Source organism: Achromobacter sp. CF-sbj1-Ac2-l (assembly GCF_052698165.1).
This window is the reverse complement of sequence record NZ_CP199855.1, coordinates 617,144-729,100: the sequence shown is the minus strand read 5'-3', so window position 1 is coordinate 729,100 and position 111,957 is coordinate 617,144. Positions and strand designations below refer to the sequence as shown.

Genomic DNA, 111,957 nt, shown 5'->3' with positions numbered 1-111,957 from the left:
CACCACGAAGCGCGCGCGGCCGCCCGCGGCCAGCGAGGTCAGCGGCACGATGTACTTGAAGACCGCGGCCAGGCCCAGCCCGACCAGCACCGTGACGACCAGCAGCACCTGCAGATTGTCGATGATGAGCTGGCGGCTGGCCTCGCCGTCCTTGGCTGCCGACAGCACCACGGCGCCGACGCTCTTGCCGCCGGCGCCGGCCAGCGGCACGGCCACCGTCACGCGGTCGTCGTCCACTGCGACCAGCGCGCCCGAGCCGCGACGCGCCAGGCCCGCGGCCAGCGGCCCGCCGGCGTCGAGCGTGCGCGCCAGTTGCGTGGCGTCTTCGGGCAGCTCGCCCTCGGCGGCCACGGCCTGGCCGTCGGCCAGCAGCACCGCCGCGCCCTGCACGCCGCGCGAGCGCGCGACCCCGTCATGCAAGGTGTCGCGCAGGCCGAAATACTGTTCCAGCGGCTTGCCCAGGCGCAGGCCGTTCTCGATATTGCCGGCGACGCGGCGCGCCACCACTTCGACGCGGTCGGCGGTGGTGTCCACCACCAGCCGGTTCAACGCCGACAGGCTCAGCGCGCCGATCAGTGCCTGCGCCAGCAGCAGCACGGCCAGACAGGCCAGAGTGACTTCCAGTACCGGGCGACGACGCAACCCATCGAGCACTACTTGTATTGGTTCGCTACGCATGGGGCCACGCCGTCGCAAAGTATTTACACACGGGCACTAATGGTATTTACAATTAATGCAAATTGCATCCTATTTCACGCCCTTACCTCATCCGCCGCCTATCGCCCCCATGTCGTTGCGCTCGCTCCGTAGCAAGATTTTTCTACTGGTCGTAGCGCTGCTCCTGGCGGTGGCGGCATTCGTGATGCTGACCTCGCAGCGCAACGTCACCCGCACGGTGATGAACAGCGAGCGCCACGCCGTCAGCAACGTCATGGAACTGGTGCTGCGCGACGCCGAGGCCCGCTGGGGCGCGCTGCTGGCCGACAAGATCTCCACCGTGCGCAGCGGCCGGCGCCAACTGATGCAGAGCGGCACCGTGGTGGCCGCGGCGCTCGGCACCTACGCCGACCTGGCCGAGCGCGGCATCATGACGCCCGGCGCCGCCAAGGGCATGGCGCGCGCCTGGATCAACCACCTCAAGCTCGACGACCGCCGCTACGCCTTCGTCTACGACGCCGACTTCCAGGTGCTGGCCAGCGGCAATCCCGACATGATCGACCGCGACCTGTCGTCGCTGTCCGACTTCAAGAACCGGCCGCTGGCGCAGGCGCTGCTGGAAGAGAGCCGCACGTCCGGCTACGGCTTCGCGATCTACCGCTGGCCGCCGTCGGCGCAGCGCGGCGATGGCGAGACGCGCTATGCGTATTTCGGTTATTTCCGCCCCTGGAACTGGGTGTTCGCCATTTCCGACAGCGCCCAGGACGTGATCGAGCAGATCCAGACGCGCCGCGAGCAGTTGGAGAATTCGGTGCGCGACACCTTGTCGAAACTGACCCTGGCGCAGTCCGGCTTCATCTTCATCGCCGCCGACGACGGCCGCATGATCGTGCCGCCGCCCGAGGCGCGCGCCGGCTTGCTGGACGCCAAGGACGGCAGCGGCGAGACCCTGCGCGCGCTGCTGGCGCGCCAGGATGGCGGCGGCAAGCTGCAGAGCCTGCGCTTCGAGGGCGGCGACGGCCCCTGGCAGATCGACAGCGCGCGCTTCGCCCCGCTGGGCTGGACCGTCGTGGCGGTGGTGCCCGAGAGCGACCTGACCGCCCCGGCGCGCGAACTGCTCAACCGCCAGGCGCTGATCTTCGTCGGCATGATGCTGGTGGCGCTGGTGTGCGCGTGGCTCGTGGCCGCGCGGATCGTGCGGCCGCTGGAAACGCTGACCCACTACGCGCGGCTGCTGCCCGAACAGGACCTGACCGCGGCATCGGCCGTGCCCGCACACATCGCCGCCCTGCCCGACAAACACAAGGACGAAGTGGGCCGGCTGGCGGCGTCGTTCCTGTTCATGGACCGCAAGTTGCGCGAGAACGTCGCCCGCCTGATGCGCGAGACCACCGCGCGCGAGCGCTTCGAGAGCGAGCTGAACATCGCCCGCGCGATCCAGCTCGGCCTGCTGCCGGTGCCGCTGTCGCCCATTACGCGCGAGCAGATCGACCTGAACGCCGTGATGCTGCCGGCCAAGGAAGTGGGCGGCGACCTCTACGACTACTTCACGCTGCCCGACGGCCGGCTGTGCCTGGCCATCGGCGACGTGTCGGACAAGGGCGTGCCGGCGGCGCTGTTCATGGCCGTGACCCGTACCCTGATCCGCGCCACCGCCGAGGACGAGACCGACCCGGCGTTGATCATGCAGAAGATCAACAACCGCCTGTCCGAGAACAACCCGAACATGATGTTCGTCACGCTGCTGATCGGCGTGCTCGACATGACCACGGGCGAACTGAAGTGGGCCAACGCCGGCCACCTGCCGCCCGCGGTGGTGGGCGCGGACGGCGTGGTGCGGCTGCTGGAAGGCCGCAGCGGCCCGGCCTGCGGCGTGCAGGAAGACCTGACCTACCGCTGCCTGTCGACGGTGCTGGCGCCGGGCGAAATGCTGGTGGGCTACACGGATGGCATCACCGAGGCCGTCAACCCGCAGAATGCGCAGTATGGCGATCCGCGCCTGCTGGCCGTGCTGTCCAATCCCCCCGTGCCGGCGGCCAATCTCGCCAAGCGTCTGCTGGAAGACGTGCAGGCCTTTGCCGACGGCGCGGAACAATCCGATGACATCACTTTGATCGTGATCCGCCGCCCATGAAGACCTCGTTGCCCACCTTATTGCTGAGCCTGGCCCTGCTGGCGCCCGCCGCGAGCCTGGCCCAGGCGGCATCGCCCCCGGCCAGCCAACCCACGGCAGGCGCGGCCGCCGCGCCCCAGGTCTTTCCCACCAAGCCGGTGCCGCGTCCCGACGGCAAGAAATGGCGCATCGGCTATTTCGAGAGCGGCGACTACAGCGAATACCCCCGCACGCTGCGGGTCACCGTGGACGGCCTGCAGAAGCTGGGCTGGATCACCGTGCCGACCATTCCCGACGGCCTGAATGGCAAGCAGATGTGGGAATACCTGGCCGACAACGCCCGCAGCGACACGCTCGAATTCGTGCGCGACGCCTGGTGGCAGCCTGGCAACTTCGACGCCGCGCAGCGGCCGGCGGTGCGCGCCGCGATCAAGCAGCGGCTGGAGGAAAAGAAGGACATCGACCTGATCATCGCCATGGGCACGTGGGCCGGCCAGGACATGGCGGGCATGGGCGCGCCGGTCCCGACGATCGTCGCCTCGACCAGCGACGCGGTCGGCGCCCGCATCACGCGCTCGGCGCAGGACAGCGGGCTGGACAATCTGCACGCCCGCGTGCAGCCCGAGCGGTATCAGCGGCAGGTCCGGCTGTTCCACGAAATCGTGCCGTTCAAACGGCTCGGCCTGGTCTACGAAGACAGCCCTGAAGGCCGCACCTACAGCGCCGTCGACGCGGTCGAGCAGGTGGCGCGCGAGCAGGGCTTCGAGGTGCTGACCTGCAACGCGCCGTCCAACGGCATCGCGCCCGAGGCCGCGACCCGCAACGCGCTCGAATGCTATGCCAAGCTGGCGCCGAAGATCGACGCGGCCTATGTCACGGTGCACCGCGGCGTGACGCCGGTGTCGATCGATACCGTGGCCGAAATACTGCGGCAGGCGCGCGTGCCCAGCTTCTCGATGCTGGGCTCGGAAGAGGTCAAGCACGGACTGCTGCTGAGCCTGGCCCAGGCGGACTACTCGTACGTCGGGCTGTTCTATGCCGAGACCATGGCGCGCATCTTCAACGGCGCCAAGGCGCGCGAGCTGAGCCAGGTCTGGATCGACCCAGCCAAGATCGCGCTGAACCTGCAAACCGCGCGCGTGATCGGCTTCGATCCGCCCGTGGATATCCTGCTGGCGGCCGACGAAGTCTACGAGGCCCGGTAACGCCCTGTTGCCACTCCAAGGCCGGAATCCGCGCAATGGCATAAAATCCGGCTACGTGCCGTGGCGAGGGAACTAAAGCGCCAACCGGGTTACTCAACCACAGGGGCTATTGAATCTCCCATGGGCCCGATCTCGGACACGCCGGATTTATTGGCTGCATGACAATTTCATCGGTTACCCCTTCATCGCCGTTCCTCTCTCTCGAAGCCTTCGCCAAGGCGGCGGAGAGCGGGCAGGACGTGTATGTCGACGTCGCGGGCGAAAGACTCCAGGTCCTGGGCGTGGGCGCCACGCCCGGCGGGCGCAGCGTGGCATGGGTGGCGCCCAATGTCGACACCACCGAAATGTTCGCGCAGGCGCTGGCCCGCACCTTTGGCCAGGGCATCGCCAGCGCGGTGTCGCGCGAACTCGGCCTGGAACCCAACCCCGGCAAGCCACTGTCCGCGCGCACCGTCGCGCAGGCGCTCGACATGGCGCAGACCTCGCGCGACGCGCTGTCGGGCGTCGATTTCCTCACGCGTCTGGCCCTGTCCGCCACCAGCGGCGCGCCCGCCTTCCAGCAAGCCTGTGCCGACGCGGGCGTGGCGCCCGCCAGCCTCGACGCCGCCCGCCGCAGCTCGCTGGACCAGGCCATGCAGGCCCGCTTCGACCAAGCCGCCCAGTCCGGCCAGAGCCCGGTCTCCCTGGGCACCGCCGCCGCCTGGCTGCGCGACATGCTCAAGGCCGGCTAAGGCCGGCGCCAGACCGCCGCCCCCCGGATTCCGGCATGCGGAATCATGCCGCGCGCTGCTTACTTGTTTTTACATTTCTGACATCAAAAACGCGATTTTTGCCGCAAGATTTCGATTTTCGAAATATTGTGACACGCGTAAGCTGCGATAATTCGCGGCACGCCGGTAGTAACTTGTAGCTTCATACACGTTTCTTTTCGCCTCCCATGACCAACCCCAGCGATTGCACAGCCGCTTCCCCGGAAGCGGATTTGCCGCCCATTCGCGCTGACGGCGAAGGGCAGGGGTGGGACACGGGCGAGGAATACCTGTTGCGCGACCTGGTGCGGGAACACTCCACCCGGCTGCAGCGCTTCATCATCAAGCACATCGGCAACACCACCGAGGCCGAAGACCTGGCCCAACAGGCCTTTGTCGAAGCGGCCCGATCCTACCGCAGCTTTCGCGGCGAATCGCAACTGTCCTCCTGGCTCTATGGCATCGCGCTCAACCTGGTGCGCAACTACCTGTCGCGCGCGCCGGAGCGGCGCCACGATTTCGTCAGCGACAGCGTGCTGGCCGAGCACGCCAGCGGCGATCTGCCCCCCGACCGCGCGCTCGAGCAGAGCCAGACCCTGGCGTTGCTGCAGGAATCGCTGGACGAGCTACCCGAGAACATGCGCGACATCCTGCTCATGGTCGGCATCGACGAAATCTCGTACGAAGACGCCGCGGCCCTGCTGACGGTGCCCGTCGGCACCGTGCGCAGTCGCCTGTCTCGCGCACGCGCGGCGCTGCGCGACAAGCTGGCCCATAAGGGGCTGCGGCTCGACGACTGAGCCGCCCGCCACTACGGCGCCCTGCCCGTTCCCGGCGCCGCCACCGGCTCGACCTGTATCACCGGCCCCTGCTGCGCGTTCGATTTGCCTTCGAGCACCGGCGTGGCCGTCGGCGTGCCATCCAGCCATTCCGAGGCGCGCACCGGGCCGCTGCTGCGGCGCAGCTCCACGTTCGGCCCGAACACGATGCGGGTGCGCTGGCCCTGCACCAGGTCGAGGTATTGGCCCGCCGTCATGCGGTCGCCACCCCAGGTGGCGTTGAGCATCGGGCCGGTGCCGGCCGCGCCGGGCGTGGCCACCACTTCGCCGTTGATCGCGACCACCTTGGGGCGGATCAGGAACAGGCGCTCGCGCCGCTGCACGGTCTTGGACTTGTTGGAGAACAGCAGCCCCAGGCCCGGGATGTCGCCCAGGATCGGCACCTTGTCGACCTGCTCGGAATTCTGGCTGCTGTTGTAGCCGCCGATCAGCAGCGTCTGGTCGTTGCCGACGATGGCCAGCGTGCTGATGTTGCTCTTGCGGACCGTGGGCAGGTTGTCGATCTGGCGCTCTTCCTGGATGCGGCCGTCCTCGATATCCACGGTCAGTTCGACGCGCGCGCCGTTCTTCGATTCGATATGGCGCGGCGTCACGCGCAGCGACGTGCCCACGGTCACCGGCGTCACGGTGGCCACGCGCTCGCCACGGGTCTGGATATAGAAGGTATCCGACAGGTCGATCATGGCGCCCAGGTTGTCGGCCGTCAGAATCGACGGCTGCGACAGGATGTTGGCCTGGCCCTTGGTCTGCAGCGCCCGCAATCGCGCGGCCAGGGTGTTGCCCACGCTCACGCCGATGGTGCCGGGCGACAGCGCCGCGCCGCTTTCCAACGGCAGGCCGCCGCTGGGGCTCAGGCCCAGGTTGCCATAGCCGAAGGTGGTGGAGCCGGCGCGCGCGCCCCAGGTCACGCCCAGCTCGCTGACAAGGTCGGAGTTGACGTCCACGATCATCGCCTCGATCTCGACCAGCGTGCTGGGCAGGTCGAGTTGCTCGATCAGGCTGCGGTAGATGGGAATGCGGTCCGGGATGTCCTGCACGATGATGGCGTTCAGGCGCGCATCGGCCTGCACGGTGGGCTCGCGCAGGCGCAGGCCCGTCTTGCCCGCGCTGGCGGGCGCGGCCGGCTGGCCGCCGGCCTGCCCGGCCGGCGCCGCGCCGCCATCGCCGCCGACCTGCGGGAACGCCGGCGGATTGTCGCGCAGCGGCGCCGCGATCGCGGCCAGGGTTTCGTTGTTGGCGCCGCCCCCGCCGCCCGTGATCAGGTTGCGCAGCACGGTGGACAGGCCCGGCGTCACCACCTTCTGGTCGCGGTAGCTGATGGTGCGGTCGTTGACCGAGGCGTGCTTGAGCCGGAACACCGCCACCTGCTGGCCGCCGGCGCCCATCGGCAAGGCCGCCACGGTGCGCTCGACCAGATCGACGTAGCCCGGCGGGCCCGACACCAGCGCAATGCCCTGGTCTGGCAGCTCGCCCCAGCCAAAGCGCGGGTCCAGCACGCCGAGCTGCTGCAGGGCCTGGCGCAGGGCGCTGATGGAACTGCCCATGGCGCTGACCGAACGCGTCTTCATGTCGTTGGTGCGGCTGACGAACAAGGTGCCGGCATAGACGAACCAGTTGAAGCCGTAGACGCCGCCCAGCCGGTCCATGAACTCGGTCGGCGTATTGGCGTTGAATTTGCCGTTGACCGTGCCCGTGACGTTGGGTCCGAGCTGCAACGACAGGCTGAAGCCGCCCGCGAATTCGCGCAGCAGCGTCTGCAGGTTCTCGTCGCGGGCATAGTAGCTGTAGGGCACGTTCGGCCAGTTCGGGGCGGCTTGCGCGCCGCTCGCCAGGCCCAGCGACAACGCAGTCGCCAGAATCATCCGCTTCAACACTCTCTCTCCTCGGGCGGCATGCCCGTCACGCGTATTCATGTGAGCCGCCGCACGGCGCCGGCCCAAAAGGACAGCGCATTGGCGAATGCGCCCATGGCTTCTTCCAGCGCCAGTTCGCCGCTGCCGGGCTGCAGCGACTGCTGCAACCACAGCGCGCGATCCTGCGGATCGACCACGCAGGCGGCCGCGTGCCGCGCCAGCATGCCCGCCGCCAGCTTGCCGATTTCCGTCACCAGCCGGTCGCGGTCGACGTCACTGGCCGGCAGCGCGCACAGGCGCGCGCTCATCGCCAGCCAACCATCGCGCGCCGGCTGCAGATGCACGCGGTAGGTCTGGTCGACCACCACGGTGAGGCGGCCATCGGCGCGCGTCGAAGGCGGCAGGCCGTGCCGCGCCGCATAGGCGGCTATCAGGGGATGCTGGGGTGCATTCATGTCGGGTCGTCCGGATTGCCGGCCAGCTTCCTGACGAGCCGCAGGACTTCGGCAACCGGCTCGATCAGTTCGCTGGGGATGTATTGGTCGGGCTGCGCGGACGCCATCAGCGCGCGCGCCAGGGGAATGTTCTGCATCACCGGCACGCCGGCCTCGCGCGCCGCCGCCATCATCTGCTCGGCCAGCGCGCCCTCGCCCTTGGCCAGCACCACCGGCAGCGGCGTCTCGTCGGGCTCGTAGTAGATCGCCACCGCCAGGTGGGTCGGGTTGGTCACCAGCACCGACGCCTTGCGCGTGCTGGCGACCGCGCCGTGCATCACCATTTCCTGGTGCAGGTGCTTGCGCTTGTGCTTGATGTGGGGGTCGCCCTCCATCTCCTTGAATTCCTGCTTGATATCTTCCTTGCTCATCATCAGCCCCTTGCGGTACTGCATGCGCTGCCAGACGAAATCGGCCAGAGAAATCACCACATAGGCCACTGCGATGTTCACGATCAGCGCGCGCATCATGCCGCCCACGCCCGCCTCCAGGCCCGCCAGGCCGCTGTGCGGCACCGCCATCAATTCCGGCAGCGCGTCGCGCACCACCAGCGTCACCAGCGCCGACAGGAAGGCGATCTTGATGATGGACTTGAGCAGCTCGACCAGATTCTTCTTCGAGAAGATGTTCTTCAGATTGCTCATCACGTTGAGTTTCTTGGCCGACGGCTTGAGCTTCTCGAAGGCCAGCACCACCCCCACCTGCAGGAATTCGGAGAACATGCCAATCACCAGCACGATCAGCACGAACGGCAGCACCAGGTAGACGGCTTCGCGCAGGGCGGCCTCCAGCGCCACGGGCAGCGCCTGCTCGAACGGCTGCCCCACCAGCGTTGACGGAATCAGGATCAGCCGGCCCAGGGCCTCGACGATGCCGTGGGCATTGCCCAGCATGTAGCCGAACAGCGCCAGCACCAGCAGCGTCTGCGTGAAGTCCTTGCTGTGCGCGACATCGCCTTTCTGGCGCGCGTCGCGCAGCTTCTTGTGGGTAGGCTGTTCGGTCTTTTCGCCGCTCATGGGGCCCGCCATTGGTTGTCCAGGAATGGCAAGGCCGAGCTGATATGGCCCGTGGCCTCGGCGGCATACTCGAACAGCGTGCTCATGTAGAGCACCATCACCAGCAACGCCAGCGCGCTCTTGATCGGCATCGCCAGGAAGAACACCTGCAACTGCGGCGCGAAGCGGCTGACCAACGCCAGCCCGACTTCGGCCAGGAACATCGAAATGATGGCGGGCGCGGCGAACAACAGCGTCAGCCGCAGGAAGCGGCCCAGTTGGTCCAGCATCAGCGGCACGCTCTCGCGCCGCAGGGTCGGCGCCCAGTCCCACAGGTCCCACAGGCGGAAGCTGTCGTAGAGCATGGTCAGCATCAGCATGAAGCCGCCCCCAACCAGGAAGAACACCATGAAGGCCTGGTTGAACAGGATGCCGAGCGGCGAGGAATCGTTGCCGGTGGCCGGGTTGATGGTGGCGCCCAGGCTGGCGCCGCGCTGGTTGTCGACCACGAAGCCCACCGCCTCGAAAATCCAGAACGGGATCGCCACCAGGAACCCCATCACCAGGCCGATGAAGACTTCCTTGGCCACCAGCAGCACCAATTCCACCGCGCCCAGGTCGATCATGGCGTAGCGCGGCGCCAGCGCCGGCACCAGCACCAGGCCGATGGCGGCGCAGATGGCGTAGCGCAGCATGCCGGGCAGCAACTGGCGGTTGAACAGGGGCAGCATCGCGCACAGCGCCAGGATGCGCGGCTGCGTCAGCGCCAGCGTGCCCAGGAAGACTTTCGCTTCCACGTAGGTGATGCCCGAGATCATGGTGGCCGGCCGCTCCTAGTGGATCTTGTAGAAAAGGTCGAACACGGAAATCGTGAAGTTGTACAGCTCCGCGCTGAGCCAGCGCGCCGTCAGCAGGATCGTGGCGAACACCGCGATCAGCTTGATGGCGAACGACAGCGTCTGCTCCTGGATCTGCGTCAGCGCCTGGAACAGGGAAAACAGCGTGCCCACGATCGCGGCGACGGCGATCGGCGGCAGCGACAGCCACAACACCAGGTAGAGCGCCTGGGTCATGTACGAAACGAGGTCGACGGTTCCCATGGCGGCCTCAGGTGTAGGACAGCACCAGGCCCTGGATCAGCCGCGTCCAGCCGTCGACCATGACGAACAGGAACAGCTTCAGGGGCATGGAAATCGTGACCGGCGACACCATCATCATGCCCATCGCCAGCAGGATGTTGGAGACGATCAGGTCGATGATGACGAACGGCAGGTACAGCAGGAAGCCGATCTGGAACGCGGCGGTCAGCTCCGACAGCAGGAACGACGGGATCAGCACCAGCAGGTCGTCTTCCTTCAGGTTACGGGCCTGCTGCTCGCCCCAGAGCCCGCGCGCGGTGCGCAGGAAGAAATCGCGCTGCTCGGGGCGGCTGTTCTTGAGCATGAAGCCGCGCATCGGCTCGGCGCCGCGCGCCACCGCGTCGAGAATGCCTTCGAGCCGGTCCGGCTCCGGCGTGCCCTGCGCCGCCGCCGCGGGCGGCGCGCGCAGCTCGTCGCCGATCTGCATCACCACCGGCCCCATGACGTAGGCGGACAGGATCAGCGCCAGCCCGTACAGCGCCATGTTGGGCGGCACCTGCTGCACGCCCAGGGCATTGCGCACCAGCGTCAGCACCACCGCGATCTTCAGGAACGAGGTGGTCATGACCGCGGCCAGCGGCACCAGCGCCAACAGCGCCAGCACGACCGCCAGGCTGATCGGATCCGCGCCGTTCATGCGCCCGCCTTGCCCAGCCGGTGCAGTGTCACGCCGATGCGGCCGTCTATCTCGACCAGCTCGCCGCTGCCCACCAGCGCGCCGTTGGCGCGCACCAGCACCGGGCCATCGGCCAGCGGCCGCTCCAGGTCGAAGGTCTCGCCGGGTTGCAGCTTGCGCAGCTCGCCCAACGTGATCTGGCGCTCGCCCAGTTCGAAAGTCAGTCGGACGGGAATGGCATCGATATCGAGCGGCGTCTGGGCGCCCGCTTCGGCATCCTGGGGCGGTTGCGGCGTCTCGGTCATGAGGGAAGTCCAGCCTTGGGTAACGAGGTATGAGGAATCCTGGCGGCGCACCCGCAGCCCCTGGCCGTCGGCGCCCAGCCACAGTTCGCCGTCGGGCGAGACCAGACAGTGGTCGAGGAAAAGGGTGTCGCGCGGCGCCAGGCCGCGCAGTTCGGCCGCGGTCAGATGGGTCCAGCCCAGGCAGGCGCGGATGCGCACCGGCACGGCATCGAGGTCGATCTCGTTGGCCGTCGGCGCGGCGCGCCCGACCAGACCGGCCAACAGCATCAGGCCCAGGCCGTCGGTGTCCAGCGTGGCGTAGATCGAGGCGCCGTTGACGGGATGGCGCGCCGCGACAGTCCAGCCGTGCGCCAGCGCCGACGCCGGGCCATCGCGGCCCACCACGCGCAACGGGCCGCCCGGCGACACCTCGGCCAGGCCTGCGACCACTTCGGCCACCAGGGTCTCGATGGCGGTCGACACCAGCGCCGGCGGCAGCGCGCCGACGTCGACGTCGGGCAGGCGCGCCGCCAGCCAGGCGTCGGCGGCGCTGGCGGGCAGCCCCAGCCGCAAGCGCGCGCCGGCCCATTCCAGGTCGGCCGACAGCGTGGCCGACTGGCGCAGGGCCTCGGCCACGCCGGGCGTGAAGCCCAGGCGCCATTGCGCGGGCTCGGCGTCGGCGCCGGCCAACGGCGCGAGCGTGACCTGCAGGTCGGCGCCATGGCGCGCGATCAGCGTGCGGGCCCGGGCTTCATTGGCGGACAGGCGCGGCAACGACGGCGGGGACGGGGACAAAAGCGTACTGGCGGTCATGGGTTCCAGGGATCAACGGACCGGCGCATCGGCGTCGGCTTCCAGCAGGCAGGGGTCTTCCGGGTCATCGGTGCCGACGCGCACGCGCGTCGGCCGCGCCAGGCTGTCGGCCAACTGCTCGGCCAGTGGCCGCGACATGGCGGCCAGGCGTTCACGCGAGGCTTCGTTGGCGCAGACGAATTCGGCGATGACGCGCCCGCCGTCTTCATAGACCGACACGCTGACGCCGGGCAGCACGTCGTCCTTCAATTCCACTCGCACCTGGCGCCGGCCCTGGCTGCCATCGGCCACCAGCAGTTGTTCGGCGCTGCCTTGCAGCGCCTGCGCCAGGGCCTGCGATGTCGCGTTGGCGGGCGCGGGCGCATCGGCCCGGGCCGCGCCGAACAGCGAGAACGGCGAGGGCGCGGAAGGCGGCGCGGCGGACGGCTCGTCCTTGCCGCGCGCCATGGCCTGCTCGAAGGCGCGCCTGTCGGCGTCGCTGGCCTGGCGGCCGGAGCTCTGCGCATCCGGTTGCGCCAGGCCCGAGCCCTGGGCGATCGCGGTATCCAGGCCGATGCGGCGGTCGATGCTCATGACGGCTCGAACTCCTCGTGCTGTTCCCAGTCCTCGCGGTCGCGCGACAGCGAGGCGGCTTCTTCCATTTCCATGTCTTCCTTGTGCTCCAGCGCCTTCAGGTGCTCGGCCAGGTGGATGCTGGCCAGTTCCACGAACTTGCCTGTCAGGCGCACGGCCTGCTGGTGCTGGTCGCGGCGCTCGGCCAGCGCCTGGGCCTCGTCGCGCAGGCGTTGCGCGGCCTGGTCCAGCGCCTGCTCGCGCTGGCGCTCGCCTTCGCGCAGGCCGGCCACGCCCTGCAGCACGCTCTCGATCTCGCGCACCCGCACCACCCGGCTGCACAGGTCGCGGTACATGGCGCGCTCACGCCGCTCCGACTCATCGCGGAAATCCGCCAGCGCTTGCTCGGACGCCTGGCGCGCGGCCTCGGCCTCGGCGTGCCGCAGGCGCTGGCGCGACACCGCGATCTCGGCCTGGCCTTCGCGAAAGCGCTTGATGGCGAGCAATTCGTCGAACACGCTCATGCCGTCCCCACGATGCCGGTCATCTGCGCCAACGCCTCGGGCAGCGTGGCCCGCTCATCGGTGCGCTGCCGCAGGAACTGGTTGATCGCGCCGATCTTGTCGATGGCCTCGTCCGTCACGGCGTCGCCGCCGCGCTTGTATTCCCCGATCTTCACCAGCAGCTCGACTTCCTGGTACTTGGCCATCAATTCGCGCAGTCGGCCGGCGGCGCGCTTGTGCTCGGGCGTGATGACCGCGTTCATGACGCGGCTGGCCGAGGCCAGCACGTCGATCGCCGGATAGTGGTTGGCCGCGCCCAGCTTGCGCGACAGCACGATGTGGCCGTCGAGAATGGAGCGGGTCTCGTCGGCGATCGGCTCGGTCATGTCGTCGCCCTCCACCAGCACGGTGTACAGCGCGGTGATCGAGCCATGCTCGTTCATGCCGGCGCGCTCCATCAGCTTGGGCAACGTGGCGAATACCGATGGCGGATAACCGCGGCGGGTCGGCGGCTCGCCTGCGGCCAGGCCGATCTCGCGCTGGGCTCGGGCAAAGCGCGTCACCGAGTCCATCAGGAACAGCACGCGCTTGCCCTGGTCGCGGAAATACTCGGCGATGGCGGTAGCCACATAGGCGGCCTTGGCGCGCTCCATCGACGACTTGTCGCTGGTGGCGCAGACGATCACGCTCTTGCGCCGGCCCTCGCGGCCCAGTTCGTGTTCCAGGAATTCGCGCACCTCGCGGCCGCGCTCGCCGATCAGCGCCACCACCGTCACGTCCACCGCCGCGCCCTTGACCAGCATGCCCATCAGCGTCGATTTGCCGCCGCCGGCGGCGGCAAAGATGCCCATGCGCTGGCCTTCACCGCAGGTCAGCACGCTGTCCAGCGCGCGCACGCCCAGCTCCAGCGGCTGCGAGATGATGCGGCGCTTGAGCGGGTCCGGCGCCTCGGCGAACACCGGATAGAACTTGCTGGCCTCCAGGGGGCCCAGCTCGGCCTCGTCCAGCGGCCGGCCCAGGCCGTCCAACACCCGGCCCAGCAGCCCCGGGCCCACGGGCACCATATGGGCCCGGCCGGTGGGGATGACCTCGGTGGCGGTGGAGATGCCGTACATGTCGCCGATCGGCGTGAGCAGCGCGGCGTCGCGCGCGAAGCCCACCACTTCGCCCTTCATCTCGAAGTTCTCGCCGGGATTGCGCAGGATGCAGACCTCGCCCACCTTCACCGACGGCACCACCGCCTTGATGATGGTGCCGATAACCTGGGTCACGCGGCCCTTGATGCGCAGCGTCGGCGTGTCCTGCAGCGCCAGCTCCATCATTTCGGAGATGTAGTCGAACTGGCGCATCGCTATACCCGGCTTCCCAAGGTGCGCTGGAAGGCCTGGCGCAGCGCCTGGAGTTGTCCTTCCAGGCTGGCCTCGACCATGCCGATCTCGCTTTCGAGGATGCAGGCGCCGCGCGCCAGCCGGCCGTCGGCCAGGATGTCGAGATAGCCCACGCCAGGATAGGCGGCCAGCAGGTCGTTGATCTGTTCGCGCACCGTGTCGACCTCGGCCGGGTTCAGCCGCAGGGTCATCTGCTTCTGGTTGCGCACCACCGCCAGGGCGTTGCGCACCACCACCATGACCTTCTCGCGGTCGTCGAAGCCATCCACCACCTTGCGCACGGCCGACATCACCAGTTCCACCATCTCGTTCTCGACGCCGGCGAAATACTCGACCGTGCGGCCGACGGTTTCGATCATCTTTTCGGCCTGGTCCAGCAGCGCCGCCTCGCGCCCCTCTTCGTAGCCGCGCTGACGCTCGGCCTCGAATGCCGCCTGGGCGCCGCCGACGATCTCGTCGGCCCGCGCCCGCGCCTGCGCGAGCAACTGTTCGGCATCGGCCCATGCCGCCAGCTCGGCGCCGCGCAACACGCGCGCGGCGGGGTCGACACGGCCGGCCGCGGCGCGCGGCGTCAGCGGATCGCGGGGAATGAGGAAAGCCATGCGGGCTCCGTTTTCTTCAGTAGCGACAGGCCCAGCGCCAGCGCCTGCGGCGCGGGCAGGGGCGCGGGCGGCGCGGGCAGGTCGGGCAGTTTCAGTTCGGCGCGTCGCGCCAGTTCGGGACCGGCGCCGCTCAGGGCCGCGCGCAGCGCGCCCTGGCCCAGCGCGTCCACCGCCGCGGTGGTCTCGGCCAGCGTCCAGGCGGCGCTGTCGGCCAGGCCGTCATGCAGGCTCGCGGCGGTGCGGCGGGTGAATTCCAGCAGGTCCGCGCCCAGATGCGCGATCAGCGCCCTCACCTCGTCGCCGGCGATGGCGCGGCGCAACCGCGGGCCGCACAGCACCGCGCCCAGCCGGCGCGCGCACTGCGCCAGCGCATCCGGCGCCAGCAGCGCCAGCGCCAGTTCGGGACGGTCGGGATCGGTCACCGGGCGTTGCCAGAGGCCCAGCGCGTCCAGGATCTCGCGCGACCAATGCCGATGCCATGCCGGCGCCAACGCGGGCGCGGCGGCAATCGCCGCCAGCGCGGCCGGCGGCGCGTAGACCGCGTGGCGGCTCGGGTGCAGCGTGCGGCTGGGCAACTGGTTGAATTCAACCAGCCTGCGGTCCAGCGCCGCCGATGCGGGCGCCATCCTCAGCGGGCCTCGGACACGGGTTCGCGGCGCTCGGGCCGGGCTCGGCCCGGCACGCCGTAGCGCCACAGCACGTAGGCCAGCGCGCCGGCCAGGGCCAGCACCAGCAGGATCAGCAGCGCCAGCCATGCCAGCAGCGTGACCGACGAGCCCTCGCCCACTTCGATGCCCAGCACCTGCCGCGTGGCGTGTCCGCCGCCCGAGGCCGCGGCGGGCTGCGCCGACACCAGCGCGATCGACACGCGGTCCTCGGTCAGCCCGGGAATCGCGTGCGTGACCAGCTTGCGGATCTGCGGCTGCAGCGCGTCCAGGTTGTAGCCCGCCTGGTGCTTGATGAACACCGCCGCGGTCGACGGCGTGGTGTTCTCGCCGACGCCGCCGCGTTCGGGCAGCACCACGTGCACCCGCGCGGCCAGCACCCCGTCCATCTGCGACAGGGTGTTGGTCAGTTCCTGCGAGAGCGCGTAGATATAGCGCGCGCGTTCTTCCAGCGGCGACGACACCAGGCCCTCCTTGCGGAAGATCTGCCCCATGCCGTCGAAGCGTTCACGCGGCAGGCCGCGGGCGCGCAGGATGTCCAGCGCGCGCGCCACCTGCTGGCCATCCACCGACACCGCCACGCCGGTCTTGGTGGTGGCCTTTTGCGCGGCGATGCCGGCATCCAGCAGCACCGACAGGACTTCGTTGGCCTCGCTCTCGCTGGCGGCCGAGAACAATTCCACGCGCGAGCCGCAGGCGGCCAGCAGCAAGGCCAGGCCCAGCACCAGCCAGCGCAGCCGCAACAGCGCCGAGGCCGCGCCGCGATCGGACGCGACGGGAAGAGACAGGGTTGAAACGGCGGGCATTAGGACATCCTGACGAGCGAATCGATGTTCTGCGTGGTGCGCGAGACGGCCTTGCCAACCAGTTCGTACTGCACCGACACCTGCACCAGGTCGGCCTGCAGCCGCAGCATGTCGGCGATCGCCGGCGCCGACGACATGGCGTCCAGGCGGCCTGAGATGTTCTGCCACTTTTCCGAATACTCGGTGGTGGTGTTGCGCAGGCTGGCCAGGATCTGGTTGCCGAGCGTGGCCGGGGCGGCGTCGACCGCGGGCGTGAAGGCAGTCTGCAGCGCGGCCTGCAGGCCGGTAAGCGCGGGCGCCTGCGGTTCGGGCGCGTTCATGATCGCGGCGAACCGCTGGGCGGCAAGCTCTGACGGCTGTACGCCTGGCGTGTTCGCCAACGGCGGCAAAGTGGCGGCGAGCGCTGTGATTTCCATGGTCCCTAGTTCCAGAATATCGATCGAAAAATCACCGGTTCCCGCCTCAGCCGTCGGCCGGGGCAAGCCCCAACAGCGCGCGCGCCAGGCGCGCGCCCTCGGTCCCGCCCTCAGCCAACGTTTCCAGCAGACGCGTGCTTTCCGCGCGGCGGCCGGCCAGTTGCAGTGCGAACCCGCGCCACGCGTCCAGCAGGATCCGCTCGGCGGGATCGGCCATCACCACGCTTTCCAGCAGACGCACCGCATCCGGCGCGCGACTGGCATTCATCCATGCCACCGCCAGCCCCACCACCGGATAGGCGCGGTCGGGCCGCAGGCGGCGCAAGGCGTTGAATATGGTCTCCGCGCGGGCACTGTCGCCCGCGCCCGCGGCCAGGAAGCCGACCTCGGCCAGCAGACGGGCGTCATCCGCAGAAAGCACAACAGCCGTCTCCTGGGAGACGGCTTGATCCGCTGAGGTCGACACGGAATGAGCGGCGCTATCGTTCATCTTTCATGACGCGGCCTCGCGCGAAGAGAGTTGCAACAATGCCTCGGCTCGCGCTCGCACCTGCGGCGGCGCGTCTGCCGCGCTCAGCAGTTGCAGGGTGCGTCGAGCCTGATCGAACTGGCGCGATGCCAATTGGCACTCTGCGATCCGCAACGCCGTGGGCAACGAATCGGGATAGAGCGTCAGTACCAGCGAATAGATGGTGACGGCCTCTTCCGCGCGCCCCAGCATCTGCAGGCACAGCCCCAACCCAATCAGGTAGTGCTTGCGCGTCGGGCCGTACTGCGCCAGGAACGCGAAGACCGGGAGTGCCTGCGCGTAGTGTTCCTGCGCCACGTGGGCGTAGGCCAGCGCATACACCACCTCGAGCTGCTCCGGCGTCAGGCGGGCGTTGGACGGCAGTGCCTCCATTCCGCGGTACAGCGCCTCGCCAAACTCGTCACGTTCCATTGCGCTATCGGCCATTTCCATTCCTCGATGCGGGTTCGGTTGCGGCTGCGGCATCAGACCGCCATCCGCTTGCCGATGTTGGCGGTGATCTGGGACATGCTGTCGGCGGCGCCGTTGATCATCTGCGACACCAGGCGCAGGCCGTCTTCCATCTGCTTGATCACCTTGGTTATCTCCTCCTGGGCCTCTTCCATCCTGGCCTGGAGCTTGCGGGCATAGGCGTCCATTTCCTTCTTGTCCGCCTGGATGTTGTCGGCTTCGTTCTTGGTCTTGGCCACGGAAATATTGATCGAGCCTTGCGCCACCTGTGTCGCGCCCTGGGTGATCTGGCCGGCGGCGCTTACCACCCGCGCCATCGTGCTGACGGCGGACGCCCCGCCGGATGCCGCGATAGTTACGGCGCCGACGGCGATGGTAGCCGCCAGGGAAAAGGCCATCGTCAAAGCCATGGTGGTGGTCTTGTCGGCGCCCGCGAGTTCGGCGACGCCGCCCGCCAGGTTGCCGAGCAGGCCGGGTTCGATCATCAGCAGCGCGGGCGAGGCCAGGCCCATGACGCCGGCCACCACCTTGCCGATGCGCTGCGCGGTTTCCTCGTCGACGCCGCAGGCCTGCAGGAACTTGCTGGCGATGGTCGTCATCAGATTGCTCAGGCTGATTTCCGGCCCGCCGCATTCCTTGGAAATCTGGTCCGCCAATGAAATCGTCGAACTGATCAGCGCCATCACGGCCAGGGCCAGCAAGGGCGTGGCGGCGCCACCCGAGGCCACCGCGCCGGCAGCCAGCACGGCCACGGCGATGGCCGAGAAAATCAGCGCGGCGATCTTGCCGATCCAGCCGAAGATCTTGCCCAGGATGCCCTTGCTCGCGGCCTCCTCGCACTTCTTGACGTAGTCCTGGATCTTCTGCAGTTGCGCCTCATTGTTCTTTTCCATCTTGGTGCGCGCTGTCGCCAGGTTCTCCTTGGCGCTCGAGATCTGTGCCTCGTCCGACTTGGAACGAATGCTGCGCAGCAGGTCAATCATGTCGTTGGCGGAGAACGACTGCGCCGGCGGCTCCAGCGTCGGCGCGCCGTTGCCATTGAACAGGCCATCGCTGCCGGCTGGCTGGCCCGCCGCCTTGCCGGTCGGCAGCGAACCAGCCATGCCGACGAAGGCGTCCAGCAGCTCGCGCACCCGGGCCGTGGCCTGGGCCGCCTGCGCGCCGGCGTCCGGCGGCATTCCTTCGTTGCCCGGCAACGCCCCGGCGCCGATGCCGGCGGGATTGGAAGAGATCGAAGTCATGTCGGCTTCCCCGTGGTTAGCGGACTCAGATATTGCGGGCGATGCCGCGGTTCGTTTCCATGCGGGACTGTTCGATCGACGCCAGCTTGTCACGCACGTCGCGGATCACGTCCATCATCTGCTGCGCCATCTCGCCAGCCTGCTGCATGCCCGACTCGTGCACCTTGGACTGGGCCTCCAGTTCGGAACGGCGCGCATCGTGTTCGGCCGCCTTCTGCTCCTGGGCGGCATTGATCATGGCGCCGATGCCACCAGCCACGCCAGACAGGCCGCCACCAGTGTCCGAGTAACTGCGGGCGCGCGACTCGGCGCCATCGCCGCCCTTGTTCAACACGCGCAACTGCAGCGCCCCCGAGCCGATCTGCGACAATCCGCCCGCGATCTGGAACGCGCCCTGCGTCATCGCGCCGATCATGCGTTCCTTGGCGGCATCGCGCATTTCCTGCGCGGCCCCTTTGAGGGTGTCGACCTGAGCCTGCAGTTCGTTGGCGCGCATTTCGCGGGCCGAACTGCGCATGGTCTGCGCCAGTTGCTGGAACAACGCCATGAAGGCATAGATATCCGTCTGCACGTCCTGTTCGCTCAACCGCGACAGGGCGTTGAACGCGTCGCCGGCGTCGGCGCCCCGCGGCACCTCCGGCGCCTGCAGGCCGCGCAGGCCGCCAAGCGTGTCCTGCAGCTTCTGGCCGATCTCGGCGCTGATCAGCGCCAGATCCTTGGGATCGACCGGGCCGGCCGCCCCCATGGCGCCCAGCAGCTTCTGCTTGATCGCCTCGTTTTCCGAAGCGATCTTCTGCGCGTTCTCCAGAACGCTCTTGATAACGTCGGGCGACGAGGCCAAGTCGTCGAGATTCTGCGGCAGATTGGCGCCGGCGCCGCCCGCGGAATTGATGTTCATGGAGTGACTCCCTCAACTGGTTATCCAGCGCCACCGGCGCGGGACATGCTTCAGGCACGCGGCCCCGTCAACGCCCCGCGCAACATCCTGGCCCTGGCGGCCACGGCCGCGTGCCGCTCCTGCCCTTCGCACAGGGCATCGACGGTGTCCAACGCCTCGATGGCCTCGTCGGTGCGCCCCATCTCCACCAGCGACTCGGCGCTGTAGTAGAGCGGCGCGGGGTCCAGCGGATCCGCCATGATGGCCGGCAGGTACTGGCGCAGCGCATCCTCGTGGCGTCCCAGCATACGGTTGGCGGCAGCCAGTGCCAGGCCGTAGCGCGGCTCGGTATGGTCATAGGTGACAAGCGCGGAAAACACCTTGAAGGCCTCGCTGTAGCGCTGCTGCTCGTACAGGGCGTGACCCAGCGAGTACATCGCTTGCAGTTCGGCGCCCGTCAGCCCCAGTACATCGCCGAGCTTGCCGCCCGCACGCAGGTAGCTGGCCAGGCCGCCGGTGGCCTCTTCCATGGCCGCGGTCAGGTTCTGCGTCAGCGCAGCGTTCTCTTCCGGAGTCAGACTCATCGGGATCTCCTTGGGGGGACGGCCTTGGGACTTAAACCATCGGGCGGATTTTCTTCACGCCGCCCGAGGCCGGCGCGCTGGCGAAGCGCTGGCGCGCCATTTCCTGCGCCACTTCGGCCTCGATGGCCTCCAGATCCTGCCGCACCAGGGTCTCGGCTTGCTCCCGTTCCTTGGGCCCCAGGCGGGCGGCCGTCACCGCACGCACTTTCTCCGGATCCAGTCCCTGGTCACGGTAGAAATCATCGGCCCGCTCCAGGGTTCGGCGGGCGTCATCCAGCACGCGCTCGGCTTCGGCGTGGATCTGTTCGGCGGTTTTCTTGAGACTCATGGCGCGGTTCCGGGATGGAGAAAAATGAGTGGGGCTGGTCAACGCATGTTGCCGATGATGGACGAACGGCTGTCCTGCATCTTCTTGAGGAAGTTCGTCATCACATCGAACGCCTCATTGCGCTTGTTGGTCATGCCTTGCAGGCGCGTCATGTCCATCTGCTGCGTGTTCGACAACGCATCCACCTTGTTCTTGATGGCCTGGATGGCGGTATCGAGGCTGCCCTTGGTGACCTTGCTGATGCCACCGTCCACCTGCAACTGGTACTTGTCGGTATTCAGGTCCATGCCGGCATCGCCCATCGCCTTCCACATGGCGTCGCGCATCTGGTTGTAGCGGTTGTCATTGGCGGTGCCCGCCTTGTTCCAGTCCGGAATGTCGCCATCCTGCATCTTGGTCGCGCCGTCCTTGCCGGATTTGAACAACCCCGCGAGCGCGTTCAGGCTGTTCATGGCCTCGTTCAGCTTGGCGATCTGCTCGTTGCGGCCCTGCACTTCCTTGATCTGGTTCTGCAACTGGGCATCCAGCAACTTGACGCGCTCGTTCTGGACCGCCATCAGGGCGGTCTCCAGGTCCATGCCCGAAATGTCGATGCCGCCGATGCTGCCGGCGCCGTTCGCGCCGCCCACGGGTGAATTCATGCCTATCTCCAATTGGTAAGGGGTTCCGGCGGCAGTGGCCTCGGGTTTTCCCCTGGCGCCGGCAGTTACCGGCCCCGCATGCAGCTTGAGTAACCGGGCCGTCGCGCGAGTTCCACATCCATGCCGCCTTTTTGCCCTCAACGCATGTTGCCGATGATGGACGAACGGCTGTCCTGCATCTTCTTGACGAAGTTCGTCATCACGTCGAATGCTTCATTGCGCTTGTTGGTCAATCCCTGCAGCCGCAGCATTTCCATCTGCTGGGTATTACCCAGGGCGTCCACCTGGTTCTTGGCGGTGGCGATTTCGTTCTTGTTGGTCTCGATGCTGGCGGTGTTTTCCTTGATGCTGGCCTCCAGGCCTGCCACCTTGGCCGAGATCTGGTCGACCCAGTCCTGCACCACGCGGCCCTTGGCATCCATCGTGCCGTTGCGATCCACGTCGCGCGGCGCATCGGCGCCTGCCGGCACGGTCAGCCCGGCCTGCTTGATCTGGTCCAGGGTGGCGTGGGACAGCGCCTTGTCATCGCCCTGCCCCCAGGACAGGCCGTACCAGCCTTCGGGATTGGGACATTTGCTGGCCGCCAGCCGCCCCTGCAGATCCTTGAGCTCGGCGATCTGCTGTTGCATCGACACATTGGACGCCTCCAGCTTGTTGTTCTCGGCGCCCTTGGCGGTGATCGACTCGTTCAAGCCCGCCATCTGCGCATTGCGGGCGTTGACCGAATCCAGTTGCTGCCGCAGCGAATTCTCCAGCAATTGCGCCCGTTGGTTCTGCACCGCCAGCAGGGCGGTTTCCAGATCCATGCCCTGAAAATCCATACCCGCAATACCGCTGGCACCCGCACCGCTTACCGTGGACATATTCGCTCTCCTTGCGCCGACGGGCCCGCCGCCTTGGGCGCAAAACCCGGGTTAACCCTGAAAGACCTTCACATTCCGCTGCCGATCGCCCCGGAATGCCCGCATGCCGTGTTGGTAACCAAACCCCTGCCTCGGTTCCATCAGCCGATGATGGAACTTTCCCCGCCCATCCGTTACTACCCCTGACTGTGCGCGGCCTTCGTCCGCCGTTCCTCGCGCCTTCATGAACCGTATCGACGCCGGCCTGCCTCCTTCCGCTTTCTCGTCCACGACCTCGCACGCCGACATCCAGCACGGCCAGCAGCAGGTCGGCACGATGCTGGGCCAGGCCGCCACGGCCGTCGACGGCGAGGTCTCGCTGGCCGATTCCGCCGAGGAACTCAGCCTGCACATGGCCGAGAAGACCGAGGACAAGCACCACGCGGAACGCAAGATCGGCCGCGACGCCCCGCTGCAGATGCTCAGCGCCGAGGCCATCGTGGCCTACCTGGCCGAGTCGCACGACGCCGACGCGCAGGAAAAGCTGATCGAGCTGGCGCGTCATCTGCTGGCCGGCCAGGCCGACCCGCGCCAGGCCGCCGCCCGGGCCTTCGGCGATGCCGCCGGCCAGTACCTTGGGCTGCAATACGCGCTGCGCCAGGGCGAACGCGACGGCGCGCCCGAGGACGTACTGGACGGCCTGCGCGAGGCGCTGGCCGACCTGGAACTGGAAAGCGGCCCGCAGATCCGCGCCAGCCTGAACACCATCGGCGCGGCCGCCGGCTATGCCGACGACGCCCGCGGCGTGGCCGACTTCCAGCGCACCTACCAGGACGTAGTGCTCGGCGAAGCGTCGCTGGCCAAGACCCTGACGCTGGCGCTGGAGCGCTTCGGCGGCAAGGACGTGGGCCGCGGCCTGCAGCAACTGATCCAGGCCCTCGGCCAGGACCTGGCCGCGGCGCGACCGTCCACCAGCCCGGACCGGCTGCAGGCGCTGATGCAGGATCTGTATCAGTTGGGCGTGGCGGTCACCGTGCTGGACGGCTGCGGCGAACTGGGTGAAAAGATGGCGCGGGAGCACGGCAAGCCGTTGGCGGCCGATCAATTGATGCGCGACCTGGTCAACGTCAGCAACGAGAAGTGGATCTCCGAATCGCGCTTCACGGCCCTGGCCGCCAGCCACGGCGCCGACAGCGTCGCCGCGCGCATCACCTTCCTGGGCGGCGTGCGCGCGGTGCTCAAGGACCTGCCGCTGCCGATGTACCCCGACCCGGATGCCCGCCAGTCCGTCCTGGGCGCGGCGCAACTGGCCCTGGACGCGGCCATCGACGAGGAATACGAATGAACAGCCTGGATCGCGCCCTGGGCGCCTTCGGCGAGACCATCGGCCTGGGGCGGCTCGCCCTGGGGCCGCACGGCAACCTGGCGCTGCAACTGGATTCGGGCCGTCGGGTCGTCATCGAGGCGGCCGACGGCGAAGTGTTGGTCTACGTCTCGGATCCGGTGCCCTATGACGCCCCGACGCGCCTGCTGCAGGCCTGGCGGCGGGCGCACCATTCGCGCCTGGCTGGCTACCCGGTGCAGGCCGCCCTGCGCGAGCAGGACGGCATTCCCCGTTTGCTGGCGCTGACCCGATTGCCCGCCGACCAGGCCGACGCCACCGAGCTGCGACGCGCGGCGGACACGCTGGCGCGCTGGCTCGACGACGCGCGCGCCAACTGAACCTGAAACGGAGACCCTCGCACCATGTCCGATATGCGCATCAGCGGCTTCGCCTTCGACCGAGGACTGGACGGCATCACCTACGCCGGCCGCGAGGCCGCCGGCCAGCACCTGCCCGAACGCCAGGAACTGGCCCCGCCGGCGGAGGGCGTCAAGGCGCAACTGGCCCAACTGCTCGACACGCCGAACATCGACCGCTACCTCGACAGCCAGTTGCGCCCCACGGTCGCCAACCGCGACCTGCTGCTGCCCGGCAAGTTCGCGCAGGCCCTGCAGGCGACGCTGGAAGGCCTGTCCGCCGCGGCCGAACAAAACCAGGACCACAATCCCGAGGATGCCCGGGCGCTGAATCGCGCCGTGCGGCTGCTCAAGGACGAGGCCGGCCTGCGCGACCTGGTCGCCATGTACCGCAGCGCGCTGTACCAGGGATGAGCGCCGCCATGCCCCTGCCCCCCGACGCCCGCGAGCTGCTCAGCCTGCTGGCCTATGTCTACCTGGAAAACAACCGGCCCGAAAAGACCGCGGTGGTGCTGAACGCGCTACGCACCCTGGGACAGGCCGACGCCCGCCAGCTCGCCACCCTGGCGCTGGCGCAATTGCGCGCCGGCAAGCCCGACGCGGCCCTGTCGACGCTGGACCAGTTGGCCATGCAGGGCGGCGTCGACGCGCCGTTCCACCTGATCCGCTCGCAGGCCCTGCTGGCCCTGGAGCGGCGCGACGAGGCCGCCGCGGCCATGCGCGCCTACGTTGCCCTGCGCCCCGCCCCGGCGGCCGCGCCCACCGAAGCGGAAACGACGTGAGCCGACCCATGCAAGCCCTGAACCGCGTCGTCGCCGCCGCCACCAGCCGCAACGATATCGTCCTGGCGGTCCTGATCGTCTCGATCATCTTCATGATGATCCTGCCGCTGCCGACGACGCTGGTCGACGTGCTGATCGGCGCCAACATGACGCTGTCGGCGATCCTGCTGATGGTGGCCATGTACCTGCCGTCGCCGCTGGCGTTCTCGTCATTCCCGTCGGTGCTGCTGGTCACCACGCTGTTCCGCCTGGGCATCTCGATCGCCACCACCCGCCTGATCCTGCTGCAGGGCGACGCCGGCCACATCATCGAGACCTTCGGCAACTTCGTGGTCGGCGGCAACCTGATCGTCGGCCTGGTGGTGTTCCTGATCCTCACCATCGTGCAGTTCGTCGTGATCACCAAGGGCGCCGAGCGCGTGGCCGAAGTGGCGGCGCGCTTCTCGCTGGACGCCATGCCCGGCAAGCAGATGTCGATCGACGCCGACCTGCGCGCCGGCACCATCGACATGGACGAGGCGCGCAAGCGCCGCTCGGTGGTGGAAAAGGAAAGCCAGTTGTACGGCGCCATGGACGGCGCCATGAAGTTCGTCAAGGGCGACGCCATCGCCGGCCTCATCATCGTCGCGGTCAACCTGCTTGGCGGCATTCTCATCGGCACCATGCAGCGCGGCCTGTCCGCCGGCGAAGCGGTGCAGGTGTATTCCATCCTGACCATCGGCGACGGCCTGATCGCGCAGATTCCGGCCCTGTTCATCGCCATCTGCGCCGGCATCATCGTGACCCGGGTGCAGACCGGCGACGGCCCCTCCAACGTCGGCAAGGACATCGGCGCCCAGGTGCTGGCGCAGCCGCGCGCTCTCTTGATCGCCGCCGCCATCGCCGTCGGCATGGGCCTGATCCCCGGCATGCCCACCCTGACCTTCCTGGCGCTGGCGGCGGTGGTGGGCACCATCGGCTTCGTGCTGCTGCGCGGCACGCGCAAGGTGGTGGACGAGAAGACCGGCGAGATCACCGAGATCCCGGCGCTGGCGGCCGACGGCCAGAAGCCGCAGGCCGGGCCGCGCGCCGACGGCAGCGCAGAATTCGCGCCCACGCTGCCGCTGATGATCGACGTGGCCGCCGCGCTGCAGCGCAGCTTCGACGCCGATGAACTGAACGAGGAACTGCTGAAGATCCGCCGCGCGCTCTACTTCGACCTGGGCGTGCCGTTCCCCGGCATCCAACTGCGCTTCAACGACGCGCTGCCCGCAGACACCTACAACATCCTGCTGTCCGAAGTGCCGGTATCGCAAGGCAAGCTGCGGCCGGGCGCGGTGCTGGTGCGCGACACGGAACAGAACCTGCAGGCGCTGCAGGTGCCCTACGAAACCGACAAGCGCTTCCTGCCCAACGTCCCCACGCTGTGGGTCGACGCCGGCCTGGCGCCGACGCTGTCGGCCGCCGGCATTCCGTTCCTGGACCCGCACCAGGTGTTGACCTGGCATCTGGCCTTCGTGCTGAAGAAATACTCGTCGGACTTCATCGGCATCCAGGAGACGCGCTTCCTGCTGACGGCGATGGAAGACCGCTTCCCCGATCTGGTCAAGGAAGCGCTGCGCGTGATGCCGGTGCAGAAGATCGCCGAGATCCTGCAGCGGCTGGTGTCCGAGGATATCTCGGTGCGCAACCTGCGCGCGGTGCTGGAAGCGCTGATCGAATGGGGCCAGAAAGAGAAGGACTCGGTGCTGCTGACCGAATACGTGCGCGTCTCGCTCAAGCGCCATATCAGCTACAAATATTCGAGCGGCCAGAACATCCTGCCCGCCTACCTGCTGGCGCCCAACGTCGAAGAGACCGTGCGCGGCGCCATCCGCCAGACCTCGGCCGGCAGCTACCTGGCGCTCGATCCCAATGCCTCGCGCAAGCTGGTGGACAACATCAAGCGCGCCACCGGCGACCTGGCCGCCGCCGCGCAAAAGCCCGTGCTGCTGACCTCGATGGACATCCGCCGCTACCTGCGCAAGATGATCGAACAGGACCTGTACGAATTGCCGGTGCTGTCCTACCAGGAGCTGACGCAGGAGATCAACGTACAGCCGCTGGCCAGGGTGGACCTGTGAACGCCCCCGCAACCGGAGCCCCCTCATGAGCGAAGCGCTGGAATTGCGCGTGCTGTCCGGGCTGCATCGCGATGCCCGCTGCCAGGTCGCGGACGGCGCGGTGCTGGGCGCCGACCCGGCCTGCGACATCGTGCTGGCCGACGACGGCATGGGTCCGCGCGCCGCGCGCGTGCGCATCGGCGAAGGCGGCTGGGACCTGTCGCTGGACGACGGCGCGCCCAACGGGATGCCCGGCACGCCGTTCAACCGGCCGGTGCCGCTGGGTCCGGTCTGGATCACGGTGGCCCGGCGCGGCGCCCCCTGGGCCAACGCCCCCGATGCCGCCAACGATGCGCTGGCGCGCGGCGCGGCCGAGCCGGATGCTGCCGCCACGGCGACATCGCCTCCCCCGCCTGCGGGCGCGGCGCCGACCAGCGAAGAAGAGCTTCAACTGGAGCGGCGCCTGCCGCTGCCGCCTGCGCAGGGTCGGCGTCGCAAGCGCGACTCCTGGCCCATGGTGCTGGGCCTGGCCGCGGTCGTGCTGACCATCTTCGTGGCCATCGCCCTGACCCTGATGCCGCAATCCAGCGCCACCCGCGCGCCGCAGGTGGATCCGCGCCTGGCGGCCGCGGAGAAATCCGTGGGGCAGATCTCGGCGGTGTTCGAGCGCATGGGCCTGGCCTCGCGCCTGCACGTCTCGATGGCGCGCGACGGCGTGGTGACGGTGTCGGGATGGGTGCGCAACGCCGCCGAACAGGACGCCGTGGCCTCGGCGCTGTCGCAGATCTGGCCCATGCCCGCCCTGCGCATCAGCAACGAGGACGAGGTGGTGCGCACCGCCCGCGCGGCCCTGCGCGCGTTCAATGTGCGCTATGACCCGCGGTATGAAGGCGACGGCCGCCTGAATGTCGTCGGCATCGCCAGCAGCGCGCGCGAACGCGCGTCTGCGCTGGATACCCTGCGGGCGCAGTTGCCCGGCATGACGGTGCTGGGCAATGGCATCGCGTTGACGCAGCAACTCAGCGACGCCCTCTCCAGCCAGTTGGTGGACGCCGGCCTATCCGGCGTCACCCTCGCGTGGAAGCCCGACCACCTGGAAATCGCCGCGGGCGCGCTCGACGACGATCAGCAGGTCCGACTGCAGGACGTGCTGAACGAATTCAACCAGGCCCATCTCGGCGTGGCCCGCTTGGCCGCGGCCAGCGCCTCGCCGGCGGCCGACAGCGTGCCGTTCGTGATCCGCAGCGTGGTCGGCGGGCCTCAGCCCTTCATCGTACTGGAAGACGGCAGCAAGCTGCTGGTGGGCGGCGTCTACCGCAAGTACCGCCTGGTCGCCGTGGAGAACACCCGAATCATTTTCGAAGGCCCGCGCAGCGCCATCGTGACGCGCTGACATCCCAACCGACTCTGCCGCCATGACCGATACGACCGCCCTGACCGAACTGGAACAACGCCTGGCCGCCCCTGGCGGCGCCGCGTTGCGCGCCGCGCTGGCGCAGCGCCTCGCCGAACTGGAGCAAAGCGCCAACCAGCGCCTGGCTTCTGGCCTGGTGCCGGTCGCGTTCCAGCAATACCAGGCGGTGGCACAGGCCGCCGCCGCCGCGCGCGAGGTGCTGGCCGCGCTGCAACTTGACCCCCGGGATGCCGGCGCCGCGCCGTCCGCCCCTTTCTCCCCCCTTAATCGCTAGGAGACGCATCATGGCATTGAACGGATTGACCGGCTCGTCCGGCCTGAATTTCAATAGCGTGAACAGCACGATCTATGACAGCATCCGGTCGCAGGAAAGCAACCTGCAGACGACGCTGTCGAACCTGCGCACCAACGCCGACGGCAGCGTGTCGCAAGCAGATATGCTGAAGATGCAGCAACAGGTGCAGCAATGGACCATGCTGATCGAGATCCAGAGCACGATCACCAAGCAGATCGCGGACTCGCTCAAGGGCGTGATCCAGAAAGCCAGCTAAGCCGGCCCCGGCGGCCGCCACGCGGGTTCAGACCGATTGCATCATGAAGGCGGGATTGCGCCACGGCGCGTCAGCGCCCGGCTCGGCGCGCGCGGCGCGCTTCTCCCAGGCCTCGACCTGGTTGAGCAGCGCATCGATCGCGGCCAGCAGCGCATCCGCGCCGCATTGCTCGCGCGGCAGGCCCAACTGCAGGTGCATGCGGCCGTCAGGGGCCGCGCACGCCACCACGCCGCCGCCTGCCTGCAGGAAGTTGCCCTGTGCGGCAAGCAGCGCCAGCGCGCCGTCCATCCTGCCCCCGCCGACCGCGCACGACAACAGGATCTGGCCGCGCGCGCCATGCGCCATCAATTGCACCAGATGGCGACCATCGAATGCCAACTGACACAGGCCACCCTCCGCGGGCGCCAGCGCGGGAATGCCCAGCGCCTGGCCGAGTTCGGAAAGCACTTGGGCGAATTGAGGGTCTGACACGGTAACAGGGGGCCACGCGGGCGCGGCCGCTCGAAGCGCAAGATGGATGAGCCGACATTATGGCACCCGCGCCGCGCGAATCCCAGGCCCCGGCACGGAACCGGAAGGCATAGAGCTGTTACTCAGGGGGTGATTCCCACTTCGCGAGCTTCCCATGGCGCACAACTCCCTCTCCGACTTCGCGCGGGCCGCGGCCCAATACGCGCAGGCGCATGTCGATTCCAGCGACACCGAACAGCCCGCGCAATGGGCCGTCCCGCTGGACGACCATCATCAACTCGGCATGACGCGCAACGCGCAAGACGGCAGCGTGGTGCTCACCGCCTGGCGCCACGCCTTCAACGACGCGCCCGGCTTCGATGACCCGCAGGGCGAAGCGCTGCTGCGCCGCAGCTTCGATACGCGCCTGGGCGCCGGCCTGATCGGCGGCATCTCGCCGGAGTTGGGTCCGAGCCTGAGCCTGCCACTATATGCGGCCTGCGACGCCCAGGCGTTGCACGACATCGCCGACGCGCTGCTGCGCGAACTCGACCGCCTGGCCCGTCCCGATCCCGACGCCACCCCGCCCGCGACGCTTCCCCGCGGCCCGCAAGGCGACGCGCGCCAGGCCGAGCGCGACCTGGCACGGCTGGCGCAGGCCTGCGGACTGGACACGCTGCCCAGCGGCGCGCGCCAGTTCGATCTGCTGTTCGACGACCTACCCGGCCGCGTCACGCTGCATCCCGACAACCAGCGGCTGCTCACCGACTTCTTCGTGCACGACGCCGCCACGCTGCAGGGCAGCCTGCGCCGCGCCGTCATCAAGGGCGCGCTGCTCATCAACCAGAACGCGTTGCGCGGCCACGCCTACGTGATGGGCCTGGACAGCCGCCAGTTCGTGACCGGCACCGGCCGGATCGCGCTGCACCGGCTCGATGACGACACCTGGCCGCGCTGGCTGCAATACCAGGTGGCGCAAGCGCAGGACACGCGCGCCCTGGTGCGCGACCTGGCGCTGGAAGGCGCGCAGATCTCCTTTGGCATATCGGCCGGCGCCATGGGCGTCGCCGCACCGGGAGCACTCGCATGAACGGTATCTCCAGCGCCATCCAGAACAGCGCCGCGGCCTCCGTATGGCAACCGCCGGCACAGGCGCCGACCTCGCTGCTGGGCCAGCTCAAGGGCCTGTTCGTCACGCCCGACACCAACGCCGCCCACGTCGACGCGGCCAAGCGCTCGTTCGAACAGTACTTCATGCAGGAGACCAGCGCGCTCGCCAACATGATGGGCCCCAAGGGCATCGAGAGCTTCGCCGGCGACGTGCAGACGCGCTTCGAGTCCATCGTCCAGCGCTCCTTCGACGCGCTGCCGCGCAGACAGGACGGCTCGGTCGATGGCAAGGACTTCGCCAGCGCCATGAAATCCGCCGGCAAGTCCGCCGCCATGGCGCTGGACCGGCTGAAAGTGGATGCGGCCCGCTCGGAACTGATGTCCAACCTGCCGCAGGCCGACACCCGTCCGCAGATCATTCCCCGCGGCGACAAATACGTCGTCATCCGCTCCGCGCCGCAGCTCGAGAATATGGCGCTGCGCGGCGGCGGCGCCAAGGGCATCGGCTACAGCGCCGGCCTGGACCAGATGGAAAAGACCGGCATGCTGGCCGGTCTCAAGCACCTGTCGGGCTCGTCCGCCGGCGCCCTCACCGCCACCTGCCTGGCGGCGGGCCTGAGCGCCGCGCAGTTCGAGCAGGGGCCGGCCGACGCCCTGTTCCGCCCGGGCATGCTCGATGCGCTCAAGGGCGGCAGCGACCTGGCGCGCATCTATCCCGACCTGAAGATGGAAGGCGGCCTGGCGCCCGCCGTCGCTTCCTTGAAGGTGGTCGACCAGACCACCGCGCGCAGCGTGCACGACTACCTGACGACGCACTGGAACACCCATGCGTTCCAGGACAAGCTGGTCGCGCTCGCCGGCCAGGGCCAGCTGAGCGACCGCCAGCTCGAACGCCTCAGCCGCCTGCAGCAGCTCCCGGACTTCGAGCAGGAACACAAGGACAGCATGATCACGTTCGGCGACCTGAAGCTGCTGAACACGCTGGCGCCCGACAAGTTCAAGCAGCTGACGCTCACCGGTTGGAACAAGACCGACCAGGTCGAGGAATACTTCGACGCCGACAGCACGCCGGACATGCCGATCGCCTATGCCGCGCGCATGTCGATGTCGTTCCCGATCGCGTTCAAGGCGGTGTCGGTGGAGACGGCCGACGGCGGCAAGAAGGTCTATGCCGACGGCGGCATCGGCAGCAACATGCCGTCCGAGGTCTTCACCCATCCGAAGGACGCGCAGGGCGTGCCCACCGCCCTGACCGGTGACGCGCTCGGCCAGACGCAGGCCCGCACCCTGCTGCTGACCTTCGACGAAAACGGCAAGGCCTACCAGATCATGCACGGCGGCCCGCCGCAGGCGCCGACGCCCGGCGTGCTGGGCAAGATCAAATCGTTCTTCGTCAACCTGATCACCAGCCACCCCGACCAGGCCGGCGCCGATTTCGCCGACAAGCAGAAGATCTGGACGGCCGGCCCGAACGCGCTGCCGGTGTTCCACGGCGGCATCAGCACGCTGACCTCGAACATCAGCGACGAGGTCCAGCACCAGGCCCACATGCTGTCGGCCTGGAAGTCGCTGGAGCAGATCGCGGTGCGCACGCATCAGGCCTACTCGATGGAATGCGACAGCCTGGCGGACCTGGCGGGCCTGTTGACCGACGGCGAAAAGCAGGCGCTGCGCACGGGCGCCGCGCCGGACGGCCTGCAACGGCAGTTGCTGGCGCTGCTGGACAACGTCCCGCCCCCCGGGCCGGGACTGATGCCGCAATTGGCCTGAACCGCGCCGGTCCGGCCGGGGACTCGCACGTTCAGAGCGGCACCACCGCCCTGGCCTCGCAGACCTTGGCCAGGCGGCGCGGATCGCCCTCGAGTTCGCGCCACAGGCGCAGCAGGCGGTCCGCGCCGCTGCTGCGCACATCCACCGCGTAATGCGCATAATCGAGCCAATGGCGCTCGTGCGGCGCCAGCCCGCCCGCGGCCACCGCCAGCACCTCGCCGGCCAGCGCATGCACCGCGGGATCGTGCAGCGCGTCGCGCATGGCGTCGGCGCGCATGGCCCGCAGCCGCAGCCAGCCCCAAGACCGCAGCAGATCCTCGGCTTGTGGCAGGTTGCGCATCAACCCCAATTGCAACGCGGACGGCGCCATCACCAGCGTCGCCGCGACCTCGCGCCCCGCCTCGCGCAGCAATTGCGCGTCGGCGAAGCCAGCGCCCGGCGCGCGGCCTTCGATATAGCCGCTGGCCCCCAGGCGCGCGTACAGCTCCTCGATGCCGCCGGGCCGGCGCCAGGCTTCGCGCAGCGCCTCCAGCGACGGCGGCGTCGCCAGCCGGTAGCGCCACCGCGCATCGAGGAAATGCGCGAACTGCGAATACTCGAAATGCGCGCCCTGCGGCGCGAGGGTGACTTCCTCGCCGGTGTCCGTGCGCAGGCCCGGCCAGCCCTCCGACGCCAGGAACGCCGACAGGCAGGGCGAACCACGCAGGTACACGCCGGTGGCCGACTTGTAGCCTTCCTCCGTCGCCAGCGGCAGGCAGCGGCTGGCGGTGCCGGGCGCGAACATCCAGCGGAAATAATCGCCCAGGTCGACGAACGGCCGTTCGGGCAGGCGCTGCAGGTGGTGGTCGCCGGCATAGCGCGAATGGCGGAACATGCGATCCCACACCGTCAGCCGGTTCTCCTTCAGGCCGGTCGCGCGGCCGTTCTCCAGCGGACTATTGGCGAAGATCGCGATGCTGGCCGGCGCCAGCGCCAGCACCACATTGAGCGCGCGCGCCGCCTGGGTCACGTCCACCGACGTGCAGGGGCTGTTCTGGGCTTTCGCATCGATCCCCACGCGATGCAGCCATTCACGATGGCCCACCAGCTCGCGGTAGATCGGCCGAGGCACGTGCACCGTCGCGTACCACGACGGGTCCAGCGTGCAGTCCGGATGTTCCGACGCATTCAGCAGCACCGCGCCTTCCGCTTCCAGCGCGCGGCAGGCGTCGTGCAGCTCCCCCGTGGCGCGCCGCGCCAGCTCGGCCAGCCCGCCGTCGTCCTCGGACACCGGCGCGAACGCGGTCTCGAGCAGATTGAAGCCGTTGTCCAGGCCGCTCTCGCCGGCCGCCACCGACACGCCCACGACGCGCTCGCCGATGCGCGACAGATCCGGCGCCTCGCCGCGCGCCGCCTTGATCGCGGCCAACGTCTCGAAGTAGCCGCCCACCGCATGGCTGGCGCCGGTATCGCGCCGCGCCACCGCCATTTCCATCTCCAGTCCCAGCGTGCGTCCCGCGCGCGGCGTCATCGCGCCGCTCCGGCGGCGCGCGGGCGGGGCCGGATACCCGGAACCCAAGGGATGGCGGCGAGCGTCAAGACTGTCTCCTTGTTCTTCTGGCGCAGGGCGCGCCGCATGCTGAGTAACACCGATGGCTCCGCCGTTCCCCGGCGGCCGCCGAGCTGGCCTCAGGCGGGCTCGGCCATATCGTGGAAGCGCCGCGTCAGGATGTCGACGAAGGCCTCGGTCACCACCGAAGGCGCCGTCTGCGCCGGATAGGCCATGCAGACGCGCACCGGCAGCTTCGGCGTGAACGGCCGTATCGCCAACTGCTGCGCGAAGACATCGGCGATATACGGATTGACGATTCCCAGGCCGGTGCCGGCCGCGGCCAGCGCGCAGATCGTCGATGAATAGGTGGTTTCGATTTCCGACACCGGCTGCACCTGGTGCGCCAGCATCGCGCCGCGCAACTGCAGGTAGACGTCATCGTCGGCGTTCAGCACCAGCAGCCGACGCTCGTTCAGGTCGGCGATGCCGATGGCCGGCAGCGCCGCCAGCGGATGGTCCGGCCGCATCACGCAGACCGCCGCGCTTTCGTGCAGGCTTTGCAGCGCCAGGTGCGCGCCGTCCAGCGGCACGGTCGTCACCACCACATCGTAGGTGCCGTGCAGCAGCCCCTCGCGCAGATACTGGCTGCCCACGGTCTGCATGTTGATGTGCACGTCGGGATAGCGCTGCGCGAATTCCTCGACCGCGCCGGGCAGCATGCCCAGGCCCAGCGCCGGCGTGCAGGCCAGCCGCAACACCCCGCTGCCGCTGCGGCGCATGGCGGCCACGCGGTCCTCGATGCGCTCCAGGCCGACGAAGTGCCGCTTGACCGTATCGAACAGGTCCTTGGCCTCGCGCGTCGGCCGCAGGCGGCCGCGCTCCATGTCGAACAGTTTCAGGCCGCTGGCCTGCTGCGCCTGCGCCAGCAGGCGGCTCACCGACGGTTGCGTGGTGCGCAGCATCTGCGCCGCGCCGGTGGTGGTGCCGGCCAGCATTACCGCGTGGAAGGCTTCGATCTGACGGAAATTCAGCGGTCGGCTCATAGGGTCACAGGGTATAGCAAACTTGCATAGACTATGCCGAAAAAAGAATTTTTTCAAATACTTAGCGACTCCTACACTCGTGGCTCCTCAGGTGCTCCTGCTCCCGCACCCCACCGAAAAACCAACCGCTGTAGGGGAAATACCATGCATTCATGCCGTCCCTGGCGCCGCCGCGTCCTGCAAGCCCTTGGCCTGACCTTGGCGAGCGCGGCCCTGCCGTTGAACGCCCTGGCCCAGGCCAATTATCCGGACCGCCCGTTACGGATCATCGTGCCGTTCACCGCCGGCGGCAGTTCCGACATCCAGGGGCGGCTGCTGGCCAAGTACCTGGGCCAGCTCTACAACCAGCCGGTCGTGGTCGAGAACCGGCCCGGCGCCGGCGGCCACATCGGCGGCAAATTCGTCGCCGAATCCGACCCCGACGGCTACACCCTGCTGCTCGGCTCCATCGGCCTGCACGCCACCTATGGCGTCTACAAGCATCTGAACTACCGCCCGGCAGACGCCCTCAAGGTCATCACCATCGTCGCCGAAATGCCGCACGTGGTCGTGGCCAGTCCGACGCTCCAGGCCAACACCCTGGCCGAACTGACCGCCCAGGCCAAGGCCAGCCCCGACAACCTGCATTTCGGCTCGGCCGGCGTCGGCTCCTCGGTGCATATGGTAGGCGAACTCTACAAAATGGCCGCGCAGGCCCCGATCGCGCACATTCCCTACCGCGGCAGCTCCGCCGCCATCAACGACCTGATCGGCGGCCAGATCCAGCTACTGTTCGAAAACGTGCCCACCACCATCGGCTACATCCAGACCGGCAAGCTCAAGGCCCTGGCCATCACCGGCGCCAGGCGATCTCCCGCGCTGCCCGACGTGCCCACCGCCGCCGAGGCCGGCCTGCCCGGCCTGACCGTGACCTCCTGGACCACCCTGGCCGCCGGCAGGGACGTGCCGGACGCGCTGATCGACAAGCTCAGCGCCGACCTGCGCCGCGTTTACGCCGACCCCGAGTTCCGCGCCGGCCTCGAGCACCTGGGCATGACGCCGGTGGGCAACAGTCCCGCCGAGGCGCGCGCCTTCGTCGAACGCGAACGCGCCCGCTGGAACAAGGTCATCGAGGCCGAGCACATCAGCGCTGGTTGAACCCATTTTTCATAGACAGACGAACCGCATGACCACTCCCGCCATCGCCTGCCGCCGCCTGGGCGGCCCGCCAGGCCATCACTTCTTCGGCTACTACAACAAGACCGTCTGGGATCGCGGCGGCCGCTACCTGCTGGCCAACCGCGTGCCCGTCAAGGATGCCCGGCTCACGCCCGAACTGCGCGCCGAGGTCGGCTACTTCGACCTGGGCGATGGCGAGCGTTATCACGCGGTGGGCGTCACCACGGCCTGGAACTGGCAGATGGGCTGCCAGTTGCAGTGGCTGGATGGCATGGCCGAGCCGCAACTGATCTACAACTGCCGTCGTGATGACGGCGGCGGCTTCTATCCTGGATTTCGCTCCGCGGTGCACAACGTCGCCACCGGCCAGACGCGCCATCTGCCGCTGCCGATCTACGTCGCCGCGCCCGACAGCCGCTACGCCCTGTGCGTGGACTACCGCCGGCTCTACATCACGCACCAGACCATCGGTTACAGCGAACACGCGCCCGCGCCGGTGACCAACGCGCCGGCCGACGACGGCATCCACGCGCTCGACCTGGAAAGCGGCGCGCACCGCCTGCTGGTCAGCTACGCCGACCTGCGCAACTTCCATCCGCGCGCCTCGATGGAGCGCGCGATCCACTGGGTCAGCCACATCGAAGTCAACCCGTCGTCGACGCGCATCCTGTTCCTGCATCGCTGGACCGAGCGGGTCGAGGACGAGACCTGCTTCCTGCACCGCCTCATCACCATGAACCCGGACGGCAGCGACATGCGTCTGCTGGAATGTTCCGACCATCCGCTGCCGCAACTGGCCGACGACTTCGACCCGGCCGCCGTCGGCACCTTCGACTACGAGAAATCGGAATACCAGATCTCGCACCCGCTCTGGCGCGACGACCGCTCGATCATCGTCTGGGGACCGCATGCCGGCAGCATCCATTACCACCTGTATGAAGATGCCGACGGCGGCCAGGTGCAGGTGGTGGGCGACGGCGTCCTCACCGAGAACGGCCACATGACGTTTTCACCGGTGGACACCCGCTGGCTGCTGAGCGATACCTACCCCGATCCTGTCACCCACGAACGCATCCTGTTCCTGTACGACATGCATACCGGGCAACGCCACGACCTCGGCAGCTTCTACGCCGATCCCGGGCTGTCCAAGGAAAACCGCTGCGACCTGCACCCGCGCTGGAGCCGCGACGGCACGCAGGTGTGCGTGGACTCGGTGCACGAAGGCGAACGCCAGATGTACGTGCTCGACGTGGCGCCGATCGTGACGGCCTGAACCGGCCGCCGCATCGAGAAACCGGGGACGGCCGTCGCGCGGCAACGGCGCGGCGGCTTCCCGCTCATGCGGACCACGGCGCGGCGGCCACGGCGCCGCCCGCCGCTCAGCCCTCGCGCGCCACCTGGCGCAGCGCCTGCTCGAACACGTCCGCCGGCTGGCCCCCCGAGACCAGGTACTTGCCGTTGAGGATCACCGACGGCACCGAGGTGATGCCGCGGTCGCGCCACTCGGCCTCTTCCTTGCGCACTTCCTCGGTGTAGCGGCCCGAGGCCAGCACCGCGCGCGCCTGCTCCGCATCCAGGCCGGCGTCCGCCGCCGCCTGCACCAGCACCTCGACGTCGCTGGTGTCCTGGTTGTCGTAGTGATAGGTCTCCAGCAGGAGCTTCTTCAGCGCCGTCTGGCTGCCCTGCCCTTCCAGGCCCGCCCAGTACAGCAGGCGATGGGCATCGAAGGTATTGAACGAACGGTTGTCATCCGCCATGCGCATGCGCATGCCGACGGCCGCCGCGCGTTCGCTGATGACCTTGCGATTGGCCTGCACCTGCTCGCGGCTGTAGCCGTACTTGGCCATCAGCCGCTCGATGGTGTTCTGCCCGCCCTTGGGCATGTCGGGATTCAGCTCGAACGGCCGGAAATGCAGCTCGACCTCGGCCTCGTCCTGTACGCGCCCGATGGCGGCCAGCAGGCCGCCCAGGCCCACCGCGCACCAGGGACAAGCTACGTCGGACACGAAATCGATGGTGATCTTGGACATGACTCTCTCCGGGAACAGGCCTCAAGCGTAGACCAACCCAGGGCGCCGCGACCAAGAAACCCTGGGCACGCCAGGGCCGCGCGCCTCAGGCCCCGGCGTCGCACCGCAATTGCCGAATGCCGCGCCCGAGCTTTCTGCGCAACAGAGTGCGCAGAGTCGATGTATCGGCGTAACCGACCAGCGCCGCCACGGTATCCAGGTCGCAACCATTGGCCACCAGTTGCCGCGCACGCTGTACCCGCAGGTCCTGCACGAACGCCAGGGGCGACTTGCCCAGGACCCTTTCGGTGCGTCGTTGCAGCGTTCTTGGATGCACGCGCAGCGCCTCGGCCGCCTCCTGCAACGCAAACCCCTTGGACAGATTCTCGCGCGCCCAGCGTTCGAAACGCGCCACCAGCGGGTCGGCGTGGGCCAGAAAGTCGGGGATGATGTATCGGGCCTGTGATGAACGGTTGTCGATCAACAGGAATCGCGCCACCCTCTCCGCCAACTGCGGGCTGGCCTGACGCATCAGCCACAGCGCCAGGTCCAGGTGCCCCATGGCCGCGCCCGCGGTCACCACGCCGTCGCCGGCAACAATCATGCGCGTGTCATCGAGGCTGACCGCCGGATAGCGTTCACGGAACAGAGGTGCCAGCGACCACGTCGTGGTGGCCTCGCGCCCGTCCAGCACGCCGCTCTCGGCCACCACGAAGGTTCCTATGCACGCCGCGGCCACCCCGATTCCCTGCCCATGCCAGGCGCGCAACTGCGCCTTGGCGCGCACCACGTCGGGCCGGACCAGTGCGTCCAGCAGCCTGGGCGGCGTCTTGGCATTCAAGGCCGGCACCACCACCCAATCCGGCCGCGCCACTTCGCCGGCCGGTCGCACCGCCATGGACAGGCCCAGCGCGGTGCGGATACGCCGGCCCACGCCTGCCACCGTCACATCGAACGGCGCGGGCGCGTCCGACTGCATCGACGCCAGTTCGTTGGCGGTGTCGAAAACGTCCAGCAGCGCCGTCAGGCCGGTATCGAAAGCGCCATCCAAGGCGAACAGACAGATACGCATGTCGTAAATAGCCCGAATATTGTCATTTACGACTATAGATCCCGACCCTTGCCGCTGTCTAGAATTCCCGCTGAATCAACGGCTTCGGCCTGGTTTCCCAGCCGGGCCGCGCTTATCCCGGCGCCTCAGCAAGCGAGACCCTCACCATGGAACATCCCGATCCCACTCAGCTCGACAATCCGGCCTGGTTCGCGTTGGCCGGCCGCCAGGCGCACCTGCGCCAGGGCGATGGCTTGGCCGCGCGCTACTTGCCCGACGTCGCCCCGTTTGCCGCCGTGCGCAACACCACGCGCGAGGCCTTCGATGCCCTGCGTCGGCTCGTCGCGCCGGACACCCCCGCGTTGCTGCAAACCCTGTACGTACCGCCCCCGCTCGACAGCCTGCGTTCGGAACCGCTGTTCTCTTTCTTCCAGATGGTCGACCATGGCCAGACTCCGATCGCGGCGGACGAGCCGGACTTCCTGACGCTGGGCGCCAGCGACGCCGCCGACATGATGGCGTTGGCGGCCGCCACGCGGCCGGGCCCGTTCGGGCCACGCACCATCGAAACAGGTCAATACCTCGGTGTACGGCGCCACGGCCGGCTGGTCGCCATGGCCGGCGAACGCATGCGGCTGGACGGCTTCGCGGAGATCAGCGCCGTGTGCGTCGATGCAAGCTGCCGCGGCCAGGGCCTCGCCGGCCGCCTGATGAACCGGTTGCGGCGCGACATCCGCCGGCGTGGCGAGACGCCGTTCCTGCACGTCCGCGACAACAACGCGGCGGCCCTCGCGCTCTACCAGCGCCTGGGCTTTCGCACCCGGCAGACGTTCCAGCTTCACCGCATCACGACTCCCGACGCGCACGAATCCGCCAGTCTGTGAGGACGCCCGTGGCGTCAGGCAAAGGCGCCGGCCCGACGCCACCGACGGGCCGGCCTGCGCGCTATCGCGCCGTGTCCCCGTCGAACAGGATGCGCTCGATCGCCCGCACCCGGTCGCGGCGGCGCCTGACCGCGCGCACCGGCCTGCCGAACGCGCGCTTGCGCTGCCGCGTTTCCCGGCTGGCCTGCAAATGCTCGATGAACACCTCGTCGCACGGCCCGTTGTCGGTCTTGTCGAAGATCCAGCAATAGGCGACGGGCAGCCGCGCCTGCCGGTAGCGCGGCGCGGCGGACGCGGCATCGCTGGCAAGCAGGCGCTCCAGCACCAACTGGTCCCACTCGTCGGGATTCTCCGCGCAGGCCTGGGCCCAGGCCTGCAACAGCTCGGCGGCGGCCGGCGTATGGTTGAGGAACAACGTGCCGCTCAGCAAGTGCCCGTCGGGCTCGTGGTACGCAGCGATATCGCAATCCAACGCAGCCAGCGCCGGCCACGGATCGCGGTGAAACACCGCATCCACGTCGACGTACAACAGCGGCCCGGTGTGCTTCTTGCGCATGGCGACCAGCACCGATGGCTTCATGGATGCGTTGCGCACCCAGGAACCCGTGGATGCGATCGGCTCGGCGTCAACGGCCAGTCCCAGCCTCTGCGCCGAGCGCAGCATGCGGTTCTTTTCCGTCTCGTAAATGCTGTCGCGGGTGAAAAACGCCACCACCATGCCCGTGGCCCTGCCTCGCTGCCGGCCAGGCCCGACCTTGTCGGGTCCCGGAAAGTCTAGAACCATCCGCGCCTGCTCGATGGACCAGCCGAACCACTTGCGTCGAAACCAATCGAACATGATGCGCCACGCTTTTCAAGATCAAGTGAAGCGGGCGTACCGGCAACGTCATGTCGACAGCGCGGCGGCAGGCTCGCACAGCGCTTTTCCCGCCCTAGCGCGACGCACGATGGTGCGGGGCGCGACCCAGGCGCGGGATCGAAGCGCAGGCGGAGTTTATGAATGGACGCGATACGCGTCGACGCTATTGCAATCAGTCGAAATCCAAATCGCCGCGCTGAAACATTCTTCGCGCGGCTTCCCTCTGAAACGCCTTTCCAGGCCCAACAGAACTTTCAGCCGGCTTTCTGGAATACCGCTCGCGCCGCGGGTGGCGGGACGCACGCGAGCGCGACCCGTTCAAGCGCAACATGCTGGCGGTGGCCTGCCTGGCCGGCGACCTATTCTGTTGTCGGCCGGGTCAGGCGTACTGCGCGAGGCCGCCTCCCAGCGACCAGTTTTCCTTCAGGACCTCGACGAGATTCACGAACACATCCTCGGGGCGCAGGCCGGGATTCTCGCCAAGCAATTGCGCAATCCGCCGGAACAGCGCCTTCTTCTGTTCCAACGTGCGCGTATTGTTCGCGGTGATCTGGATGAACACGAGATCGTCGCTGCGAGCGATATCCAGATAGGTCGCGCCGTAGCGGAAGTTGGCGGCCTCATGCTCGGTCATGACCATGAACTGGTCATCTTCGGGCACGTTGAACGTTTCGCGCAGCGCGCGGTAAACGCCGTCGAAGATGGCCTGACGGTAAGCCTCCGTCTTTCCGGAGCGCAACGAGATTTGAGCGAACGGCATGGGAAGTTCCTCCTTTGTAGTCCCGTCGCCTATTATCTATTCTGATAACTTATCCATTCTTATTTCAACAATAAAGCTTTGATATGACAAAGCGTGCCCTTGACCTGGAAGCCGTCAGAGCCTTCATCCGCATCGCCGAGCTGGGCAGCTTCACCCGCGCCGCCGAAGCGTCACGAACCACGCAGGCCGCGGTCAGCCTGAAGCTGAAACGGCTGGAAGAAAGGCTGGGCTTCAAGCTTGTCGAACGAACGCCGCGCTACGTGGAGCTTTCGGCCCAGGGCGCGACCTTTCTTGAACATGCGCGCAAGCTGATCGAGGCCCATGACCGGGCGGTCGCGGTCGTCGGCGGAACGCGGCAGCGCCTTGCCATCGGCATCAGCGACCACGTCGCGGGTCCGGAACTGCCCGCGCTGATCGCGCGCATGAATGCCCAGGATCCTCACCTGCTGATCGAAATCCGGATCGGATCGTCGGCGGAACTGCTTCAACGTTTCGACCGCCGCGAACTCGACACGGTGATCGTGCGCTTCCAGGCGGGGCGCGGCGACGGGGAAATCCTGGCCGAAGAAAAATTCGGCTGGTTCGCGATGCCCGGCTGGCAGCATCGCGCGGACGAGCCGCTGCCGCTGGCCACGATGGCGGAACCCTGCGGCGTGCGCGCCCTGGCCGGACAACTGCTCGATGAGGCCGGCGTCCCCTGGACCGAGGTGTTCGTGGGTGGCGGCGTGATGGCGGTCGCCGCCGCCGTCATGGCCGGGCTGGGGGTCGCCGCGCTTGCCCCGCGCATGGTGCCGTTCGGCGCGGTGGATGTCGGCCCCAGGCTGGGGCTGCCAGACCTGCCGCGGCTGCCCATCCTTCTGCATACCCGGGTCCGGGACAGCCGCGCGCGGGATGCGCTGGCCGCGCTCTCGGCGGCCTTTCGCGGCGTGGTGCGAAGCTAGGATCTTCAAGCGATGCCACGGCCCCCGGCACGCCCGAGAGAAGTGAATGCCGCTGCCGGCGACCCTCCGGACAACAAAAAACCCGCAGAACCAATGTTCATGCGGGTTTTCGGGGCAAAGCGCTGACGGGCTGCCCCGGGGCGACTCTTGCGAAATTCTTGGCGGACAGAGGGGGATTCGAACCCCCGATACGCTTTTGACGTATACACGCTTTCCAGGCGTGCGCCTTCAACCACTCGGCCACCTGTCCTGATCCGGTACGCATTGCTGAAAATGCGAATCCGCGATTCTAGCAGATCGGCAAGAAAGCTGCAGCGGCGCAGGGGCCCCAGAAAAAGGGGACGCTATTGCGTCCCCTTTTTGCCACGGGCGCCCGTGCACAGCCGGTGGCGACTGTCCCGGACGCGGTTGTCCGGGGCAGCCCATGGCCGCTCAAGCGTTGGGCGGATCCTGCTCGCGGTACGAACTGACGGTGCCGTCGGGTTCGGTCTCCTCCAGCCGCACCCGGAAGCCCCACAGCCGCGCCAGGTGCTTCATCACCTGCTCCGCGTCCTCGGCCGCCAGCGGCCGGCCTCGGCTCTTCAGGTGCCGCAGCACCAGCGAACGGTCGGTGTCGCGGTTGAAGCGGACCACCTGGATGTCCGGCACCAGATTGTCGCGGTTGTGCTGCGCGGCCAGCAGGCGGCGGATGTCGCGGTAACCCTCGTCGTCGTGGATCGCGGCGACCTCCAGTTTGGGATTGGCCTGGTGGTCCGAGATCGCGAAGAAGCGGAACTCGCGGATCAGGCGCGGCGACAGATACTGCGAGATGAAGGACTCGTCCTTGAAGTTGCGCATGGCGAAGTCCAGCGTCTTGAGCCAATCGCCACCCGCGATGTCCGGGAACCAGCGGCGATCCTCGTCGGTGGGCTTTTCGCAGATGCGGCGGATATCCGACATCATCGCGAAGCCCAGCGCGTACGGGTTGATGCCGCCGTAGCCGCGTTCGTCGAAGCCGCGCTGGCTGACCACGTTGGTGTGGCTCTGCAGGAACTCCATCATGAAGCCGTCGTTGACCAGTCCCTTCTCGTGCAGCCGGTTCAGGATGGTGTAGTGCCAGAACGTGGCCCAGCCTTCGTTCATCACCTTGGTCTGGGTCTGCGGATAGAAGTACTGGGCCACCTTGCGCACAATGCGCACCAGTTCCTTCTGCCACGGCGCCAGCTTGGGCGAATACTTCTCGATGAAGTACAGCAGGTTCTCTTCCGGCTCGGGCGGGAACACCGACGCGGCGACCCGCTCATCCTTGTCGGCCTCCAGCCGCGGCAGCGTGCGCCAAAGGTCGTTGTATTGCAGCCGCGCGTGCTCCTGGCGCTCGGCCTGGCGCGCGGCCTCTTCCTTGTACGAGATCGGCGTCGGCCGCTTGTAGCGGTCCACGCCATGGTGCGACAGCGCGTGGCAGGAATCCAGCAGCGCCTCCACCGCGTCGATGCCGTAGCGGTCCTCGCAGTCCATCACGTACTTGCGGGCGAACACCAGATAGTCCAGCACGCCGTCGGCGTCGGTCCACTGGCGGAACAGGTAATTGCCCTTGAAGAACGAGTTATGGCCGTAGCAGGCGTGCGCGATCACCAGCGCCTGCATCGTCATGGAGTTCTCTTCCATGAGATACGCGATGCAGGGGTTGGAGTTGATCACGATCTCGTAGGCCAGGCCCTGCATGCCGCGCCGGTAGTACTGCTCGTTGCGGATGAACTCCTTGCCGTACGACCAGTGCGGATAGCCGATGGGCAGGCCCGCCGACGCGTACGCGTCCAGCATCTGCTCCGAGGTGATGACCTCGATCTGGTTCGGATAGGTGTCCAGCCCGTACTCGCGCGCGACCTGCGAGATCGCGTCGTCATAGGACTGGATCAGTTCGAACGTCCATTCGGAACCTTGCGACAACGGCCGGGGGCTGTCGGCCGATTCCGGCTCCACCAGTGCGCCCAGGATGGCATTCATGCGGTTTCCTTCTTGAACAGGTCATGGAACACGGGATAGATTTCCCCGCGATCGCAAATCCGCCGCATCACGAAATGCGGCGCCAGCTTCTGTTCATATTCCGCCCACAGGCTGCTCTTGCGCGCCTCCTGCGAGTCGGGAACCTCGATATAGGCAAAGTAGCGCGTGGCCGGCAGCAGGTGCTCGGCCAAAAAGCGCGCGCTCTTGCCCGCGTCGGCGCCGAACGAGTCGCCGTCGCTGGCCTGTGCCGCATACACGTTCCAGGCCGAGGGCGGATAGCGCTTCTCGACGATCTCGCGCATCAGCTCCAGCGCCGACAGCACGATGGTGCCGCCGCTCTTGGGATCGTAGAAGAAGGTCTGCTCGTCCACTTCCTCGGCATTGTCGGTATGGCGGATGAAGACCAGGTCGACATGCTCATACTTGCGCGACAGGAACAGGTACAGCAGCGTGAAGAAACGCTTGGCCAGGTCCTTCTTGCCCTCGTCCATCGAGCCGGACACGTCCATCAGGCAGAACATGACCGCGCGCGCCATCGGGATCGCGACCGACACGCGGTTGCGGTAGCGCAGGTCCAGGTCATCCAGGAACGGCACGCGCGCCAGGCGCTCGCGGCAGTCCTCGACGTCCTGCTCCAGGGCCTTGATCTGGTCGGCGGGCGCGCCCGCCGCCTTGGCCTTGGCCAGGCGTTCTTCCGCGTCTTCCAGGTCGGCGCGCGCCTTCACGCTCAGCGCCACCCGCCGCGCCAGCGACGACTTCAGCGTGCGGCTGATGCTGAGCATGCTGGGCGAGCCGGTGGTGGTATAGCCGGCGCGTTGCCATTTCTTCTGGCTGACCTCACCCAGTTGGGTGCGCGCCAGGTGAGGCAGCTCCAGATCTTCGAAGAACAGATTGAGGAACTCGGCGCGCGACAGGCTGAAGGTGAAGTGATCGACCGCCTCGCCCTCGCCAGGCTCGGCGCCGCCCTGGCCTTCTCCCCCCTGAGGCCGGTCGAACGTGTCGCCCTTGGCGAACTCGCGATTGCCCGGATGCACCATTTCCCGGTCGCCGCCCGCGCCGTGCCGGAAGGTCGGCTCGGAAATATCGCGGGCGGGCAGGTTGATCTCGCCGCCCTGATCCATGTCCTGGATCGAGCGGTCGCGGATCATCCCGTGGACCGCCTTGCGGATCTGGTCCTTGTAACGCCGCAGAAAGCGCTCCCGGTTAACGGCGCTCTTGTTGCGCCCGTTAAGACGGCGATCGATCAGTGAATTCATGATTCACCTCGCTCAGGAAGACTTCCTTACACGGAGATACCACTCGCACAGCAGCCTGACCTGCTTTTCCGTGTAGCCCTTCTCCACCATCCGATCCACGAAGCTCTGGTGCTTGGACTTGTCCTCGGCCGACGCCTTGGCGTTGAACGAGATCACCGGCAGCAGGTCTTCCGTGTTCGAGAACATCTTCTTCTCGATCACTTCGCGCAGCTTTTCATAGCTGGTCCAGGTCGGGTTGCGGCCGTTGTTGTTGGCGCGCGCCCGCAGCACGAAGTTCACGATCTCGTTGCGGAAGTCCTTCGGATTGGCGATGCCGGCCGGCTTCTCGATCTTCTCCAGTTCGTCGTTCAGGGCGCTGCGGTCGAAGCTCTCGCCGGTTTCCGGGTCGCGGAATTCCTCGTCCTGGATCCAGCAGTCGGCGAACGTGACGTAGCGGTCGAAGATGTTCTGGCCATACTCCGAGTACGACTCGAGGTACGCCGTCTGGATCTCCTTGCCGATGAACTCGGCATAGCGCGGCGCCAGGAAGCCCTTGATGAACTCCAGGTAGCGCCGGCGGATTTCCTCCGGATAGTCCTCGCGCCCGATGCGTTGTTCGAGCACGTACATCAGGTGCACCGGATTGGCCGCCACTTCGGTCTGGTCGTAGTTGAAGACGCTGGACAGGATCTTGTACGCGAAGCGCGTCGAGACCCCGTTCATGCCTTCGTCGGTGCCGGCGTAGTCCTTGTACTCCTGCAACGCCTTGGCCTTGGGATCGACGTCCTTCAGGCTTTCACCGTCGTAGACGCGCAGCTTCGAGTAGATGCTGGAATTCTCCGGCTCCTTCAGCCGGGTCAGCACCGAGAACTGCGCCATCATGTCCAGCGTCCCCGGCGCGCACGGCGCCGTCGACAGCGAGCTGTGATGCAGCAGCTTCTCGTAGATGCGGACTTCTTCCGACACCTGCAGGCAGTAAGGCACCTTGACGATATAGATACGGTCGAGGAAAGCCTCGTTGTGCTTGTTGTTGCGGAAGGTCTGCCATTCCGACTCGTTCGAGTGCGCCAGGATGCAACCGTTGAACGGGATCGCCGAGAAACCCTCGGTGCCCTTGAAGTTGCCTTCCTGCGTCGCCGTCAAGAGCGGATGCAGCATCTTGATCGGCGCCTTGAACATTTCCACGAACTCGAGCAGCCCCTGGTTGGCCAGGCACAGGCCGCCGGAATAGCTGTAGGCGTCCGGGTCATCCTGCGAATGGCGATCGAGCTTGCGGATGTCGACCTTGCCGACCAGCGACGAGATGTCCTGGTTGTTCTCGTCGCCCGGTTCGGTCTTGGCGATCGCCACCTGGCGCAGCACCGACGGGTTCAGGCGCACCACGCGGAACTGCGAGATGTCGCCGTCGAACTCCTTCAGGCGCTTGACCGCCCATGGCGACATGATGCCCGTGAGGTAGCGGCGCGGAATGCCGTATTCCTTTTCGAGCGTGTCGCCGAAGCGTTCCGGATGGAACAGGCCCAGCGGCGACTCGTTCACCGGCGAGCCCTTGAGCGCGTAGATGGGGAAGCGCTCCATCAGCACCTTGAGGCGCTCGGCGATGGACGACTTGCCGCCGCCGACGGGCCCCAGCAGATAGAGGATTTGCTTGCGCTCTTCCAGCCCCTGCGCGGCGTGCTTGAAGAACGCCACGATCTGCCCGATGACGTCCTCCATGCCGTAGAACTCCTGGAACGCTGGATAGCGCCGGATGGTCCGGTTGGAAAACAAACGGGAAAGACGTGGGTCGTTGCGCGTATCCACGATTTCAGGTTCGCCAATCGCGGCCAGCATGCGCTCGGCCGGGCTGGCGTATGCCATCGGGTCGCGTCGGGCGAGATCCAGATACTCCTCGAGAGAGAGTTCTGATTCCTGTTCTCTTGCATACTGCGACTTGAAGCCTTCGACGATGTTTTGCACGGAAACCTCCTACAACACGCGAAAAAGCCATGACGTCCCTACGTGTCCCCATTGTGTGCCTCAGTGCTTCGGCGTGACTAGTCAATCTCGCTATTAGCAATTTCGGCACGGTCGTATGTTGCTTTCGCCACACATCGACCATGAGCACGATCGGGCCCCTTCCGTTTAGGCTGCACCCTTGAGACACAAGTTCCGTCAGGGATTGCAACCAACGTGAATAAGTTCACTCGTTCGCCTTCAGCATATCGCTGTAGAACGGGCGCATGACGCAGCCACGTACGAAATGGTCAGCAATGATTTGAAGGGATGAGATATCCCGGTGGATTCTTATGATCCGGCACACAAGGCCGGTGCGTCCGCTATGCGATGGCAGCGAACGGTCTGAACGGCGCAAGGCGACTGCGTTCAGCGACGTATCGGTCCGGTTTGTGAAAAGCGCCGGTACGCGACACTGGAATCCGTGGTGACGAGGGCGCGTGGCGGGTTATGGAGCAAGCCATGCGCGCGTAGCGCCAAGTCATGACCTAGCTTAAGCCGAATTGACGGTTTTGTGGCAATTCATTTGTGCTCACGCGGTAAAAAAAGCTGTGGGATGCTTCGAGACAGACACGCAAGAATCGCTCCCAAACTTGCTGCCATCCCGCCACGAACCGCGCGGGCAAACGCTATGCGGCCGATGGTCCGCGGCTATCACGCGGTGGGTTGGCAGCCAGGCATCGAGAGTGCTAATACCCCTAGCGGCGTCAAGGATAGAATCACGCATCCGCGAAACCGCGCACGACACTGCCTTAAAACGCTTTCGATCCCATCATGCCGCCCCGCCCGCGCCCCCTCATGCAAGGGCTCCGCATCGTCCGCGCGCCGATGCGCTGGCGGCGTCTGGCGGCTGTGTGCGGCGTGCTATTGCTGGCCGCGTGTGAACGCGCCGTCCCACCCCTGCCCAACGACGCCTATGTCTGGCAACGGCAATGGACGCCGGCGCTGGTCAGCGCGCTGGCCGAGGGCGCGGATGCGGTGCGGTCATGGCGAGTGCTGGCGGCCGGACTGCGCGCCGACGGCGCCTGGTTCGACGCGGCGCCCGATCTGGCCGCGCTGGCCGCGTCACAACGACCCGTGGTGCTGGTGTTGCGGCTGGATGGCCGCGTCAACGACTTGCCCGCCGCCGACATCGCCGATCGCGCCGCCGCCGCGCTGGCGGCATGGGGCCGGGCCGGCGTCACGCTGGCTGGCCTGGAAATCGATTACGACTGCGCCACGTCGAAGCTGCCGGACTATGCCGCCTTGCTGGCGAAGCTCAAGACCCGCCTCGGCGCCAGCCTGCCGTTATCGATCACCGCCCTGCCGACCTGGCTTGACAGTCCCGCGCTGCCCGCATTGCTGGCGGTGCCGGACGAAACCGTGCTGCAGGTCCATGCCGTGCAGAACCCCACGCAAGGCCTGTTCGACGCCAGGCGAGCCCGCGCCTGGCTCGATGCCTACGCCCGCCATGCCGACAAACCCTGGCGCGTGGCGCTGCCTTCCTATGGCAGCCGCGTCGCCTGGGACGAACGTGGCAGGATCGCCGCGGTCGAAAGCGAACGCCCGGCGTTGATGCCGGGCGGCCGTTCGGCCGAACTGCTGGTCACGCCCGACGCGATGGGGGCCTTCGTCGCGACGCTCGACCGCGATCGCCCGGCGGGACTGAGCGGCATCGTCTGGTTCCGCCTGCCGACCCAGGCCGACACGCGAGCCTGGAGCCTGCCGACCTGGCGCGCCGTGCTGGCGCGCCAGCCGCTGACGCCGCAGCTCGAAGTGACCGCCGCCGCGCCCGCCGCCGGCGGCGCGCGCGACGTGCGCCTGGCCAACCGCGGCAACGCCGACACCGCGCTCCCGTTTACCGTGCGGCTCGACGCCACTTGCAACGCCGCCGACGGCATCAACGGCTACACCCTTGAATACGACCGCGAGGGCAGCTATCTTCGCCGCGCGCAGGACGGACTGCTGCGCGCCGGCGCCGAACGCGCCATTGGATGGATCCGCTGTGACTCCGCAACCCCGAGCTTCCATGTACAACCGTAAATCGCTTGCCGCCGCGCTGCTGCTGGCCTGCGCCGCCGGCGCCGGCATCGTCATCGCCTGCGGCCCGGACTTCCCGCCACAATTGCTGGACGACCGCGCCGGCACGCTGCAAGGCACGCCCGCCAACTCGTTCGCGTACGAGGCGGCGCGGCTGCTGCCGGCCACGGACACACTGCGGGCCAACGAATCACCCTTGCTGCCGGACGGCAGCTACCGCTCCAACGCCATTCCTGAAGCGTTCGACACGGCGTTGACGCCGGCACAACGGGAACAGGCGCGGGCGATGCGCGCCCGTCCCGACGGCGACCAGGCCTATGCCGCCGGCGCAGGCCTGCCGGAAGCCGCGCGGCTCTACGCCGCCGCCGCGGTGGACTACCGCAGCGCCGCCCATGCGCCGGATGAACCGCGCCTGGAACGCGCGCGCCAGCGCCTGCTGGCCATCCTGGCGCTGCCAGCGGAGCAGGCCGCGACCCGCCGCGTCTGGGCGGCCTATCTGCTGGCCGAAATCGGGGACATCGGAACCACGCCGGCGACGGATCACCCGGCGCAGGCCTATGCCCGGGTGCGCGAACTGGCGCGGCAAGGCGCGCCCGACCCCCTGGGCCTGGCCGTCGCCAGCTACGGCCAGGAAGCGCGCCTGTCATTGTCCGGCAGCCTCGGCCAATGCGCCTACGAAGACCTGTTCAACGCCTCGCCCTGCATGGATGCGATCGCGCCGCGCGACTTGCAGCAGGCCGTGCGCCTGTATGCCGCCCAGGCCGCGCGCGGTTCAGTCAGCGGCCGCGAATCGTTGCGCCTGATGGCCGACTGGGCGCTGGCCGCGCCGACGCGCGCCATCCGCCTGATCGAGGACCCGGTCGGCCAGCGCCTGCTGGTGGCGTACGGTCTGGCCCGACTGGGCGACATCGTCGACGGCAAACCGGACAGCGCGCGCGACCCCTTCGCCAACTTCGAGGCGACCGGCCGCCTGAGCCTGGCCGACGCCGCCGACGGCACGCCCAACGTCACGCCCAACCCCGCGCTGCAATCGCTGGTGGCCGCGCTGCAGACACAAGACCCGCGACGGATCGACAACGCCGACCGGGTCGCGGCGCTGGCCTACCGCGTCGGCCGCTACGACCTGGCGCAAGCCCTGGCCTCCCGGCTCGACACGGCGCTGGCCTGGTGGGTGCGCGCCAAGCTGGCGATCCGGCGCGGCGACAACGAACTGGCCGCCCAGGCCTACGCCCGCGCGGTCGACGCATTTCCGCGCGGCGACGGCAGCGTCGAGGCGGAGGCCGGCGCCCTGCTCAAAGGCGAACAGGGCGTGCTGTCGCTGTCGCGCGGCCAATACGTCGAAGCCCTGGACCAGTTGTACCGGGCCGCGGCGGCCGGCGATGGCGCCCCGCCGCCGGAAGAGGGCTGGCCGCTCTCGCCCTATTGGAACGACGCGGCCTACGTGGCCGAACGCGTGCTGACGACCGATGAGCTCAAGGCCTATGTCGACCGGCTGCCGCCGCCCCCGCCCGCGCCATCGCGGCCGCCGGGCTTCAGCCGCTACACGACCGACCAGTTCTACGAATGGAGCCGGCTGAACCAGCCGCCCGTGCACGACCGCCTGCGCCAGTTGCTGGCACGGCGGCTGGTGCGCGAAAACCGGGTGGCCGAGGCCCTGCCCTACTTCCCCGCGGACTCCGATCCCCGCTTCGCCACGCTCGACTATGCCGATGGCAACTGGACGATCCGGGAATCCGATGTCCGCCAGCGCGCCGCGCAATACGGCGAAGCGCTGCGGGCCGCGGGCAACGCCTGGGGCCGCACCTCCCGCGCCGAGGCCTGGTACACCGCCGCCACCCTGGCGCGCCGCGACGGCATGCGCATCATGGGCTACGAACAGGGCCCCGACTACGCCGTCTATGCAGGCAACTATTCCGCCGGCGCCGGCCGCGATGCCAACCCCTGGTGGCGCGAGCCCCGCGCCGATACCGATGTGCCGATGGAAACGCCGCGGCAGCGTGCCGAGGCGGATCTGCCGGGCCCCTACGTGACGCAGGAGGAACGCGCACGCTACGCGGCCAGCGAGGCGCGGCCCAACGTGCGCTATCACTACCGCCAGATCGCCGCCGACTACGCGATGAAGGCCGCCGACGAACTGCCCACGCGCTCGCAGGCCTTCGCGGCCACGCTTTGCCGAGGCGCCCGCTACGTGATCGATGACACGCCGGAGCGTGCCACCGCCATCTACCTGCGCTATGTGGACCAGGGCGCCCAGGTGCCCTTCAGCGACACCTTCGGCCGCGAATGCCCCGAACCGGACTTCCACTCGGCCTCGCGCTTTCACTACATCCAGGCCTGGAAGGCCTGGGAACGTGTCCGCAAGCAGCATCCGGGCCTCCTGATCGCGGGCGGCCTGCTGGCGCTGGCGGCGCTCGGCGCCGGGCTGTGGGCCTGGCGCAATGGCACCCCGACGGGCGGCGACAGGCGGCGCCAGAACGGCCTTTGAATATCGACGCGCCCCAGGGCTACCCGGCGGCGGGCAGTTCGACCCTTCGCAGCAGACCGCGCCAATGCTCGGGTACCCGCGCCCGCACACGCAGATCGGCCGCCACCCGCTCCGCCTCGATGAATTCGTAGCGCGGGGCGGCGTCCAACCTTTCCAGCATGGGCAGCTTGACCACGCCGGCGGCGTCGCCCAGCAGCATCGGCGCCATATAGATAAGCAGCTCATCGACGCAGCCGGCCGCGACCAGCGCGCCGCTCAGGCCGGCGCCGGCTTCGACGTGGACTTCGTTGAACTGCTGCGCGGCCAGCCAGCGCATCATCGCCGGCAGGTCGACCCGGTCGGGCGTCTCGTCGGGCAGCGCCACCACCCGCACGTTGCGGGCCTCCAGCCGCGCCTGCTTGGCGGCGTCGGCGCGGGCCGTGAACACGATGACCTCGCCGCCGTCGAACAGCCGCGCGTCCTCGGGAATCTCGAAACGGCCGTCGACCACCGCCCGGCGCGGCTGGCGCGGCGTCTGGACGCTGCGCACGGTCAGTTGCGGATCATCCTTGAGCACGGTGCCGATGCCGGTCAGCACCACGCAACTACGGGCGCGCCAGTGATGGCCGTCGGCGCGCGCCTCGGGCCCGGTGATCCATTGCGACAGGCCGTTGTGCAACGCGCTGCGGCCGTCCAGCGACGTCGCCATCTTGAGCCAGGCCCAGGGCAACCCGCGGCTCATGCGCGAGATGAAACCGGCATTCAGGGCCAGCGCCTCTTCGCGGCAAATGCCGGTGGTGACGGCGATGCCGGCCTCGCGCAGCCGCGCCAGCCCCTTGCCGTTGACCAGCGGATTGGGATCGCCGATCGCCACCACCACGCGCGCCGGCGCAGCCGCCAGCAGCGCGTCGACGCACGGCGGCGTGCGGCCGAAATGGCTGCACGGCTCCAGCGTGACATAGACGGTGGCCCCCGCCACCGATTCGCCGCGCGCCTGGGCATCGCGCAGGGCGCAGACTTCCGCGTGCGGGCCGCCGGGCGGCTGGGTCGCGCCTTCGCCCAGCACCCGGCCGTCACGCACGATGACGCAGCCCACCCGAGGGTTGGGCGCGGTCGAGTACATGACGGTCTGCGCCAGGGCCAGGGCGCGCCGCATCCAGGACAGGTCGTCGGATTCGCTGGGGTTCTTCATCATGCAGCGATTGTATGTCCGCGGCGGATCGCCGGCACGCCACGCCCGCCGTCCCGGGCCGGCGCGCTATGATGATTCAAGCGACCCGAAAGCCATGTCCGTTTTGGGCCGATGCTGGTCTCGGGACGGCCTCGCCCGGGAGCCGGGGCAGGACCACAATACGCCACGTACCTCCCGAAATCCCACGGCACGGAGCCCGCCGCCATGAAACAAGCATTGATCGTCATCGACGTCCAGGATTCCTTCCGCCAGCGTCCGTTTTGGGACGAATCGGAATACCCGGCATTCGTCTCGCAACTGCAGGGCCTGATCGATGCCGCCCGCGCCCGCGACATCCCGGTGCTGCAGGTGTTCCATATCAGCGCCGCCAACGACCCGGCCAACCCGTTCTCGCTGGCTTCCGGCCACGTCAAGACGCTCAAGGAACTGCGCATCGCCCCCGACGCCGTGTTCCACAAGACCGTGCATTCCTCGCTCTACGCCAAGGACGCCGACGGCGCCACGCTGCGGGACTGGCTGCGCAAGCACGCCATCGAAGGCATCATCGTCAGCGGCATCCGCACCGAACAGTGCTGCGAGACCACCACGCGCCACGCCAGCGATGACGGCTTCAAGGTGGTGTTCCCGACCGACGCCACGCTGACCTTCGCGATGCAGAGTCCGTCGGGCAAGCACTACACGCCGGCCGAGATCCGCGACGCAACCGAACTGGTGCTACAGGGCCGCTTCGCCCGCATCGCCCGCGCCGCCGACGTCTTCGCCGACGCGCAATAGGACGGCATGGCCATGATTCCCGTGCACTTCGTCCTGCCCCGGGGAATCGTGCTGCTCGACGTGGCCGGGCCGGCCGAGGCGTTCCGGGTCGCCAACAAGCTGTGCCCGGACGCCTTCGCCCAGCATTTCTGCGGCCCGTCCACCGAAGTCGAAAGCGGCATTCCCGGCCTGCACCTGGCCCGGATCCAGCCGCTGCCCGAGAAACTGCCGCCCGAGGCGCTGGTGATCGTGTCCGGCGTGGTCGGCAAGCACATCCGCCTGGATGAGCCCGAGGCCCGTCTGATCATCGACTGGCTGGCGCAGCGCCATCCGGCCGACGGCTTCACGCTGATGACGGTCTGCGCCGGCGCCCTGTTCGCCGCGGCGGCCGGCCTGACGCGTCAACGCGAATGCACTACCCACCATAGCTGCCTGGCGCAACTGGCCGACCTGGATCCCAGCGCCCGGGTGCACGACAACCGCATCTTCGTGGAGGACGGCAACCTGGTCAGCAGCGCCGGCATCACCGCCGGCATCGACCTGGCGCTGCACATGGTGTCGCGCCATTGCGGCCCGCGCGTGGCCAGCGAAGTGGCGCGCGACATGGTGGTGTACCAGCGCCGCGCCGGCACCGACTCGGCGCTGTCGCCCTGGCTTGAACACCGCAACCACATGCATCCGGGCGTGCACCGCGTGCAGGACGCGGTGGTGCGCAACCCGGCGGCGCCGTGGTCGGCGCAGTCGCTGGCCGAACAGGCCCACACCAGCCCGCGCCACCTGACGCGGCTGTTCCGCGAGCACGCAGGCTGCACGCCCATGGACTACCTGTATCAGATACGCGTGGCGCTGGCGCGCGACATGCTGCGCGAAACGCGCTTGAACCTGGAGCTGGTGGCGGAGAAATCGGGCTTCGGCTCGGCCCAGCACCTGCGCCGCGTGTGGCGCCGGTTCCAGCCGCAGACGCCCAGCATGGCGCGGACGGTGGCGCCATAGCGCGCGCCGGACGGCAGGGCGCCGGTAGCGCCACGGCGGCCGCCTACGGGTCAGGCCGCCTACGGGCCAGGCCGCGTCGGGGTCGGCTGCGTCAGGCCGGGCCGCGTCAGGCCGGGCCGCGACAAGCCGCGCTGCGACAGGCCGACCCGCGCGACGGCGTCATTCCTTGCGCAACTTGCCGGGCAGCACCGGCCCCTGCATCTCGCGGATCGCCTCGACGAACTCGCCGATGTCCTCGAAGCTCTTGTAGACCGAGGCGAAGCGCACGTAGGCCACCTTGTCGAGCTTGCGCAGCTCGTTCATGACCAGCTCGCCGATGTGCCCGGAAGCCACTTCGCGCAGGCCGCTGGCCAGCAGTTGTTCCTCGATGCGGGCCACGGCCGCGTCCACGTCCTCGGTGCTGACCGGGCGCTTGCGCAGCGCCAGGCTCAGGCTGGCGCGCAGCTTGGCGGGATCGTAGTCGCTGCGGCTGCCATTGCGCTTGACCACGGAAGGCAGCGCCAGCTCCACCCGCTCATAAGTGGTGAAGCGCTTGTCACAGGACTGGCAACGGCGCCGGCGGCGGATCGCGTCGCCCTCTTCCGAGACACGGCTGTCGACGACCTGCGTTTCGGAGTTGCCGCAAAATGGACACCGCATGTGTGATCCCTGAAAACACGGAAAGCAATAATTCGCCGATATTGTAACGATGCGACAGTCTGTCCGCGTCGACTATGACAAATTCGTCCCTATTATTTTTGCCACGATGACCGCCGGCGCGCAAGCGCCATTGGCCTGAAAACAAAAGGACGGCCCCTCGCGGAGCCGTCCTTGTCAGCCACGGGCGGAAAAGATCCGCCGTCGCATTACTTCTTGCCGTACACCGGCAGGCGCGAGGTCAGTTCGTTGACCTTGGCGCGCACGGCGGCGATGTTGGCCTCGTCGCGCGGGTTGTCCAGCACGTCGGCGATCAGGTTGGCGGTCAGCTCGGCCTCGGCTTCGGTGAAGCCGCGGGTCGTCATGGCCGGGGTGCCCAGGCGGATGCCGCTGGTCACGAAGGGCTTTTCCGGATCATTTGGGATGGCATTCTTGTTGACCGTGATGTGGGCCTGGCCCAGCACCGCTTCGGCTTCCTTGCCCGTGATGCCCTTGGAGCGCAGGTCCACCAGCATGACGTGGCTTTCGGTGCGGCCCGAAACGATGCGCAGGCCGCGCTTGACCAGCGTGTCGGCCAGCACCTTGGCGTTCTTGACCACTTGCTGCGCGTAGGTCTTGAATTCGGGTTCCAGCGCTTCCTTGAAGGCCACGGCCTTGCCGGCGATGACGTGCATCAGCGGACCGCCCTGGATGCCGGGGAAGATGGCCGAATTGACGGCCTTTTCGAACTCGGCCTTCATCATGATGACGCCGCCGCGCGGGCCGCGCAGCGACTTGTGCGTGGTCGAGGTGACGAAGTCGGCGTGCGGCACCGGGTTGGGGTAGGCGCCACCGGCCACCAGGCCGGCGTAGTGGGCGATGTCGACCATGAACAGCGCGCCGTTGTCGTGGGCGATGCGGGCCATACGCTCGAAGTCGATGTGCAGGGCGTAGGCCGAGGCGCCGGCGACGATCAGCTTGGGCTTGTGTTCCTTGGCCAACTGCTCGACCTGGGCGTAGTTCAGGACTTCGTTTTCGTCCAGGCCGTACGAGATGAAGTTGTACAGCTTGCCCGAGGCGTTGACCGACGCGCCGTGCGTCAGGTGGCCGCCTTCGGCCAGGCTCATGCCCAGCACGGTGTCGCCCGGCTTCAGGACGGCCATGTACACGCCCTGGTTGGCCTGCGAACCCGAGTTGGGCTGCACGTTGGCGGCTTCGGCGCCGAAGATCTGCTTCAGGCGGTCGATGGCCAGTTGCTCGACCACGTCGACGTATTCGCAACCGCCGTAGTAGCGCTTGCCCGGGTAGCCTTCGGCGTACTTGTTCGTGAGCTGCGTGCCCTGGGCTTCCATGACGGCCGGGCTGGCGTAGTTCTCCGAAGCGATCAGCTCGATGTGCTGTTCCTGGCGAACGTCTTCCTTCTGGATGGCGGCCCAGACATCCGGGTCAGCCTTGGAGAGGGTGAGGTTGCGGTCAAACATGACGGGGGGTTCCTGAGGCGGTAAGAGAGGAGGAAACTGCGCCCGGGTGGGTAAACCCGGATAATGACGGATAGTTTACCGCGTCGCGCCGCTTCCCCTGTCGCCAAAATGCCCCGAATGGCGGCAAAATTCCCGCCAAGGGCGCGAAATTTCCGGCATTCCTCCTCGGCTGGAAAACGCACTCAACCCGACTTGAGAAACTTTCATGCAAACCCAGACTTTGGTCGCGTACACCCTGGTCGCCGCCGTCAGCGTCGTCACCCCCGGCCCCGCCAGCATCCTGGCCATGCGCAACGGCGCGGCCGGCGGCCTGCGCGCGGTGCTGCCGTCGTCGCTGGGCAACGTCACCGGCCTGTTCCTGCTCTCCGCCGCCGCCATGCTGGGCCTGGGCGTGGTGCTGCAATCGTCCGCCCTGCTGTTCGCCGCCCTCAAGGTCGCGGGCGCCGCCTACCTGATCTACCTGGGCATGCGCCATCTGCTGGGCCGCAGCAGCGTGGCCGCGCCGGCGCCCGACAGCGCCGGCCGCCCGCCGCGCGGCGCGCTGGCGCTGTACCTCGAAGCGACTTTCGTCGCCGGCCTGAATCCCAAGCCCATCCTGTTCTTCACCGCGCTGTTCCCGCAGTTCCTGAACGCGGCCGAACCGCTGCTGCCGCAGTTCTTCATCCTGACCGGCATCTTCATGGGCCTGTCGCTGCCCTCGCTGCTGGCCTACGGCCTGCTGGCGCGCCGCGCCCGCCGCCTGTTCCAGCAGCCGCGCGCGGTGCGCTGGATCAACCGAGCCGTGGGTTCGGTGTTCGTCGCCTTCGGCGTGGCATTGTTGCGCCTGAAACGCGCCGGCGTCTGAGGGCGCGGCGCATCCGACGGACATCTCGGAAATAAAAAAGGGCCGCATTGATGCGGCCCTTTTTGCTGATCGCGCCAATCAGGACGCCGAGGTCGCCCCGATCTGCTTGGGCGCCAGCTTCGGGTTGAGCGTATAGGTGCCCGTCAGCGACGCCTGCGCCAGCACGTGCTTCTGGATGGCGCGCAGCGCGTCCTCGCCGGTGAACGCACCCTGCAGGTTCAGCGTGTGGACGTCCAGCGCGTACAGCGTGAACACATAACGGTGCACCAGCGCGTCGTTCCAGGGCGGGCACGGGCCGTCATAGCCGAAATAGTCGCCGCTCATGTCGTGGTCGTTGGCGAACCAGGACGAGTAAGAGTTGATGCCCTGGCGGGCATCCAGCGGCGCCAGCGGGCCGCCCTTGCCGCGCGGCGTGATGCCGCTGGAAAAGGCGCCTTCGTCGATTTCGCGCATGTCGGCCGCCAGGTCGACCAGCACCCAGTGGAAGAAATCCACGCGCGGCAGGTCGGCGGGGACTTCGCGTCCCTCCTGGTTGACGTCGTCGGGCTTGGAGGGAACGTCCGGATCGTGGCAGATCAAGGCGAACGACTGCGTACCCGCCGGGACGTCGTCCCAGGAAAACTGCGGGTTGTAGTTGTCAGCCAGCGCGACGTGCGATTGCGCATCGATCTTGCCGAAGGCGTAGCGCTCCGGAATCGACTCGTGATCGGAAAAAGACAAACTCGAAAGTTTCATGTCGTGCTCCTTGAAGTGCTGCGAAGGCATCCCAGCCTTGAACGTCCCTCCAGCGTATCAAAATCTTCGCGATTATGGGTTCAACTTAACACGCGCGAACTTGCGCTTGCCCACCTGGACGACGTAAGTCCCCGCAGGCAGTTGCAACGATTTGTCTTCGACCCGGTCGCCATTGACGCGCACCCCGCCCTGCTCGACGTTACGCTGGGCTTCGGAACCCGATGCCACCAGCCCGGCCTCGCGCAGCAGCTTGAGGATGCCGACCGGCGCGCCGCCGATGCTGACTTCGGGCATGTCTTCCGGAATCGCGCCGTCGCGGAAACGCGCCTCGAACGCGGCCAGCGCGTCGTCGGCCGCCTTGGCCGAGTGGAAACGGGCGATGATTTCCTGGGCCAGCATGACTTTGGCGTCGCGCGGATTGCGGCCGCCGTCGATCTCCTGGCGCAGCGCGGCGATGTCTTCCAGCGAGCGGAACGACAGCAACTCGAAGTAACGCCACATCAGCGTGTCGGAAATCGACATCAGCTTGCCGAACATCGAATCGGGCGACTCCGAAATGCCGATGTAGTTGCCCTTGGACTTGGACATCTTCTCGACGCCGTCGGTGCCGACCAGCAGCGGCATCGTCAGGATGCACTGCGGCTCCTGTCCATACTCCTTCTGCAGTTCGCGGCCGACCAGCAGGTTGAACTTCTGATCGGTGCCCCCCAGCTCCAGATCGGACTTCAGCGCCACCGAGTCGTACCCCTGCATCAGCGGGTACAGGAATTCATGCACCGAGATCGGGATGCCGCCCTTGAAGCGCTTGGTGAAATCCTCGCGTTCCATCATGCGCGCCACGGTATAGCGCGACGCCAACTGGATCATGCCGCGCGCGCCCAGCGGGTCGCACCACTCGGAGTTGTAACGGATCTCGGTGCGGGCCGGATCCAGCACCAGGCTGGCCTGCGCATAGTAGGTCTTGGCGTTGGCCTCGATCTGCTCGCGCGTCAGCGGCGGGCGGGTGCTGTTGCGGCCGCTGGGGTCGCCGATGGTCGAAGTGAAGTCGCCGATCAGGAAGATGACCTCGTGGCCCAGGTCCTGCAACTGGCGCATCTTGTTGAGCACTACGGTGTGCCCCAGATGGATGTCCGGCGCGGTCGGGTCCAGCCCCAGCTTGATCCGCAGCGGCACGCCGGTGGCGCGGCTGCGGGCCAGCTTGCGGGCGAATTCGGACTCGACCAGCAGCTCATCGCATCCGCGCTTGGCAATACGCAGATCGGCTTCGACTTCGGGGGTGATGGGGGCTTCTGAAGGTGACATTTTTAGGGGGGCCGCGACGGCTTCAGCCGATAAAAAGGTGTAAAAAGTGACGAAAACTATCGAAAATTCTAGCCGAATCAGCTAGGATACCGCCCTAATCATACGCAACTGTCATATATACGCAGTTGCGCGTCCGGTTACCACCCGTTGTTCACAAGATGCGCCCCGCGCCAGCCCTTGCCCCGGAAAACGTGGCGCGCGGGGGCCGTTCGTGTCACGCACCCTGCGAGCTCATGCCACCTGAGAGGGTATCTTCACGATGAATCGTGGCCTCCACGACCTGGCGAGTAGCATCAAGCGCAAAGTTGCTGCCGTGTTTGCGCCCGTCGAACCCAAGCCCCATCGCTCGGGCCTTTTCCGCCGCACTCTCCTCGTCACCGCCATGGGTCTGTTTGCTGGCGCCGCCGCCTTGGGCATGGTGCAGCAACCCGACCGCAGCGAAATCCCCCCCACCCGCGTCATCCAGAGCATCCTGCCGCTGACCACCGACCAGGTCGAAGTCAGCACGCCCAGCGCCGCGCCCTACATCAGCGAAACCCGCATCCGCGCGGGCGACACGCTGGCCGCCGTGCTGCAGCGCCTGGAACTGGATTCCCCGGACCTGCAGACCTTCCTCACCCACGACGGCAGCGCGCGCAGCATCTACAAGCTGTACCCGGGCCGTTCGGTGCAGGCCGCGACCGACGCGGAAGGCAACCTGATCTGGCTGCGCTACATCCACACCCCCGGCAACGAAGCGGACGGCCAGGTCGTCACCCGCATGCTGCACGTGGCGCGCACCGACAACGGCTACAAGGCCGAGGAAATCACCGAGAGCACCGATCGCCAGACCCGCGTCGCCGTGGGCACGATCCGCTCCTCGCTGTTCGGCGCCACCGATGCCGCCGGCATCCCCGATTCGGTCACCATGCAGATGGCCGACATCCTCAGCGCCAAGATCGACTTCCTGCGCGACCTGCGCCAGGGCGACCAGTTCCGCGTGGTCTACGAAGTGCGCTCGCACGACGGCCGCTACGCCGGCGCCGGCCGCGTGCTGGCCCTGGAGTTCATCAACGGCGGCAAGACCTACTCCGCCGTCTGGTTCAGCGCCGACAACAACAAGACCGGCTCGTACTACGACTTCGACGGCACCAGCCTGCGCGGCGCCTTCCTGCGCACCGCCCTGAAGTTCAGCCGCATCAGCTCGACGTTCGGCATGCGCATGCATCCGATCCACAAGACCTGGACCGGCCACAAGGGCGTGGACTACGCCGCGCCCTCGGGCACGCCGATCCACTCCACGGCCGACGGCACGGTGGAGTTCTCGGGCTGGCAGAACGGCTACGGCAACGTGGTCATCATCAAGCACCATGGCAAGTACTCGACGCTGTACGCGCACCAGAGCCGCATCGCCGAAGGCATCACCAAGGGCACCAAGATCTCGCAGGGCCAACTGATCGGCTACGTCGGCGCCACCGGCTGGGCCACCGGTCCGCACCTGCACTACGAGTTCCGCGTCGACAACCAGCCGATCGACCCGTTGTCGGTCGACCTGCCCGTCGCCCGCGCCCTGGAGCCCGCCGAGATCCGCGCCTTCAACCAGGCCGTGGCGCCGTACAAGCAGCAGATCCAACTGCTCACCGAATTCCAGCAGACCCTGCCCGACGCGCTGACCAACGTGGCCAGCCGCTGAGGCGGACCTGCATGACGCACCCGCAAGGCGGCCCGCGCATCTCGATGCCGGGCCGCTTTTTTTTCCAGGCAGCCCCGACATGACCGTACCCCCGCACTTCATCGGCCTGATGTCCGGCACCAGCGTGGACGGCGTCGACGGCGTCCTGGCGCGCCTGCGCGACGGCCAGCCACCGCAGTTGCTGGCCAGCGCGAGCCTGCCGATGCCGGCGGCGCTGCGCACCGAATTCCTGGCGTTGAACCAGGCCGGCGACGACGAGCTGGCCCGCGCCGCGCTCGCCGCCAACGAACTGGCGCGCCTGTATGCGCAGGTAAGCGTGAACCTGCTGGCCACCGCCGGCCTGCGGGCCCAGGACATCGCCGCCATCGGCGCCCATGGCCAGACGGTGCGCCACCGCCCCGACAGCGGCTATACCGTGCAATTGAACGCGCCCGCCCTGCTGGCGGAGCTGACCGGCATCGACGTGGTGGCCGACTTCCGCAGCCGCGACGTGGCCGCTGGCGGCCAGGGCGCGCCGCTGGTGCCGCCCTTTCACGCGGCCGTGTTCGGCGCGCCGCAAGGCCGCGCGGTGCTCAACCTGGGCGGCATCGCCAACGTCACGCTGCTGGCGCCCGGCCAGGCGCCGCGCGGCTTCGACACCGGCCCGGCCAACGTGTTCCTGGACGGCTGGTGCCAGCGGCACCTGGGCCGGCCCTACGATGCCGACGGCCGCTGGGCCGCCAGCGGGCAGGTGCTGGCGCCGCTGCTGGAACAACTGATCGCGAGCGAACCCTGGTTCGCGCTGCCGCCGCCCAAATCGACCGGCCGCGACCTCTTCAACATGCGCTGGCTGGACGATCGGCTGGCGGCCTATGACGGTCCCAAGCCGGCGCCGCAGGATGTGCAGGCGACATTGCAGCGTCTCACGGCGCGCACCGTCGCCAACGCCATCGACGCCGCCGGCGCGGACGTGCGCGAACTCTATGTATGCGGCGGCGGCGCCTGCAACCCGGGGCTGATGCGCGAATTGGCGTACTGCCTGCAGCGCCCGGTGCATGCCACCGACGCACTGGGCGTCCCGGCGCAGCAGGTCGAGGCGCTGGCCTTCGCCTGGCTGGCGCAGGCCTTCCTGGCGCGCCAGCCGGCCGGTCTGCCCAGTGTCACCGGCGCCCGCGGCCCGCGTATCCTGGGCGCGCTATATCCCGCCTGACACGCGGCCCGCGCCCAGCAAAAAGCCCTTCGGAAAACCGGAGGGCTTTTTTTTGTCGGCCGGACGCCCGGTTCGCGCCGTCATCCCGGCGCGAAGACGCGAGGCTTACACCGAGAACGACGAACCGCAGCCGCAGGTGGTGCTGGCGTTGGGATTGCGGATGACGAACTGGGCGCCTTCCAGGTCTTCCTTGTAGTCGATCTCGGCGCCGACCAGGTACTGGAAGCTCATGGGGTCGACCAACAGTTGCACGCCGGCCTTGTCGAGCACGGTGTCGTCTTCGTTGACGACTTCATCGAAGGTGAAACCGTACTGGAAACCCGAACAGCCGCCGCCCTGCACGAACACGCGCAGCTTCAGCTCGGGGTTGCCTTCCTCGGCCAGCAGGTCCTTGACCTTGGCGGCCGCCGAGTCGGTGAACACCAGGGGAGCAGGCGGGGCGGCCTGCAGGTCGACGGTTTCGGTCACTGCATTCATGATTCACTCCTGGCCGCTGGGGCCGTATTCCGATGAGCGGCTGCGCCGCTCGCATGTAGTCACTATAGCGCAGGCGCCGCCGGACTCAAAGTTCGAGCTTGACGCTGCGGGAGGCACGGACCACATCGCCCTCCAGGATGCTGATGGTGACGCTTTCGGGGACAAATCCCTCGGGCACGGCAAGGACGCCCTGGCTGCGCTGGTACTGGTCGAACTGCAACGCCAGCGACGCCGCCGTGGTGGTTTCGCCGCTGACCGGCACCGGGCCGCTCTCGGCCTTGACCTGCATCGGTGCCAGATCGACGGTGACGATTTCGCCCTTGAGCGTGCCGGTGGCCTGGAACCGCAGCGTACCGGTGAACTGGGCGCCGCCGTTGCGGCCGCTGCGCATCAGCAGCACCTTGTAGCGCAGGCCGCCGCCTTCGCGGTCGATCTGGGCGCCACGGATATCCACGGTGCCCTCCGGACCCGGCGGCAGCAGTTGCTCATAGAACGCCAGTTGGTCGCGCACCCGGCCGACCTCGGCCTGGGCCGCGTGCAACTGCGTCTCCAGCTCCTGGCGCGCCGAGCGCTCGATCACCAGTTCGCCATCCGCGGTATCGAGCTGGCCGCGGAGGTAGCGCAACTGCACCGACTGCTGGCGCATGGCTTCGTCGCGCGTCTCGACCTGGGCGGCGCTGAGCACCACGGCATCCACCGGCTGATAGACGCCGCGCGCGTAGTAATAGCCCGCCGCCCCGCCCGCCACGACACCGGCCAGCACGCCGGCAGCCAGCCGCAGGCCGAGGCGGGGGATTCGAGGCGTGTCGCGGGAGTCGTTGGACATGGAAAGCGGGCCGGCGGACTTGCCGCCGGCCCGGCGGCGCATCAGGGCAGGATCGCGACCTGGTCCAGACCGACGGTCTCGGGCAAGCCGAACATCAGGTTCATGTTCTGCACGGCCTGGCCGGCCGCGCCCTTCACCAGGTTGTCCTGCACCACCATGATGATGAGCTGGTCGCCGCCACCCGGACGCGACAGCGCGATGCGCAGGTTGTTGGAAGCGCGCACCGAGCGCGTCTCGGGCAGGCTGCCGGCCGGCATGACGTCGACGAACGGCTCGTCGGCGTAGCGCTGCTCGAACAGGGCCTGGAAGTCCGTGTCGCGCGCCTCGGGCTTGATGCGGGCGTAGATGGTCGAGTACATGCCACGGATCATCGGCACCAGGTGCGGCACGAAGGTCAGGCCGACCTTGCCGCCGGCGATCTTCTCGAGCTGGGCGACGATTTCGGGATGGTGGCGGTGGCCGGCCACGCCGTAGGCCTTGAAGTTGTCGGATGCCTCGGAAAACAGCGAGCCGACTTCGGCCTTGCGGCCGGCGCCGGACACACCCGACTTGCAGTCGGCGATCAGGGTCTGCGCATCGACCAGTTGCTTGCCGCCTTCGAGCAGCGGCGCCAGGCCCAGCAGCACGGTGGTCGGGTAGCAACCCGGGTTGCCGATGACGCGCGCCTTGGAGATGGCTTCGCGGTTCAGCTCGACCAGGCCGTACTGGGATTCAGCCAGGATGTCCGGGCAGGTATGGGGAATCTTGTACCAGCGTTCGAAGGTGGGCACGTCCTGCAGGCGGAAGTCGGCGGCCAGGTCGATGACCTTGGTGCCGGCGGCGATCAGTTCCTGGGCCTGGGCCATGGCCACGCCGTGGGGCGTGGCGAAGAACACCACGTCGCAGTCGGTCAGCGTGGCCTTTTCCGGCGCGGAGAAGGCGATCTGCACGCGGCCGCGCAGGTTCGGGTACATGTCGGCCACCGGCAGCCCGTCTTCCTTGCGGGACGTGATGGCGGTCAATTCCACATGGGGATGCTGCGACAGCAAGCGCAGCAGTTCGACGCCGGTGTAACCGGTGCCGCCGACGATACCAACCTTGATACGGGAGTTCGATGCTTGGGCCATGATGTGTGCTCTTCGTAGAACGAGGCTCGATTGTATCGCTCGGACAACCGGCCTTGCCGCCACGCCGGAAACCGCGCGGCGACCGATGTCCGACCGGACGAAGCCCGCGGAGTTCCGCGGGCCTGGGCGGGGCCTGGGCCCCGGGATGACCCGTCCTGCCCTAGGTTGACACCTACGGGACGGTATCCGTAGCGATTACGGACTGAGCACCCGATGAACTTCATCGGGTGTTTTGCATTGTAGGGACAGATGTGGGCGCTCGGTGTTGTAGATCTGGACAGACTGCCTGACCATGAGCCTGGCTTGGGCCAGATCAGCGGGTCTTTGGAGCAACAGCTCTCCCTTCAGGATGCCGTTGACCCGCTCGGCCAAGGCATTCTGGTAGCAGTCGTAGCCGTCGGTCATCGAGCAACGGATGCCATGGCGGGCGTGCAGGCGCTGGTAGTACGTCGAGCAGTACTGGATGCCTCGATCCGAGTGGTGCACCAACGGCTGACTCGAGCGCCGCGAGCGCAACGCCATCTCCAGCGCGCGGCGCACCCCTTCGGTCTGCAGATTCTCGGCCACGTGGTAGCCCACGATCTTGCGCGAGTAGGCATCGGTCACCAGGCTCAAGTAGGTGCACCGCTGGTCGGTCGGCAGGTAGGTGATGTCCGCCACCCAGACCTGCTCGGGGCCGGTCGCCACCACCTGGCCTTGACCCGCCTTGAGCAGGTTCGGGTGGCGCCGGAAGCGGTGATGGCTGTCCGTGGTCTTGTGATACGCCCGGCGCGGTCTGACCAGCATCCGGGCGCTGCGCAGGATGTCGAACAGCGCATCGCGCCCGGCCTTGATCCCCGCCTCGCGCAGCGGCTGGCGCAGCACGTGATGTAGCTTACGCGTACCCAACTTCGGTTGCCGGACCCGCAACGCCGTCACCATCGACACCACCTGGCAAGCCTGCTGCTGGCGCTCTCGCTCCCTGTGCCTGCCCTTGTAATAGGCCTGGCGGCTGTGCCCCATGTAGCGGCAAGCCCTTGCCACGCTCAACCCTTGGACGAGCTTTTGCGTGAGGACTTGCCCGAAGGCTTTTTTACGACGCGCACCCCGTAGTCTTTCTCCAGCACGTTGACCACGGCCTCGAACAACTGCGCCTTCTCGCGCGCCTCCTTGAGCTGAACCTCCAGCTCCTTGATCCGCTGCTCGGGCGTGAGTCCCTTGCCCTGACGATCCATATCCACTCCTCTGACCGTCGGCAAGCTCCAGCCACTCCAGCCCGGGCGACCATGCTTGCGCAGCCACACCAGCACCGTCGACCGGCCTTGGATCCCGTAGCGACGCTGCGCCTCTTTGTACGTCAGCTCGCCTTTTTCCACCTGCTCGACCACCGACAGTTTAAAAGCCAGGCTGTAATCCCGCTGGGTTCGCTTGATCCTTGATTCCAATTGACTCTCCTTTTTTCTCTCAAAAAGGTGTCAACCAAATTCAGGACGGGTCAGATGTAAAAAAAAGCCCGCACGAGGCGGGCTTTTTTCGCAGCGATTAACGCTTGCTGAACTGCTTGCGACGGCGCGCCTTGCGGAAGCCGACCTTCTTGCGTTCGACTTCGCGGGCATCGCGGGTCACGAAACCAGCTTGCGACAGCGCGGGCTTCAGGGTCGCGTCGTAGTCGATCAGGGCACGCGTGATGCCGTGACGGACTGCGCCGGCCTGGCCGGTTTCACCGCCGCCGTGCACGTTGACCTTGATGTCGAACGATTCCAGGTGGCCGGTCAGTTCCAGCGGCTGGCGCACGACCATGCGGCCGGTTTCACGGGCGAAGAACTCGTCGACGGGCTTGCCGTTGACGACGATCTTGCCGGTGCCCTTCTTGATGAAAACGCGAGCCACCGAAGTTTTGCGACGGCCGGTTCCGTAGTTCCAGTTACCGATCATGGCGTTTCCTTAGATATCCAGCGTCTTGGGCTGCTGGGCGGTGTGCGGGTGCTCGGCACCGGCATAGACCTTCAGCTTCTTGATCATGGCGTAGCCCAGAGGACCCTTGGGCAGCATGCCCTTGACGGCCTTCTGAATGGCGCGACCGGGAAAACGCTCTTGCATCTTCTCGAAGTTCGTTTCGCGGATACCGCCCGGGTACGTGGTGTGGCGGAAGTACTTCTTGTCCTTCGCCTTGGTACCGGTAACGACGATATCGGAAGCGTTGATGATGACGATGTAATCGCCGGTATCAACGTGCGGCGTGAATTCAGGTTTGTGCTTGCCACGCAGACGACGTGCGACTTCGCTGGCCACACGACCGAGGACTTTGCCCTTGGCGTCGATCACAAACCAGTCACGTTGGACTTCATGCGGCTTGGCCACAAAGGTCTTCATGATGGTTCCTAGATATGAAAAATGGTCTCTGACTGGACGATCCAGCCAGGCTTTTTCCCTCAACTAGACAATGGAGCCGGCATCTTTCCAGCAACTGGGTTTCAGTGCCAGATTTCAGCCGATCGGGTTTTAGCCCATCGGGTTTTAGCCCATCGGGTTTTAGCCCATCGAGTTTTAGCCCATCCGTGTCCCTATCGACGTCCCGCCTAAGCGTTATTACCCGCCCGTGCAATGGTCAAAATGAGGGAAAGCCTGAAATTCTACCACGGATGCTCAAAAAATGGGCAGCCGTGGCCGGATCCAGGCGAATGAACAGCCGTTCCCGGGGGAACGACTGTCGCATTTTTAAAAGGGACGCAATTGCGCGCTGCCAGTGACCCTGCCCGCGCGCTCCTGCTCCCGTCCGCGCCGCGCGGATCAGGCGCCCAGGTAGGCTTCCAGCACCCGCGGATGGCCGAGCAGGCCGCGGCCGGTGCCCGACAGCGCCATGGCGCCGTTCTCCAGCACATAGCCGTGCTGGGCGATCTTGAGCGCCTGGCGCACGTTCTGCTCGACCAGGAACAGGGTCAGGCCGTCGGCGTTGATGGCCCGCAGCGAGCGGAAGATTTCCTGCACCACGATCGGCGCCAGGCCCATCGACGGCTCGTCCAGCAGCAGCAAGCGCGGCTTGGCCATCAGGGCGCGGCCGATCGCCAGCATCTGCTGTTCGCCGCCGGAGAGGTTGCCGGCGATGCCGGTGATTCGCTCTTTCAGGCGCGGGAACAGGTTGAAGACGTATTCCAGGTCCGAGTCGATGTTCTTCAGGCCGCGGCGGTAGGCGCCCAGCTCGAGGTTCTCCAGCACGGTCATGGTGGTGAGGATGGCCCGGCCTTCCGGCACCTGGACGATGCCGCGCGCCACCAGTTGGTGCGGCGCCAGGTTGGTGACGTCCTCGCCTTCGAACAGGATCTTGCCGCGCGCCTTGGGCAGCAGGCCCGACAGCGCCAGCAGCGTGGTCGACTTGCCGGCGCCGTTGGCGCCGACCAGGGCGGTGATTTCCTTGGCTTCCAGGTCCAGGTCGATGCCGCGGACGGCTTCGATGTGGCCGTAGTTGACCTCGAGTCCGCGGACTTCCAGCATTGCGCTGCTCATTGTGCGGCCTCCGCGTTGTCGGTATCGTCGTCGTCCTCGCGGCCCAGGTAGGCCTCGATGACCTGCTCGTTGTTGCGGATCTCTTCAGGCCCGCCGCAAGCGATGATCTTGCCGAAGTTCAGCACCGCGATGCGTTCGCACAGCCCCATCACGAAGCGCATGTCGTGCTCGATCATGAGGATGGTGTAGCCGCGGTCGCGGATCGCCAGGATCTCGCGCATCAGCTCGGCGCGCTCGCCGGTGTTCATGCCGGCGACCGGCTCGTCCAGCAGCAGCAGCTTGGGCTCGGTGGCCAGCGCGCGCGCCAGCTCCAGGCGGCGCTGCTCGCCGTACGACAGGTTGTCGGCCAGGTCGTTGGCCTTGTGGTCCAGGCGCATCCACGTCAGCAGCTCGTGGGCGCGCTCGCGGGCGCGCTTTTCGTGCTCGCGGTAGCCCGGCAGGCCCAGCAAGAGACTGGGAAAGCCGTAGTTCATGTGGCGGTAGGCGCCCACCACCACGTTTTCCAGCAGCGTCATCTCCTTGAAGAGACGGATGTTCTGGAAGGTGCGGGCGATACCCATGCGGGTGATGGCGTGCGGCTTGCGACGCAGCAGGCTCTCGCCATTGAAGGCGATGCCGCCGCCGCTGGGCGGCAGCAGCCCGGTGATCAGGTTGAACACCGTGGTCTTGCCGGCGCCGTTGGGGCCGATCAGGCCGAAGATCGCGCCTTCGGGCACCGACAGGCTGACGTCATGCAGCACGTGCAGGCCGCCGAAGCTCTTGGAAACGGAGGTCAGCTCAAGCATGGCGCTTGCCTCCTTGACGCATCCAGCGCTTGAAGCGCGCCGGATCCCAGATGCCTTGCGGCAGGAACAGCACAATCACCACCAGGATCACTCCGTTGATGACCAGGCGGAAATCCGCGAAGCCGCGCAGCAACTCCGGCAGCACGGTGATGATGAAGCTGCCCAGCACGGGGCCGGCCAGGCCGCCGATACCGCCCAGGATGGCCATCGTCAGGATTTCCACGCCACGGTCGAAGCCGTATTCGTTGGGGCCGATGAAGAAGGTCAGGTGCGCATTGAGCGCGCCGGCCAGGCCGGCGATCATGGCGCCCGCCACGAAGGCCAGCATCTTGTTGGCGCGCACGTCGATGCCCATCAGGCCGGCCGCGGTCTCGTCGCCGCGGATGGCCTCGAAGGCGCGTCCGATCTTGGAGGCGCGCACGCGCCACAGCACGAACAGCACGATGACGACCGCCAGGATGACGTGCCACCACTGCGTCAGTTGCGGAATGCCGTTCAGGCCCAGCGCGCCGCCTGTGATCGACTCGGTGTTCAGCACCGTCACCCGCACCACTTCGCCAAAGCCCAGCGTGGCCATGGCGAGGTAGACCCCTGACAGCCGCAAGGTCGGCAAGCCGATCAACGCCGCCACCAGGGCCGGCGCCGCCATGCCGCCGGCCAGCGCGACCGGGAACGAGACGTCGTAGTTCATGGTGAGCAACGCCGCCGCGTAGGCGCCGATGCCCATGAAGGCCGCATTGGCCATGGCCAGCATGCCGCAGGCAAGCGTCAGCCAGATGGAGAGGGCCAGCAGGGCGTTGGTGCCGAGCGTCAGCACCAGGTTGCCATAGATGGCCCAGAAGTTTTCGAATCCGCTCATACTCAAGCCTTGCGTTGAACCACTTTGCCGAACAGACCTTGCGGGCGCACCAGCAGGATCAGGAACAGCAGGCCGAATGCCACCGCGTCGCGCATGGTGGAGCCGATGTAGGCCACCGACAGCACTTCCGCGAAGCCCAGGAACAGCCCGCCCAGCATGGCGCCACGAATGTCGCCCATGCCGCCCAGGATGATGACCGCGATGCCCTTGTGCAGCATCGGCTGGCCCATCAGCGGGAACAGCGCGTTCGAGTACAGGCCGATCAGCACGCCCGCGACACCGCCCAAAGCGGCGGCGGCGAACGAGGTGGTGATGAAGAGCTTTTCGACGTTGATGCCCAGCAGCCAGGCGGCCTTGGGCGATTCGGCAATGGCGCGCAGGGCGCGGCCGAACTGCGTGCGACGCATCACGAACATCAGCAGGGCCATCAGCGCGAACGACAGGAAGATGATGCCAAGTTCGATCACGGTCAGGTGCAGGCCGGCGATCTCGATGACTTCCTCGGGCACGGTGCCGTGCGGGAAGCGCAGGTTGCTGGCGCCGAAGATGCCTTGCGCGCCATTGTTCAGGATGATGCCCACGCCGATCGTGGCGATCATGGGGATCAGGTGGGGAGCATTACGCTTGCGCAGCGGCTTGAGCACCAGGTAGTCGATGATGACCCCGGTGAAGCCGGCGACGAAAAATGCCACCATCAGCGCCGCCCACAGGGGCAGGCCGAAATGCTGCACCACGGAGAGCGCCGCGTAGGCCCCCACCATGAAGACGGCGCCATGCGCGAGGTTGATCACCCCGAGCACGCCGAATACCAGCGTGAAGCCCAGCGCGAACAGTGCGTACACACAGCCCAGCGACAAGGCGTTAACGAATTGTTGTTCCAACATGATGGGACATATTCCAAATCAAAAAAGAGCCCCCACGCCGCGCCCCCTGCGTGGACTTGCCGCTCGCCAGGCTCGGCTTCGGGACCCGGGGCAGGCCTGTGTAAGGCCTTCCACGCCGCGCATTGCGTGGACCTGCCGCCCTGAGAGAGCCGTTCTATTCCTGGGGAGTCCTACGATAAAAAGCGCCTTGCGGACCGCGGCCAGCCGCGGTCCGCAAGGCGCATCCCCCCGCGCGGGGATGCGGATTGCTTACTTCTCGATGACGTACTTGCCGTCCTTGGTCACGCTGACGATCGGCGCCTGGTCGGCGTCGTAGCCGGCGGGCTTGCCGGCGCGGTCGGTGGCCTGGCGGAACTTGAAGGCGCCGGTGGCGCCGGTCCATTGCACCGAGGGCAGCGCGTCACGCAGGGCGGCGCGGTCCTTGGCCAGTTCGCCGGTGATCTTGGTGTTCTTCAGGGCCTGGGCGACGATGTACATGGCGTCGTACGACTGCGCGGCGAACTGGTCGGGCGCGCCGTTGAACTTGGCCTTGTAGGCGTCGATGAACTTGACGTTCTCGGGGGCCTTGTTCTCGATCGACCACGGGCTGCCGATCCACAGGTTGTTCGACGCGCCGCCGGGGGCCAGGTCGAAGATCTTGACCGAGTTCATGCCGTTGCCGCCGATGACGGGCACGTTGATGCCCAGTTGGCGGGCCTGCACCATGATCGGGGCGCCTTCGGCCAGCAGCGCCGACAGCACGATGGCGTCGGGGTTGGTGCCCTTGATTTTGGTCAGTTGGGCCTTGAAGTCGACGTCGCCCTTGGCGAACGTTTCGGTCGTGGTGACCGGGATCTTCTGGTCTTCCAGGGCCTTCTTGAAGTTGTCGTAGCCGCTCTTGGTGAAGACGTCGTCGTTGCCGTACAGCACGGCCACGTTCTTCAGGCCGGTCTTGGCCTTGACGGTGGAGATGGTGGCGGGCAGCACGTCGGCTTCGGTGACCGAGTTGCGGAACACGTAGTTGCCGATGGAAGTGATGCCGTCGGCGGTGTTGGAGGTGCCGAAGGCGACCGTCTTGGCGGCCTGGGCGATCGGGTCGGCGGCCTGGGCCGAGTTCGACAGCGTCGGGCCGAACACCATCAGGACGTTGTCCTTGAAGATCAGCTTCTTGAAGACGTTGATGGCTTCTTCTTTCTTGCCCTGCTCGTCCTCGACCACCAGCACGATCTTGTTGCCATTGATCCCGCCCGCGGCGTTGATCTCGTCGGCCGCGAGCTGGAAGCCGTTGCGGATCGACGCGCCGTACTGGGCGGCGCCGCCGGACAGGGCTTCAGCCACGCCCAGCTTGAGGTCGGCCGCATGGGCAGCCGGGACGATGCCGGCGGCGATCAGCGCGGCCAGCAGCTTCTTGGTCTTGGATTGCATGGTTGATACCACCTTAAAGTCTGTCTCGGAATGTTGGTTATCCAGGCCGGGATGTTCCCGCCGGATTGACGTCCAATGGCGCCTGAAGGCGTCACGTTTGCGCGTCAAGACCCGGGATATTACTCCTTTGTATCAGGCCGAAACTCGAATGCCGTTCAACAAAAGGCGTAAAACCGCCCATTTTTTTGTAAAAAACACGGGGTTATCAGCGAAAACCCCACCTCCTACCGAATGCCATTCGGCACACGGACCTGCCATCAACTGCGGGCCGACAGCGCCACGCCCAGGTATTGGTCGTAGGCGCTGCGGGTCAGGCGGAACCAGGGCATCGCGCTATCGCGAAAACCCATGTAGTTGTCATGGATCGCCTTGAACTTCGGGTCTTTTTCGCTCAAGTCCTTGTAGACCTGCAGGGACGCCTCGAACGCGGCGTCCATGACCGAGCGCGGCAAGGCGCGCACCTGCGCGCCGGCCGCGACCAGTTGGGCCAGCGCGGCGGGATTGCGGGCGGCATAGGCCGCCGTGGTGCGCGCATGCGCGGCCAGGGCGGCGGCTTCGACCACCGCCTGGTAGTGCTTGGGCAGCTTGGCCCAGGCCTCTTCATTGATATAGAGAGACAACTGCTCGCTGGCGGCCCACCAACTGGGGCCGTAGTAGAACCTGGCAGCCTTGTTCAGGCCCAGCTTGCCATCGTCGTAGGCGCCGGCCCCGGCCACGGCGTCCGGTCCCGTCTTGGCGGCGGCCTCGGCGGGCTTGGCGCCATCGGTCGGCTTGGCGCCATCGGCGGGCTTCGTCCCTTCGGCAGGCTTGGTCCCTTCGGTGGGCTTGGTCCCTTCGGCGGGCTTGGCCTCCTCCGCAGGTTTGGCCCCCTCCGCGGGTTTGGCGGCTTCGGCGCCCTTCCCGTCGCCGGCCTGCGCGGCCGCTCCGGCCTGCTGCGGCACCACGCCCAGGTGCGCCAGCACCTGCGCCGCCAGGCCATCGACGCGCATGGTCAGGTCTTTCAGGTCGGTGGCGCGCTTGATCTCGCGGTTGGACCACAGGCCCATCTGCGAACCGGTGTTGCCGAGGGGGAAGTTGAGGATCTTCTGCGGCTTGAACAGTTCGCGCGTCAGGCGCAAGCCGTCGCCTTCGAGCATCCAGGCATTCATCTGGCCCGCGTCGAGCCCGAACGGCACCGCCGAATCGAAGCAGAAGGCGGGGTTTTTGGCGAAATAGATGCCCGAAGAGACGTGAGCGCACTCGACCTTGGCGGCGCCGACCGCGTCCATCAGCTCCACCGCGGGCGCGATCTCGCCGTCGGCCAGTTGCTTGATGCTGAACTTGCCGCCGGTGGCCTCGGAGACGAACTTGCGGAAAATCTCGCCGGCGCCGAAGCGCAGGTCCAGCGCGGCCGGGAAGCCCGACGCCAGGCGCCAACTGATCGAGGGGGAATCCTGCGCCAGGGCGGGAGCGCTGACCGCCGCCCCCGCCGCCACGGCGCCCAGGCCGGCCTGCTTCAAGAATGAACGTCGTTGCATCTCTTTGCTCCTCTACAGCGATACCAGTTTGAGCAATACCCGCCGGATATTACACGGTGCCATCGCCGCTGACGGCTAGAGGAATTCCCGAGCGGTCAAGGATTGCAAAGAGTGGCCCGGCCAGGCCCCGCGCAGGCGGGCGCTGGCCGCGCTCGCACCCGGGATCAGGTGCCCGCGATCGCCATCTGCTCGATCAGGATCGAGCCGGTGGTCTTGGTGCCGCGCGAGATGGTGTCCGCGCCCACCGCGACGATCTGACGGAACATGTCCGACAGGTTGCCGGCGATGGTGACTTCCTGCACCGCGTGCTGGATCTGGCCGTTCTCTACCCAATAGCCGAATGCGCCGCGCGAGTAGTCGCCGGTCACGTAGTTCACGCCCTGGCCGATCAGCTCAGTGACCAGGAAGCCCGTGCCCATCTTCTTGAGCATGGCTTCGAAGTCGTCGCCCCGGCGCGTCAGCGTGGAACTGAATACCAGGTTGTGCGAACCGCCCGCGTTGCCGGTGGTCTGCATGCCGAGCTTGCGCGCGGTGTAGGAGGACAGGAAGTAGCCTTCCAGCACGCCGGCCGACACCACGTTGCGCTTGCGGGTGCGCACGCCTTCGTCGTCAAACGGCGAGCTGCCCATGGCGCCGCGGATGTGCGGGTCTTCGGTCAGGTTGATGTGTTCCGGGAAGATCGGCTTGCCCAGGGCGTCGAGCAGGAAGCTGGCCTTGCGGTACAGCGCGCCGCCATTGGCGGCCTGTGTCAGGGCGCCGACCAGGCCGAGCGCCAGCGGCGCCTCGAACAGGACCGGGAACTTGCCGGTGCGGATGCGGCGCGCCGACAGGCGCGACAGCGTGCGCTCGGCGGCATAGCGGCCGACGGCCTCGGGCGTGGCCAGCTTGGCGGGGTCGCGCTCGGAGGTGTACCAGTAGTCGCGCTGCATGCCGTTGCCGCGCCCGGCGATGGGCGCCACCGACAGGCTGTGGCGCGAATACGGATAGCCGCCCAGGAAGCCACGGGTGTTGCCCATGACGAACTGGCCTTCGTAAGTGCCGACCGTGGCGCCGTCGGTATTGGTGATGCGGGCATCGACCTCGCGCGCGGCGCGCTCGGCGCGCAGGGCCAGTTCGGCGGCTTCCTCGGTGGAGACCGTCCAGGCGCGATGCAGGTCGAGGTCGGGGAATTCGGTGGCCAACTGGTCGGCGTCGGGCAGGCCGGCGGCCGGATCGGCGGCGGTGTGGCGGGCGATGTGCCAGGCGGCTTCGACCGTCTGGCGCAGCGCGGCTTCGGAAAAGTCGGAGGTCGAGGCGGAGCCGCGGCTCTGGCCGGCGTAGACCGTCAGGTCGAGCGAGCGGTCACGGGTCTGTTCGACGGTCTCGATGTCGTTCTTGCGCACCGACACCGACAGGCCCAGGCTTTCGGAGACTTCGGCCGCGGCATCCGAGGCGCCGATCTGTCGCGCGTAGGCCAGGGTTTGCTCGACGAGTTCGGAAAAACGGGCGTGATTGGCCGCCAGCGGCAAGGAGGAGGAGGATTTGACCATTGCTGTCCAATTTGCAGAGACGGTTATCATAGCCAAGTCTGTCATTGCGCAGTTTTCCATGAATTCCCACATCGAAGAAGAATCCTCCGACGGCTACGACGAGAACGGCTACGATCGTCCCAGCAAGTCCCAGGTCAAGCGTGAAATGCACGCGCTGCTGGACCTGGGCAAGCAACTGATCGAACTGTCCCCCGAACGCCTCAAGCAGTTGCCCCTGGCCGAACGCCTCTACGAAGCGATCCGCGAGGCGCAGCGCACCACCAGCCGCGAAGGCCGGCGCCGCCAGACCCACTTCGTGGGCAAGCTGATGCGCGACGCCCCCGCCGACGAGATCCGCGCCCAGCTCGATGTCTGGGAAAACGGCTCGCGCGAGGAAACCGCGGCCATGCACCGCCTGGAAACCCTGCGCGACCGGCTGCTCGACGACGACGACGCCCTGACCAAGCTGCTGAACGACAATCCGCAGGCGGATGTGCAGCAGCTACGCGCGGTGATCCGCGCCGCCCGCAAGGAGAAGGCAGCCAACGCCGTGCTGCTGCAAGGCCAGGAACCGCAGAAGAAGCACTATCGCGCCCTGTTCCAGGCCCTCAAGACCCTCACCCACTGATTGCGCCCGCCGTCCATGAACGCCCCCACCGACCTGCTCGATTGCATCGAGATCGAAACCGCCTCCAATCCCACGCACGCCGTGATCTGGCTGCACGGCCTGGGCGCCGACGGCAACGACTTCGCGCCCATCGTGCCGGAGCTGGACCTGCCGGCCGGCCTGGGCGTGCGCTTCGTCTTCCCCAATGCGCCGGTGCAACGCGTCACCATCAACAATGGCATGGCGATGCGCTCCTGGTACGACATCCTGGTGATGGACCTGGTGCGGGTGGAAGACGCCAAGGGCATCCGCGCCTCGGAAGCCGCGATCCACAAGCTGATCGCGCGCGAGAACGCGCGCGGCATCCCGACCTCGAACATCGTGCTGGCGGGCTTCTCGCAGGGCTGCGCCATGACGCTGCACACGGGCCTGCGGCTGCAGGACAAGCTGGCCGGCATGATGGGCCTGTCGGGCTATCTGCCGCTGCTGGACAGCGCCGAGGCCGAGCGCGCCCCGGCCAACCAGCGCACCCCGATCTTCCTGGCCCACGGCCTGTATGACCCGGTGGTATCGCTGCCGCGCGCGGAGGCCTCGCGGGCCGAGCTGGAACGCCTGGGCTACGACGTGCGCTGGCACACCTACCCCATGCCGCACTCGGTCTGCGCCGAGGAAGTGGCGGACATCTCGCGCTTTCTGAACCAGGTGCTGGTGTAACGCGGGCGGCGCGCGGCGCCGCCTTCCCCCGGGGCCCGGATTCGCCGGGCCGTTCGCACGGGGATTCCCTGCTTTGTATACCAAGTGGTATTCCAGCCTCGAATTTTCCGGGGCGCGACTTCGCTCGTCCATAGAGAAAAACGCCAATACCAAAACGCTTGTCGCTCGCGATTGTTGAATATAGTATTCAATCCAAGCCGTATTGGCCCGATCGCAATCGCCTCGGGCTTCCCTGTTGTTGCAGTCGATCCATCCCATTGGCCGTGCCGCGCCGGGTTTCGGCGAGGCATATAGACGCAGGAGAAAGTCCCGTGAAGCCCTTGCCATTGCCTCGCCTGGCGGCGGCGCTGCTTGCCGCCGTCCTCGCCCCTTTCGCCAGCCACGGCGAAGCCCTCAATCCCCCGGTAAAGGTACGCTACGAAGAGGTGGTCCGCTCCATCCTCTACGTGCCCAAGTACGTCGCCCTGTCGCAGGGCTATTTCAAGGACGCCGGGCTGGACGTGTCCATGAAGACCTCGCAGGGCACCGACAAGGGCATGACCGCCCTGCTCTCGGGCAGCGCCGACATCGTGCTGATCGGCCCCGAAGCCTCGATCTACGTGCAGAACAGCGAATCGCCGGTCAAGCCGAAGATCTTCGCCGGCCTGACCGCCACCGACGGCTTCTTCCTGCTGGCGCGCAAGCCGGTCGAGAAATTCGACTGGAGCATGCTAAAGGGCAAGGAGGTGATCGGCTTCCGGCCCGGGTCGAACCCCATCGTGTTCCTGGAGACCGCGCTGCGCAAGCACGGCCTCGACCCGCAGAAAGACGTCAAGCTGCTCAACAACATCGGCATCCCGGCGCGCGCCGGCGCCTGGATGGCGGGCCAGGGCGAATACGGCATCTTCCTGGAGCCCGAGGCCGGCGAACTGGTGCGCAACGGCAAGGGCTACATCGTGGCCTCGGTCGGCCATGAGGTCGGCCAGGTGGACTACACGGTCTTCACCGCCACCGACAAGTACATCCGCGACAACCCCAAGGTGATACAGGCCTGGACCAACGTGGTGGCGCGCGCCGAGAAATACGTCAAGGACACGCCGGCGGCCACGCTGGCGCCGCAGATCATGACCTACTTCCCCGGCATGGACGCGGCCGCGGTGACCGACGCGATCGAGCGCTACAAGCAGTACCAGATCTGGAAGACCACGCCGCTGGTGACGGCCGAGGCCATGAGCCGGTTGCAGGACATGCTGATCGCCAGCGCGGTGATGAAGGAAGGCGCCCGCGTCAAATATGAAGACGTGGTGGTGGCGGACTTCGCCAGGAAGGTGCCGTGATGAGCGCCGTCGTCCACAATCTCAAGCCGGACCCGGCCACCGCCAAGATCGAACTGCGCGATGTCTGCCTGAGCTATTTCACGCCGGAGGGCGAGACCGAAGCGCTGTCGCAGGTGTCGTTCGCGCTGGCGCCGGGCGAATTCGTCAGCCTGATCGGCCAGAGCGGCTGTGGCAAGAGCACGCTGCTGTCGCTGATCGCCGGCCTGCACGCGCCGACCTCGGGCACCGTGATGATCGACGGCCAGGCGGTCACCGAACCCAATCCGCGCATCGGCTACATGCTGCAGCAGGACTATCTTTTCGAGTGGCGCACCATTCTCGACAACGTCATGCTGGGCGCCGAGATCCAGGGCCGGCGCGATGCGCGCAGCGAAGCCCGGGCCGTGCACCTGCTGGAAAAGTGCGGGCTGGGCGCGTTCCTGTCGCATACGCCGCGCCAGTTGTCGGGCGGCATGCGCCAGCGCGCGGCGCTGGCGCGCACGCTGGTGACCGAGCCCGACGTGATCCTGCTGGATGAACCGTTCTCGGCGCTCGATTCGCAGACCCGGCTGGCGATCTCCGACGAGGTCGTCGACATCCTGCGGCGCGAAGGCAAGACGGTGGTGCTGGTGACCCACGACATCGGCGAGGCCATCGCCATGACCGACCGCGTCATCGTGCTGTCGCGCCGGCCCGGACGGCTCAAGAGCCAGTACCGCATCCATTATGGCGACGGCGCGCGGCCGACGCCGTTCCAGGCCCGTTCCCGGCCGGAATTCAATGCCTACTTCAAGCAGCTCTGGGACGAGCTGGACGTCCATGTGGAGGGTTGAGCCGTGAACGCCCCGATCGCCAACACCGTGCCGCTGCGCGCCGTGCCCGCGCCCAGCCAGAAGTACCTGGACTACCTGCGGCGCGACCGCGCCCGCCGCCGCAACATCCGCATCGCCCAGGCGCTGCTGCTGGTGGTGTTCCTGTGCGCCTGGGAGATCCTGCCGCGCATGCACATCCTCAACCCGCTGCTGACCAGCTATCCGAGCGCGCTGTGGCCGACCTTCCTGGAGCTGTGGCGCCAGGGCAACCTGGCGCACCACATCGCCACCACGCTGTCGGCCACGCTGGTGGGCTTCACGCTCAGCATGGTGATCGGCATCATCGTGGCCGCCGCGCTGTGGTGGTCGGACTTCCTGTACAAGGTGCTCGATCCGTTCCTGGTGGTGGCCAACGCCATGCCCAAGATCGCCTTCGTGCCGATCTTCTACCTGTGGCTGGGGTCGGACTACGCGGTCTACGGCATGGCCGTGGCGATCGCGGTGTTCGTGACCATCATGGTGGTGTATGCGGGCTTTCGCGCCATCGACCTGAACAAGGTCAAGCTGGCCCGCACCTTCGGCGCCAGCCGCTGGCAGGTGCTGACCAAGGTGGTGCTGCCCGGCAGCGTGCCGACCCTGATCGCCGCGGTGAAGATGAACATCGGCCTGGCGCTGGTGGGCGTCATCGTGGGCGAATTCCAGTCGGCCGACTCGGGCCTGGGCTTTCTCATCATGAACGGCAGCCAGGTCTTCAAGCTGAACATCGTCATGACCGCCATCGCCATGCTGGCGCTGATCTCCAGCGTCATGTACCTGGTGGTGTACCGCATCGAAGCCGCCGTGGCGCGGCGCTACGGATAAGGAACCGCCATGCAGATTCCGCAATGGGTGCAGGACCGCGTCATCGCCCGCCAGGGCTGCCTGCATCCCTACGACAGCCTGCCCGGCGCCCGCACCGCGGTGGTGGTGATCGACATGCAGCAGTACTTCACGCTGCCCGGCTACCAGGGCGAATGCGCCGCGGCGCGCGACATCATCGCGCCGGTCAACCGCCTGTGCGACGCGGTGCGCGCGGCCGGCGGCACGGTGGTCTGGGTGCAGACCGCGTCCGACAACGCCGACGCCTTCTGGTCGCACCACCATGGCGTGATGCTGACGCCCGAGCGCAGCGCCCGGCGCCTGGAAACCCTGCGCCGCGATGCGCCGGGTTTCGCGCTGCATCCGGACCTGCGGCCGGCCGACAGCGACTTGCGCGTGACCAAGCGCTTCTACAGCGCCATGGCCACAGGCTCGTCGGAACTGGAGCCGCTGCTGCGCGGACGCGGCGTGGACACGCTGCTGATCGCCGGCACGGTCACCAACGTCTGTTGCGAATCGACCGCGCGCGACGCGATGATGCGCGACTTCCGCACCATCATGGTGGACGACGCGCTGGCCGCGGTGACGCCGGCCGAACACGAAAACGCCCTGCATGGCTGGCTGCTGTTCTTCGGCGACGTGCTGTCGGTGGATGAAGTGGCGACGCGGCTGCGGCCAGCCCAGGCCGCGCGCAAGACGGCCTGAAGCCGGCATGGCCACGGCCGGGCGCGGGCCCGCGCCGGCCGCGGCGCTCAGCGCAGGTTGAGCCAGACCCGCCGCATGGTCGGGTCTTCCGGATCCGGATCGTTGGTGAAGCCCAGGCTGGTCATCAGCGCCAGCATCGGCCGGTTGGTCGACAGCACCAGGCCGTCGATGTATTCCAGCCCCTGCTCGCGCGCCGCGTCGATCAGCGCGGTCATCAACTGGCGGCCCAGGCCGCGCCGCTGCCAGTCGTCGCCGATCACCAGCGCGTATTCCGCGCCGCGCCCGTCGGGGTTGCGCAGGTAGTGCGCAAACCCCACCAGCACTTCGTGCGGATGGCCGCGGTTGGCCGGGTTGGGCACCTGGGTGGCGGCCACCAGCGCCAGCTCGCGGTGGTAGTCCACCTGGGTGTAGCGCGACACCATGCGCGGCGTCAGCTCGCGCATCATCGACACGAAGCGCATGTAGCGCGAGCGTTCCGACAGGCCGCGGATGAAATCCTGCAGCGGCTGGCCGTCCTCGGGGCGGATGGGCCGCAGCACCCACGGGATGCCATCGGCGAAACGGCGCACCTGCACCAGGCGCGCCGGGTACGGGTGAATCGCCATGTGCGGATAGCCGGCGGTCTGCGGCGTCTCGCAACCCGGCTTCTCGGCCAGCGTCATGCGCAGGCCTCCCGCGCGCAGATGGGTCTCGCCGGCATACAGCGGATCGATGTCGAGCGTTTCGATGTCCGGCAGCTCCGACACCATCTCCGAGACCAGCACCAGCGCCTGCTGCAAGGCCTCGGCGGCCAGGTGGCCGACGCGCGGCGCCAGCACCCGGCGCCACAGCCGGCTGCGCTCGATCATCTGGCGCGCCAGGAAGCCGTTGAGCGGCGGCAGGTCGATGCCGCGATCCGATTGCGACAGCACCGCGTCCGGGCCGCCGGCGCCGAAGCGGATGACCGGCCCGAACTGCGGATCGCGCCGCACCCGGATGGCCATGGGGCGGGATTCGGGCTCGGCCGCCGCCACGTCCAGCGGCATGTCGCGCAGCGGCACGTAGAACAGGGACAGCAGCGCGCGGACCTCGGACGTATTCAACTCGCGCCGGCAATCGGCCCGCACCCGCGCCAGGATTTCGCGCGCGGCGGCCAGGTCGGGCACGTGGGTGGCCGGCTCGGGCGGCTGGGTCTGCAGCAGCAACTGCTGGTTGTAATGATGCGTGGCCAGCACGCCGAAGGCGTCGGCGGCGGACTCGGGCGTACGGAACGCCGAGGTGCCGGCGTCGTCCAGCATGCGCCGCAACGGCCGCATGCCGGCGTCGCCCATGAAGCAGGTGACCACGGGCTTTCTGGCCTTGGGCGCGATCTGCGCCAGCTCGCGCGCCACCGCCGGCATGTCGGCCAGCGCGTCGGGCGCCAGCAGCACCAGCACGCCGTCCACGCCCGCGTCATCCAGCACCACGTCGAGGATGGCGCGGATGCGTTCCGGCGTCAGCGGCACGTAGGTGATGACGGGATTGGCGCTGGCCGCGTCCGGCTCCAGCATCGCCGCCAGCGCGCGCTGCGTGGCCGGCGCCAGCTCGGCGCGCAGCACCGCCGCGTCGGGGCCGATCAGGTCCATGGCCAATTGGGGCGGTCCGCTGCCGTTGGAGATCAGCGCCACGCGCCGGCCCTTGGGGCGGCGCGTGTAGCCCAGCACCTTGACCGCCGAGAACAGTTGCACGAAGTAGCGCACCCGCACCGCGCCGGCGCGCCGCAGCGCGGCGTCGAAGATGGCGTCGGCGCTGTCGGTGTCGGCGCGGCCGGCCTTGAGCACGATGACCGGCTTGACGCTGGCCGCGGCCCGCAGCGTGCTCATGAATTCGCGCGCCGGGCCCACGTCTTCCAGGTACAGCACGATGCTGTCGGTGCGAGGATCGCTGGCCAGGTAGTCCAGCACCTTGGACAGGCCCACCACCGCCTCGTCGCCCAGCGACACGGCGGTGGAAAAACCGATATGCACGTCCTCGGCCCAGTCCATGACGGCGGCCATGATGGAGCGCGACTGCGCCAGCAGCGCCACGCGGCCGGCGCGCGCCAGCACCGGATGCTGGCTCAGGTTCAGGCCGGCATGCGGGCGCTGCGCGCCGAACGAGCGCGGCCCCAGCAGTTCACAGCGGTTTTCCTCGGCCCAGGCGCGGCACAGCGCCAGCGTGCCGCGCGGATACGGGTCGGGCAGCTCGTGCGGCAACAGGATGACCGAGCGTGGGGCCAGCGGGGACAGCCGGCGCAGGGTCTCGGGCAGCACGGCGGGCGAAACGCAAACCAGGGCCAGATCGGGCCGCTCGCCAGCGGCCAGCCCCTGAAGCGTCTCCGGCAGGTCGGGCGCGGCGCCGGGGTCGCAGGCCACCACCGTGGTTTTCGCCTTGAGCGCGGGTGGCAGCGACGTCGCCGCCGGCAGCGGCCGATCGGCGACGATCACCAGCGAACCGGGTTCGAACATCGGGGCAAGAGCGTGTCGCAGCATGGCGGGAACAGGCACTAATCTAAAATAGCGTTCATCGTAACAAGACAACCCCCACGTCCGCTTGATCCAGGCCCGGTCCGCCGCCGCTTCGTGGCGCCGCAGCCGCTATCATTGCCACCTATGACCTCCAACGCCTCCTCCCCCATCCGCACCCGCTTCGCGCCTTCGCCCACCGGCTTCCTGCACCTGGGCGGCGCCCGCACCGCGCTGTTCTCCTGGGCCTTCGCGCGCCACCACAAGGGCACCTTCGTGCTGCGCATCGAAGACACGGACGTCGAACGCTCCACGCCGGAAGCGGTGCAGGCCATCCTGGACAGCATGGACTGGCTCGGCATGCAGCCGGACGAAGGCCCGTTCTACCAGATGCAGCGCATGGACCGCTACCGTGAAGTGGTCGCGCAGATGCTGGCCGCCGGCACCGCCTACCACTGCTACAGCTCGCCCGAGGAAGTCGAGGCCATGCGCGAGGCCGCCCGCGCCCGCGGCGACAAGCCGCGCTACGACGGCACCTGGCGCCCCGAGCCCGGCAAGACCCTGCCGCCGGTGCCCGAAGGCCGCAAGCCGGTGGTGCGCTTCAAGAACCCCCAGGACGGCGCCACCGCCTGGAACGACATGGTCAAGGGCCCCATCAGCTTCGACAACACCGAGCTGGACGACCTGATCATCGCGCGCCCGGACGGCACCCCCACCTACAACTTCTGCGTGGTGGTGGACGACTGGGACATGGGCATCACCCACGTGCTGCGCGGCGATGACCACGTCAACAACACCCCGCGCCAGATCAACATCCTGCGCGCGCTGGGCGCCACCCTGCCCGAATACGGCCACGTGCCCATGATCCTCGGCCCGGACGGCGAAAAGCTGTCCAAGCGCCACGGCGCGGTCAACGTCATGGAGTACGACAACGAGGGCTACCTGCCCGAGGCCATGATCAACTACCTGGCGCGCCTGGGCTGGAGCCACGGCGACGACGAACTCTTCAGCCGCGACCAACTGGTGGAATGGTTCGACACCCGCCACCTGTCCAAGTCGGCCTCGCAGTGGGACCCGAAGAAGCTGAACTGGGTCAACGCCCACTACATCAAGCAGATGGACAACGCCGAACTGGCCGAACGCGTGGCGCCGCGCGTCGCCCATCGCGGCGGCTATCCGGAAAAGATCGACCTGCCGGGCGTGATGGGCCTGCTCAAGGACCGCGCCGAGACCCTGGAACAACTGGCCGACGGCGCCATGCTGTTCTGCGGCGAGTTCAAGCCGGCCGCGCCGGAACTGGTCGAGCAGCACCTGACCGCCGCCGCGCGCGAGGCGCTGGCCGATTTCGCCCAGCGCGCCCAGGGCGCCGACTGGACCCGCGAGGCCATCTCGGCGCTGATCAAGGCCGTGCTGGCCGAGCGCGGCCTGAAGATGCCGCAACTGGCGATCCCGCTGCGTGTGGCCGTCACCGGCCAGACCCAGACGCCCGCGGTGGACGCGGTGCTGGCCCTGCTGGGCAAGGACACCGTGCTCAAGCGCCTGGCCGCCATCTGATCGGACTTCCCTCCGCGAAAAAGCCCCGTCCGGCCTGGCCGTTCGGGGCTTTTTTTCGCCTCATGGGCCGGTTGCCGTCCCGGCGCCGCGCGGCGGCGGGCATCCTAGACGGCCTTGGGCCGCGCCTTCAAGGCCCGCGAGAAGAACGCGCCCAGCAGCGGCAGCAGGACCGCCGAACCGCCGAACAGCACCGCCGCGCCGGCCTCGTCCACCACCGAGCCGGCGAGCGCCACGCCCGCCGCCTGGCCCATGAACAGGCAGGAGGCGAACCAGGCCACCGCCGTGCCGCGCGCCGACGGCACCATCTGGGTGGCGTTGGTCTGCAGTGTCGCGTGCAGCAGGTAGTAGCCGAAGCCCGCCAGCACGCTGGCCAGCAGGCTCCACAACCACGCCGGCCCCAGCAGGTACGACAGGAAGGCCGCGCCCAGCACCAGCCCGCCCGCCACCGCCAGGCCGCGTTCGCCCAGGCGCTTGAGGATGCGGCCCGCCACCACCGTATAGAGCAGCCCGCCCACCGCGTACACCGCCACCAGCGCGCCGGCCGCCGTCAGCGAGATGTCGAAACGCTCATGCAGGTAGGACGGCGCGAACGCCAGGGCGCCGAACACCAGCAGGCCCTCGATGAACACCGTGGCCAGCACCACGCGCGCCCATGGCGTGCCCAGCACCAGCCGCGCCTGTGCCACGAAGCCCTGGCGCGGCGCGTTCGGATCGACCACGCCCAGTCCCAGCGCGCGCTGGCGCCGCACCTCCCGATGCAGCAGCGTGCCCACCACCAGGTAGCCGGCCACCAGCGCCGCGAAGGCCCAGCGCCAACCGAGGGTATCGGCGAACAGGCCGCCGGCCAACTGCCCGGCCGCCATGCCCAGGATGGTGCCGGTCAGAAAGCGCGCCAGCGTCGCCTGGCGACGCTCATAGGGAACGGTGTCGCCGATCCAGGCCATCGACAGCGGCACGATGCCGGCGCCCGCCGCCCCCGACAGGGCGCGGCAGAACACCAGCACGTCCAGCGTCTCGGCCAGGAAAGCGCCGGCGCTGCCCAGTGCGCAGGCGAACGTCGCCACGCTGACGACGCGGTATTTGCCGTAGCGGTCGCCGACCGGTCCGAAGAACATCTGCAGCACGCCGTAGGCCACCGCGAAGGCGGTGACGGCGCGCGCGGCCTGGCCGGTGCTGGCGCCGAATTCGGCCGCCAGTTGGGGCAGCATGGGATCACAGATACGGAAGGCGCTGGCGCTGACGAAGGCGGCCAGGGCAAGCAGCGCGATGGCGCGCGCTTCGGATGACAGGGCGGGCATGGAGGGCCGGCGGCGCAATGGAGGACGAAGTCCGCACCTTACCGCAGCCGCGCCCGCTTGGCGACGCAGGCGCCCGGATTCCGTCCGCGCAACGGAACGCGGAATCGCCGGCCACCCCAGGGATCAATACGGCAGGCGATAGCCCTGCGGCATGCGGCGCGCGGTCACGATCTGGCCGCCGCTCTTGAGCTCGCGCAGCGTCAGCTTGGCCTGCTCGACCTTCTCGACACGGTAGCGGTTGATGTAAATCGGATCGGCGGCGTCGACGATCTCGCCGTTCGATTGCGTGGTCTGCATCGTGTAGACGCCGTCCACCACGCTCCAGCAACCGGTCTCGCGCAGCGCCGGACGCGTCTTGCGGCCGATCTTCAACTGGGTTTCATAGGCCATGCGGCCATCGGCATACAGCACCGTCAGGGCCTGGAAATCGCCGCTGACGCCTTTCGGCTTGGAATTCGAATACCAGGTGCCGACCATGGGATCGCCGCTCTTGGCGGGCACGCATGCCACCGGCTTGGGCGCCGCTTCCGGCTGGGCCTCGGTAATGGAGGCGGGTTTCCTGGCGGCGCAGCCGGCCAGGATCAGGAGGGCGCAGGCCACGCCCGCCGAACGCAAATACACACTGCTCATGAATTCCTCAACACGTCTGTCGACGCGCCGCGCCGCTCAAACCGGCACGCCCCTCGCGCAGCAAACATCACGCACTCTAAAGATGCGCAGGTGAAGAATCAACGACGATCGGCGGCGTGTGCAATTGCGCAACAGTCCTTGCCGGAAACCCCGTGTTTTAAGGGCTCAACGCGCAAAAATGCGTTGGTTTCAAGCGACACTGCGGGCGCCGCGCGCGGCCTTGGCGCGCAGCATTTCCTCCATGCGCGCCGCGGCCGGCGACAGGCTGCGGCCGGCCAACCGCGTGATGCCCAGTTCGCGCTCGATGCGCGGCCGCGCCAGCGGCACGAAAACCAGACCGGGAGAATCCGGCGGCACCCCCAGCCGCGCCAGCACCGTCACACCCACGCCGCGCTCCAGCATCGCCAGCAGCGACATCATGTTGGACACGAACACCTGACGCTCCATCATGAAGGCGGCCTGCGGATAGTCCGCCAATTGCCGGTGCGCCACCGTGCCCACCAGCGGCAGCCCCGCGATCTCGCGCCAGGTCACGGACTTGCGCCCCGCCAGGGGATGGCCGCGATGGCAGACCAGTCCGAAGGCATCGCGCAGCAGCGGCTCGAACGCCAGCCGCCGGTCGCGCAGCACCGGGCTGCACACCCCCAGCTCGACCTCGCCCGCCAGCACCATGCGCTCAACGCCTTCGGAGTTGTCGTCGAACAGGCGCAGCGCCACCGCCGGGTAGCGCTCGCGGTAGGTCGCCACCAGTTCGGGCAGCCAATGGGTCGCAACCGTCGCAACCGAGGCCATGGTCAGGGTGCCGGCCTCGTTGCTGGCCAGCCCCGCCAGCGTCCCGGCCACGCGGTCGTGGTGCTCGACCAGTTCGCGCGCCAGCGGCAGGCAGTCCTGGCCGAACCGAGTCAGCGCGTTGCCATTGCCGCGCTCGAACAGCGGCTGGCCCAGGCGCTGCTCCATTTCGCGGATCGACAGCGACAGCGCAGGCTGCGAGCGGAAGGCGCGCGCGGCGGCGGCGCGGAAGCGGCGCAATTCGGCCACCAGCAGGAAGTGGCGGTAGTGCGCAATGGAAAGTTCGGGCAAGGCGGGCATCGGGACACCTGATTTGATGAACTTATCAAATCATAGGAAAAATAAAGTTTTCTCATCATATGGCGGCACTTAACATGGCCGCAATGACTACCGCGACTCTCTCCCCCGCCCGCGCCCAGGCCGTCGATCCGCTCGACTTCAGCCTCGCCGACCGGCTGCCCGCCCGCGCTGCCGGCCAGGGCCGGCTGCTGACCGCCGCCGCGCCCAACAACGGCGGGCCCGGCCTGCTGCTCGTGCCCGGCGCCTATCACGGCGCCTGGTGCTACGCGCACTACCTGGACTATTTCGCCCGAGCCGGCCTGGCCTGCGCAGCCATCGACCTGCGCGGTCACGGCCCCTTGCCGCAGCCGCCCGGCTTCGTCGACACGGGCATCGCCGACCTGGCCGCCGATGTCGTCAGCGCGCTCGACCTGCTGGACGCGCCCATCGTCGTGGTGGGCCACAGCATGGGCGCCCTGCCCGCGCTGCTGGCCGCCAGCCAACGCGCCGTCGCCGGCGTGGTGCTGATGGCGCCCTCGCCGCCCGCCAACCTGCCCGGCGCGCTGGGCCTGCCGCCGGTGCCCGCCGACGCCGTGCGCGCCGCGCCCGCCGCCAGCGAGATCCGCGCCCGCTTCCTGGCCACCTCGCCGACGCGCGACGTCAGCGCCGTCACCCAACGCCTGAATCCCGAAAGCCCGCGCGTGCTCAACGACCGCTACCTGCTGCGCGTGCCCGTCGATCCCGCCGCCATTACCGCCCCCGGCCTGTGCCTGGAGGCCGGCCTGGATACCCACGACCGCCATCCGCCCGGCCAGGACCGCGCCATCGCGCGACTGTTCGGCTTTTCCCATGCCGTCCTCGCCGGACAGCCCCATTGCATGATGTACGGCGACGCATGGCAGGCCAGCGCGGACGCGATCCTCGGCTGGTATCGCCAACAGTTCGGCTGACCCGCGACGCCCCTGACGCCCGATACATCCTCAACCATCGACATCCGCCTACGACCGCCAGACAGATCCACCCGGCCCGCGTCCAGCGCGCCATGAAGCACACCGCAAGCCATAGAACATGACGGCGCCAGCGCCGCCCCAGGAGACAAGCATGACCCTCACCGCCTTCGCGCCCCGCGCCTTCCTGCGCCCTGCGCTCGCCGCCGCCAGCCTGCTGCTGGCCGCCACCACGCACGCCGCCGGCTGGCCCGAGAAACCCATCACGCTGATCGTGCCATCCGCCGCCGGCGGCGCCGCCGACCTCACCGCCCGCACCTTCGCCCAGTTCCTGGGCAAGCAGACCGGCCAGACCGTCATCGTCGAGGACCGCCCCGGCGCCGGCGGCATCGTCGGCACCAATGCCGCCAAGAACGCCGCCGGCGACGGCTACACCTTCCTCTTGTCCACCAACTCCACCCACGCCGCCAACCAGTTCCTCTACAAGCGCCTGCCCTACGACGCGCAAAAGGACTTCGTGCAGATCGGCATGCTCGGCACCTTCGGCACCGTCGGCATCGTCGCCCCCGACAGCCCCTATCGCACCGTGCCCGAGCTGGTCGACTACGCCAAGAAGCATCCCGGCGAAGTCTTCTTCGGCTACTACAGCTCGTCCTCGCAAGTGCCGTCCGAACTGTTCAAGCAACGCGCCGGCATCAACATCGGCGCCGCCGGCTACAAGAACATCACCCAGATCATCACCGACCTGCGCGGCAAGCAGATCGGCTTCGCCTTCGTCGATTACCTGACCGCCATGGGCCAGATCGACGGCAAGGGCCTCGCCCCCCTCGCCGTCACCGCCGCCCAGCGCCACCCCGCCTGGCCCGACGTCCCCACCATGTCGACCTACTTTCCCGACTTCGTCGTCGCCGGCTGGCTCGGCATCTCCGCCCCCGCCGGCACCCCGCCCGACATCGTCGCCAGGATGAACGCCGCCACCCAGGCCGCCGTCAACGATCCCGCCACCGCCGACAAACTCCGCGCCCTCGGCCTGACCCCCGAAGCCATGGACACCGCCCGCTTCGACACCTTCGTCAAGGAAGACACCGCCCGCTGGAAGGAATGGATCAAGATCTCCGGCATCCAACCCCAGTAACCGCCCGCAGCAAATAAAGAAACGCCCTCTATATATAGAGGGCGTCGCAATATAGAGACCATCACAAGATTGCGCCCATCGAATCAAGCGCGATGACGCAGGATTCACCAGCCCCTCCCATCAGGATCGCGCCGCGCCATTGCCCCCGAGCAACACCCCTCTCCAGCAGCGCGCAGCGTCCTCGCCTCGACGCAAGACACCCAAATGCCAAAAAAGGCCGCCCGCGCGGCCGCTTTTTGGCGACCCCGCAAGACCCTCCCTCCCCCCAGATTGACGGCAAAAACGCCAAGCACACAACCCGCCCCAAAGCCCGGCCGTTAAGTCTCATCAAAAGCGGGAGCCGGGGCAGGCGGGGGATGGCGGGGCGTGTAGATGCGCCCGACGGAATCTGAAGGAACAGCCGAAGGCTATGACGAAGATGAGGAAGGGGGGGGCCGCCGAGGCAAGTCCGGAGCGAAGGCTCCGGACCGCAATCGTAGCCCCGCCATCCCCCGCCTGCCCCGGCTCCCGCGACTAAAGAACCCAACCCGCCACAAGAGCCCACATAGAAGCCCCCCCTACAAAGGCAACTTCAACTCATGCTTGATCTCCCGCAACGCCACAATCGTCCGCGTCTGCCGAATCCCAGGCATATTGAACAAGAACCGATGCAAGAACCGGTCATAAGCCTCCGGACTCTCCACAAGAATCTTGAGCAGAAAATCCGAATCCCCCGTCACCGCATAGCACTCCAGAATCTCCGGCGCATCCCGCACCGACCGCTCGAAGTTCTCCACCGTGTTCGCCGAATGCCGCTCCAGGCTGATCTGCGCGAACATACAGCCCAGCCCCACCTTGCTGCGATCCACCTGCGCGCTGTAGCCCTGGATCACGCCGCTGGCCTCCAGCGCCTTCACCCGCCGCCACACCGGCGCCGCCGATAGCCCCACCTTGTCCGAAAGCTGCTGCGCCGAGGCCCGGCCATCCTCCTGCAAGGCCTTGAGGATGCCGATATCGGTCTTGTCCATCGTTTTGTCTCCTGTTTGGGTCGAAATTCCGCAAATACGAAATATTCATTGCGAATTATAGGGATAGCACGATCCGAAAACGCAATAAACCCGATGCCTCGCGAACCTATCATGGTGCCGACTACAGGAGCATTCATGATGGACGGCACCCCCGCCCCCGAGCCCACGCTGGACCTCGACTACCAGCTCGCCGACAACCTCACCCGCGAGACCGGCCGCATCTTCCTGACCGGCACCCAGGCCCTGGTGCGCATCATGCTGACGCAGCGCCGCATCGACCGCGAGCGCGGCCTGAACACCGCCGGCTTCGTCTCCGGCTATCGCGGCTCGCCCCTGGGCGGCGTCGACATGGCGATGTGGAAGGCGCAGAAGGCGCTGGACGCCAACCAGATCTCGTTCCTGCCCGGCATCAACGAAGACATGGCCGCCACCGCCGTCATGGGCACCCAGCAGGCCGGCATACGCGCCGACCGCAACGTCGATGGCGTCTTCGCCATGTGGTACGGCAAGGGCCCCGGCGTGGACCGCGCCGGCGACGCCCTGCACCACGGCAATGCCGCCGGCGCCTCGCGCCATGGCGGCGTGCTGGTGGTGGTGGGCGACGACCACACCGCCGTCTCCTCCTCGATCCCGCACGCCAGCGAAGCCTCGCTGATCGGCTGGCAGATGCCCATCGTGCACCCGGCCTCGATCGACGAATACGAGACCTTCGCGCTGTGGGGCTGGGCCCTGTCGCGCCACTCCGGCGCCTGGGTCGCCTTCAAGGCCGTGTCCGAGACCATCGAAAGCGGTCACTCGTTCACCCCCGCGCCGGTGCGCCACTACGACATGCCGGCCGATCCCGACCTGCCGCCGGAAGCGCTGGAATACTCCGCCCGCGACTTCCTGTCGCTGGCGGTCGAAACCCGCATGAACCTGCGCATGAAGGCGGTCGCCGCCTTCGCCCGCCGCCACAGCATCGACCGCCTCACCTGTCCGGCGCCCAAAGCCACCGTCGGCATCGTCACCGTCGGCAAGGCCCACCTGGACGCCATGGAAGCGCTGACGCGCCTGGGGGTGGACACCGTCACCGCCAACGCGCCGGTGCGCATCTACAAGCCGGGCCTGACCTGGCCGCTGGACGCCGAACGCATGCTCGAGTTCGCGCGCGGCCTCTCGCACATCCTCGTGATCGAGGAAAAAGGCGCCGTGGTCGAGACCCAGCTCAAGGACCTGCTGTTCAACCTGCCCGAGCGCGCCACCGTGGTCGGCAAGAAGGGTTTCGACGGCGAGACGCTGGTGCCGTCCGCCGGCCAGTTGCGCCCGTCGCTGCTGGCGCGGCCGCTGGCCCAATGGCTGTCGCGCAGCGCCGGCCTGCAGCCCGGCGTCGACCTGGCCACCTTCGACTGCCAGGACATGCTGTCCAACGACGCCGACGGCATGCGCCGCCGCCCCTATTTCTGTTCCGGCTGTCCGCACAGCACCTCGACCAAGGTGCCGGAAGGCAGCCAGGCGCTGTCGGGCGTGGGCTGCCACTACATGGCCGCCTGGATGGACCGCGACACCGGCGGCCTGACCCAGATGGGCGGCGAAGGGGTCGACTGGATTGGCCTGTCGCGCTACACCAGGATGCCGCACATTTTCCAGAACATGGGGGAAGGCACCTACTACCACTCCGGCTACCTGGCGATCCGCCAGGCCGTGGCCGCCAAGGCCAACATCACCTACAAGATCCTGTTCAACGACGCCGTCGCCATGACCGGCGGCCAGCCGGTGGATGGCCCGATCTCGGTGCCGCAGATCTGCCAGCAACTGCGCGGCGAGAACGTCGCCCGCATCGTCGTCACCAGCGATGAGCCCGAGAAATACCGGGGCGTGGACCTGGGCGCCGGCATCAAGGTGCATCACCGCCGCGAGCTCGACGCCCTGCAGCGCGAGCTGCGCGAGATTCCCGGCGTCACCGTGCTGATCCACGACCAGACCTGTGCCGCCGAAAAGCGCCGCCGCAGGAAGAAGAACCAGTTCCCCGATCCGGCCCGCCGCATGCTGATCAACAGCGCCGTGTGCGAAGGCTGCGGCGACTGCGGCGTGAAATCGAACTGCCTGTCGGTGGTGCCGCTGGAAACGCCCTACGGCCGCAAGCGCGCCATCGACCAGTCAAGCTGCAACAAGGACTACTCCTGCGCCGAAGGCTTCTGCCCCAGCTTCGTCTCGGTCATGGGCGGCAAGCCCAGAAAGAGCGCCGCGCCCAAGGCCGACCAGGAACGCCTGCAACGCCTGATCCAGCAACTGCCGCTGCCGCAGCCGCCGGCGCTGGAACGCCCTTACCGCCTGCTGGTGGCGGGCATGGGCGGCACCGGCGTCATCACCATCGGCGCCATCGTCTCGATGGCCGCGCACCTGGAAGGCCTGTCGGCCGCGGTGCTGGACCTGACCGGCCTGGCGCAGAAGGGCGGCACGGTCGTCAGCCACATCCGCCTGGCGCCCGCGGGCGCGGCCGCCGGCCCGGTGCGCCTGGACTGGCAGCAGGCCGACGCCGCCATCCTGTGCGATCCGGTCGCCGCCGTGGCGCCCGACTCGCTCGGCGCGCTGCGCCGCGGCCACACCCAGGTCACCGTCAACACCTACGTCGCGCCGGTGTCCGATTTCACCCGCAACCCGGACGCCGCCATGCGGCCGGAAGCGCTGCTGGCCAAGATCCGCCACGCCGCGGGCGAGGACCACACCGCCGCCATCGACGCGCACGAGGCCGCGCTGGCCCTGTTCGGCGACAGCATCCTGTCGAACATGTTCATGCTGGGCTACGCCTGGCAGCGCGGCGGCGTGCCGCTGTCGCAGGCCGCCATCAATCGCGCCATTGAACTGAACGGCGTCGCCGTGGCCGCCAACCGCGCGGCGTTCGACAGCGGCCGCCTGGCCGCGCACCAGCCCGACGCGCTGGACGGCGCGCTGCGCCCGCGCGCCCAGGTGGTGCAACTGCATGTGCCGGAAACGTTCGAGCGCGCCGTGGCGCGCCGCGTCGAGGACCTGACCGCTTACCAGGACGCCGCCTACGCGCAGGCCTATCGCGACGTGGTCGAACGCGTCGCCGCGCGCGAACGCGAGCTGGCGCCCGACGCCAGGACGCCGCGCCTGGCCATGGCGGTGGCGCGCGGCCTGTTCAAGCTGATGGCCTACAAGGACGAATACGAAGTCGCCCGCCTCTATACCGGCGAAGCCTTCCAGGCCCAGCTCAAGGGCCAGTTCGAAGGCGACTACAGCCTGCGCTTCCACATGGCGCCGCCGATCTTCGCGCGCAAGGACCCGCGCACCGGCGTGCCGCGCAAGCTGACGCTCGGCCCGCGCACCATGACCGCGCTCAAGCTGCTGACCCGCTTCAAGCGCCTGCGCGGCACCTGGTTCGATCCGTTCGGCCACACGGCCGAGCGCAAGATGGAGCGGGCCCTGGTGGTCGAATACCGCCAGACCATAGACCAGTTGCTCGCAGGGTTGAATCGCGACAACCTGGCGCAAGCGGCTACAATCGCCGCCCTTGCAGAAACCATCCGCGGCTTCGGCCACGTGAAGGCTGCGAACGTCGAGAAGTACAGGACGGAGCTGGCCCGCTTGATGCAAAGCTATACGGCGCCTGCCCCGCGCGATGTACCCCTGCGGAAAACCGCATAAACACTCGCGCTGAGCGGCATTCTCCTGGGCGCGCCTTGCTAGGCGCGCCCAGTGCATTTAGTAACAATGTTTTGGGAACCTGATCCTATCTTCTTCTTGTAGCTGTCGTACTCGATCACTAGAATTAGTGTCCAACGAGGGGTGCTACACTATATGTTGTGGTCGCCTAACCGCTGATACTCGTCGGCCACGCCATGCGGATTCGTCCGTCCAAGCGTTGCGACCCCCTCAATAAGATCCAAATTTCGTACCTGACATGACGTCGTCATGTCGCTATCTACGCGCTTTTCGCACAGGAGCTTCCATGCAGACTACGATCGCCTCTGTGACCCGGCCTTCGGCCGTGCCGCCCTCTCAAACCGATTCCCCGGCCGACGCCAACGGCGGGCAATGGGCCAGCTACAACATCATCCGCCGCAATGGCTCGGTGGTCGGGTTCGAACCCGGCAAGATCGCCATCGCCATGACCAAGGCCTTCCTGGCCGTCAACGGTGGCCAGGGCGCAGCCTCGGCCCGCGTGCGCGAGCTGGTTGAACAACTGACGACCCAGGCCGTCAACGCGCTGGTGCGCAACCGCCCGGGCGGCGGCACCTTCCACATCGAAGACATCCAGGACCAGGTCGAACTGGCGCTGATGCGTTCGGGCCAGCATGACGTCGCCCGCGCCTATGTGCTCTATCGCGAAAAGCGCACCCAGGAACGCGCCGCCGCGGCCGCCGAAGGCCAGCAGAAAGCCGACGCCGTGCCCCAGGAAAACGTGCTGCATGTCACGGACGCGGGTGTCCGCCGTCCGCTGGACATCGCCGAACTGCGCGCCACCATCGTCGCCGCCGGTGAAGGCCTGGCCGAATTCATCGACTCCGAAGCCATCCTGAAGGAAACGGTCAAGAACCTGTACGACGGCATCCCCGTCGACGAAGTGTTCAAGTCCGCCATCCTGTCGGCGCGCGCGCTGGTCGAGAAGGACCCGGCCTACAGCCAGGTCACCGCCCGCCTGCTGCTGCACACGATCCGCAAGGAAGTGCTGGGCGAGGAAGTCTCGCAGGACGGCATGGCCGCCCGCTACGCCGAATACTTCCCCACCTTCATCGCCCGCGGCATCGAAGGCGGCCTGCTGTCGCCCGACCTGGCCAGCTATAACCTGACCAAGCTGGGCAAGGCCCTGAACGCCAAGCGCGACCTGCAGTTCGGCTACCTCGGCCTGCAGACCCTGTACGACCGCTACTTCCTGCACATCCGCGGCACCCGCATCGAACTGCCGCAGGTGTTCTTCATGCGCGTGGCCATGGGCCTGGCGCTGCGCGAGACCGATCGCGAAGCCCGCGCCATCGAGTTCTACGAGATCCTGTCGTCGTTCGACTTCATGAGCTCGACCCCGACGCTGTTCAACTCGGGCACTCTGCACTCGCAACTGTCGTCGTGCTACCTGACCACCGTCTCCGACGACCTGGAAGGCATCTACGACGCCATCAAGGAAAACGCCCTGCTGGCCAAGTACGCCGGCGGCCTGGGCAACGACTGGACCCCGGTGCGCGCGCTGCGCAGCCACATCAAGGGCACCAACGGCGAAAGCCAGGGCGTGGTCCCGTTCCTGAAGGTCGTCAACGACACCGCCGTGGCGGTGAACCAGGGCGGCAAGCGCAAGGGCGCGGTCTGCACCTACCTGGAATCGTGGCACCTGGACATCGAGGAATTCCTCGAACTGCGCAAGAACACCGGCGACGAGCGCCGTCGCACCCACGACATGAACACGGCGAACTGGATTCCCGACCTGTTCATGAAGCGCGTCATGGAAGGCGGCGAATGGACCCTGTTCTCGCCGTCCGACTGCCCCGACCTGCACGACAAGTACGGCAAGGCCTTCGAAGAAGCCTATGTCGGCTATGAAGCGCGCGTTGCCAGCGGCGACCTGAAGCTGTTCAAGAAGATGCCGGCGCTGACCCTGTGGCGCAAGATGCTGTCGATGCTGTTCGAAACCGGCCACCCGTGGATCACGTTCAAGGATCCGTGCAACATCCGTTCGCCGCAGCAGCACGTCGGTGTGGTCCACAGCTCGAACCTGTGCACCGAGATCACGCTGAACACCAACGAATCCGAAATCGCGGTTTGCAACCTGGGTTCGGTGAACCTGGTCGCGCACATGAAGCCGGCCGCTGGCGGCGGTTTCGAACTCGACCACGAGAAGATCAAGCGCACCGTCAGCATCGCCATGCGCATGCTCGACAACGTCATCGACATCAACTATTACGCCGTCGACAAGGCCCGCAACTCCAACGCGCGCCATCGTCCGGTGGGCATGGGCATCATGGGTTTCCAGGACTGCCTGCAGATGATGCGCGTGCCGTACGCATCGCAAGCCGCCGTCGAATTCGCCGATCGTTCGATGGAAGCGGTGTGCTATCACGCCTACTGGGCCTCGAGCCTGCTGGCCGAAGAACGTGGCCGCTATCAATCGTACGAAGGCTCGCTGTGGTCGCGTGGCATCCTGCCGCAAGACACGTTGAAGATGCTGCGTGACGAACGCGGCGGTCATGTCGAGGTCGATGAATCGAGCACGCTCGATTGGGATGCGTTGCGCGCGCGCATCAAACAACATGGCATGCGCAACTCCAATTGCATCGCAATCGCCCCAACCGCGACTATTTCCAATATCATTGGTGTATCTGCGTGCATCGAACCCACTTTCCAGAACTTGTACGTCAAATCGAATCTCTCCGGCGAGTTCACGGTCGTTAACGATTACCTCGTGCGTGACCTGAAGAAACTCGGTCTCTGGGACGAAGTCATGGTCGCCGACCTCAAGTACTTCGACGGCAGCCTGTCCCGCATCGATCGCGTACCTTCCGAACTCCGCGAACTCTACGCCACCGCGTTCGAAGTCGAACCGAGCTGGCTGGTGGAATGCGCCTCGCGTCGCCAGAAGTGGATCGATCAAGCCCAGTCGCTGAACATCTACATGGCCGGCGCTTCCGGCAAGAAGCTGGACGACACCTACAAGCTGGCCTGGAAGCGTGGCCTGAAGACGACCTATTACCTGCGTACCCTTGGCGCCACCAGCGCCGAGAAGTCGACGGGACGCGGCGGCGAACTGAACGCCGTCAGCGCCGGTGGCCAGTCCACCGCGGCTCCCGTGTCCGCTGCACCTGTTTTGCCGGAACCCGAAGTTCTCGGGGCGGTTTGCACCATGCGGCCGGGCGACCCCGGCTTCGAAGAGTGCGAAGCCTGCCAATAACCGCCTCCGGAGAATGAATCATGATTAATTGGGAAGACGACACCCTCGCCACGCAACCTGCACAAGCCCCCGCGCCCGCGGCGGGCGGGCAGGCTGCGCCCGAAGTCCGGGCGGCGACCGGCGTGTTCGGCGACACCGCCATGCCGACCCCGGCCGCGCCGCAGCATGCGGCCGGCCTGGCGGCCAGCGGCAGCGCCACCTCGCAACGCGTGAAGGTCGCCGACAAGCGCATCATCAACGGCCAGACCGACGTCAACCAGTTGGTGCCGTTCAAGTACAAGTGGGCATGGGAGAAATACCTGGCCACGTGCGCGAACCACTGGATGCCGCAAGAAATCAACATGTCGCGCGACATCGCCCTCTGGAAGAACCCGAACGGGCTCACCGAGGACGAACGCCGCATCGTCAAGCGCAACCTGGGTTTCTTCGTCACGGCCGACTCGCTGGCCGCGAACAACATCGTGCTGGGCACCTACCGCCACATCACGGCGCCCGAATGCCGCCAGTTCCTGCTGCGCCAGGCATTCGAGGAAGCCATCCACACGCACGCCTATCAATACATCGTCGAAAGCCTGGACCTGGACGAAGCGGAGATCTTCAACGCTTACAACGAAGTGCCGTCCATCCGCGCCAAGGACGAGTTCCTGATTCCGTTCATCGACGCGATCGCGGACCCCAACTTCAAGACGGGCACGCCCGAAGCCGACCAGACGCTGCTGAAGTCGCTGATCGTCTTCGCTTGCCTGATGGAAGGCCTGTTCTTCTACGTTGGCTTCACGCAGATCCTGGCGCTGGGTCGCCAGAACAAGATGACCGGCGCGGCCGAGCAGTACATGTACATCCTGCGCGATGAATCCATGCACTGCAATTTCGGCATCGACCTGATCAACACCGTCAAACTGGAAAATCCGCATCTGTGGACGCCGGAATTCCGCGAAGAAATTCGAGAACTCTTCCGCAAAGCGGTCGAACTCGAATACGCTTACGCCGAAGACACGATGCCGCGTGGCGTGTTGGGCTTGAACGCTCCCATGTTCAAATCCTACCTGCGCTTCATCGCCAACCGTCGTTGCCAGCAAATCGGTATCGAACCGCTGTACCCGCAGGAAGAAAATCCCTTCCCGTGGATGGCGGAAATGATCGATCTTAAGAAGGAACGCAACTTTTTTGAAACTCGCGTGATCGAATACCAAACCGGTGGCACGCTGAGCTGGGAGTAACGCAGTTCGCCTTCGGGCCCGGCGCGGGCACGCTCTTGCAAGAGCGTTGCGTTCGCGCCAGGCCTTGAGGGCGATCTCCCAGGTCAGGGTGTTTTCGAACACGTAGAACAAGCGGTAGGCGGTCTGTGATCAGACTGCCCACCGGCGCCATTTGAAATGGCTCGCGCCAAAGGAGCGGGGGCCATATCAAATGGCTGTGCCGAATTCATTAGCGCAAACCGTAGTAGCTGTTGCTCGCACAGAACAGCGGCATGCGCCGATGAATAGCCCGGGCACGGTTCGCCTTGTTGGCGGATCGGGGCACGGGTTTAAGTTCTGGGACCCCTGAACCTAAGGAGCATGACCATGGCAACAGCCAAGAAAGCCGTAAAGAAAGCGGTGAAGAAGCCCGCCGCCAAGAAGGCAGTAGCGAAGAAGGCCGCCCCGGCCAAGAAAGCTGCCGTCAAGAAGGTAGCCGTCAAGAAGGTCGCCGCCAAGAAGCCGGCGGTGAAGAAGGTTGCCGCCAAGAAGCCGGCCGCCAAGAAGGTCGCGAAGAAAGCGGTAGCCAAGAAGGCCGTCGCCAAGAAAGTCGCGGCCAAGAAGCCGGTAGCCAAGAAGGCAGCGGCCAAGAAGGTCGTCGCCAAGAAGGCGGTTGCCAAGAAGGCCGTCGCCAAGAAAGCGGTTGCCAAGAAGGCCCCCGCCAAGAAAGCGGTAGCCAAGAAGGCCGTCGCCAAGAAGGCGGTTGCCAAGAAGGCCCCCGCCAAGAAGGCGGTTGCCAAGAAAGTCGTAGCCAAGAAGGCTCCGGCTGCCAAGAAGCCTGCCGCCAAGCCGGCTGCCAAGCCTGCCGCGAAGCCCGCCGCTGCCAAGAAGCCCGCTGCGAAGAAAGCCGCTCCGAAGAAGCCCGCCACGCCGCCGTCCACGGCCGCTGCCCCGGGCGCGAAGACCGCGCTGAACCCCGCCGCGTCGTGGCCGTTCCCGACGGGTGGCCGTCCGTAATCGGACCGGTCACAACGGTAGCAGTACCTCAAACCGCCTGGCTTCGGCCAGGCGGTTTTTATTCGCCCCCACCCCAAGAAAGAAAACGTATTCGCACGGCTCGGGCGCCACCGTTGCCGCATTGCCGTGAGACAATAAAAGCCGTCATCATTAGGTAGATCGCGCCCATGCTCGGTGAAATTCTTCGCTTCCTGCTCGAAATCGCGTTCACGCTGTTCGGCGCCGCGCTCATCGCCCGCGCCTGGATGCATGCGATTCGGCTGCATCCCTTCAATCCGCTGGCGCGCGTCATCTACCAGGCCACCAACTGGCTGGTGCTGCCGCTGCGCAAGATCATTCCGGCGGGCAACAAGATCGACTGGACCAGCCTGGTGGCCACCTGGCTGGCCGCGCTGGTGTACCTGGTGCTGATCTGGCTGGTCGCCATCGGCGCCCTGATTCCCGCGGTGCTGCTGCCCTCAGCCATGCTGTCGGCGCTGCTGATGGCGCTCAAGTGGGCGCTGAATCTGGTGGTGTGGCTGACCCTGATCCAGGCGGTGCTGTCGTGGGTCAACCCGATGGCGCCCATGATGCCGATGCTGCAGGCGCTGACCGCTCCGATGCTGGATCCCATCCGGCGGCTGCTGCCGCGCACCTCGATCGACTTCTCGCCGCTGGTGCTGCTGATCGTGGCGCAGGTCCTGCTGATGGTGCTGGCGCGGCTGAGCTACAGCATGATGGGCGTGTGAAACGACAACGGCCCGGCGAACTGACCGGGCCGTCCCTGGCGCACGCCGCGCGGCGGCGCCTTACGCCGGAATCGCGGCGTAGATATCGATCAGCTTTTTGCGATCGATCTTGTGATTGTTCGACATCGGCAGCGCCGCGCACGCCACCAGCTCGGACGGCACCATATAGGGCGGCAGGCGCTGCCCCAGCTTGTCCTTCCACCCTGTCAATGCGTCCTGCGCCAGCAGGCTGGCTTCGGCCTGCTCGGCGGCCACGCCGGCAACGAAGCCGATCAGGCGCACCGCGGTGCCGTCCGGCCGCCGCAGCACCGCGCAAGCGCCGCCTTCCACGCCCGGCAGGCCATGCAGGGCCTCGTCGATCTCGGCCAGTTCGATGCGATAGCCGTTCAGCTTGATCTGGTCGTCCATGCGGCCGCGGCAGAACAGCAGGCCGTCCGCGTCCAGTTGCCCCAGGTCGCCCGTGCGGAAACCACGGCGACCGTCCTCGGCCACGAACAGCTTGACCTCGTTCAGGTCCTGGCGGTTCAGGTAACCGCGCATGACGTGGTCGCCGATGATGCAGATCTCGCCATCCTCGATGCGCAGTTCGCAATCGGGCTTGGCATGGCCGACGGGCAGCGGATCATGCGCCGCCAGCACCGCGTCGGTGATGGCGATCCAGGTGGTGGCCACGGTGGCCTCGGTCGGCCCGTAGGTGTTCAGGATCACGGCGTCCGGAAAACGCTGGCGCAGCTTCTTCGCCAGCGCCGCCGGCAACGGTTCGCCGCAGAACAGGAAGGTACCCAGCGTCGGCAGCGTGACCGGCGAGAAATCGCGGTTGGCCAGTTGCTGGTGGGCGAAGGACGGGGTCGAGACCCAGGTTGTCACGCCTTGCTGCGCCAGCCGGCTCATCCAGGTCGCGGCCGCGCCAATCTGCTCGCGCGAATTCAGCACGCAGGTGCCGCCGGCGGCCAACGTGGCGAACACCTCGTACATCGACAGGTCGAAGCTGAACGGCGCCTGGTTCATGAACACCGGCGCATCGCCCAGGCCGAAGCTGCCCAGCATCCAGTCGCCCAGCAGGCCCACGCTCTCGCGGCCGATCTGCACGCCCTTGGGGTCGCCGGTGCTGCCGGACGTGAACATGACGTAGGCCAGGCCGCGCTCGGCCAGCTCGGCGCCCTCTCCCGGCTCGAAGCCGCGCGCGGCCGCATCGTACACGGCCGCAGCGCGCACGATCTCGACAATGCGGCGCAGGCGCTCCGGCGGATAGATGGTGTCGACGGGCACAAACGGCGCGCCGATCAGCAGCGCGCCCACCATGGCAACGAAGAACGAGGCTTCCTTGTGGCCGTAGATGGCCACCGGCACATCCGGCGCCGCGCCATGCGCGCGCGCCTCGTCGGCCCAGGCCGTGGCTTCGTCGCGCAGTTGCGCCCAGGTCAGGCTGCGGTCGGCGCCGACCACCGCGAGCGCGTCGGGCGCGCGCGCGGAGTCAACGAACTGGAAGGTCTTCAGGTCGAAACGCATGCCGAAACTCCGGGCATCAGATGGGGCTGCGACCGCTGAACACGTAGAGCGCCAGGGCAGCCAGGATCAGGGTGAGCACGCGTCCGAGGAAACGCATGACGGGCCGCGCCAGCGCGGCCTGCAGGGCAGGACGGGTACGCGCCGCGTTGATCAGCAGGTTGTGGCCCACCGAGTACGCGCCGAACATCAGGCCGCTGACGATGTAGTGCAGCGACAGGCCGTTCCATACGCCCATCGCCAGCAGCGTGGCAAAGATACCGATGTTCTGCGCCGCCATCCGGTGGCGCGAAAAGAACGAGGTCTTGCTCAGCGCCTTGTAGATCGGCATGAACACCACGTCGCGCAGCCACTCGGACAGGCTGATGTGCCAACGGCGCCAGAAGTCCTGCGGGTTGAGCGTCGCCAGCGGGTTGCGGAAGTTGATCGGCAGGGTGAAGCCGAACAGCATGCCGATACCGATGGCCATGGTGGAATAGCCGGCAAAATCGAAGAACAGGTAGGCGCTGTAGAGCGAGGCGTTCAGCGCCACGCCGGTGAACGAGTAGTCGTGCGCGTCCAGGGTCGACAGGCCGTAGCGCCAGATCAGTTCGGCCAGGCCGAACTTCTGGATCACGCCCAGCATGATCAATTCCAGGCCCGCCAGCCAGGTGTTCAGGTTCACGCCTTCGTAGCCGCGCTTGAGGTCGGCCTGGAAGGAGCGCCAGCGGTACATCGGACCGGCCAGCAGCGTCAGCGGGAAGAACAGGTAGATGAAGTAGTCCAGCGGCGACACGCGCTCGTTGCGCGGCGCGAACAGCAGCACGTCGATGGCGCGGAAGGTGGCGAACGACAGGCCCAGCATCGCGCCCAGGTGCGAGACGCCGGTCTTGACCAGCAGCAGCGGCGTCATGGTGATGATGACAGCCAGCCAGGTCGGGATGTAGTTGCGCCGCATGGCCCACAGCGCGCTGCCCGAAATGGCCAGCAGCGCGATCGGCTGGTAGGGACGCGCCCAGAACACCGCCATCCATACGCCCAGGCAGATCACGCCGATGACGTGCCGATAGCCGATGCGCAGCGGCATGCCGAACGAACGATACGCCAACAGACCCAGCCCGCCGAACAGGGCGCCGCCGAAGAAGCTCAAGCTTGCGAACAATTCCATGCTGCGGTCAGAACTGTTGATATTGGAATTCGACCTTGATAGGCCCGCCGCTACCCGTGGTGGGCTGCGCCTGCAGCACGAACACCAGGATCACCCCGACATACAGGCAGAGATGCCAGAAGAAGCGGCGCCCCCAGGCCTTGGCCGCCTTGCGGGCGTCCGGCCCCTGGGCGGCGCCGTCCGGCGTCGCATCGGTTTTCTGTTGGGGGGTCATCGGGAAAAGTACTCCGCTATGCCTTGGTCCGCCATCGCCCAACCGAGCTCGGCCAGATGCATGTCATCACGCACCATGCCCGGTTCGAAGGGAATGCTGTACATATCGAGGCAACCCATCTGGTAGCGTTGGCACATGCCGGTGATGGCGGCCACCACCGGGTCGAAACGTTCGACGTCCAGGATGAGTTTGGGATTGAACGGCTGGATCACGAAGTACGCCTTGACCTTGCGCCGTTGCAGCAAGGCCATGACACGCGACAGGTCGCCCAGCTCGGTGCGGGTGAGCGGATCGACGTTGGCGAACTCGTTGCGCGCCGGCGAATACAGCGGCGCCAGGTACTGCTTGTAGTAATCGTCGCGCACGTCGTAGGGATTGTTGCCGCCCAGTTGGTGCTCGACTTCGCGCGCCTCGTGCGTCAGGCGCGACCATTGGCCGGCATTGAGCCTGGCCGACGAGGGCCACGACACGAAACGATGCGCGGGCACCGACAGCTTGCTGCGCGGACGGTCGGGCGCGGGCTCCTTGCGCGCGTTCCACCACAGCGACAGCTTGTCCTTGAGTTCGGCGACCTGGCCATTGGCGATCAGCCACAAGAGCCCCCAATTGGCGTTGTCGCTGATCCAGGTCTGCATTTGTTCGCGCGTGCTGGGCTTGTCCCAGAGGCGATCCCAGACCGGTCCGGTGACGTGTTCGGCGAACGCGCTGCGCGGCAACTGGCCGCCCGAGGCGAACCAGGCCGGCGACACCATGATCACGAGCCGCGTGTTCGGCGTCAGCGAATCGGCCACCGACTCCAGCACGCTGACGATGCCATACGACTGGAACATGGCGTGGCCGTAGGCCAGCGTCGGCACCTTCAGTTCTTCGGGGAAGAAACGGTAAGGCACAAAGCGCAGGTCATGGCTGGACAATTCGGACGAGCCTAGCACCACCAGCGTGCCGTCGCTGAGCGCGTTGCCCAGGCGGGTCAGGTTGACGTGCTGCGTGCCCCAATCCGGCCCCAGATTGGGCAGGTAGTTGCTCTTGGACGCCGCCACCGTCGAAACCGGATGGACGATGTTGGACAAGACGTCATCCGCGCCACAGAAAGCCCCATACGCCAGCGCCACCGCCGTGGTGGCCGCTGCGACGTGGGACAACAGGCGGGTATTGCTAAATATTGGCAGCGACATAGCCGGCGAGCGTGCGGACCGACTGCAGATGCTCCGCGATCTCGGGAGCCGGGATGCTGCAGCCGTACTCCGCCTCGACCGCCAGCGTGATATCCACGGCGGCGAGCGAGTCGACCAGGCCAGTGGCAATCAGTTGCGTATCGGGAGTGACTTTCTTCATGACGATCGACTCGACGATGGAGCCGATCTTGGTGTGGAGTTCTTGCTCGGTATGCATAGAGAGTGCGGCGTTACATTGCCTCGTCGGCAAAATATTCCCCGCCCCGAGATACAGGACGGCGAGTATACAAAAAATCGCTGAAAATCGACTGACATTTACAGCATCCTGGAGGGTCGCGCCGATGCACTTGGTTACATCAAAATCAGGCGGCGAGATCGCTCACGGATGCAATCATGGCATTACAAGCGTCGAATCGCCATGAAACTTACAGACCAAATCGCTATAAAAAGCGCGTAAACGTAACGCTTGCGGGTAAACACCGGGTGCTGCGTTGCAGCGGAACGACAGATTTCCGCGCGCCACCCGTCCCCTACCTCGTTGACCGCGCCGCAACGACCGCCCAAAACGGAAAAGCCCGCTTTCGCGGGCTTTTCTTCTGGCTGGGGACCCAGCCTTTTACATCGGCGTGACGCGCGTGGGGCCGGCGCCGCTGATGACCTGCACCCGCTGGCCGACGCTGATCGGCACGTCGGCTTCCTGGGCCACGACTCGGGTTTCGCCGTTATCCAGACGAACCGTGATTTCGTAGCCGGAATTCTTGCCGACCTGGTTTTCCACCGCATTGCCCGCCAGGGCGCCCAGGATGGCGCCGCCAACGGTAGCGATGGTGCGGCCCGTGCCGCCGCCGACGGCGTTACCCGCCACGCCGCCCAGCGCGCCGCCAGCCAGCATGCCGACGCCGCTGGATTTGTCGTTCTGGATGACGATCGGGCGCACGCCCGTTACGGTGCCCGTGCGAACGATCTGCTCGCGCTGGGCTTGATCATAGCTATACACACCGCTGGACGCGCTGCGATTGGCGCAACCGCCCAGGACAGCCATCGAGGTCACGACGGCAGCCACGGCCAACCACCGGCCAGTACGCGGCGTCAACAAGGAAAAGGTTTTGCTTTGGTTCATTTGGACTCCTCGATCGGGCACTGCCGACGATCCGATCATACCCTGCCCAGACAGGACGGCAGCCTAACGTGCAACACACTGAAACTCACCGCCACGGGCGGAAAACGGATTTGCAAACCGGCCGCGGCATTCTCACGCCGCGGCCGGTCTCTCGTCTGCAATTCGACCATCCCGGCCGCTTCAGGTTCCCGAAACGGCCCCGGGCGGGCGACGGGGAGTTCAGGCCGGCAGATGGATGCCGTAGGTGGCGTGCAGCAGAGCGTCGATCTCGGCCCGCGTGGGCGCGTGGTTCTGCGGACCGCGCGAGGCGATCTTGATGGCGCCCATGACGTTGCCCAGCCGGCAACTGTCTTCCCAGCTCCAGCCGCTGGTCAGGCCGTAGAGCAGGCCGCCGCGCTGCGCGTCGCCGCAACCGGTGGGGTCGACCACCTGGGCCGCGCGCACCGGGGAGATCTGGATGGTCTTGCCGTCGGTCAGCAGCGTGGCGCCCTCGGCGCCGCGGGTCACCACCACCGCCTGCAGCTTGGCGGCGATGTCGGCCATGCTGCGGCCGGTGCGTTGCTCGACCACGCCAGCCTCGTAATCGTTCACCGTCAGGGCCTGCGCCAGGTCGAGCATGCGCTCCAGGTCGGCGCCGTCGAACAGCGGCATGGCCTGGCCCAAGTCGAAGATGAACGGGATGCCCTGCTTATGCAGGCGCTCGGCGTGGGCGAACATGCCTTCCTTGGCGTCCGGGGCGACGATGCCCCAGGCGGCCTTGGCGCCGCTCAGGTCGTTGCTGGCGGAGAAGGACATGGCGCCGGGGTGGAACGCGGTGATCTGGTTGTCGTCCAGGTCGGTGGTGATGAAGCACTGCGCGGTGAAGGTGCCGGGCACGACCTTGACGCGGCTGGTGTCGATGCCGAGGCCGTCCAGGCGCTCGAGGTATTCACCGGCGTCTTCGCCCACGGTGGCCACCGGCACGGGCTTGCCGCCCAGCAGGTTCATGTTGTAGGCGATGTTGCCGGAGCAGCCGCCGTATTCCTTGCGCATGCTGGGAACCAGGAACGACACGCTCAGGGACTGGATGCGGTCGGCCAGGATGTGTTCCTTGAAGCGGCCTTCAAACACCGCGATGGTGTCGAACGCCATCGAGCCGCAGACCAGAACAGGGGTTGCCATGAATGTCATCCTTCAGGGAAAGAACTTGTCGAGTTGGTAGCCGTTGACTTGAACGCCGGTCACTTCAATCGGCACGGAAATCTTCAGTTCGCCCGCCGGTCCGAAGGGACCGCGCAACTGCTCGGGCGTCAGGTAATTCTCGGGCATCAGCACCCGGCGCACCACCACGGTGTCCGATAAATCAGTCAGGTCCAGCACCAGCGCGGGCCAGTGCTGCGGCTTGTCGTAGCGGTTGCGCAGAACCAGGTTCAACACCAGGCGGGTACGGCCGTCGTCGATGGCGGCGGCGCCCGTGGGAGGCTGCAGCGACGACGAGGAAATGGCAATCCGCTCGAGGCGGCGCGCGTAGCCGACCGTGCATCCGAGCGGCTTGCAGACGGTCTCGAGCGCCGGCCGCAGGACGGGCACGGAGTTGGCGATATCGATGCGGTACACGTACAGCAGTTGCAGCCCCAGCGCGATCAGGCCGAGCAGGCAGGCATAGCCCCACAGCTTGCGCAGCAGGCCGCGGCGCTCCTGGCGGTCCTGGTCGAGGAATTCGGGCGGCGCACGGCCGACGTCGGTGGCGCTGGAGTAGCGGGTGCGCGTGTCGCCGAGGATCGGTTCCGGCGAGTCCTCGCCGCGCCCGTCATCGACGTCGTCGTGGTCTCTGTCGAAATCGTCGTCGCGATCCCCGTCGCGGCCATCCTCGTCATCGTCATGGCGCGAATCGGCAGCCTCGTCACGCACCACGAAGACCGGCTCGGCCGGCCGGGCAGCGTGCGGCGCCTCCCAACGCGCGCTGTCGCGCACCGCCACGATGGGCTCGTCGCGCGGCGCGGCGGGTTCCTGCCAGCGCGGCTGCCGGGCCAGGCGCGGCTCATCGTCGTAGCGATCGAGGTCTTCGTTCTCGTCTTCGTCGTCATCGCCCTCTTGCGCCAGCGCGGCATCGGGTTCGATGCGGCGGCGGATATCGTCGCGGCCTCGCAGCACCGCGGGCGGTACTGCGGGCGGCACAGCGGGCGGTACTGCGGGCGGCACAGCGGGCGGCGGCGTGACGGGCCGGATCGCCATTTCGCGCGGCGTCGCCAGGAAAGGTTCGTCGGGCAGGTCGTCCCAGGGGGGAACGGGGGGTTGCTCGGCGGACGGCCGCCGCACCAGGGGCGGGGCTTCGTCGGCCGGTTGGGCGGGTGGCGCCAGGACCGGCGCGGCGCTCGCCGGCGAGACAATGGGCGCGGCGGGCGGGATCGCGGCGGGCGGCGGAACCGCAGCCGGTACGCCCGATGCCGGTATGCCCGATGCCGGTACGCCCGATGCCGGTATGCCCGCCTCAGGCAGCAGGCAGGCGCGGCCATCGAACACGGTGGCGCAGGCGCCGCAACGCACCAGGCCGTTGCGGACCCGGAGTTGGTCGGGCACCACCTTGAATGACGTGCCGCATTGCGGGCAGCGGGTGGTCAGGGCCATGGCGCGATCCGGCGGAAACGGACTCAGGCCTTCTGGCCGTGCAGGCAGACCCAGCCGTCGCGGGCGCGCCAGACCGACATGGCGATCCAGGGCGCGTACGCGGCGGCGACTTCCTCGGCCTGCCGTTCCAGCACGCCGGACAGCACCAGGTGACCGCCCGCGGCGACGCGCCCGGCCAGCATGGGCGCCAGCACCTTGAGCGGGTTGGACAGGATGTTGGCCACCACCACTTCGAACGTGCCGTCGGCCAGGCCGTCGGGCAACATGGCCTGCAGTTCGACGTGGTTGACCTCGGCGTTGAAGACCGTGCTCTGCACCGCCTGGGCGTCGATGTCGACGGCCTGGGTCGGGCCGGCGCCCAGCTTGCGCGCGGCGATGGCAAGGATGCCCGAGCCGCAGCCGTAGTCCAGCAGCGTCGCGCCCTTGGGCAGCTCGGCTTCGAGCCACGCCAGGCACAGGTGCGTGGTCGGATGGCTGCCGGTGCCGAAGGCCAGCCCCGGATCGAGTTCGATATGGATGGCGCCATCCTCGGCCGCGGCCGCTTCCAGGCCCGGCACGTCCGGGCTGTCGCGGTGCCAACTGGGCACGATCCAGAGACGTTCGGCGATGTGGATGGGGCCGAACTGCGATTGCGTCAGGCGCACCCAGTCGGCGTCCGGCACGTCGCGCAGGCTCCAGCCGGCGAACAGCGCCGGGTCGAGCTCGCCCGCGGCGGCGGCTTCTTCCATGATCTGCGCGGGATCGGCTCCGTCCGGCAGCAGGGCCACGACGCGATTGCGTTCCCAGGCCTGCACGTCGGGCTCGGTGCCCGGCTCGCCGAACAGCGGACGCTCGTCGTCGGTGCCCAGGTCGGCGTCCTCGACGGACACCGACAGCACGCCCGCTTCCAGCAGGGCGTCGGACAGGGCCTCGGCTTGCGCCTCCTGGCAATGGAGCACGAGTTCACGCATGATGATTCTTCCATCTGGCCAACGGGCCGCGGCATGCGCCGCGGCCCGGTCAGCCCGGTTAAGGCAGTAAAAAAGGGGCCACGGGCCCCTATTGTGCTGGTCAGGGGCGCTGGGCCAGCTTGTTTTCCAGATAGTGGATGCTGGTGCCGCCTTCGATGAAGCGGGCGTCCTGCAGCAGTTCACGGTGCAGCGGGATGTTGGTGGAAATGCCTTCCACCACCATTTCCGACAGCGCGGTGCGCATGCGTGCCAGGGCCTGGTCGCGCGTGTCGCCGTAGGTGATGACCTTGGCGATCATCGAATCATAGTTCGGCGGCACGAAATAGCCGTTGAACGCGTGCGAATCGATACGCACGCCCGGGCCGCCCGGCGTGTGCCAGTTGGTGATGCGGCCAGGGCTGGGCACGAAGCGGAACGGATCCTCGGCGTTGATGCGGCACTCGATCGCGTGGCCCTTGAAGGTGATGTCGCGCTGGCGCAGCGTGAACTTCTCGCCGGCGGCGATCAGGATCTGCTGCTGCACCAGGTCGACGCCGGTGATCAGCTCGGTGACCGGGTGTTCGACCTGGATGCGGGTGTTCATTTCGATGAAATAGAACTCGCCGTTCTCATACAGGAATTCGAACGTGCCGGCGCCGCGGTAGCCCATCTTGCGGCAGGCGTCGGCGCAGCGGTCGCCGATGCGCTCGATCAGGCGGCGCGCGATGCCGGGGGCCGGCGCTTCCTCGATGACCTTCTGGTGGCGGCGCTGCATGGAGCAGTCGCGCTCGCCCAGCCACACGGCGTTGCGACCGCCGTCGGCCAGCACCTGGATTTCCACATGGCGTGGGTTCTCGAGGAACTTCTCCATATAGACTTCCGGGTTGTTGAACGCGGCGCCCGCTTCCGAACGCGTCATGGTGACGGCGTTCAGCAGCGCGGCCTCGGTGTACACCACGCGCATGCCGCGGCCACCGCCGCCGCCCGCGGCCTTGATGATGACCGGATAGCCGACTTCGCGGGCAACGCGGATGATTTCCTGCGGATCGTCGGGCAACGCGCCTTCGGAACCCGGCACCACCGGCACGCCGGCTTCGATCATGGCGCGCTTGGCGCTGACCTTGTCGCCCATCAGGCGGATGGTGTCGGGGCGCGGACCGATGAACACGAAGCCGCTCTTTTCGACGCGATCGGCGAAGTCGGCATTTTCGGACAAGAACCCGTAACCCGGGTGGATTGCCTCGGAATCCGTGACTTCGGCCGCCGAAATGATGGCCGGCATGTTGAGGTAGCTTTCACGCGACGGCGCAGGCCCGATGCACACGGATTCATCGGCCAGGCGCACGTACTTGGCTTCGCGGTCCGCTTCGGAGTGCACCACCACGGTCTTGATGCCCAGCTCGCGGCAGGCGCGCTGAATGCGCAGGGCGATTTCGCCCCGGTTGGCGATCAGGATTTTTTCGAACATTTTCAGCTATCAGCCAATGACGAACAGGGGTTGACCGTACTCGACGGGCTCGCCGTTTTCGACCAGGATTTCTTTGATGACGCCGGACTTGTCGGCTTCGATTTCATTGAGCAGCTTCATGGCTTCAATGATGCACAGCGGGTCGCCTTCCTTGACCGTGGCGCCCACGTCGATGAACGGCGCGGCGCCCGGGTTCGGCGAACGGTAGAAGGTGCCGACCATCGGCGCCTTGACCACGTGGCCCTGGACCACCGGGGCGGCTTCGGCCGCGGCGGGAGCGGGAGCGGGCGCGGCGGCGGCCACGGGCGCGGCGGCGACACCAGCTTCCGGCTGGTGGTAGGCCACCGGCTGCAGGGTCTGCGAGAACTTGACGATGCGAACCTTGCCTTCGCCTTCGGTGATTTCCAGTTCGGCGATGCCCGATTCAGCCACCAAGTCGATCAGGGTTTTGAGTTTTCGAAGGTCCATAAAAGCTGCTTCCCGAGATAGTGTCGGCAACGTCCCGATCGTCGGGTCCGCGCCATATAAGATGTAAAAGCTGAGAGTTGGTGCGAGATCAGTGCCGCACTGCGTAACGCAGCGCCGCTTCGTAGCCGTCCGCGCCCAGGCCGCTGATGAGGCCTACCGCCAAGTCGGACAGATATGAGTGATGCCTGAAGGGCTCTCGCTTATACAGGTTGGACAAATGTACTTCAATAAATGGGATCGCGACCCCGGCCAGCGCATCGCGGATCGCGACGCTGGTGTGCGTATATGCCGCCGCGTTGATGATGATGAAATCGGTGCCGTCTTGCCGGGCCGCCTGGATGCGGTCAACCAGCGCGCCTTCGTGATTGCCTTGCCACGCGGTCAGCGTGGCGCCCAATTCACCGGCCAGCCGCTCCAGGCCCTCGTTGATCTGGGGCAGCGTGAGGCTGCCGTAGATATGGGGTTCCCGGGTGCCAAGCAGGTTCAGATTCGGGCCATGCAATACCAGTATGTTTTGCGCCATGCGCTTGCCAGAGAGTGGATTGCCAATTGTTGGCAAAACAGCCGATAAACCAGCTTTTTACGCCAATTCCTACTATTTGTCCAACAGACTTACGCCTTCAAACCAGAGAGCGTTTGATTCAGGTCGTCGGGCTGGATTTCACCCAATATCTTCCGGTTAATGCTGCCATCTGCATTGAAAACAATGGTAAATGGCAGGCCACCGCTAGGACTTCCCAGCTTGCGCAGGGTATCGATGGCACCGGCGCCAATGACCCACAACGGGTACGAAAC

General features: G+C 67.2%; 108 protein-coding genes and 1 tRNA gene (2 of these 109 only partly in view). 39 read left to right on the top strand and 70 right to left on the bottom strand.

The features are described from left to right. A protein-coding gene (locus tag ACUDCK_RS03380; RefSeq protein WP_175168055.1) for an MFS transporter crosses the window boundary here: on the bottom strand, positions 1-678 show its start. It extends 1,791 nt beyond the left edge of the window; the window shows 678 of its 2,469 coding nt (coding positions 1-678); the start codon lies at positions 676-678; its stop codon lies off the left edge, out of view. Between the two features lie 109 nt (positions 679-787). Between ACUDCK_RS03380 and ACUDCK_RS03375 the strand changes: the two genes are divergently transcribed. The 4 genes from ACUDCK_RS03375 (at position 788) to ACUDCK_RS03360 (ending at position 5,524) form a co-directional block, all read left to right on the top strand. Beyond that, on the top strand, positions 788-2,791 hold the full coding sequence (locus ACUDCK_RS03375) for a SpoIIE family protein phosphatase (RefSeq protein ID WP_064526191.1): 2,004 nt from the start codon (positions 788-790) through the stop codon (positions 2,789-2,791). Then, a complete protein-coding gene (locus ACUDCK_RS03370; RefSeq protein WP_054503483.1) occupies positions 2,788-3,975 on the top strand; it encodes an ABC transporter substrate-binding protein in 1,188 nt (395 codons plus the stop codon). Before ACUDCK_RS03375 ends, ACUDCK_RS03370 begins: the two co-directional genes overlap by 4 nt. Before the next feature lie 158 nt (positions 3,976-4,133). Continuing rightward, positions 4,134-4,706: a hypothetical protein gene (locus ACUDCK_RS03365; RefSeq protein ID WP_064526194.1), complete on the top strand. Its 573-nt coding sequence runs from the start codon at positions 4,134-4,136 to the stop codon at positions 4,704-4,706. Positions 4,707-4,957: 251 nt separating this feature from the next. Then, entirely contained in the window at positions 4,958-5,524 is a 567-nt protein-coding gene (locus ACUDCK_RS03360; RefSeq protein ID WP_231132988.1) for an RNA polymerase sigma factor, read from the top strand. Positions 5,525-5,535: 11 nt separating this feature from the next. On the opposite strand, the gene sctC is transcribed toward ACUDCK_RS03360, so the two are convergent. The 22 genes from sctC to ACUDCK_RS03250 form a co-directional block, all read right to left on the bottom strand. Next, positions 5,536-7,425, bottom strand: coding sequence for a type III secretion system outer membrane ring subunit SctC (gene sctC, locus ACUDCK_RS03355; protein ID WP_054503480.1), 1,890 nt, complete (start codon positions 7,423-7,425; stop codon positions 5,536-5,538). A 47-nt stretch (positions 7,426-7,472) separates the two neighbouring features. Further along, the gene (locus tag ACUDCK_RS03350; RefSeq protein WP_054503479.1) at positions 7,473-7,871 is read right to left on the bottom strand and encodes a CesT family type III secretion system chaperone; all 399 of its coding nucleotides are present in this window, start codon (positions 7,869-7,871) and stop codon (positions 7,473-7,475) included. After that, entirely contained in the window at positions 7,868-8,926 is a 1,059-nt protein-coding gene (gene sctU / locus ACUDCK_RS03345; protein WP_054503548.1) for a type III secretion system export apparatus subunit SctU, read from the bottom strand. Before sctU ends, ACUDCK_RS03350 begins: the two co-directional genes overlap by 4 nt. Next, positions 8,923-9,723 carry a type III secretion system export apparatus subunit SctT gene (gene sctT / locus ACUDCK_RS03340; RefSeq protein WP_064526197.1) on the bottom strand — a complete coding sequence of 267 codons (801 nt, stop codon included), beginning with the start codon at positions 9,721-9,723 and terminating at the stop codon, positions 8,923-8,925. The genes sctU and sctT overlap by 4 nt, the downstream gene beginning before the upstream one ends. Before the next feature lie 15 nt (positions 9,724-9,738). After that, on the bottom strand, positions 9,739-10,005 hold the full coding sequence (gene sctS / locus ACUDCK_RS03335; protein ID WP_049071240.1) for a type III secretion system export apparatus subunit SctS: 267 nt from the start codon (positions 10,003-10,005) through the stop codon (positions 9,739-9,741). Positions 10,006-10,012: 7 nt separating this feature from the next. Continuing rightward, positions 10,013-10,681 (bottom strand): type III secretion system export apparatus subunit SctR, encoded by a 669-nt coding sequence (sctR, locus tag ACUDCK_RS03330; protein WP_175168053.1) that lies wholly within the window; start codon positions 10,679-10,681, stop codon positions 10,013-10,015. Beyond that, positions 10,678-11,757, bottom strand: coding sequence for a type III secretion system cytoplasmic ring protein SctQ (gene sctQ, locus ACUDCK_RS03325; protein WP_244976952.1), 1,080 nt, complete (start codon positions 11,755-11,757; stop codon positions 10,678-10,680). Before sctQ ends, sctR begins: the two co-directional genes overlap by 4 nt. A gap of 12 nt (positions 11,758-11,769) precedes the next feature. Continuing rightward, positions 11,770-12,330, bottom strand: a complete 561-nt coding sequence (locus tag ACUDCK_RS03320) for a hypothetical protein (RefSeq protein ID WP_175143922.1) — start codon at positions 12,328-12,330, stop codon at positions 11,770-11,772. After that, entirely contained in the window at positions 12,327-12,833 is a 507-nt protein-coding gene (locus ACUDCK_RS03315; RefSeq protein WP_116791517.1) for a type III secretion protein, read from the bottom strand. The genes ACUDCK_RS03320 and ACUDCK_RS03315 overlap by 4 nt, the downstream gene beginning before the upstream one ends. Further along, on the bottom strand, positions 12,830-14,161 hold the full coding sequence (gene sctN / locus ACUDCK_RS03310) for a type III secretion system ATPase SctN (RefSeq protein WP_054503472.1): 1,332 nt from the start codon (positions 14,159-14,161) through the stop codon (positions 12,830-12,832). Before sctN ends, ACUDCK_RS03315 begins: the two co-directional genes overlap by 4 nt. A gap of 2 nt (positions 14,162-14,163) precedes the next feature. Next, positions 14,164-14,802 (bottom strand): HrpE/YscL family type III secretion apparatus protein, encoded by a 639-nt coding sequence (locus tag ACUDCK_RS03305; RefSeq protein WP_054503471.1) that lies wholly within the window; start codon positions 14,800-14,802, stop codon positions 14,164-14,166. Continuing rightward, entirely contained in the window at positions 14,772-15,428 is a 657-nt protein-coding gene (locus tag ACUDCK_RS03300; protein ID WP_064526208.1) for a SctK family type III secretion system sorting platform protein, read from the bottom strand. Before ACUDCK_RS03300 ends, ACUDCK_RS03305 begins: the two co-directional genes overlap by 31 nt. A 2-nt stretch (positions 15,429-15,430) precedes the next feature. Beyond that, positions 15,431-16,273 carry a type III secretion system inner membrane ring lipoprotein SctJ gene (gene sctJ / locus ACUDCK_RS03295; protein ID WP_175168052.1) on the bottom strand — a complete coding sequence of 281 codons (843 nt, stop codon included), beginning with the start codon at positions 16,271-16,273 and terminating at the stop codon, positions 15,431-15,433. Next, positions 16,273-16,689: a type III secretion system inner rod subunit SctI gene (sctI, locus tag ACUDCK_RS03290; RefSeq protein ID WP_064526210.1), complete on the bottom strand. Its 417-nt coding sequence runs from the start codon at positions 16,687-16,689 to the stop codon at positions 16,273-16,275. The genes sctJ and sctI overlap by 1 nt, the downstream gene beginning before the upstream one ends. A 46-nt stretch (positions 16,690-16,735) precedes the next feature. After that, positions 16,736-17,179: a tetratricopeptide repeat protein gene (locus tag ACUDCK_RS03285; protein WP_054503467.1), complete on the bottom strand. Its 444-nt coding sequence runs from the start codon at positions 17,177-17,179 to the stop codon at positions 16,736-16,738. A 3-nt stretch (positions 17,180-17,182) separates the two neighbouring features. Next, positions 17,183-17,644 carry a tetratricopeptide repeat protein gene (locus tag ACUDCK_RS03280; RefSeq protein WP_081273539.1) on the bottom strand — a complete coding sequence of 154 codons (462 nt, stop codon included), beginning with the start codon at positions 17,642-17,644 and terminating at the stop codon, positions 17,183-17,185. Between the two features lie 38 nt (positions 17,645-17,682). Next, on the bottom strand, positions 17,683-18,909 hold the full coding sequence (gene sctE / locus ACUDCK_RS03275) for a type III secretion system translocon subunit SctE (RefSeq protein WP_054503465.1): 1,227 nt from the start codon (positions 18,907-18,909) through the stop codon (positions 17,683-17,685). A gap of 25 nt (positions 18,910-18,934) precedes the next feature. Next, on the bottom strand, positions 18,935-19,807 hold the full coding sequence (sctB, locus tag ACUDCK_RS03270) for a type III secretion system translocon subunit SctB (RefSeq protein ID WP_175168051.1): 873 nt from the start codon (positions 19,805-19,807) through the stop codon (positions 18,935-18,937). A gap of 50 nt (positions 19,808-19,857) precedes the next feature. Beyond that, a complete protein-coding gene (locus ACUDCK_RS03265; protein ID WP_054503463.1) occupies positions 19,858-20,370 on the bottom strand; it encodes a SycD/LcrH family type III secretion system chaperone in 513 nt (170 codons plus the stop codon). A 31-nt stretch (positions 20,371-20,401) separates the two neighbouring features. Further along, positions 20,402-20,698 (bottom strand): Btc22 family type III secretion system chaperone, encoded by a 297-nt coding sequence (gene btc22 / locus ACUDCK_RS03260; RefSeq protein ID WP_054503462.1) that lies wholly within the window; start codon positions 20,696-20,698, stop codon positions 20,402-20,404. 38 nt (positions 20,699-20,736) lie between these two features. Then, positions 20,737-21,339, bottom strand: a complete 603-nt coding sequence (locus ACUDCK_RS03255) for a hypothetical protein (protein ID WP_064526212.1) — start codon at positions 21,337-21,339, stop codon at positions 20,737-20,739. 137 nt (positions 21,340-21,476) lie between these two features. Continuing rightward, positions 21,477-22,145: a hypothetical protein gene (locus ACUDCK_RS03250; RefSeq protein WP_231132989.1), complete on the bottom strand. Its 669-nt coding sequence runs from the start codon at positions 22,143-22,145 to the stop codon at positions 21,477-21,479. Positions 22,146-22,425: 280 nt separating this feature from the next. Here ACUDCK_RS03250 and sctW point away from each other — a divergent pair, with 280 nt between their 5' ends. From sctW to ACUDCK_RS03210, 8 genes are read left to right on the top strand one after another with little or no spacing between them, the layout of a single operon-like run. Further along, positions 22,426-23,526, top strand: a complete 1,101-nt coding sequence (sctW, locus tag ACUDCK_RS03245) for a type III secretion system gatekeeper subunit SctW (RefSeq protein WP_175168050.1) — start codon at positions 22,426-22,428, stop codon at positions 23,524-23,526. Further along, entirely contained in the window at positions 23,523-23,903 is a 381-nt protein-coding gene (locus ACUDCK_RS03240; protein ID WP_144656996.1) for a hypothetical protein, read from the top strand. The genes sctW and ACUDCK_RS03240 overlap by 4 nt, the downstream gene beginning before the upstream one ends. Positions 23,904-23,927: 24 nt before the next feature. Next, complete coding sequence (locus tag ACUDCK_RS03235; RefSeq protein WP_175168049.1) at positions 23,928-24,335, top strand: hypothetical protein; 408 nt, start codon at positions 23,928-23,930, stop codon at positions 24,333-24,335. Between the two features lie 8 nt (positions 24,336-24,343). Beyond that, on the top strand, positions 24,344-24,703 hold the full coding sequence (locus ACUDCK_RS03230) for a tetratricopeptide repeat protein (protein ID WP_054503547.1): 360 nt from the start codon (positions 24,344-24,346) through the stop codon (positions 24,701-24,703). Between the two features lie 8 nt (positions 24,704-24,711). Continuing rightward, positions 24,712-26,805 (top strand): type III secretion system export apparatus subunit SctV, encoded by a 2,094-nt coding sequence (sctV, locus tag ACUDCK_RS03225; protein ID WP_175168074.1) that lies wholly within the window; start codon positions 24,712-24,714, stop codon positions 26,803-26,805. 25 nt (positions 26,806-26,830) lie between these two features. Next, on the top strand, positions 26,831-28,177 hold the full coding sequence (gene sctD, locus ACUDCK_RS03220; RefSeq protein ID WP_175168048.1) for a type III secretion system inner membrane ring subunit SctD: 1,347 nt from the start codon (positions 26,831-26,833) through the stop codon (positions 28,175-28,177). 22 nt (positions 28,178-28,199) lie between these two features. Further along, positions 28,200-28,472: an EscE/YscE/SsaE family type III secretion system needle protein co-chaperone gene (locus ACUDCK_RS03215; protein WP_054503454.1), complete on the top strand. Its 273-nt coding sequence runs from the start codon at positions 28,200-28,202 to the stop codon at positions 28,470-28,472. Between the two features lie 10 nt (positions 28,473-28,482). Next, a complete protein-coding gene (locus ACUDCK_RS03210; RefSeq protein ID WP_054432779.1) occupies positions 28,483-28,749 on the top strand; it encodes an EscF/YscF/HrpA family type III secretion system needle major subunit in 267 nt (88 codons plus the stop codon). Positions 28,750-28,776: 27 nt separating this feature from the next. On the opposite strand, the gene ACUDCK_RS03205 is transcribed toward ACUDCK_RS03210, so the two are convergent. After that, positions 28,777-29,196: a CesT family type III secretion system chaperone gene (locus tag ACUDCK_RS03205; RefSeq protein WP_054503453.1), complete on the bottom strand. Its 420-nt coding sequence runs from the start codon at positions 29,194-29,196 to the stop codon at positions 28,777-28,779. Positions 29,197-29,374: 178 nt separating this feature from the next. Between ACUDCK_RS03205 and ACUDCK_RS03200 the strand changes: the two genes are divergently transcribed. Both ACUDCK_RS03200 and ACUDCK_RS03195 read left to right on the top strand, forming a co-directional pair. Then, positions 29,375-30,289: a hypothetical protein gene (locus tag ACUDCK_RS03200; protein WP_175168047.1), complete on the top strand. Its 915-nt coding sequence runs from the start codon at positions 29,375-29,377 to the stop codon at positions 30,287-30,289. Then, complete coding sequence (locus ACUDCK_RS03195) at positions 30,286-32,079, top strand: patatin-like phospholipase family protein (RefSeq protein ID WP_175168046.1); 1,794 nt, start codon at positions 30,286-30,288, stop codon at positions 32,077-32,079. Before ACUDCK_RS03200 ends, ACUDCK_RS03195 begins: the two co-directional genes overlap by 4 nt. 31 nt (positions 32,080-32,110) lie before the next feature. Here the strand turns inward: ACUDCK_RS03195 and ACUDCK_RS03190 are convergent, their stop codons facing one another. Beyond that, on the bottom strand, positions 32,111-33,589 hold the full coding sequence (locus ACUDCK_RS03190) for a glutamate-cysteine ligase family protein (RefSeq protein ID WP_175168045.1): 1,479 nt from the start codon (positions 33,587-33,589) through the stop codon (positions 32,111-32,113). Between the two features lie 158 nt (positions 33,590-33,747). Continuing rightward, positions 33,748-34,653, bottom strand: coding sequence for a LysR substrate-binding domain-containing protein (locus ACUDCK_RS03185; protein ID WP_054503449.1), 906 nt, complete (start codon positions 34,651-34,653; stop codon positions 33,748-33,750). A 144-nt stretch (positions 34,654-34,797) separates the two neighbouring features. On the opposite strand from ACUDCK_RS03185, the gene ACUDCK_RS03180 reads away from it, so the two are divergent. Together ACUDCK_RS03180 and ACUDCK_RS03175 are read left to right on the top strand one after the other, a co-directional pair. Then, positions 34,798-35,790, top strand: a complete 993-nt coding sequence (locus ACUDCK_RS03180; RefSeq protein ID WP_054503448.1) for a Bug family tripartite tricarboxylate transporter substrate binding protein — start codon at positions 34,798-34,800, stop codon at positions 35,788-35,790. Positions 35,791-35,818: 28 nt separating this feature from the next. Continuing rightward, positions 35,819-37,084, top strand: a complete 1,266-nt coding sequence (locus ACUDCK_RS03175; RefSeq protein ID WP_175168044.1) for a hypothetical protein — start codon at positions 35,819-35,821, stop codon at positions 37,082-37,084. A gap of 106 nt (positions 37,085-37,190) precedes the next feature. On the opposite strand, the gene ACUDCK_RS03170 is transcribed toward ACUDCK_RS03175, so the two are convergent. Both ACUDCK_RS03170 and ACUDCK_RS03165 read right to left on the bottom strand, forming a co-directional pair. After that, positions 37,191-37,841, bottom strand: coding sequence for a DsbA family oxidoreductase (locus ACUDCK_RS03170; RefSeq protein WP_445659286.1), 651 nt, complete (start codon positions 37,839-37,841; stop codon positions 37,191-37,193). An 85-nt stretch (positions 37,842-37,926) separates the two neighbouring features. After that, positions 37,927-38,892: a GlxA family transcriptional regulator gene (locus ACUDCK_RS03165; RefSeq protein WP_175168042.1), complete on the bottom strand. Its 966-nt coding sequence runs from the start codon at positions 38,890-38,892 to the stop codon at positions 37,927-37,929. Positions 38,893-39,038: 146 nt separating this feature from the next. On the opposite strand from ACUDCK_RS03165, the gene ACUDCK_RS03160 reads away from it, so the two are divergent. Beyond that, the gene (locus ACUDCK_RS03160; protein WP_054503444.1) at positions 39,039-39,755 is read left to right on the top strand and encodes a GNAT family N-acetyltransferase; all 717 of its coding nucleotides are present in this window, start codon (positions 39,039-39,041) and stop codon (positions 39,753-39,755) included. A gap of 61 nt (positions 39,756-39,816) precedes the next feature. Here the strand turns inward: ACUDCK_RS03160 and ACUDCK_RS03155 are convergent, their stop codons facing one another. Next, a complete protein-coding gene (locus ACUDCK_RS03155) occupies positions 39,817-40,593 on the bottom strand; it encodes a putative nucleotide-diphospho-sugar transferase (RefSeq protein WP_231132991.1) in 777 nt (258 codons plus the stop codon). 400 nt (positions 40,594-40,993) lie between these two features. Then, the gene (locus ACUDCK_RS03150; RefSeq protein WP_054503443.1) at positions 40,994-41,374 is read right to left on the bottom strand and encodes a tautomerase family protein; all 381 of its coding nucleotides are present in this window, start codon (positions 41,372-41,374) and stop codon (positions 40,994-40,996) included. An 83-nt stretch (positions 41,375-41,457) separates the two neighbouring features. Between ACUDCK_RS03150 and ACUDCK_RS03145 the strand changes: the two genes are divergently transcribed. Continuing rightward, complete coding sequence (locus ACUDCK_RS03145) at positions 41,458-42,315, top strand: LysR substrate-binding domain-containing protein (RefSeq protein ID WP_175168041.1); 858 nt, start codon at positions 41,458-41,460, stop codon at positions 42,313-42,315. A 159-nt stretch (positions 42,316-42,474) separates the two neighbouring features. Here ACUDCK_RS03145 and ACUDCK_RS03140 read toward each other — a convergent pair. From ACUDCK_RS03140 to ACUDCK_RS03125, 4 genes are all read right to left on the bottom strand, one after another. Further along, positions 42,475-42,565: transfer RNA gene (locus ACUDCK_RS03140), tRNA-Ser, on the bottom strand. Between the two features lie 182 nt (positions 42,566-42,747). Next, positions 42,748-44,298: a SpoVR family protein gene (locus ACUDCK_RS03135; protein ID WP_049071186.1), complete on the bottom strand. Its 1,551-nt coding sequence runs from the start codon at positions 44,296-44,298 to the stop codon at positions 42,748-42,750. Then, complete coding sequence (locus ACUDCK_RS03130) at positions 44,295-45,554, bottom strand: YeaH/YhbH family protein (protein WP_175168040.1); 1,260 nt, start codon at positions 45,552-45,554, stop codon at positions 44,295-44,297. Before ACUDCK_RS03130 ends, ACUDCK_RS03135 begins: the two co-directional genes overlap by 4 nt. A 12-nt stretch (positions 45,555-45,566) precedes the next feature. Then, positions 45,567-47,483, bottom strand: a complete 1,917-nt coding sequence (locus ACUDCK_RS03125; RefSeq protein ID WP_372415586.1) for a PrkA family serine protein kinase — start codon at positions 47,481-47,483, stop codon at positions 45,567-45,569. A gap of 843 nt (positions 47,484-48,326) precedes the next feature. On the opposite strand from ACUDCK_RS03125, the gene ACUDCK_RS03120 reads away from it, so the two are divergent. Together ACUDCK_RS03120 and ACUDCK_RS03115 are read left to right on the top strand one after the other, a co-directional pair. Continuing rightward, a complete protein-coding gene (locus ACUDCK_RS03120) occupies positions 48,327-49,550 on the top strand; it encodes a DUF3142 domain-containing protein (RefSeq protein ID WP_244976951.1) in 1,224 nt (407 codons plus the stop codon). After that, on the top strand, positions 49,537-52,032 hold the full coding sequence (locus ACUDCK_RS03115) for a hypothetical protein (protein ID WP_175168039.1): 2,496 nt from the start codon (positions 49,537-49,539) through the stop codon (positions 52,030-52,032). The genes ACUDCK_RS03120 and ACUDCK_RS03115 overlap by 14 nt, the downstream gene beginning before the upstream one ends. A gap of 19 nt (positions 52,033-52,051) precedes the next feature. Here the strand turns inward: ACUDCK_RS03115 and ribD are convergent, their stop codons facing one another. Next, on the bottom strand, positions 52,052-53,167 hold the full coding sequence (gene ribD / locus ACUDCK_RS03110) for a bifunctional diaminohydroxyphosphoribosylaminopyrimidine deaminase/5-amino-6-(5-phosphoribosylamino)uracil reductase RibD (RefSeq protein ID WP_175168072.1): 1,116 nt from the start codon (positions 53,165-53,167) through the stop codon (positions 52,052-52,054). Between the two features lie 240 nt (positions 53,168-53,407). Here ribD and ACUDCK_RS03105 point away from each other — a divergent pair, with 240 nt between their 5' ends. Together ACUDCK_RS03105 and ACUDCK_RS03100 are read left to right on the top strand one after the other, a co-directional pair. Next, positions 53,408-53,977 carry a cysteine hydrolase family protein gene (locus tag ACUDCK_RS03105; RefSeq protein ID WP_054503439.1) on the top strand — a complete coding sequence of 190 codons (570 nt, stop codon included), beginning with the start codon at positions 53,408-53,410 and terminating at the stop codon, positions 53,975-53,977. 12 nt (positions 53,978-53,989) lie between these two features. Then, positions 53,990-54,949: a GlxA family transcriptional regulator gene (locus tag ACUDCK_RS03100; RefSeq protein WP_116791547.1), complete on the top strand. Its 960-nt coding sequence runs from the start codon at positions 53,990-53,992 to the stop codon at positions 54,947-54,949. A gap of 159 nt (positions 54,950-55,108) precedes the next feature. Here the strand turns inward: ACUDCK_RS03100 and nrdR are convergent, their stop codons facing one another. Together nrdR and glyA are read right to left on the bottom strand one after the other, a co-directional pair. Further along, positions 55,109-55,588 (bottom strand): transcriptional regulator NrdR, encoded by a 480-nt coding sequence (gene nrdR, locus ACUDCK_RS03095; RefSeq protein ID WP_006392798.1) that lies wholly within the window; start codon positions 55,586-55,588, stop codon positions 55,109-55,111. 206 nt (positions 55,589-55,794) lie between these two features. Then, positions 55,795-57,045 (bottom strand): serine hydroxymethyltransferase, encoded by a 1,251-nt coding sequence (gene glyA / locus ACUDCK_RS03090; protein ID WP_049071180.1) that lies wholly within the window; start codon positions 57,043-57,045, stop codon positions 55,795-55,797. Positions 57,046-57,250: 205 nt separating this feature from the next. Between glyA and ACUDCK_RS03085 the strand changes: the two genes are divergently transcribed. Then, positions 57,251-57,889, top strand: coding sequence for a LysE family translocator (locus ACUDCK_RS03085; protein WP_175168038.1), 639 nt, complete (start codon positions 57,251-57,253; stop codon positions 57,887-57,889). A gap of 78 nt (positions 57,890-57,967) precedes the next feature. On the opposite strand, the gene ACUDCK_RS03080 is transcribed toward ACUDCK_RS03085, so the two are convergent. Both ACUDCK_RS03080 and tyrS read right to left on the bottom strand, forming a co-directional pair. Further along, a complete protein-coding gene (locus tag ACUDCK_RS03080; RefSeq protein ID WP_054416409.1) occupies positions 57,968-58,624 on the bottom strand; it encodes a YbhB/YbcL family Raf kinase inhibitor-like protein in 657 nt (218 codons plus the stop codon). A 72-nt stretch (positions 58,625-58,696) separates the two neighbouring features. Continuing rightward, the gene (tyrS, locus tag ACUDCK_RS03075; protein ID WP_049071178.1) at positions 58,697-59,926 is read right to left on the bottom strand and encodes a tyrosine--tRNA ligase; all 1,230 of its coding nucleotides are present in this window, start codon (positions 59,924-59,926) and stop codon (positions 58,697-58,699) included. Positions 59,927-60,185: 259 nt separating this feature from the next. On the opposite strand from tyrS, the gene ACUDCK_RS03070 reads away from it, so the two are divergent. Both ACUDCK_RS03070 and ACUDCK_RS03065 read left to right on the top strand, forming a co-directional pair. Next, on the top strand, positions 60,186-61,598 hold the full coding sequence (locus ACUDCK_RS03070; RefSeq protein ID WP_054503437.1) for a M23 family metallopeptidase: 1,413 nt from the start codon (positions 60,186-60,188) through the stop codon (positions 61,596-61,598). Between the two features lie 79 nt (positions 61,599-61,677). Beyond that, positions 61,678-62,787 (top strand): anhydro-N-acetylmuramic acid kinase, encoded by a 1,110-nt coding sequence (locus tag ACUDCK_RS03065; RefSeq protein ID WP_054503436.1) that lies wholly within the window; start codon positions 61,678-61,680, stop codon positions 62,785-62,787. A gap of 105 nt (positions 62,788-62,892) precedes the next feature. Here the strand turns inward: ACUDCK_RS03065 and erpA are convergent, their stop codons facing one another. From erpA to pmbA, 13 genes are all read right to left on the bottom strand, one after another. Further along, positions 62,893-63,264: an iron-sulfur cluster insertion protein ErpA gene (erpA, locus tag ACUDCK_RS03060; protein ID WP_006388644.1), complete on the bottom strand. Its 372-nt coding sequence runs from the start codon at positions 63,262-63,264 to the stop codon at positions 62,893-62,895. An 85-nt stretch (positions 63,265-63,349) separates the two neighbouring features. Then, complete coding sequence (locus tag ACUDCK_RS03055; protein WP_054503543.1) at positions 63,350-64,090, bottom strand: DUF6776 family protein; 741 nt, start codon at positions 64,088-64,090, stop codon at positions 63,350-63,352. 41 nt (positions 64,091-64,131) lie between these two features. Then, positions 64,132-65,196 (bottom strand): N-acetyl-gamma-glutamyl-phosphate reductase, encoded by a 1,065-nt coding sequence (gene argC / locus ACUDCK_RS03050; protein WP_054503435.1) that lies wholly within the window; start codon positions 65,194-65,196, stop codon positions 64,132-64,134. Between the two features lie 195 nt (positions 65,197-65,391). Further along, positions 65,392-66,620, bottom strand: a protein-coding gene (locus ACUDCK_RS03045; protein WP_197487112.1) for an IS3 family transposase whose coding sequence is annotated in 2 segments (ribosomal slippage) — positions 65,392-66,270 and positions 66,273-66,620 — 1,227 coding nt in all. Because the reading frame shifts where the segments join, the coding sequence is not laid out codon by codon here. 97 nt (positions 66,621-66,717) lie between these two features. Then, entirely contained in the window at positions 66,718-67,110 is a 393-nt protein-coding gene (gene rpsI, locus ACUDCK_RS03040) for a 30S ribosomal protein S9 (RefSeq protein ID WP_006388641.1), read from the bottom strand. Positions 67,111-67,119: 9 nt separating this feature from the next. Then, positions 67,120-67,548 carry a 50S ribosomal protein L13 gene (gene rplM, locus ACUDCK_RS03035; protein WP_006217309.1) on the bottom strand — a complete coding sequence of 143 codons (429 nt, stop codon included), beginning with the start codon at positions 67,546-67,548 and terminating at the stop codon, positions 67,120-67,122. 417 nt (positions 67,549-67,965) lie between these two features. Next, positions 67,966-68,679 (bottom strand): ABC transporter ATP-binding protein, encoded by a 714-nt coding sequence (locus ACUDCK_RS03030; protein WP_006388640.1) that lies wholly within the window; start codon positions 68,677-68,679, stop codon positions 67,966-67,968. After that, the gene (locus ACUDCK_RS03025) at positions 68,676-69,464 is read right to left on the bottom strand and encodes an ABC transporter ATP-binding protein (RefSeq protein ID WP_049071173.1); all 789 of its coding nucleotides are present in this window, start codon (positions 69,462-69,464) and stop codon (positions 68,676-68,678) included. The genes ACUDCK_RS03030 and ACUDCK_RS03025 overlap by 4 nt, the downstream gene beginning before the upstream one ends. After that, positions 69,457-70,323, bottom strand: coding sequence for a branched-chain amino acid ABC transporter permease (locus ACUDCK_RS03020; RefSeq protein ID WP_006388638.1), 867 nt, complete (start codon positions 70,321-70,323; stop codon positions 69,457-69,459). The genes ACUDCK_RS03025 and ACUDCK_RS03020 overlap by 8 nt, the downstream gene beginning before the upstream one ends. A 2-nt stretch (positions 70,324-70,325) precedes the next feature. After that, entirely contained in the window at positions 70,326-71,207 is an 882-nt protein-coding gene (locus ACUDCK_RS03015; RefSeq protein ID WP_006388637.1) for a branched-chain amino acid ABC transporter permease, read from the bottom strand. Positions 71,208-71,456: 249 nt separating this feature from the next. After that, complete coding sequence (locus ACUDCK_RS03010; RefSeq protein WP_049071171.1) at positions 71,457-72,611, bottom strand: ABC transporter substrate-binding protein; 1,155 nt, start codon at positions 72,609-72,611, stop codon at positions 71,457-71,459. A 257-nt stretch (positions 72,612-72,868) separates the two neighbouring features. Beyond that, positions 72,869-74,128: a twin-arginine translocation signal domain-containing protein gene (locus ACUDCK_RS03005; protein WP_175168037.1), complete on the bottom strand. Its 1,260-nt coding sequence runs from the start codon at positions 74,126-74,128 to the stop codon at positions 72,869-72,871. A 164-nt stretch (positions 74,129-74,292) separates the two neighbouring features. Next, positions 74,293-75,657, bottom strand: a complete 1,365-nt coding sequence (gene pmbA / locus ACUDCK_RS03000) for a metalloprotease PmbA (protein WP_006388634.1) — start codon at positions 75,655-75,657, stop codon at positions 74,293-74,295. A gap of 58 nt (positions 75,658-75,715) precedes the next feature. Between pmbA and yjgA the strand changes: the two genes are divergently transcribed. The 6 genes from yjgA to ACUDCK_RS02970 all read left to right on the top strand — a co-directional run bounded on the left by yjgA (position 75,716) and on the right by ACUDCK_RS02970 (position 80,627). After that, the gene (yjgA, locus tag ACUDCK_RS02995) at positions 75,716-76,264 is read left to right on the top strand and encodes a ribosome biogenesis factor YjgA (protein WP_020925259.1); all 549 of its coding nucleotides are present in this window, start codon (positions 75,716-75,718) and stop codon (positions 76,262-76,264) included. A 15-nt stretch (positions 76,265-76,279) separates the two neighbouring features. Continuing rightward, entirely contained in the window at positions 76,280-76,957 is a 678-nt protein-coding gene (locus ACUDCK_RS02990; RefSeq protein ID WP_006388632.1) for an alpha/beta hydrolase, read from the top strand. Between the two features lie 311 nt (positions 76,958-77,268). Next, on the top strand, positions 77,269-78,273 hold the full coding sequence (locus ACUDCK_RS02985; protein ID WP_054503433.1) for an ABC transporter substrate-binding protein: 1,005 nt from the start codon (positions 77,269-77,271) through the stop codon (positions 78,271-78,273). Further along, positions 78,273-79,085 carry an ABC transporter ATP-binding protein gene (locus tag ACUDCK_RS02980; protein ID WP_006388630.1) on the top strand — a complete coding sequence of 271 codons (813 nt, stop codon included), beginning with the start codon at positions 78,273-78,275 and terminating at the stop codon, positions 79,083-79,085. The genes ACUDCK_RS02985 and ACUDCK_RS02980 overlap by 1 nt, the downstream gene beginning before the upstream one ends. A 3-nt stretch (positions 79,086-79,088) precedes the next feature. Then, a complete protein-coding gene (locus ACUDCK_RS02975; protein ID WP_064526257.1) occupies positions 79,089-79,925 on the top strand; it encodes an ABC transporter permease in 837 nt (278 codons plus the stop codon). Between the two features lie 9 nt (positions 79,926-79,934). Further along, positions 79,935-80,627 carry an isochorismatase family cysteine hydrolase gene (locus ACUDCK_RS02970; protein ID WP_049071161.1) on the top strand — a complete coding sequence of 231 codons (693 nt, stop codon included), beginning with the start codon at positions 79,935-79,937 and terminating at the stop codon, positions 80,625-80,627. Positions 80,628-80,674: 47 nt separating this feature from the next. Here the strand turns inward: ACUDCK_RS02970 and ACUDCK_RS02965 are convergent, their stop codons facing one another. Beyond that, on the bottom strand, positions 80,675-83,116 hold the full coding sequence (locus ACUDCK_RS02965; RefSeq protein ID WP_026383211.1) for a bifunctional acetate--CoA ligase family protein/GNAT family N-acetyltransferase: 2,442 nt from the start codon (positions 83,114-83,116) through the stop codon (positions 80,675-80,677). A 120-nt stretch (positions 83,117-83,236) separates the two neighbouring features. Between ACUDCK_RS02965 and gltX the strand changes: the two genes are divergently transcribed. After that, the gene (gene gltX, locus ACUDCK_RS02960; protein WP_064526259.1) at positions 83,237-84,643 is read left to right on the top strand and encodes a glutamate--tRNA ligase; all 1,407 of its coding nucleotides are present in this window, start codon (positions 83,237-83,239) and stop codon (positions 84,641-84,643) included. 104 nt (positions 84,644-84,747) lie between these two features. Here the strand turns inward: gltX and ACUDCK_RS02955 are convergent, their stop codons facing one another. From ACUDCK_RS02955 to ACUDCK_RS02945, 3 genes are all read right to left on the bottom strand, one after another. Continuing rightward, positions 84,748-85,941 carry an MFS transporter gene (locus ACUDCK_RS02955; protein ID WP_175168036.1) on the bottom strand — a complete coding sequence of 398 codons (1,194 nt, stop codon included), beginning with the start codon at positions 85,939-85,941 and terminating at the stop codon, positions 84,748-84,750. A 123-nt stretch (positions 85,942-86,064) separates the two neighbouring features. Beyond that, a complete protein-coding gene (locus ACUDCK_RS02950; protein ID WP_049071152.1) occupies positions 86,065-86,571 on the bottom strand; it encodes a hypothetical protein in 507 nt (168 codons plus the stop codon). Positions 86,572-86,760: 189 nt separating this feature from the next. Beyond that, entirely contained in the window at positions 86,761-87,660 is a 900-nt protein-coding gene (locus ACUDCK_RS02945; protein ID WP_175168035.1) for a LysR family transcriptional regulator, read from the bottom strand. Between the two features lie 74 nt (positions 87,661-87,734). Between ACUDCK_RS02945 and ACUDCK_RS02940 the strand changes: the two genes are divergently transcribed. After that, positions 87,735-88,589, top strand: coding sequence for an alpha/beta hydrolase (locus ACUDCK_RS02940; RefSeq protein ID WP_175168034.1), 855 nt, complete (start codon positions 87,735-87,737; stop codon positions 88,587-88,589). A gap of 151 nt (positions 88,590-88,740) precedes the next feature. Next, positions 88,741-89,721: a Bug family tripartite tricarboxylate transporter substrate binding protein gene (locus tag ACUDCK_RS02935; RefSeq protein WP_054503426.1), complete on the top strand. Its 981-nt coding sequence runs from the start codon at positions 88,741-88,743 to the stop codon at positions 89,719-89,721. Positions 89,722-90,278: 557 nt separating this feature from the next. Here the strand turns inward: ACUDCK_RS02935 and ACUDCK_RS02930 are convergent. Next, on the bottom strand, positions 90,279-90,728 hold the full coding sequence (locus ACUDCK_RS02930) for an Lrp/AsnC family transcriptional regulator (RefSeq protein ID WP_006388620.1): 450 nt from the start codon (positions 90,726-90,728) through the stop codon (positions 90,279-90,281). 138 nt (positions 90,729-90,866) lie between these two features. Here ACUDCK_RS02930 and ACUDCK_RS02925 point away from each other — a divergent pair, with 138 nt between their 5' ends. The 5 genes from ACUDCK_RS02925 (at position 90,867) to ACUDCK_RS02905 (ending at position 100,528) form a co-directional block, all read left to right on the top strand. Then, positions 90,867-94,373, top strand: coding sequence for an indolepyruvate ferredoxin oxidoreductase family protein (locus ACUDCK_RS02925; RefSeq protein WP_175168071.1), 3,507 nt, complete (start codon positions 90,867-90,869; stop codon positions 94,371-94,373). Positions 94,374-94,677: 304 nt separating this feature from the next. Beyond that, a complete protein-coding gene (locus tag ACUDCK_RS02920) occupies positions 94,678-97,605 on the top strand; it encodes a ribonucleoside-diphosphate reductase subunit alpha (RefSeq protein WP_175168033.1) in 2,928 nt (975 codons plus the stop codon). Between the two features lie 20 nt (positions 97,606-97,625). After that, positions 97,626-98,825, top strand: coding sequence for a ribonucleotide-diphosphate reductase subunit beta (locus ACUDCK_RS02915; protein WP_054416260.1), 1,200 nt, complete (start codon positions 97,626-97,628; stop codon positions 98,823-98,825). Between the two features lie 345 nt (positions 98,826-99,170). After that, positions 99,171-99,800 carry a histone H1-like DNA-binding protein gene (locus ACUDCK_RS02910; RefSeq protein ID WP_080977310.1) on the top strand — a complete coding sequence of 210 codons (630 nt, stop codon included), beginning with the start codon at positions 99,171-99,173 and terminating at the stop codon, positions 99,798-99,800. A gap of 167 nt (positions 99,801-99,967) precedes the next feature. After that, on the top strand, positions 99,968-100,528 hold the full coding sequence (locus tag ACUDCK_RS02905) for a YggT family protein (RefSeq protein ID WP_054503424.1): 561 nt from the start codon (positions 99,968-99,970) through the stop codon (positions 100,526-100,528). 60 nt (positions 100,529-100,588) lie between these two features. Here ACUDCK_RS02905 and ACUDCK_RS02900 read toward each other — a convergent pair whose 3' ends face one another. The 13 genes from ACUDCK_RS02900 to ACUDCK_RS02840 all read right to left on the bottom strand — a co-directional run. Beyond that, entirely contained in the window at positions 100,589-102,037 is a 1,449-nt protein-coding gene (locus ACUDCK_RS02900; RefSeq protein WP_064528762.1) for a D-alanine--poly(phosphoribitol) ligase, read from the bottom strand. A 16-nt stretch (positions 102,038-102,053) separates the two neighbouring features. Continuing rightward, on the bottom strand, positions 102,054-103,181 hold the full coding sequence (locus tag ACUDCK_RS02895; RefSeq protein WP_054503422.1) for an MBOAT family O-acyltransferase: 1,128 nt from the start codon (positions 103,179-103,181) through the stop codon (positions 102,054-102,056). 7 nt (positions 103,182-103,188) lie between these two features. Continuing rightward, on the bottom strand, positions 103,189-103,395 hold the full coding sequence (locus ACUDCK_RS02890; protein ID WP_162876685.1) for a hypothetical protein: 207 nt from the start codon (positions 103,393-103,395) through the stop codon (positions 103,189-103,191). Next, positions 103,392-104,570, bottom strand: a complete 1,179-nt coding sequence (locus ACUDCK_RS02885; RefSeq protein ID WP_054503420.1) for a D-alanyl-lipoteichoic acid biosynthesis protein DltD — start codon at positions 104,568-104,570, stop codon at positions 103,392-103,394. The genes ACUDCK_RS02890 and ACUDCK_RS02885 overlap by 4 nt, the downstream gene beginning before the upstream one ends. Next, positions 104,551-104,787 carry an acyl carrier protein gene (locus tag ACUDCK_RS02880; RefSeq protein WP_006392761.1) on the bottom strand — a complete coding sequence of 79 codons (237 nt, stop codon included), beginning with the start codon at positions 104,785-104,787 and terminating at the stop codon, positions 104,551-104,553. Before ACUDCK_RS02880 ends, ACUDCK_RS02885 begins: the two co-directional genes overlap by 20 nt. A gap of 399 nt (positions 104,788-105,186) precedes the next feature. Then, the gene (locus ACUDCK_RS02875; RefSeq protein ID WP_054503419.1) at positions 105,187-105,690 is read right to left on the bottom strand and encodes an outer membrane lipoprotein; all 504 of its coding nucleotides are present in this window, start codon (positions 105,688-105,690) and stop codon (positions 105,187-105,189) included. A gap of 219 nt (positions 105,691-105,909) precedes the next feature. Continuing rightward, positions 105,910-106,851, bottom strand: coding sequence for a carbohydrate kinase family protein (locus tag ACUDCK_RS02870; RefSeq protein WP_054503418.1), 942 nt, complete (start codon positions 106,849-106,851; stop codon positions 105,910-105,912). Between the two features lie 12 nt (positions 106,852-106,863). Then, entirely contained in the window at positions 106,864-108,297 is a 1,434-nt protein-coding gene (locus tag ACUDCK_RS02865; RefSeq protein ID WP_175168031.1) for a DUF3426 domain-containing protein, read from the bottom strand. Between the two features lie 23 nt (positions 108,298-108,320). Continuing rightward, positions 108,321-109,247: a 50S ribosomal protein L11 methyltransferase gene (prmA, locus tag ACUDCK_RS02860; protein ID WP_049071128.1), complete on the bottom strand. Its 927-nt coding sequence runs from the start codon at positions 109,245-109,247 to the stop codon at positions 108,321-108,323. A 100-nt stretch (positions 109,248-109,347) separates the two neighbouring features. Continuing rightward, positions 109,348-110,694, bottom strand: coding sequence for an acetyl-CoA carboxylase biotin carboxylase subunit (gene accC, locus ACUDCK_RS02855; RefSeq protein WP_054503416.1), 1,347 nt, complete (start codon positions 110,692-110,694; stop codon positions 109,348-109,350). A 9-nt stretch (positions 110,695-110,703) separates the two neighbouring features. Then, the gene (gene accB / locus ACUDCK_RS02850; protein WP_054503415.1) at positions 110,704-111,162 is read right to left on the bottom strand and encodes an acetyl-CoA carboxylase biotin carboxyl carrier protein; all 459 of its coding nucleotides are present in this window, start codon (positions 111,160-111,162) and stop codon (positions 110,704-110,706) included. Positions 111,163-111,250: 88 nt separating this feature from the next. Further along, complete coding sequence (gene aroQ, locus ACUDCK_RS02845; RefSeq protein ID WP_064523178.1) at positions 111,251-111,685, bottom strand: type II 3-dehydroquinate dehydratase; 435 nt, start codon at positions 111,683-111,685, stop codon at positions 111,251-111,253. 89 nt (positions 111,686-111,774) lie between these two features. Continuing rightward, positions 111,775-111,957 carry the 3' end of a TlpA family protein disulfide reductase gene (locus ACUDCK_RS02840; protein WP_175168070.1) on the bottom strand. 354 nt of this gene lie beyond the right edge of the window, so 183 of the gene's 537 nt are visible here — the last part of the coding sequence; the start codon falls outside the window, past its right edge; its stop codon occupies positions 111,775-111,777.

Bases quoted from the DNA above. Each gene is read 5' to 3' on its own strand.
- ACUDCK_RS03375 (WP_064526191.1), top strand. From the start codon at position 788: ATGTCGTTGCGCTCGCTCCGTAGCAAGATTTTTCTACTGGTCGTAGCG.
- ACUDCK_RS03370 (WP_054503483.1), top strand. From the start codon at position 2,788: ATGAAGACCTCGTTGCCCACCTTATTGCTGAGCCTGGCCCTGCTGGCG.
- ACUDCK_RS03365 (WP_064526194.1), top strand. From the start codon at position 4,134: ATGACAATTTCATCGGTTACCCCTTCATCGCCGTTCCTCTCTCTCGAA.
- sctC (WP_054503480.1), bottom strand. From the start codon at position 7,425: ATGATTCTGGCGACTGCGTTGTCGCTGGGCCTGGCGAGCGGCGCGCAA.
- ACUDCK_RS03350 (WP_054503479.1), bottom strand. From the start codon at position 7,871: ATGAATGCACCCCAGCATCCCCTGATAGCCGCCTATGCGGCGCGGCAC.
- sctU (WP_054503548.1), bottom strand. From the start codon at position 8,926: ATGAGCGGCGAAAAGACCGAACAGCCTACCCACAAGAAGCTGCGCGAC.
- sctT (WP_064526197.1), bottom strand. From the start codon at position 9,723: ATGATCTCGGGCATCACCTACGTGGAAGCGAAAGTCTTCCTGGGCACG.
- sctS (WP_049071240.1), bottom strand. From the start codon at position 10,005: ATGGGAACCGTCGACCTCGTTTCGTACATGACCCAGGCGCTCTACCTG.
- sctR (WP_175168053.1), bottom strand. From the start codon at position 10,681: ATGAACGGCGCGGATCCGATCAGCCTGGCGGTCGTGCTGGCGCTGTTG.
- sctQ (WP_244976952.1), bottom strand. From the start codon at position 11,757: ATGACCGCCAGTACGCTTTTGTCCCCGTCCCCGCCGTCGTTGCCGCGC.
- ACUDCK_RS03320 (WP_175143922.1), bottom strand. From the start codon at position 12,330: ATGAGCATCGACCGCCGCATCGGCCTGGATACCGCGATCGCCCAGGGC.
- ACUDCK_RS03315 (WP_116791517.1), bottom strand. From the start codon at position 12,833: ATGAGCGTGTTCGACGAATTGCTCGCCATCAAGCGCTTTCGCGAAGGC.
- sctN (WP_054503472.1), bottom strand. From the start codon at position 14,161: ATGCGCCAGTTCGACTACATCTCCGAAATGATGGAGCTGGCGCTGCAG.
- ACUDCK_RS03305 (WP_054503471.1), bottom strand. From the start codon at position 14,802: ATGGCTTTCCTCATTCCCCGCGATCCGCTGACGCCGCGCGCCGCGGCC.
- ACUDCK_RS03300 (WP_064526208.1), bottom strand. From the start codon at position 15,428: ATGGCGCCCGCATCGGCGGCGCTGGACCGCAGGCTGGTTGAATTCAAC.
- sctJ (WP_175168052.1), bottom strand. From the start codon at position 16,273: ATGCCCGCCGTTTCAACCCTGTCTCTTCCCGTCGCGTCCGATCGCGGC.
- sctI (WP_064526210.1), bottom strand. From the start codon at position 16,689: ATGGAAATCACAGCGCTCGCCGCCACTTTGCCGCCGTTGGCGAACACG.
- ACUDCK_RS03285 (WP_054503467.1), bottom strand. From the start codon at position 17,179: ATGAACGATAGCGCCGCTCATTCCGTGTCGACCTCAGCGGATCAAGCC.
- ACUDCK_RS03280 (WP_081273539.1), bottom strand. From the start codon at position 17,644: ATGGCCGATAGCGCAATGGAACGTGACGAGTTTGGCGAGGCGCTGTAC.
- sctE (WP_054503465.1), bottom strand. From the start codon at position 18,909: ATGACTTCGATCTCTTCCAATCCCGCCGGCATCGGCGCCGGGGCGTTG.
- sctB (WP_175168051.1), bottom strand. From the start codon at position 19,807: ATGAACATCAATTCCGCGGGCGGCGCCGGCGCCAATCTGCCGCAGAAT.
- ACUDCK_RS03265 (WP_054503463.1), bottom strand. From the start codon at position 20,370: ATGAGTCTGACTCCGGAAGAGAACGCTGCGCTGACGCAGAACCTGACC.
- btc22 (WP_054503462.1), bottom strand. From the start codon at position 20,698: ATGAGTCTCAAGAAAACCGCCGAACAGATCCACGCCGAAGCCGAGCGC.
- ACUDCK_RS03255 (WP_064526212.1), bottom strand. From the start codon at position 21,339: ATGAATTCACCCGTGGGCGGCGCGAACGGCGCCGGCAGCATCGGCGGC.
- ACUDCK_RS03250 (WP_231132989.1), bottom strand. From the start codon at position 22,145: ATGGATCTGGAAACCGCCCTGCTGGCGGTGCAGAACCAACGGGCGCAA.
- sctW (WP_175168050.1), top strand. From the start codon at position 22,426: ATGAACCGTATCGACGCCGGCCTGCCTCCTTCCGCTTTCTCGTCCACG.
- ACUDCK_RS03240 (WP_144656996.1), top strand. From the start codon at position 23,523: ATGAACAGCCTGGATCGCGCCCTGGGCGCCTTCGGCGAGACCATCGGC.
- ACUDCK_RS03235 (WP_175168049.1), top strand. From the start codon at position 23,928: ATGTCCGATATGCGCATCAGCGGCTTCGCCTTCGACCGAGGACTGGAC.
- ACUDCK_RS03230 (WP_054503547.1), top strand. From the start codon at position 24,344: ATGCCCCTGCCCCCCGACGCCCGCGAGCTGCTCAGCCTGCTGGCCTAT.
- sctV (WP_175168074.1), top strand. From the start codon at position 24,712: ATGCAAGCCCTGAACCGCGTCGTCGCCGCCGCCACCAGCCGCAACGAT.
- sctD (WP_175168048.1), top strand. From the start codon at position 26,831: ATGAGCGAAGCGCTGGAATTGCGCGTGCTGTCCGGGCTGCATCGCGAT.
- ACUDCK_RS03215 (WP_054503454.1), top strand. From the start codon at position 28,200: ATGACCGATACGACCGCCCTGACCGAACTGGAACAACGCCTGGCCGCC.
- ACUDCK_RS03210 (WP_054432779.1), top strand. From the start codon at position 28,483: ATGGCATTGAACGGATTGACCGGCTCGTCCGGCCTGAATTTCAATAGC.
- ACUDCK_RS03200 (WP_175168047.1), top strand. From the start codon at position 29,375: ATGGCGCACAACTCCCTCTCCGACTTCGCGCGGGCCGCGGCCCAATAC.
- ACUDCK_RS03195 (WP_175168046.1), top strand. From the start codon at position 30,286: ATGAACGGTATCTCCAGCGCCATCCAGAACAGCGCCGCGGCCTCCGTA.
- ACUDCK_RS03190 (WP_175168045.1), bottom strand. From the start codon at position 33,589: ATGACGCCGCGCGCGGGACGCACGCTGGGACTGGAGATGGAAATGGCG.
- ACUDCK_RS03185 (WP_054503449.1), bottom strand. From the start codon at position 34,653: ATGAGCCGACCGCTGAATTTCCGTCAGATCGAAGCCTTCCACGCGGTA.
- ACUDCK_RS03180 (WP_054503448.1), top strand. From the start codon at position 34,798: ATGCATTCATGCCGTCCCTGGCGCCGCCGCGTCCTGCAAGCCCTTGGC.
- ACUDCK_RS03175 (WP_175168044.1), top strand. From the start codon at position 35,819: ATGACCACTCCCGCCATCGCCTGCCGCCGCCTGGGCGGCCCGCCAGGC.
- ACUDCK_RS03170 (WP_445659286.1), bottom strand. From the start codon at position 37,841: ATGTCCAAGATCACCATCGATTTCGTGTCCGACGTAGCTTGTCCCTGG.
- ACUDCK_RS03165 (WP_175168042.1), bottom strand. From the start codon at position 38,892: ATGCGTATCTGTCTGTTCGCCTTGGATGGCGCTTTCGATACCGGCCTG.
- ACUDCK_RS03160 (WP_054503444.1), top strand. From the start codon at position 39,039: ATGGAACATCCCGATCCCACTCAGCTCGACAATCCGGCCTGGTTCGCG.
- ACUDCK_RS03155 (WP_231132991.1), bottom strand. From the start codon at position 40,593: ATGTTCGATTGGTTTCGACGCAAGTGGTTCGGCTGGTCCATCGAGCAG.
- ACUDCK_RS03150 (WP_054503443.1), bottom strand. From the start codon at position 41,374: ATGCCGTTCGCTCAAATCTCGTTGCGCTCCGGAAAGACGGAGGCTTAC.
- ACUDCK_RS03145 (WP_175168041.1), top strand. From the start codon at position 41,458: ATGACAAAGCGTGCCCTTGACCTGGAAGCCGTCAGAGCCTTCATCCGC.
- ACUDCK_RS03135 (WP_049071186.1), bottom strand. From the start codon at position 44,298: ATGAATGCCATCCTGGGCGCACTGGTGGAGCCGGAATCGGCCGACAGC.
- ACUDCK_RS03130 (WP_175168040.1), bottom strand. From the start codon at position 45,554: ATGAATTCACTGATCGATCGCCGTCTTAACGGGCGCAACAAGAGCGCC.
- ACUDCK_RS03120 (WP_244976951.1), top strand. From the start codon at position 48,327: ATGCAAGGGCTCCGCATCGTCCGCGCGCCGATGCGCTGGCGGCGTCTG.
- ACUDCK_RS03115 (WP_175168039.1), top strand. From the start codon at position 49,537: ATGTACAACCGTAAATCGCTTGCCGCCGCGCTGCTGCTGGCCTGCGCC.
- ribD (WP_175168072.1), bottom strand. From the start codon at position 53,167: ATGCGGCGCGCCCTGGCCCTGGCGCAGACCGTCATGTACTCGACCGCG.
- ACUDCK_RS03105 (WP_054503439.1), top strand. From the start codon at position 53,408: ATGAAACAAGCATTGATCGTCATCGACGTCCAGGATTCCTTCCGCCAG.
- ACUDCK_RS03100 (WP_116791547.1), top strand. From the start codon at position 53,990: ATGATTCCCGTGCACTTCGTCCTGCCCCGGGGAATCGTGCTGCTCGAC.
- nrdR (WP_006392798.1), bottom strand. From the start codon at position 55,588: ATGCGGTGTCCATTTTGCGGCAACTCCGAAACGCAGGTCGTCGACAGC.
- glyA (WP_049071180.1), bottom strand. From the start codon at position 57,045: ATGTTTGACCGCAACCTCACCCTCTCCAAGGCTGACCCGGATGTCTGG.
- ACUDCK_RS03085 (WP_175168038.1), top strand. From the start codon at position 57,251: ATGCAAACCCAGACTTTGGTCGCGTACACCCTGGTCGCCGCCGTCAGC.
- ACUDCK_RS03080 (WP_054416409.1), bottom strand. From the start codon at position 58,624: ATGAAACTTTCGAGTTTGTCTTTTTCCGATCACGAGTCGATTCCGGAG.
- tyrS (WP_049071178.1), bottom strand. From the start codon at position 59,926: ATGTCACCTTCAGAAGCCCCCATCACCCCCGAAGTCGAAGCCGATCTG.
- ACUDCK_RS03070 (WP_054503437.1), top strand. From the start codon at position 60,186: ATGAATCGTGGCCTCCACGACCTGGCGAGTAGCATCAAGCGCAAAGTT.
- ACUDCK_RS03065 (WP_054503436.1), top strand. From the start codon at position 61,678: ATGACCGTACCCCCGCACTTCATCGGCCTGATGTCCGGCACCAGCGTG.
- erpA (WP_006388644.1), bottom strand. From the start codon at position 63,264: ATGAATGCAGTGACCGAAACCGTCGACCTGCAGGCCGCCCCGCCTGCT.
- ACUDCK_RS03055 (WP_054503543.1), bottom strand. From the start codon at position 64,090: ATGTCCAACGACTCCCGCGACACGCCTCGAATCCCCCGCCTCGGCCTG.
- argC (WP_054503435.1), bottom strand. From the start codon at position 65,196: ATGGCCCAAGCATCGAACTCCCGTATCAAGGTTGGTATCGTCGGCGGC.
- rpsI (WP_006388641.1), bottom strand. From the start codon at position 67,110: ATGATCGGTAACTGGAACTACGGAACCGGCCGTCGCAAAACTTCGGTG.
- rplM (WP_006217309.1), bottom strand. From the start codon at position 67,548: ATGAAGACCTTTGTGGCCAAGCCGCATGAAGTCCAACGTGACTGGTTT.
- ACUDCK_RS03030 (WP_006388640.1), bottom strand. From the start codon at position 68,679: ATGAGCAGCGCAATGCTGGAAGTCCGCGGACTCGAGGTCAACTACGGC.
- ACUDCK_RS03025 (WP_049071173.1), bottom strand. From the start codon at position 69,464: ATGCTTGAGCTGACCTCCGTTTCCAAGAGCTTCGGCGGCCTGCACGTG.
- ACUDCK_RS03020 (WP_006388638.1), bottom strand. From the start codon at position 70,323: ATGAGCGGATTCGAAAACTTCTGGGCCATCTATGGCAACCTGGTGCTG.
- ACUDCK_RS03015 (WP_006388637.1), bottom strand. From the start codon at position 71,207: ATGTTGGAACAACAATTCGTTAACGCCTTGTCGCTGGGCTGTGTGTAC.
- ACUDCK_RS03010 (WP_049071171.1), bottom strand. From the start codon at position 72,611: ATGCAATCCAAGACCAAGAAGCTGCTGGCCGCGCTGATCGCCGCCGGC.
- ACUDCK_RS03005 (WP_175168037.1), bottom strand. From the start codon at position 74,128: ATGCAACGACGTTCATTCTTGAAGCAGGCCGGCCTGGGCGCCGTGGCG.
- pmbA (WP_006388634.1), bottom strand. From the start codon at position 75,657: ATGGTCAAATCCTCCTCCTCCTTGCCGCTGGCGGCCAATCACGCCCGT.
- yjgA (WP_020925259.1), top strand. From the start codon at position 75,716: ATGAATTCCCACATCGAAGAAGAATCCTCCGACGGCTACGACGAGAAC.
- ACUDCK_RS02990 (WP_006388632.1), top strand. From the start codon at position 76,280: ATGAACGCCCCCACCGACCTGCTCGATTGCATCGAGATCGAAACCGCC.
- ACUDCK_RS02980 (WP_006388630.1), top strand. From the start codon at position 78,273: ATGAGCGCCGTCGTCCACAATCTCAAGCCGGACCCGGCCACCGCCAAG.
- ACUDCK_RS02970 (WP_049071161.1), top strand. From the start codon at position 79,935: ATGCAGATTCCGCAATGGGTGCAGGACCGCGTCATCGCCCGCCAGGGC.
- ACUDCK_RS02965 (WP_026383211.1), bottom strand. From the start codon at position 83,116: ATGCTGCGACACGCTCTTGCCCCGATGTTCGAACCCGGTTCGCTGGTG.
- gltX (WP_064526259.1), top strand. From the start codon at position 83,237: ATGACCTCCAACGCCTCCTCCCCCATCCGCACCCGCTTCGCGCCTTCG.
- ACUDCK_RS02955 (WP_175168036.1), bottom strand. From the start codon at position 85,941: ATGCCCGCCCTGTCATCCGAAGCGCGCGCCATCGCGCTGCTTGCCCTG.
- ACUDCK_RS02950 (WP_049071152.1), bottom strand. From the start codon at position 86,571: ATGAGCAGTGTGTATTTGCGTTCGGCGGGCGTGGCCTGCGCCCTCCTG.
- ACUDCK_RS02945 (WP_175168035.1), bottom strand. From the start codon at position 87,660: ATGCCCGCCTTGCCCGAACTTTCCATTGCGCACTACCGCCACTTCCTG.
- ACUDCK_RS02940 (WP_175168034.1), top strand. From the start codon at position 87,735: ATGGCCGCAATGACTACCGCGACTCTCTCCCCCGCCCGCGCCCAGGCC.
- ACUDCK_RS02935 (WP_054503426.1), top strand. From the start codon at position 88,741: ATGACCCTCACCGCCTTCGCGCCCCGCGCCTTCCTGCGCCCTGCGCTC.
- ACUDCK_RS02930 (WP_006388620.1), bottom strand. From the start codon at position 90,728: ATGGACAAGACCGATATCGGCATCCTCAAGGCCTTGCAGGAGGATGGC.
- ACUDCK_RS02925 (WP_175168071.1), top strand. From the start codon at position 90,867: ATGGACGGCACCCCCGCCCCCGAGCCCACGCTGGACCTCGACTACCAG.
- ACUDCK_RS02920 (WP_175168033.1), top strand. From the start codon at position 94,678: ATGCAGACTACGATCGCCTCTGTGACCCGGCCTTCGGCCGTGCCGCCC.
- ACUDCK_RS02915 (WP_054416260.1), top strand. From the start codon at position 97,626: ATGATTAATTGGGAAGACGACACCCTCGCCACGCAACCTGCACAAGCC.
- ACUDCK_RS02910 (WP_080977310.1), top strand. From the start codon at position 99,171: ATGGCAACAGCCAAGAAAGCCGTAAAGAAAGCGGTGAAGAAGCCCGCC.
- ACUDCK_RS02905 (WP_054503424.1), top strand. From the start codon at position 99,968: ATGCTCGGTGAAATTCTTCGCTTCCTGCTCGAAATCGCGTTCACGCTG.
- ACUDCK_RS02900 (WP_064528762.1), bottom strand. From the start codon at position 102,037: ATGCGTTTCGACCTGAAGACCTTCCAGTTCGTTGACTCCGCGCGCGCG.
- ACUDCK_RS02895 (WP_054503422.1), bottom strand. From the start codon at position 103,181: ATGGAATTGTTCGCAAGCTTGAGCTTCTTCGGCGGCGCCCTGTTCGGC.
- ACUDCK_RS02890 (WP_162876685.1), bottom strand. From the start codon at position 103,395: ATGACCCCCCAACAGAAAACCGATGCGACGCCGGACGGCGCCGCCCAG.
- ACUDCK_RS02885 (WP_054503420.1), bottom strand. From the start codon at position 104,570: ATGTCGCTGCCAATATTTAGCAATACCCGCCTGTTGTCCCACGTCGCA.
- ACUDCK_RS02880 (WP_006392761.1), bottom strand. From the start codon at position 104,787: ATGCATACCGAGCAAGAACTCCACACCAAGATCGGCTCCATCGTCGAG.
- ACUDCK_RS02875 (WP_054503419.1), bottom strand. From the start codon at position 105,690: ATGAACCAAAGCAAAACCTTTTCCTTGTTGACGCCGCGTACTGGCCGG.
- ACUDCK_RS02870 (WP_054503418.1), bottom strand. From the start codon at position 106,851: ATGGCAACCCCTGTTCTGGTCTGCGGCTCGATGGCGTTCGACACCATC.
- ACUDCK_RS02865 (WP_175168031.1), bottom strand. From the start codon at position 108,297: ATGGCCCTGACCACCCGCTGCCCGCAATGCGGCACGTCATTCAAGGTG.
- prmA (WP_049071128.1), bottom strand. From the start codon at position 109,247: ATGCGTGAACTCGTGCTCCATTGCCAGGAGGCGCAAGCCGAGGCCCTG.
- accC (WP_054503416.1), bottom strand. From the start codon at position 110,694: ATGTTCGAAAAAATCCTGATCGCCAACCGGGGCGAAATCGCCCTGCGC.
- accB (WP_054503415.1), bottom strand. From the start codon at position 111,162: ATGGACCTTCGAAAACTCAAAACCCTGATCGACTTGGTGGCTGAATCG.
- aroQ (WP_064523178.1), bottom strand. From the start codon at position 111,685: ATGGCGCAAAACATACTGGTATTGCATGGCCCGAATCTGAACCTGCTT.